Origin of the sequence: Streptomyces sp. NPDC052036, assembly GCF_040680495.1 — a bacterium.
Classification (GTDB): Bacteria; Actinomycetota; Actinomycetes; order Streptomycetales; family Streptomycetaceae; genus Streptomyces.
The window spans coordinates 227025-310129 of sequence record NZ_JBFAWW010000005.1; the positions used below are offsets into that span (position 1 = coordinate 227025).

78 protein-coding genes and 1 pseudogene are annotated in these 83105 nt (G+C 70.8%); 51 read left to right on the forward strand and 28 right to left on the reverse strand.

Annotated features, from left to right (window positions below; genetic code table 11):
- Positions 1–54: 54 nt before the first annotated feature.
- The 20 genes from thrB to AB0L95_RS10955 all read left to right on the forward strand — a co-directional run bounded on the left by thrB (position 55) and on the right by AB0L95_RS10955 (position 20329).
- Positions 55–972, forward strand: a complete 918-nt coding sequence (gene thrB, locus AB0L95_RS10860) for a homoserine kinase (protein ID WP_365160176.1) — start codon at positions 55–57, stop codon at positions 970–972.
- Between the two features lie 410 nt (positions 973–1382).
- On the forward strand, positions 1383–3365 hold the full coding sequence (gene rho, locus AB0L95_RS10865; RefSeq protein WP_365160178.1) for a transcription termination factor Rho: 1983 nt from the start codon (positions 1383–1385) through the stop codon (positions 3363–3365).
- A gap of 398 nt (positions 3366–3763) precedes the next feature.
- Complete coding sequence (locus AB0L95_RS10870; protein ID WP_365160181.1) at positions 3764–4903, forward strand: LCP family protein; 1140 nt, start codon at positions 3764–3766, stop codon at positions 4901–4903.
- Between the two features lie 164 nt (positions 4904–5067).
- On the forward strand, positions 5068–5289 hold the full coding sequence (gene rpmE, locus AB0L95_RS10875; protein ID WP_103838593.1) for a 50S ribosomal protein L31: 222 nt from the start codon (positions 5068–5070) through the stop codon (positions 5287–5289).
- A gap of 141 nt (positions 5290–5430) precedes the next feature.
- Positions 5431–6498 carry a peptide chain release factor 1 gene (gene prfA / locus AB0L95_RS10880; protein WP_365160184.1) on the forward strand — a complete coding sequence of 356 codons (1068 nt, stop codon included), beginning with the start codon at positions 5431–5433 and terminating at the stop codon, positions 6496–6498.
- Positions 6499–6538: 40 nt separating this feature from the next.
- Positions 6539–7384, forward strand: a complete 846-nt coding sequence (gene prmC / locus AB0L95_RS10885) for a peptide chain release factor N(5)-glutamine methyltransferase (protein ID WP_311697358.1) — start codon at positions 6539–6541, stop codon at positions 7382–7384.
- A 55-nt stretch (positions 7385–7439) separates the two neighbouring features.
- Positions 7440–8087 (forward strand): L-threonylcarbamoyladenylate synthase, encoded by a 648-nt coding sequence (locus AB0L95_RS10890; protein WP_365160188.1) that lies wholly within the window; start codon positions 7440–7442, stop codon positions 8085–8087.
- Positions 8084–8785, forward strand: a complete 702-nt coding sequence (locus AB0L95_RS10895; RefSeq protein ID WP_365160191.1) for a protein-tyrosine-phosphatase — start codon at positions 8084–8086, stop codon at positions 8783–8785. Before AB0L95_RS10890 ends, AB0L95_RS10895 begins: the two co-directional genes overlap by 4 nt.
- Positions 8786–8915: 130 nt before the next feature.
- Positions 8916–10157, forward strand: coding sequence for a serine hydroxymethyltransferase (glyA, locus tag AB0L95_RS10900; RefSeq protein ID WP_365160194.1), 1242 nt, complete (start codon positions 8916–8918; stop codon positions 10155–10157).
- A gap of 127 nt (positions 10158–10284) precedes the next feature.
- Positions 10285–11640 carry an MraY family glycosyltransferase gene (locus AB0L95_RS10905; RefSeq protein WP_365160201.1) on the forward strand — a complete coding sequence of 452 codons (1356 nt, stop codon included), beginning with the start codon at positions 10285–10287 and terminating at the stop codon, positions 11638–11640.
- Between the two features lie 299 nt (positions 11641–11939).
- A complete protein-coding gene (locus tag AB0L95_RS10910) occupies positions 11940–12377 on the forward strand; it encodes a hypothetical protein (protein WP_365160204.1) in 438 nt (145 codons plus the stop codon).
- A 273-nt stretch (positions 12378–12650) separates the two neighbouring features.
- On the forward strand, positions 12651–13421 hold the full coding sequence (atpB, locus tag AB0L95_RS10915; RefSeq protein ID WP_365160416.1) for a F0F1 ATP synthase subunit A: 771 nt from the start codon (positions 12651–12653) through the stop codon (positions 13419–13421).
- A 79-nt stretch (positions 13422–13500) separates the two neighbouring features.
- Positions 13501–13746, forward strand: coding sequence for an ATP synthase F0 subunit C (gene atpE / locus AB0L95_RS10920; protein ID WP_234514092.1), 246 nt, complete (start codon positions 13501–13503; stop codon positions 13744–13746).
- Between the two features lie 42 nt (positions 13747–13788).
- The gene (locus AB0L95_RS10925) at positions 13789–14349 is read left to right on the forward strand and encodes a F0F1 ATP synthase subunit B (RefSeq protein WP_365160209.1); all 561 of its coding nucleotides are present in this window, start codon (positions 13789–13791) and stop codon (positions 14347–14349) included.
- A 2-nt stretch (positions 14350–14351) separates the two neighbouring features.
- A complete protein-coding gene (locus AB0L95_RS10930) occupies positions 14352–15167 on the forward strand; it encodes a F0F1 ATP synthase subunit delta (protein WP_365160419.1) in 816 nt (271 codons plus the stop codon).
- A gap of 115 nt (positions 15168–15282) precedes the next feature.
- Positions 15283–16875: a F0F1 ATP synthase subunit alpha gene (gene atpA, locus AB0L95_RS10935; RefSeq protein ID WP_365160212.1), complete on the forward strand. Its 1593-nt coding sequence runs from the start codon at positions 15283–15285 to the stop codon at positions 16873–16875.
- Positions 16876–16896: 21 nt separating this feature from the next.
- Positions 16897–17808: a F0F1 ATP synthase subunit gamma gene (locus AB0L95_RS10940; protein ID WP_365160215.1), complete on the forward strand. Its 912-nt coding sequence runs from the start codon at positions 16897–16899 to the stop codon at positions 17806–17808.
- A 2-nt stretch (positions 17809–17810) separates the two neighbouring features.
- Complete coding sequence (atpD, locus tag AB0L95_RS10945) at positions 17811–19247, forward strand: F0F1 ATP synthase subunit beta (protein ID WP_365160217.1); 1437 nt, start codon at positions 17811–17813, stop codon at positions 19245–19247.
- 131 nt (positions 19248–19378) lie between these two features.
- Positions 19379–19753, forward strand: coding sequence for a F0F1 ATP synthase subunit epsilon (locus tag AB0L95_RS10950; protein ID WP_365160220.1), 375 nt, complete (start codon positions 19379–19381; stop codon positions 19751–19753).
- Between the two features lie 129 nt (positions 19754–19882).
- Complete coding sequence (locus AB0L95_RS10955; protein ID WP_365160223.1) at positions 19883–20329, forward strand: DUF2550 domain-containing protein; 447 nt, start codon at positions 19883–19885, stop codon at positions 20327–20329.
- An 80-nt stretch (positions 20330–20409) separates the two neighbouring features.
- Here AB0L95_RS10955 and AB0L95_RS10960 read toward each other — a convergent pair whose 3' ends face one another.
- The 3 genes from AB0L95_RS10960 to AB0L95_RS10970 form a co-directional block, all read right to left on the reverse strand.
- Positions 20410–22245, reverse strand: a complete 1836-nt coding sequence (locus AB0L95_RS10960; RefSeq protein WP_365160226.1) for a glycoside hydrolase family 18 chitinase — start codon at positions 22243–22245, stop codon at positions 20410–20412.
- A 157-nt stretch (positions 22246–22402) separates the two neighbouring features.
- The gene (locus AB0L95_RS10965; protein WP_365160229.1) at positions 22403–23044 is read right to left on the reverse strand and encodes a response regulator transcription factor; all 642 of its coding nucleotides are present in this window, start codon (positions 23042–23044) and stop codon (positions 22403–22405) included.
- Positions 23041–24207 carry a histidine kinase gene (locus AB0L95_RS10970; protein ID WP_365160232.1) on the reverse strand — a complete coding sequence of 389 codons (1167 nt, stop codon included), beginning with the start codon at positions 24205–24207 and terminating at the stop codon, positions 23041–23043. The genes AB0L95_RS10965 and AB0L95_RS10970 overlap by 4 nt, the downstream gene beginning before the upstream one ends.
- A gap of 156 nt (positions 24208–24363) precedes the next feature.
- Here AB0L95_RS10970 and AB0L95_RS10975 point away from each other — a divergent pair, with 156 nt between their 5' ends.
- The 5 genes from AB0L95_RS10975 to AB0L95_RS10995 are packed head-to-tail and all read left to right on the forward strand — an operon-like array spanning position 24364 to position 27820.
- Positions 24364–24945, forward strand: coding sequence for a hypothetical protein (locus AB0L95_RS10975; RefSeq protein WP_365160235.1), 582 nt, complete (start codon positions 24364–24366; stop codon positions 24943–24945).
- A 10-nt stretch (positions 24946–24955) separates the two neighbouring features.
- Positions 24956–25654 carry a response regulator transcription factor gene (locus tag AB0L95_RS10980; protein WP_365160238.1) on the forward strand — a complete coding sequence of 233 codons (699 nt, stop codon included), beginning with the start codon at positions 24956–24958 and terminating at the stop codon, positions 25652–25654.
- A complete protein-coding gene (locus AB0L95_RS10985) occupies positions 25651–27114 on the forward strand; it encodes a HAMP domain-containing sensor histidine kinase (RefSeq protein ID WP_365160241.1) in 1464 nt (487 codons plus the stop codon). The genes AB0L95_RS10980 and AB0L95_RS10985 overlap by 4 nt, the downstream gene beginning before the upstream one ends.
- Positions 27115–27164: 50 nt before the next feature.
- Positions 27165–27581, forward strand: coding sequence for a hypothetical protein (locus AB0L95_RS10990; protein WP_365160244.1), 417 nt, complete (start codon positions 27165–27167; stop codon positions 27579–27581).
- Positions 27581–27820 carry a hypothetical protein gene (locus tag AB0L95_RS10995; RefSeq protein ID WP_365160247.1) on the forward strand — a complete coding sequence of 80 codons (240 nt, stop codon included), beginning with the start codon at positions 27581–27583 and terminating at the stop codon, positions 27818–27820. The genes AB0L95_RS10990 and AB0L95_RS10995 overlap by 1 nt, the downstream gene beginning before the upstream one ends.
- Positions 27821–27897: 77 nt before the next feature.
- On the opposite strand, the gene AB0L95_RS11000 is transcribed toward AB0L95_RS10995, so the two are convergent.
- Positions 27898–28470, reverse strand: coding sequence for a cob(I)yrinic acid a,c-diamide adenosyltransferase (locus AB0L95_RS11000; RefSeq protein ID WP_365160250.1), 573 nt, complete (start codon positions 28468–28470; stop codon positions 27898–27900).
- 269 nt (positions 28471–28739) lie between these two features.
- On the opposite strand from AB0L95_RS11000, the gene AB0L95_RS11005 reads away from it, so the two are divergent.
- From AB0L95_RS11005 to AB0L95_RS11015, 3 genes are all read left to right on the forward strand, one after another.
- Positions 28740–29588, forward strand: coding sequence for a 3-hydroxyacyl-CoA dehydrogenase family protein (locus tag AB0L95_RS11005; protein ID WP_365160253.1), 849 nt, complete (start codon positions 28740–28742; stop codon positions 29586–29588).
- A 151-nt stretch (positions 29589–29739) separates the two neighbouring features.
- On the forward strand, positions 29740–30063 hold the full coding sequence (locus tag AB0L95_RS11010; protein WP_311697334.1) for an STAS domain-containing protein: 324 nt from the start codon (positions 29740–29742) through the stop codon (positions 30061–30063).
- Positions 30064–30308: 245 nt separating this feature from the next.
- Positions 30309–33041, forward strand: a complete 2733-nt coding sequence (locus AB0L95_RS11015; RefSeq protein WP_365160257.1) for an ATP-binding protein — start codon at positions 30309–30311, stop codon at positions 33039–33041.
- 92 nt (positions 33042–33133) lie between these two features.
- On the opposite strand, the gene nucS is transcribed toward AB0L95_RS11015, so the two are convergent.
- A complete protein-coding gene (nucS, locus tag AB0L95_RS11020) occupies positions 33134–33805 on the reverse strand; it encodes an endonuclease NucS (RefSeq protein ID WP_365160260.1) in 672 nt (223 codons plus the stop codon).
- A 291-nt stretch (positions 33806–34096) separates the two neighbouring features.
- On the opposite strand from nucS, the gene AB0L95_RS11025 reads away from it, so the two are divergent.
- A complete protein-coding gene (locus tag AB0L95_RS11025; RefSeq protein ID WP_059130027.1) occupies positions 34097–34489 on the forward strand; it encodes an SCO5389 family protein in 393 nt (130 codons plus the stop codon).
- A 127-nt stretch (positions 34490–34616) separates the two neighbouring features.
- Here AB0L95_RS11025 and AB0L95_RS11030 read toward each other — a convergent pair whose 3' ends face one another.
- The gene (locus tag AB0L95_RS11030) at positions 34617–35645 is read right to left on the reverse strand and encodes an LLM class flavin-dependent oxidoreductase (protein ID WP_365160264.1); all 1029 of its coding nucleotides are present in this window, start codon (positions 35643–35645) and stop codon (positions 34617–34619) included.
- A gap of 220 nt (positions 35646–35865) precedes the next feature.
- Between AB0L95_RS11030 and AB0L95_RS11035 the strand changes: the two genes are divergently transcribed.
- Positions 35866–36198 (forward strand): ATP/GTP-binding protein, encoded by a 333-nt coding sequence (locus AB0L95_RS11035; RefSeq protein ID WP_365160267.1) that lies wholly within the window; start codon positions 35866–35868, stop codon positions 36196–36198.
- Between the two features lie 7 nt (positions 36199–36205).
- Here the strand turns inward: AB0L95_RS11035 and AB0L95_RS11040 are convergent, their stop codons facing one another.
- The 7 genes from AB0L95_RS11040 to mce form a co-directional block, all read right to left on the reverse strand.
- Complete coding sequence (locus AB0L95_RS11040) at positions 36206–37075, reverse strand: ABC transporter permease subunit (protein ID WP_365160270.1); 870 nt, start codon at positions 37073–37075, stop codon at positions 36206–36208.
- Entirely contained in the window at positions 37072–38418 is a 1347-nt protein-coding gene (locus tag AB0L95_RS11045; protein ID WP_365160273.1) for an ABC transporter ATP-binding protein, read from the reverse strand. The genes AB0L95_RS11040 and AB0L95_RS11045 overlap by 4 nt, the downstream gene beginning before the upstream one ends.
- A 139-nt stretch (positions 38419–38557) precedes the next feature.
- Entirely contained in the window at positions 38558–39328 is a 771-nt protein-coding gene (locus AB0L95_RS11050; RefSeq protein WP_365160276.1) for an ABC transporter permease, read from the reverse strand.
- Between the two features lie 3 nt (positions 39329–39331).
- The gene (locus AB0L95_RS11055) at positions 39332–40306 is read right to left on the reverse strand and encodes an ATP-binding cassette domain-containing protein (RefSeq protein WP_365160279.1); all 975 of its coding nucleotides are present in this window, start codon (positions 40304–40306) and stop codon (positions 39332–39334) included.
- A 132-nt stretch (positions 40307–40438) separates the two neighbouring features.
- Entirely contained in the window at positions 40439–41374 is a 936-nt protein-coding gene (locus tag AB0L95_RS11060; RefSeq protein WP_365160282.1) for a cellulose-binding protein, read from the reverse strand.
- A 180-nt stretch (positions 41375–41554) separates the two neighbouring features.
- The gene (gene scy, locus AB0L95_RS11065; protein ID WP_365160285.1) at positions 41555–45403 is read right to left on the reverse strand and encodes a polarized growth protein Scy; all 3849 of its coding nucleotides are present in this window, start codon (positions 45401–45403) and stop codon (positions 41555–41557) included.
- A gap of 234 nt (positions 45404–45637) precedes the next feature.
- A complete protein-coding gene (mce, locus tag AB0L95_RS11070) occupies positions 45638–46078 on the reverse strand; it encodes a methylmalonyl-CoA epimerase (RefSeq protein ID WP_365160288.1) in 441 nt (146 codons plus the stop codon).
- Positions 46079–46227: 149 nt separating this feature from the next.
- Between mce and AB0L95_RS11075 the strand changes: the two genes are divergently transcribed.
- Together AB0L95_RS11075 and meaB are read left to right on the forward strand one after the other, a co-directional pair.
- A complete protein-coding gene (locus AB0L95_RS11075; protein WP_365160291.1) occupies positions 46228–47430 on the forward strand; it encodes an acetyl-CoA C-acetyltransferase in 1203 nt (400 codons plus the stop codon).
- Between the two features lie 56 nt (positions 47431–47486).
- Entirely contained in the window at positions 47487–48443 is a 957-nt protein-coding gene (meaB, locus tag AB0L95_RS11080; RefSeq protein ID WP_365160294.1) for a methylmalonyl Co-A mutase-associated GTPase MeaB, read from the forward strand.
- A 111-nt stretch (positions 48444–48554) separates the two neighbouring features.
- Here meaB and AB0L95_RS11085 read toward each other — a convergent pair whose 3' ends face one another.
- The 4 genes from AB0L95_RS11085 to AB0L95_RS11100 form a co-directional block, all read right to left on the reverse strand.
- Entirely contained in the window at positions 48555–49031 is a 477-nt protein-coding gene (locus tag AB0L95_RS11085; RefSeq protein WP_365160297.1) for a MarR family transcriptional regulator, read from the reverse strand.
- A gap of 92 nt (positions 49032–49123) precedes the next feature.
- On the reverse strand, positions 49124–49918 hold the full coding sequence (locus tag AB0L95_RS11090; RefSeq protein ID WP_365160300.1) for an AIM24 family protein: 795 nt from the start codon (positions 49916–49918) through the stop codon (positions 49124–49126).
- Positions 49915–50565 (reverse strand): AIM24 family protein, encoded by a 651-nt coding sequence (locus AB0L95_RS11095; RefSeq protein WP_365160302.1) that lies wholly within the window; start codon positions 50563–50565, stop codon positions 49915–49917. Before AB0L95_RS11095 ends, AB0L95_RS11090 begins: the two co-directional genes overlap by 4 nt.
- Before the next feature lies 1 nt (position 50566).
- Positions 50567–51199, reverse strand: coding sequence for an AIM24 family protein (locus AB0L95_RS11100; RefSeq protein ID WP_365160422.1), 633 nt, complete (start codon positions 51197–51199; stop codon positions 50567–50569).
- Positions 51200–51430: 231 nt separating this feature from the next.
- On the opposite strand from AB0L95_RS11100, the gene AB0L95_RS11105 reads away from it, so the two are divergent.
- The 5 genes and pseudogenes from AB0L95_RS11105 to AB0L95_RS11125 all read left to right on the forward strand — a co-directional run bounded on the left by AB0L95_RS11105 (position 51431) and on the right by AB0L95_RS11125 (position 53918).
- Positions 51431–51775 carry a DUF3817 domain-containing protein gene (locus AB0L95_RS11105; RefSeq protein ID WP_365160305.1) on the forward strand — a complete coding sequence of 115 codons (345 nt, stop codon included), beginning with the start codon at positions 51431–51433 and terminating at the stop codon, positions 51773–51775.
- A complete protein-coding gene (locus AB0L95_RS11110; RefSeq protein WP_311697315.1) occupies positions 51772–52068 on the forward strand; it encodes an MTH1187 family thiamine-binding protein in 297 nt (98 codons plus the stop codon). The genes AB0L95_RS11105 and AB0L95_RS11110 overlap by 4 nt, the downstream gene beginning before the upstream one ends.
- A 163-nt stretch (positions 52069–52231) precedes the next feature.
- Complete coding sequence (locus AB0L95_RS11115) at positions 52232–52984, forward strand: hypothetical protein (protein ID WP_365160308.1); 753 nt, start codon at positions 52232–52234, stop codon at positions 52982–52984.
- 38 nt (positions 52985–53022) lie between these two features.
- A pseudogene (locus tag AB0L95_RS11120) lies at positions 53023–53121 on the forward strand (DUF4166 domain-containing protein); the annotation flags it as partial.
- 164 nt (positions 53122–53285) lie between these two features.
- Entirely contained in the window at positions 53286–53918 is a 633-nt protein-coding gene (locus AB0L95_RS11125; RefSeq protein WP_365160311.1) for a helix-turn-helix domain-containing protein, read from the forward strand.
- Positions 53919–54067: 149 nt separating this feature from the next.
- On the opposite strand, the gene AB0L95_RS11130 is transcribed toward AB0L95_RS11125, so the two are convergent.
- The gene (locus AB0L95_RS11130) at positions 54068–54499 is read right to left on the reverse strand and encodes an SRPBCC family protein (RefSeq protein ID WP_365160314.1); all 432 of its coding nucleotides are present in this window, start codon (positions 54497–54499) and stop codon (positions 54068–54070) included.
- A 124-nt stretch (positions 54500–54623) separates the two neighbouring features.
- Here AB0L95_RS11130 and AB0L95_RS11135 point away from each other — a divergent pair, with 124 nt between their 5' ends.
- The 3 genes from AB0L95_RS11135 to AB0L95_RS11145 all read left to right on the forward strand — a co-directional run bounded on the left by AB0L95_RS11135 (position 54624) and on the right by AB0L95_RS11145 (position 57336).
- On the forward strand, positions 54624–55133 hold the full coding sequence (locus tag AB0L95_RS11135; protein WP_365160317.1) for a MarR family transcriptional regulator: 510 nt from the start codon (positions 54624–54626) through the stop codon (positions 55131–55133).
- Positions 55134–55221: 88 nt separating this feature from the next.
- Positions 55222–55560 carry a DUF3817 domain-containing protein gene (locus AB0L95_RS11140; protein ID WP_365160319.1) on the forward strand — a complete coding sequence of 113 codons (339 nt, stop codon included), beginning with the start codon at positions 55222–55224 and terminating at the stop codon, positions 55558–55560.
- Positions 55561–55635: 75 nt separating this feature from the next.
- Positions 55636–57336, forward strand: coding sequence for a methylmalonyl-CoA mutase family protein (locus tag AB0L95_RS11145; RefSeq protein ID WP_365160322.1), 1701 nt, complete (start codon positions 55636–55638; stop codon positions 57334–57336).
- 97 nt (positions 57337–57433) lie between these two features.
- Here the strand turns inward: AB0L95_RS11145 and AB0L95_RS11150 are convergent, their stop codons facing one another.
- A complete protein-coding gene (locus AB0L95_RS11150) occupies positions 57434–57940 on the reverse strand; it encodes a hypothetical protein (RefSeq protein ID WP_365160325.1) in 507 nt (168 codons plus the stop codon).
- Positions 57941–58199: 259 nt separating this feature from the next.
- On the reverse strand, positions 58200–58820 hold the full coding sequence (locus AB0L95_RS11155) for a TetR/AcrR family transcriptional regulator (RefSeq protein WP_365160328.1): 621 nt from the start codon (positions 58818–58820) through the stop codon (positions 58200–58202).
- Between the two features lie 259 nt (positions 58821–59079).
- Between AB0L95_RS11155 and AB0L95_RS11160 the strand changes: the two genes are divergently transcribed.
- The 4 genes from AB0L95_RS11160 to AB0L95_RS11175 all read left to right on the forward strand — a co-directional run bounded on the left by AB0L95_RS11160 (position 59080) and on the right by AB0L95_RS11175 (position 63318).
- Positions 59080–60054 (forward strand): tetratricopeptide repeat protein, encoded by a 975-nt coding sequence (locus AB0L95_RS11160; RefSeq protein ID WP_365160331.1) that lies wholly within the window; start codon positions 59080–59082, stop codon positions 60052–60054.
- 620 nt (positions 60055–60674) lie between these two features.
- Positions 60675–61334, forward strand: a complete 660-nt coding sequence (locus AB0L95_RS11165) for a DUF6230 family protein (RefSeq protein ID WP_365160333.1) — start codon at positions 60675–60677, stop codon at positions 61332–61334.
- Positions 61335–61460: 126 nt separating this feature from the next.
- Positions 61461–62000 (forward strand): DUF6114 domain-containing protein, encoded by a 540-nt coding sequence (locus AB0L95_RS11170; RefSeq protein WP_365160336.1) that lies wholly within the window; start codon positions 61461–61463, stop codon positions 61998–62000.
- Entirely contained in the window at positions 61990–63318 is a 1329-nt protein-coding gene (locus AB0L95_RS11175; RefSeq protein WP_365160339.1) for a hypothetical protein, read from the forward strand. Before AB0L95_RS11170 ends, AB0L95_RS11175 begins: the two co-directional genes overlap by 11 nt.
- 252 nt (positions 63319–63570) lie before the next feature.
- Here AB0L95_RS11175 and pyk read toward each other — a convergent pair whose 3' ends face one another.
- The 3 genes from pyk to pta form a co-directional block, all read right to left on the reverse strand.
- Positions 63571–65001 carry a pyruvate kinase gene (gene pyk, locus AB0L95_RS11180; RefSeq protein WP_365160342.1) on the reverse strand — a complete coding sequence of 477 codons (1431 nt, stop codon included), beginning with the start codon at positions 64999–65001 and terminating at the stop codon, positions 63571–63573.
- A 94-nt stretch (positions 65002–65095) separates the two neighbouring features.
- Positions 65096–66304, reverse strand: a complete 1209-nt coding sequence (locus AB0L95_RS11185; RefSeq protein ID WP_365160344.1) for an acetate kinase — start codon at positions 66302–66304, stop codon at positions 65096–65098.
- Positions 66301–68391 carry a phosphate acetyltransferase gene (pta, locus tag AB0L95_RS11190; RefSeq protein ID WP_365160347.1) on the reverse strand — a complete coding sequence of 697 codons (2091 nt, stop codon included), beginning with the start codon at positions 68389–68391 and terminating at the stop codon, positions 66301–66303. Before pta ends, AB0L95_RS11185 begins: the two co-directional genes overlap by 4 nt.
- Positions 68392–68665: 274 nt before the next feature.
- Between pta and AB0L95_RS11195 the strand changes: the two genes are divergently transcribed.
- Entirely contained in the window at positions 68666–69691 is a 1026-nt protein-coding gene (locus tag AB0L95_RS11195) for an ATP-dependent 6-phosphofructokinase (protein WP_365160349.1), read from the forward strand.
- Between the two features lie 124 nt (positions 69692–69815).
- Here the strand turns inward: AB0L95_RS11195 and AB0L95_RS11200 are convergent, their stop codons facing one another.
- The 3 genes from AB0L95_RS11200 to AB0L95_RS11210 form a co-directional block, all read right to left on the reverse strand.
- The gene (locus AB0L95_RS11200; protein ID WP_365160352.1) at positions 69816–70538 is read right to left on the reverse strand and encodes a helix-turn-helix transcriptional regulator; all 723 of its coding nucleotides are present in this window, start codon (positions 70536–70538) and stop codon (positions 69816–69818) included.
- Between the two features lie 418 nt (positions 70539–70956).
- Positions 70957–71649, reverse strand: coding sequence for a response regulator (locus AB0L95_RS11205; RefSeq protein ID WP_365160355.1), 693 nt, complete (start codon positions 71647–71649; stop codon positions 70957–70959).
- Complete coding sequence (locus AB0L95_RS11210) at positions 71646–73343, reverse strand: sensor histidine kinase (protein ID WP_365160358.1); 1698 nt, start codon at positions 73341–73343, stop codon at positions 71646–71648. Before AB0L95_RS11210 ends, AB0L95_RS11205 begins: the two co-directional genes overlap by 4 nt.
- A gap of 278 nt (positions 73344–73621) precedes the next feature.
- Between AB0L95_RS11210 and AB0L95_RS11215 the strand changes: the two genes are divergently transcribed.
- Positions 73622–75001: a cation:dicarboxylase symporter family transporter gene (locus AB0L95_RS11215; protein WP_365160361.1), complete on the forward strand. Its 1380-nt coding sequence runs from the start codon at positions 73622–73624 to the stop codon at positions 74999–75001.
- Positions 75002–75231: 230 nt separating this feature from the next.
- On the opposite strand, the gene AB0L95_RS11220 is transcribed toward AB0L95_RS11215, so the two are convergent.
- Positions 75232–75849 carry a TetR/AcrR family transcriptional regulator gene (locus AB0L95_RS11220; RefSeq protein WP_365160364.1) on the reverse strand — a complete coding sequence of 206 codons (618 nt, stop codon included), beginning with the start codon at positions 75847–75849 and terminating at the stop codon, positions 75232–75234.
- Between the two features lie 171 nt (positions 75850–76020).
- On the opposite strand from AB0L95_RS11220, the gene AB0L95_RS11225 reads away from it, so the two are divergent.
- The 5 genes from AB0L95_RS11225 to AB0L95_RS11245 all read left to right on the forward strand — a co-directional run bounded on the left by AB0L95_RS11225 (position 76021) and on the right by AB0L95_RS11245 (position 81998).
- On the forward strand, positions 76021–77697 hold the full coding sequence (locus AB0L95_RS11225) for an MFS transporter (protein WP_365160367.1): 1677 nt from the start codon (positions 76021–76023) through the stop codon (positions 77695–77697).
- A gap of 107 nt (positions 77698–77804) precedes the next feature.
- Positions 77805–78575: a DUF2127 domain-containing protein gene (locus AB0L95_RS11230; protein WP_365160370.1), complete on the forward strand. Its 771-nt coding sequence runs from the start codon at positions 77805–77807 to the stop codon at positions 78573–78575.
- Positions 78576–78820: 245 nt separating this feature from the next.
- Positions 78821–79249, forward strand: a complete 429-nt coding sequence (locus AB0L95_RS11235; protein WP_365160372.1) for a MerR family transcriptional regulator — start codon at positions 78821–78823, stop codon at positions 79247–79249.
- Positions 79246–79578 (forward strand): thioredoxin domain-containing protein, encoded by a 333-nt coding sequence (locus AB0L95_RS11240; protein WP_365160375.1) that lies wholly within the window; start codon positions 79246–79248, stop codon positions 79576–79578. The genes AB0L95_RS11235 and AB0L95_RS11240 overlap by 4 nt, the downstream gene beginning before the upstream one ends.
- 119 nt (positions 79579–79697) lie before the next feature.
- The gene (locus tag AB0L95_RS11245) at positions 79698–81998 is read left to right on the forward strand and encodes an ATP-dependent DNA helicase (protein ID WP_365160425.1); all 2301 of its coding nucleotides are present in this window, start codon (positions 79698–79700) and stop codon (positions 81996–81998) included.
- 55 nt (positions 81999–82053) lie between these two features.
- Here the strand turns inward: AB0L95_RS11245 and glgB are convergent.
- Positions 82054–83105 (reverse strand): 1,4-alpha-glucan branching enzyme (gene glgB, locus AB0L95_RS11250; protein WP_365160378.1); only part of this gene is annotated, 1052 nt, incomplete at its 5' end.

Genomic DNA, 83105 nt, shown 5'->3' on the forward strand with positions numbered 1-83105 from the left:
CGTACGCATCGAATTCATTCGACCATCACGCAGCTCAAGGAGAGTCATCGAGCGATGGCCGGTCCAGCCTTCCGCGCCGCCGCCGTCCGGGTGCGCGTCCCCGCCACCAGCGCCAACCTCGGCCCGGGCTTCGACGCCCTCGGCCTCGCGCTGGGGCTCTACGACGACGTCGTCGTCCGGGTGGCCGACTCCGGGCTGCACATCGACATCGCCGGCGAGGGCAGCGAGACGCTCCCGCGCGACGAGAGGCATCTGCTCGTACGGGCCCTGCGCGCCGCCTTCGACATCCTCGGCGGACAGCCCCGCGGCCTGGAAATCGTCTGTGCCAACCGCATTCCGCACGGCCGTGGCCTCGGCTCCTCCTCCGCCGCCATCTGCGCCGGCATCGTCGCCGCCCGCGCCGTGACCATAGGCGGCGACAGCCGGCTCGACGACACCGCGCTGTTGGAACTCGCCACCGAGATCGAGGGGCACCCGGACAATGTCGCGGCCTGTCTCCTCGGCGGGTTCACCCTGTCCTGGATGGAGCGCGGCGGCGCCCGGGCGATCCGCCTGGACCCCGCAGATTCCATCGTTCCGGTGGTTTTCGTGCCCGGAAAGCCGGTACTGACGGAGACCGCGCGCGGACTGCTCCCGCGCTCCGTGCCGCACGTCGACGCTGCGGCCAACGCGGGTCGCGCCGCTCTGCTCGTCGAGGCGTTGACGAGACGCCCCGAGCTGCTGCTGCCCGCCACCGAGGACCGGCTCCACCAGGAGTACCGCGCCCCGGCGATGCCCGAGAGCGCCGCGCTCGTGGAACGGCTGCGGGCCGACGGGATCCCCGCGGTCATCTCCGGTGCGGGGCCCACGGTTCTGGCGCTGGCCGACGACGCGAGCGCCGACAAGGTGGCCGACCTGGCGGGCGGGGGCTGGGCCGCCAACCCGCTGGAGCTCGACAGCCAGGGAGCGAGTGTGCTGCCGCTTGCGCCCTGACACACGGTCGCCGGATTTCGAGAGGGGGAATGTTTGTTGGATCCGGTAGTGTTAATCTCAATCCTGCACCCGACCCAGCCATGGCGAGGTGCTTCGTGTCCCCGTCCGGGACAACCTCTCTTCCGGGAGCTTCCCAAACCGCACTGTGTTCCGTATCACGTACGTGAGCGGTATGTCGTACGCGAACACTGAGCTGTTTGCAGAGCACGCTCCGGAATCGGCGTGACCGAGCCGCGTGACACAAAACCGGGTGTCATGGCGTGCAGGGAAACGCCAATCACCAGAAATTTCCTCCGCCGCTTTGGCGGACCACCGCCCCGGCACGGTCCACAGACACCGGACCGAAGCCGGACAGCACAACCGGTCGCCGAGCCAGACAGGCCGACGTCCGCTCCAGGGAAGGACCCTTCGTGAGCGACACCACCGATCTGATGGGCGCACGTGTCGAGGAGACCGCTGCCGCGCCCGCCACGGACGCTTCCGCGCCTGCCACCGGTGCCGGCTCCCGGCGGCGCCGCGGTACCGGCCTCGAGGGCATGGTGCTGGCCGAACTGCAGCAGGTCGCATCCGGCCTCGGCATCAGGGGCACCGCGCGGATGCGCAAGAGCCAGCTGATCGAGGTCATCAAGGAGGCGCAGGCCGGCGGCGGTGCCCCGGCCAAGGCCGAGGCCGCTGCCGAGACCAAGCCGAAGCGCCGGAGCACCTCCAGGACCCGTACCGGCGACGAGGCGGCCGAGCCCAAGGCCGACAAGTCCGAGCAGCCCGTGGCTCAGCAGCAGATCGAGATTCCCGGCCAGGGAGCCGGTGACGGTGCTCCGGCCGAGCGCCGTCGGCGCCGTGCCACCGCCGAGGCCGGCAGCCCCGAGACGGTCGCCGCCGAGGCGAAGAGCGAGCCGAAGGCCGAGACCCCGGCCGCTTCGGCCCAGCAGGCGCAGGGCGAGCCCAAGGCCGCCGAGTCCGCCTCGTCCGAGCAGCAGGGTGACGGCGCCGAGGGCCGCCGCCGCGACCGCCGTGAGCGCGGCCGGGACCGCGACCGCCGCGGCAAGGGCGACGAGCAGCAGGGCCAGGGCGGCCAGCAGCGTCAGCAGCAGAGCCAGCAGCAGGGCGGCGGCCGTCAGGACCGCGGTCAGCAGCAGCGGCCCGACGAGGACGGGGACGACTTCGACGGCGGCCGCCGTGGCCGTCGCGGGCGCTACCGCGACCGTCGTGGCCGTCGTGGCCGTGACGACATCGCGGAGCCGCAGGTCACCGAGGACGACGTCCTGATCCCCGTCGCGGGCATCCTGGACATCCTCGACAACTACGCCTTCATCCGCACCTCGGGCTACTTGCCGGGTCCGAACGACGTGTACGTCTCCCTCGCCCAGGTCCGCAAGAACGGCCTGCGCAAGGGTGACCACGTCACCGGTGCGGTCCGTCAGCCCAAGGACGGCGAGCGGCGCGAGAAGTTCAACGCGCTGGTCCGTCTGGACTCCGTCAACGGCATGGCGCCCGAACACGGCCGCGGCCGCCCGGAGTTCAACAAGCTCACCCCGCTCTACCCGCAGGACCGCCTTCGCCTGGAGACGGACCCCGGCGTCCTCACCACCCGCATCATCGATCTCGTCTCGCCCATCGGTAAGGGCCAGCGTGGTCTGATCGTGGCCCCGCCGAAGACCGGCAAGACCATGATCATGCAGGCGATCGCCAACGCGATCACGCACAACAACCCCGAGTGCCACCTGATGGTCGTCCTCGTCGACGAGCGTCCGGAAGAGGTCACCGACATGCAGCGGTCGGTCAAGGGCGAGGTCATCTCCTCGACCTTCGACCGCCCGGCCGAGGACCACACCACGGTCGCGGAGCTGGCCATCGAGCGCGCCAAGCGCCTGGTGGAGCTGGGCCACGACGTCGTCGTGCTGCTCGACTCGATCACGCGTCTTGGCCGTGCGTACAACCTCGCCGCGCCCGCCTCCGGCCGCATCCTGTCCGGTGGTGTCGACTCGACCGCGCTCTACCCGCCGAAGCGCTTCTTCGGCGCCGCGCGCAACATCGAGGACGGCGGCTCCCTGACGATCCTCGCCACCGCGCTGGTCGACACCGGCTCGCGCATGGACGAGGTGATCTTCGAGGAGTTCAAGGGCACCGGCAACATGGAGCTCAAGCTCGACCGGAAGCTCGCCGACAAGCGCATCTTCCCGGCGGTGGACGTGGACGCGTCCGGTACCCGTAAGGAAGAGATCCTGCTCGGCGCCGAGGAGCTCAGCGTCGTCTGGAAGCTGCGCCGGGTGCTGCACGCGCTCGACCAGCAGCAGGCGATCGAGCTGCTCCTGGACAAGATGAAGCAGACGAAGTCGAACGTCGAGTTCCTGATGCAGATCCAGAAGACGACGCCGACGCCGAACGGCGACTGACCTGGTCGAAGGGCCGCTCCCCCCGTCCTACGAGGGGAGCGGCCCTTTGCGTTGCCCCGGCGGCCCCGCCCGCCTGCTCGCGGCGGCCCGGTGTCGAGACCTTCGCCACAGCCCCCGGACGCGGTCGCGGCCTGCCCCGGCGGCGCGCCGATGCGGAAATGCCCAGGTGAGCAGCGTTCTCCCCGGATTTGCGGTGACCCTGTGTGTTCATCCTCGTACGTACTGACCGGACCGGATTGTGCAACCCTGGCCCCGGTTTCTCCGTCTGACCGAACGGAGCGACGATGGAGCGACGGGGGTCCCCCACTCGGGTGAGCCGAGCGACGGGAAAGGGTCGCTCCGCCAGGCCTGGACCTGACCGCAGGGGGTACCCGACCGGACGAGGACTGAGGGAGCACATGCCCGCCGAGAGCACACCCGACGCCATAGCCGACGAGGACACCGCCGCGACGGGCCCACGCCGCGGGGCCAGGGGTCGCCGCCGCAAGCCGCGCGGAAAGGGACGCACGGCCCTGCTGGTCGCGGCCTGGACCGCCGGGGGCATTCTCCTCCTGGGCGGCACCGGCGCCGGCATCCTGTACTTCAAGCTCAACGGCAACCTCAGGACCGTCGACATCGACGCGGCCCTCGGCGGCCACCGGCCCGCGAAAGCCGACAACGGCTCCGAGAACATCCTGGTCCTCGGCTCGGACACCCGCTCCGGCGGCAACAAGAAGCTGGGCGGCGGCACCGACGACGGCAGCGCCCGCTCCGACACGGCGATGGTCGTGCACCTCTACAAGGGCCACAAGAAGGCCGCGGTCGTCTCGATACCGCGCGACACCCTCATCGACCGCCCCGAGTGCACCGACAGCAAGGGCACCGCGCACCCGGCCGCCCCCGGGGTGATGTTCAACTCCGCGTACTCCACCGGCGGCGCCGCCTGCGCCGTGAAGACCGTCGAGTCGATCAGCGGTGTCCGCATGGACCACTACATCGAGGTGGACTTCTCCGGGTTCCAGAAACTGGTCGACGACCTCGGCGGCGTACAGGTGACCACCACCAAGGACATCGCCGACCGGGACAGCCACCTCGACCTGAAGGCCGGGGAGCACACCCTCGACGGCCGGCAGGCGCTCGGCCTCGTCCGCACCCGGCACGGCGTCGGCGACGGCTCCGACCTCGGCCGCATCCAGCTCCAGCAGGCCTTCGTCAAGGCCCTGGTCGCCCAGGTCAAGCAGCTCGGCGTGCTGACCAGCCCCACCAAGCTGGTGAACCTCGCCGACACCGCGACCAAGACCGTCACCACCGACTCCGACCTCGGCTCCGTCAAGAACCTGGCGTCCTTCGCGAGCGGGCTGAAGAACATCAGCTCGTCCCACATGAACATGGTGACGGTGCCGGTCCAGTACGACCCGGCGAACCCCAACCGCGTCCTGCTGCAGAAGGACAAGGCCCATCTGGTGTGGGACGCCCTCAAGCACGACCGGCCGATTCCGGCGAGCCTGACCAAGGGATCGGCCAGCGGCCAGGCCAAGGACGTCGTCAGGTCGGCCTGACCGGGTCCGCGCCCGGCGCCCTCCGCGTGCACGGGGAATAGATCGCTTGCGCCCCCGGTTTTGGGGGATGCGGCCAGTCCTGGCAGACTGGTACGTCGGCCCCGGTTCACGCCTCCGCATCCCGCGGTTGCGACCCGGCGCCCTCCCGAAACCTAGGAGACACCTTGAAGCGCGACATCCACCCCGCGTACGTCGAGACGCAGGTCAGCTGCACCTGTGGCGCGTCGTTCACCACCCGTAGCACCATCGAGTCCGGCACCATCCGGGCCGAGGTCTGCTCCGAGTGCCACCCGTTCTACACGGGCAAGCAGAAGATCCTCGACACCGGTGGCCGTGTGGCCCGCTTCGAGGCCCGCTTCGGCAAGGCTGCCGCTGCCAAGAAGTAGCGAGCCCACAGCGCCGGTCTCCGGTGCTCCTGTGCACGGGCACGGGGGCGCCGGGACCGGCGCTTTGCGGTGCAGCCCACTCATTGTCGTACGTACGTCCCCCACGCCCCGGTCGGGCGGGGGACACCCAGGGAGCCGGAGATGTTCGAGGCGGTCGAGGAACTGGTCGGGGAACACGCCGACCTGGAGAAGAAGCTGGCCGATCCGTCGGTCCACGCCGACCAGGCGAACGCGCGCAAGCTCAACAAGCGCTACGCCGAGCTGAGCCCGATCGTCGCCACGTACCGCTCGTGGAAGCAGTCCGGCGACGACATCGAGACCGCCCGCGAACTGGCCGCTGACGACCCGGAGTTCGCCGCGGAGGTCAAGGACCTGGAGCGGCAGCGGGAGGAGCTGACGGAGAAGCTGCGCTTCCTGCTCGTCCCGCGCGACCCCAACGACGACAAGGACGTCATCCTGGAGATCAAGGCGGGTGCGGGCGGCGACGAGTCCGCCCTGTTCGCCGGCGATCTGCTGCGCATGTACCTGCGGTACGCCGAACGCGTCGGCTGGAAGACCGAGATCATCGACTCCACCGAGTCCGAGCTCGGCGGCTACAAGGACGTCCAGGTCGCCGTGAAGTCCCGCGGCCAGCTGGAGCCCGGCCAGGGCGTGTGGGCCCGGCTGAAGTACGAGGGCGGGGTGCACCGTGTGCAGCGCGTGCCCGCGACGGAGTCCCAGGGGCGTATCCACACCTCCGCGGCCGGTGTGCTGGTCACCCCGGAGGCGGAGGAGGTCGACGTCGAGATCAACCCGAACGACCTCCGTATCGACGTCTACCGCTCCTCGGGCCCCGGCGGCCAGTCCGTCAATACGACCGACTCCGCCGTGCGCATCACGCACATTCCGACGGGCGTCGTCGCCTCCTGCCAGAACGAGAAGAGCCAGCTGCAGAACAAGCAGCAGGCGATGCGTATCCTGCGCTCCAGGCTGCTCGCCATGGCGCAGGAGGAGGCGGAGAAGGAGGCCGCCGCGGCCCGGCGCAGCCAGGTCCGCACCGTCGACCGCTCCGAGAAGATCCGTACGTACAACTTCCCCGAGAACCGCATCTCGGACCACCGGGTCGGCTTCAAGGCGTACAACCTGGACCAGGTCCTGGACGGCGACCTCGACGCGATGATCCAGGCGTGCGTCGACGCGGACGCGGCCGCCAAGCTCGCCGCCGCGTAAGCCCCCGTACCCGCACAACGCTCAGCCCCGGAGGACCAGCGTGAACCTGCTGCTCGCAGAGGTGGCCCAGGCCACCCAGCGGCTGGCCGACGCCGGCGTGCCCTCGCCGCGCAATGACGCGGAGGAGCTCGCCGCGTTCGTGCACGGCGTCAAGCGGGGCGAGCTGCACTCCGTGAAGGACGCGGACTTCGACGCCCGCTACTGGGAGGTCATCGCCCGCCGTGAGGCCCGCGAGCCGCTCCAGCACATCACCGGGCGCGCCTACTTCCGCTACCTGGAGCTCCAGGTCGGCCCCGGCGTTTTCGTGCCCCGCCCGGAGACCGAGTCGGTCGTCGGCTGGGCCATAGACGCCGTACGGGCCATGGACGTCGTCGAGCCGCTGATCGTGGACCTGTGCACCGGCTCGGGCGCCATCGCGCTCGCCCTGGCGCAGGAGGTGCCGCGCTCGCGGGTGCACGCCGTGGAGCTGTCCGAGGACGCCCTGGAGTGGACCCGCAAGAACGTCGAGGGGTCCAGGGTCGACCTGCGCCAGGGCGACGCCCGCACGGCCTTCCCCGACCTCGACGGCCAGGTCGACCTCGTGATCTCCAACCCGCCGTACATCCCGCTGACCGAATGGGAGTACGTCGCTCCCGAGGCCCGGGACTACGACCCGGACCTGGCCCTGTTCTCGGGCGAGGACGGCCTCGACCTCATCCGTGGTCTGGAACGGACCGCGCACCGGCTGCTGCGCCCCGGCGGAGTCGTCGTCATCGAGCACGCCGACACCCAGGGCGGCCAGGTGCCGTGGATCTTCACCGAGGAGCGGGGCTGGGCCGACGCGGCCGACCACCCGGACCTCAACAACCGCCCGCGCTTCGCGACCGCACGCAAGGCACTGCCGTGAGCGCGCCCCAGCATCTCTTCCCTCAGCAGGACGTGTACGAGGAGGTCCTCTAGACATGGCACGGCGATACGACACCAACGACGCGACCGACCGCGCGACGGGTCTGCGCGAGGCCGCGTCCGCCGTCCGCCGTGGCGAACTCGTGGTGCTGCCGACCGACACCGTGTACGGCATCGGCGCCGACGCGTTCTCCTCGGAGGCCGTGACCGACCTGCTCCAGGCCAAGGGCCGGGGCCGCAACATGCCCACGCCCGTCCTGATCGGCTCCCCGAACACCCTGCACGGCCTCGTCACGGACTTCTCCGAGATGGCCTGGGAGCTGGTGGACGCGTTCTGGCCGGGCGCGCTCACGCTCGTCGCACGGCACCAGCCGTCGCTGCAGTGGGACCTCGGGGACACCCGTGGCACCGTCGCCGTGCGCATGCCGCTGCACCCGGTCGCCATCGAACTGCTGACGGAGGTCGGCCCGATGGGCGTCTCCTCCGCGAACCTCACCGGCCACCCGGCACCGGAGACCTGTGACGCCGCGCAGGAGATGCTCGGCGACTCGGTCTCCGTGTACCTCGACGGCGGCCCCACGCCCGGCAACGTCCCCTCGTCGATCGTCGACGTCACCGGCAAGGTACCGGTGCTGCTGCGCCAAGGCGCACTGTCGGCGGAGGAGCTGCGCAAGGTCGTACCCGACCTCGAGGTGGCGAATTGACACCGCCCGACGCAGGGCGTGGCATAGGCAACGAGGACCGGACGGGAGGCCTGGCGGAGCCAGGCCTCCCGGGCGACACCTTTCGCATCCTCCACGTCAGCACCGGCAATGTGTGCCGCTCGCCGATCACCGAGCGGCTGACCCGGCACTTCCTCGCGGACCGGCTCGGCTGCCCCGCGCCCGGCCTCGTCGCGGGGAGCGTCATGGGCGGTCTGATCGTGGAGAGCGCGGGCACCTGGGGTCACGAGGGTGCCCCCATGGAGGCGAACGCGGAGGCGGTCCTCGCGGACTTCGGCGCGGACGCCTCCGGCTTCGTCGGCCGGGAACTCCTGGACGAGCACGTCATCCGGGCCGACCTGGTCCTCACCGCGACCCGTGACCACCGGGCCCAGGTCATCTCGATGGGCCACTCGGCGGGCCTGCGCACCTTCACGCTGAAGGAGTTCACCCGTCTCGTACGGGCGATAGACCCCGCGACGCTGCCTCCTCTGGAGGACGGCGTGGTGGCCCGTGCCCGCGCCCTGGTGCGGGCCGCGGCGGCCCTGCGCGGCTGGCTGCTGGCGCCGACGGCGGAGGCCGACGAGGTGTTCGACCCGTACGGGGCGCCGCTGCCGTTCTTCCGCTCGATCGGGGACGAGATCCACCAGGCCCTGGACCCGGTGGTGACCGCACTGACGGGAGTGCCCGCACGGGCCTGATCCGGCGCCGGTGACGGCCTCGCCGGGGTGCGTCCGCGGGACGGCTCGGCGGACGTGGCGCCCGGGCGCCACAGGGGGTGCGGGCCTACATTGGACGTACACCCCGACGCCTGGATCCCCGGAGACCACCATGGCGGTCACCCACACCCTCGAAGCCGACGTCCTGCGCCGGCAGGATCCCGAGCTCGCCGAGATCCTCCTCGGGGAACTCGCCCGGCAGTCGACGACGCTGCAGCTCATCGCCGCCGAGAACTTCACCTCCCCGGCGGTGCTCGCCGCCCTCGGCTCCCCGCTAGCCAACAAGTACGCCGAGGGGTACCCGGGGGCCCGGTACCACGGCGGCTGCGAGCTGGTCGACGTGGCCGAGCGCATCGCCGTGGAGCGGGCCAAGGCGCTGTTCCGGGCCGAGCACGCCAATGTGCAGTCGCACTCGGGATCGTCCGCGATGCTCGCCGCGTACGCCGCCCTGCTCAGGCCCGGCGACACCGTGCTCGCCCTCGGACTGCCGCACGGCGGCCACCTCACGCACGGCTCGCCCGCCAACTTCTCCGGCCGCTGGTTCGACTTCGTCGGCTACGGCGTCGAGGCGGAGTCCGGGCTGATGGACCATGTGCAGGTGCGCACCCTGGCCCGTGCACACCGGCCCAAGGCCATCGTGTGCGGGTCCATCTCCTATCCGCGCCATATCGACTACGCCTTCTTCCGGGAGGTCGCCGACGAGGTCGGGGCGTATCTCGTCGCCGACGCCGCGCACCCGATCGGGCTCGTCGCCGGGGGAGCGGCACCCAGCCCGGTGCGGTTCGCCGACGTCGTCTGCGCCACCACCCACAAGGTGCTGCGCGGCCCGCGCGGCGGCATGATCCTGTGCGGCGGCGAACTGGCCGAACGCGTGGACCGGGCCGTCTTCCCGTTCACCCAGGGCGGCGCCCAGATGAACAGCATCGCCGCGAAGGCCGTCGCGTTCGGGGAAGCGGCGACCCCGGACTTCGGGATCTACGCCCACCAGGTGGTGGCCAACGCCCGGATGCTCGCCGCGGCCCTGGCCGCCGAGGGGCTGCATGTGACCACCGGCGGCACCGACACCCATCTGCTGACCGTCGACCCCGCCCCGCTGGGTGTCGACGGCCACACCGCCCGGGGCCTGCTCGCGGCGGCCGGTATGGTCCTCGACACCTGTGCGCTGCCCCACGGCGACGTCCGGGGGCTGCGCCTGGGCACCGCCGCGGTGACCACGCAGGGCATGTGCGAGACGGAGATGGCGCGGATCGCCGCCCTGTTCGGCGCCGTGCTGCGCGAGGAGACGAAGCCCAAGCGGGCGCGTGAAGAAGTGCGGGAGCTCACCGACGGATTTCCGCCGTATCCCGGGCGCTGAGGGGTAGACGCAGCCGAGTACACAGCCACACATGCAACCATCGTGGCTACCCGTGAGTCCTCAACCGTATGCACGCGAAGCTAGGCTGTGGGGCTGAGGACGTCCAGCGAGACCTGTGGGGAAGCCCGTGCGTGAATACCTGCTGACGCTCTGCATCACGGCCGCGGTGACGTATCTGCTGACAGGGCCGGTACGCAAGTTCGCGATCGTGGCCGGAGCCATGCCGGAGATCCGGGCCCGGGACGTGCACCGGGAACCGACTCCCCGGCTCGGCGGTATCGCCATGTTCTTCGGCCTGTGCGCGGGACTGCTGGTCGCCGACCACCTCAAGAACCTCAATGAGGTCTTCGCCAAGTCGAACGAGCCCCGGGCCCTGCTCTCCGGTGCCGCGCTCATCTGGCTGATCGGCGTGCTGGACGACAAGTTCGAGATCGACGCCCTGATCAAACTGGGCGGCCAGATGATCGCCGCGGGCGTGATGGTCATGCAGGGTCTGACGATCCTGTGGCTGCCGGTCCCGGGCGTCGGCACGGTCTCGCTCACCCAGTGGCAGGGCACCCTGCTGACGGTGGCGCTGGTCGTCATCACGATCAACGCGGTCAACTTCGTCGACGGCCTCGACGGCCTCGCCGCCGGCATGGTGTGCATCGCGGCCGCCGCGTTCTTCATGTACGCGTACCGCATCTGGTACGGCTACGGCCTGGAGGCCGCCGCCCCGGCGACCCTGTTCGCGGCCGTCCTGATGGGCATGTGTCTGGGCTTCCTGCCGCACAACATGCACCCGGCGCGGATCTTCATGGGCGACTCGGGCTCGATGCTGATCGGGCTGGTGCTCGCGGCCGGCGCGATCTCGGTCACCGGCCAGGTGGACCCGGACGCGATGAACCTCTTCTCCGGTTCCGAGCGTGCGACGGTGCACCAGACCGTCCCGGTCTACATCCCGCTGCTGCTCCCGCTGACGATCATCGCCGTCCCGGTCGCCGACTTCTTCCTCGCGATCGTGCGCCGCACCTGGCGCGGCCAGTCGCCGTTCGCCGCGGACCGCGGGCATCTCCACCACCGGCTGCTGGACATCGGCCACTCGCACAGCCGGGCCGTGCTGATCATGTACTTCTGGGCGGCGCTCATCTCCTTCGGCGCCCTGGCCTACTCCGTCAACTCGGCGTCCATGTGGATCGTGCTCGGCATCATGGCGCTGAGCACGGTGGGTCTGGTGCTGCTCCTGCTGCCGAGGTTCACCCCGCGCGCCCCGCGCTGGGCCGAGGCCTTCGTGCCGCCCCGCTACCGCCGCGGGCGTCTCGCCGAGGCCGGGCCGGCGGCGGCCGGGACCGGCGGGGAGGACCTGGAGCCGGTGAACGGGGCGGCCGTGGCCGGGGAGGCGCATCGCACCCCCGTCGCCGCGGGTGCCACGGCGGTGAACGGGGCCACCGCGCTGGGCTCCCGGTCGCGTCCGGAGCGGCGCGAAGCCGGGTCGTCACGCTGACGCGCAAAGTAAGAATCTGACGAGTGCGTTGCCAATTCGTGGGGGTATATAGCACCCCAATACCAGACAACTGGGTGTGCCACGCGCACAGACGCGCACCTTCACTCTCATGTGTGACGGTGGGCACACCCCCTTGGTAAAGACCGCATCAAATAGTTTGTGATACGGTTCACGAGAACCCCGGGGATAGAGCCGGAGGGCCCTCTGTGACGGCCCCTCGGTGTGAGGTCCCTACTCGCCCCGGGACTACGCTCGTCCATGACGACACCCTGCCCCCTTCAGCAAGCGGAGTTGCCGCCATGCCGTCCAATGACGCCCGGAACCTACTGCAGATCGCTGTGCCCACAGCGGCCGTCGGCGTGGTCGCCGTCGCCGTCAGCGGCGTGATCGCAGGGGGCAAGGGGGCGCTCGGTGCGGCCGTCGGCACGCTGCTCGCCCTCGTCTTCATGGGGGTCGGGCTCTACGTACTGCAGTGGACGGCAAAAACGCTCCCGCAGTTGTTCCAGGCCATGGGGCTGATGCTCTACGTCGCTCAGCTCCTGCTGCTCCTGATCTTCGTGGCTCTCTTCAAGGGCACCTCTCTCTTCGATCCGAAGACGTTCGCGCTCGCACTCGTGATCGCGACGGTCGTGTGGATGGCGGCGCAGGCACGCGCGCATATGAAGGCCAAGATCTTCTACGTCGACCCGGACTCCGAGAAGAGCGAGAAGCCCGAGAAGACAGGGTCCACGCCGTGAGGGGTAGGGCCGGGATAAAGACGCGTGAGAGATCCTGCTATCGTCCGGTGCCAACTGCGGCATCGCGGGCGCGGGCATCTGAGCTGACGCCTGCTCAATCGCGAGGCTCGATGCCCGAAGGCCGCCCCCACATCCGTAACACCAGTCCGGTGCCGATCCGCGGCTGCGCGCCGCGCCGACACAACGAGGTTGCCGAACCCATGCGTCACGCCGAAGGAGCCCGCGGTGAGTGCTGACCAGACCCAGCTCGCCTTTGACTGGAGCTGCCGCATCCTGGCCGACAACGGCTGTGGCTTTCCGGCACCGGGCCTGAACTCCTTCCTCTTCAAGCCCCTGTTCACGGCGGGCGGCTTCGAGTTCAACAAGGTGATGCTGCTCGCGCTGATCACCACCGTGCTGGTCGTCGCGTTCTTCTGGGCGGCCTTCGGCAACGCCAAGGTGGTGCCGGGCAAGCTCCAGATGGTGGCCGAGGCCGGCTACGACTTCGTGCGCCGCGGCGTCGTCTACGAGACGCTCGGCAAGCGCGAGGGCGAGAAGTACGTCCCGTTCATGGTCTCGCTGTTCTTCTTCGTCTGGATCATGAACGTCTGGTCGGTGATCCCGCTGGCCCAGTTCCCGGTCTCCTCGGTGATCGCCTTCCCGATGGTCCTCGCCGCGATCGTCTGGATCATGTGGGTCTCGTTGACCTTCAAGCGCCATGGCTTCGTCGGCTTCTTCAAGAACATCACGGGCTACGACAAGTCGCTCGGCGCGGTCCTGCCGCTCGTCATGGTCATCGAGTTCTTCTCGAACCTGCTGGTCCGCCCGTTCACGCACGCGGTGCGACTGTTCGCCAACATGTTCGCCGGTCACCTGATGCTGGTGATGTTCACCGTCGCCTCCTGGTACCTGCTGAACAGCTACATGATCCCGGCCGCCGGCGTCTCGTTCGTGATGACCCTGGCCATGATCATCTTCGAACTCTTCATCCAGGCCGTCCAGGCGTACGTCTTCGTGCTCCTCGCCTGCTCCTACCTTCAGGGCGCTCTCGCCGAGCACCACTGAGTCGAACCACCTGCCCGCACACCCCCTGACGTCCGGTGGCCAACCCCCACCGGTCCATGAAAGAGAAGGAAGAACCGGCATGTCCGCTCTTGAGACCCTCGCCGCTGCCACCGGTGTCCACGGCTCCGTCGGCTCCATCGGTTACGGCCTCGCCGCCATCGGCCCCGGCATCGGCGTCGGCATCATCTTCGGCAACGGCACCCAGGCCCTGGCTCGCCAGCCCGAGGCCGCCGGTCTGATCCGTGCCAACCAGATCCTGGGCTTCGCCTTCTGTGAGGCGCTCGCCCTCATCGGCATCGTTATGCCGTTCGTGTTCGGTAAGTAATCACCTTCTTACTGGCACGAATCGACGACGAAAGGCACTGATGTGATCGCCAACCTGGTGCAGCTGGCGGCCGAGGAGACCGAGCAGAACCCGCTCGTCCCGGCCGGCCCCGAGCTGCTCGTCGGCACCATCGCCTTCGCCATCGTGTTCTTCTTCTTCTGGAAGAAGCTGCTTCCGAACATCAACAAGGTTCTGGAGGAGCGTCGCGCGGCGATCGAAGGCGGTATCGAAGAGGCCGACGCCATGAAGGTCGAGGCCCAGAGCGTGCTTGAGCAGTACAAGGCTCAGCTCGCCGAAGCCCGGCACGAGGCCGCGCGGCTGCGCCAGGAGGCGCAGGAGCAGGGCGCCGTGCTCATCGCCGAGATGCGGGCGGAAGGCCAGCGGCAGCGCGAGGAGATCATCGCCGCCGGTCACGCACAGATCGAGGCCGACCGCAAGGCCGCCGCGCAGGCGCTGCGGCAGGACGTCGGCACGCTGGCCACCGAGCTGGCCGGCAAGCTCGTCGGCGAGTCCCTGGAGGACCACGCCCGGCAGAGCCGTGTGATCGACCGCTTCCTCGACGGGCTCGACGAGGCCGCTTCGAAGGCTGAGGCTGCTCGATGACAGTGCACGGAGCGAGCCGCGAGGCCCTGGCTGCCGCACGTGAGCGTCTCGACGCGTTGACGGACGCCACGTCCGTGGACGCGGCGCAGCTCGCCGACGAGCTGGCCGCCGTCACCGCGCTGCTCGACCGCGAGGCCGGGCTGCGCCGGGCCCTCACCGACCCGGCGCAGGCCGCCGAGGCCAAGGCCGAGCTGGTCCGGCGTCTGCTGGGCAGCCAGGTCAGCGGGCCGGTCGTGGACCTGCTCGGCGGCATGGTGCGCTCGCGGTGGTCGCAGCCGCGTGACCTGGTGGACGCGCTGGAGGAGCTGGCGAACCTCGCCGACCTCACCGGCGCCGAGAAGGCGGGCGCGCTGGACGACGTAGAGGACGAGCTGTTCCGCTTCGGCCGGATCGTCTCCTCCAACACGGAGCTTCGCGCCGCGCTCACGGATCGTGCGGCCGGCGTCACAGCCAAGACCGAGCTGCTGCACCGGCTGCTCGGCGGCCGGGCCAACGTGACCACCGAGCGTCTTGTGCAGCGCCTTGTGACGGTGCCGCGGGGACGTAGCCTGGAGACGGGAATCGAGTCCCTCTCCAAGCTGGCGGCCGAGCGCCGCAACCGGATGGTCGCCGTCGTCACCTCGGCGGTCCCGCTGAGCGACACGCAGAAGCAGCGCCTCGGCGCCGCACTGGCCAAGCTCTACGGCCGCGAGATGCACCTCAACCTGGACGTGGACCCCGAGGTCGTCGGCGGGATGCAGGTGCAGGTCGGTGACGAGGTGATCAACGGGTCGGTCGCGGACCGGCTCGAGGACGCCCGTCGCCGCATGGCGAGCTAGCAGCAACTCCATACGCAGTACTACGGCCCGCGTTGGGCCGTGCAGAGGATTCCTGGGGGTCGCCCCCAGACCCCCACAGAAACTTCGGGCCCAACAAGGAGAGCAGGGAACCCAGATGGCGGAGCTCACGATCCGGCCGGAGGAGATCCGGGACGCGCTGGAGAACTTTGTCCAGTCGTACAAGCCGGACGCGGCCTCGCGCGAGGAGGTCGGTACGGTCACCCTTGCCGGCGACGGCATCGCGAAGGTCGAGGGCCTGCCCTCGGCCATGGCCAACGAACTGCTGAAGTTCGAGGACGGCACCCTCGGCCTCGCCCTCAACCTCGAGGAGCGCGAGATCGGTGCCATCGTCCTCGGTGAGTTCAGCGGCATCGAGGAGGGCCAGCCGGTGCACCGCACCGGTGAGGTGCTCTCGGTCGCGGTCGGCGAGGGCTACCTCGGCCGTGTCGTCGACCCCCTCGGCAACCCGATCGACGGCCTCGGCGAGATCGAGACGTCCGGCCGCCGCGCCCTTGAGCTGCAGGCCCCCACGGTCATGCAGCGCAAGTCGGTGCACGAGCCGATGGAGACCGGCTACAAGGCCGTCGACGCGATGACCCCGGTCGGCCGCGGTCAGCGTCAGCTGATCATCGGTGACCGCCAGACCGGCAAGACCGCCCTGGCCGTCGACACGATCATCAACCAGCGCGACAACTGGCGCACCGGCGACCCGAAGAAGCAGGTCCGCTGCGTCTACGTCGCCATCGGCCAGAAGGGCTCCACCATCGCGTCCGTGCGCGGCGCCCTGGAGGACGCCGGCGCGCTGGAGTACACGACCATCGTCGCCGCCCCGGCGTCCGACCCGGCCGGCTTCAAGTACCTGGCGCCGTACACCGGTTCGGCCATCGGTCAGCAGTGGATGTACGAGGGCAAGCACGTCCTCATCATCTTCGACGACCTCTCGAAGCAGGCCGACGCCTACCGCGCCGTGTCCCTGCTGCTGCGCCGCCCGCCGGGCCGTGAGGCCTACCCGGGTGACGTCTTCTACCTGCACTCCCGTCTGCTGGAGCGCTGCGCCAAGCTCTCCGACGACATGGGTGCCGGCTCGATGACCGGTCTGCCGATCGTCGAGACCAAGGCCAACGACGTCTCGGCGTTCATCCCGACCAACGTCATCTCCATCACCGACGGCCAGTGCTTCCTGGAGTCCGACCTGTTCAACGCCGGCCAGCGCCCGGCTCTGAACGTCGGTATCTCGGTCTCGCGTGTCGGTGGCTCCGCCCAGCACAAGGCGATGCGCCAGGTCTCCGGCCGTCTGCGCGTGGACCTCGCCCAGTTCCGTGAGCTGGAGGCGTTCGCCGCCTTCGGTTCCGACCTGGACGCCGCGTCGAAGGCGCAGCTGGAGCGCGGTCAGCGCATGGTCGAGCTGCTGAAGCAGGCGCAGTACCAGCCGATGGCCACCGAGGACCAGGTCGTCTCCATCTGGGCCGGCACCAACGGCCGTATGGACGAAGTTCCGGTCGTCGACATCCGCCGCTTCGAGCGTGAGCTCCTGGACTTCCTGCACCGCAAGCACCAGGGCCTCATGACCTCCATCAAGGAGGGCGCCAAGATGTCGGACGACACCATCCAGGCGATCGACGACGCCGTCGCCGAGTTCAAGAAGCAGTTCGAGACCTCGGACGGCAAGCTGCTCGGCGAGGACGTTCCTGCCGCTGCCGCCAAGTGACGTAAGGAAGGGACCTGACTCATGGGAGCCCAGCTCCGGGTCTACAAGCGTCGCATCCGATCCGTCAGCGCGACCAAGAAGATCACGAAGGCGATGGAGATGATCGCCGCCTCGCGCGTCGTCAAGGCGCAGCGCAAGGTGGCGGCCTCCACGCCGTACGCGACCGAGCTCACCCGCGCGGTCACGGCGGTCGGTACCGGTTCGAACACCAAGCACCCGCTGACCACGCAGGCCGAGACGGTGACCCGGTCCGCGGTACTGCTTCTGACGAGCGACCGCGGTCTGGCCGGTGCCTTCAACTCCAACGCGATCAAGGCGGCGGAGCAGCTGACCGAGCGGCTGGAGCGCGAGGGCAAGCAGGTCGTCACGTACATCGTCGGCCGTCGCGGTGTCGCGCACTACAACTTCCGTGAGCGCAGGATCGCGGAGTCGTGGACGGGCTTCACGGACGAGCCGACGTACGCGGACGCCAAGAAGGTCGCGGCGCCGCTGATCGAGGCCATCGAGAAGGAGACGGCGGACGGCGGCGTGGACGAACTCCACATCGTCTACACCGAGTTCGTCTCGATGATGACGCAGACGGCGGTCGACGCCCGCCTGCTGCCGCTCAGCCTCGAAGAGGTGGCCGAGGAAGCGCCCAAGGGCGAGATCCTGCCGCTCTACGAGTTCGAGCCGTCGGCGGAGGACGTCCTCGACGCCCTGCTGCCGCGCTATGTGGAGAGCCGTATCTACAACGCGCTGCTCCAGTCGGCCGCTTCGAAGCACGCCGCCACGCGGCGCGCGATGAAGTCGGCCACCGACAACGCCGGGGATCTCATCGAGAACCTCACCCGGCTTGCCAACGCGGCCCGCCAGGCCGAAATCACCCAGGAAATCAGCGAGATCGTCGGTGGCGCGAGCGCACTGGCCGACGCGACCGCGGGGAGTGACTGAACATGACCACCACTGTTGAGACGGCCACGGCGACGGGCCGCGTCGCGCGGGTCATCGGCCCGGTCGTCGACGTGGAGTTCCCCGTCGACGCGATGCCGGACATGTACAACGCCCTTCACGTCGACGTGGCCGACCCGGCCAACGCCGGCCAGAAGAAGACGCTGACCCTGGAGGTCGCCCAGCACCTGGGTGACGGCCTGGTCCGCGCGATCTCGATGCAGCCCACCGACGGTCTGGTCCGCCAGTCCCCGGTCACCGACACCGGCACGGGCATCACCGTCCCGGTCGGCGACTTCACCAAGGGCAAGGTGTTCAACACCATCGGTGACGTCCTGAACTCGGACGAGAAGTACGAGGGCGAGCGCTGGTCCATCCACCGCAAGGCCCCGAACTTCGACCAGCTCGAGTCCAAGACCGAGATGTTCGAGACCGGTGTCAAGGTCATCGACCTGCTGACCCCGTACGTCAAGGGCGGCAAGATCGGTCTGTTCGGCGGTGCCGGCGTCGGCAAGACGGTGCTCATCCAGGAGATGATCTACCGTGTCGCCAACAACCACGACGGTGTCTCCGTGTTCGCCGGTGTCGGCGAGCGCACCCGTGAGGGCAACGACCTGATCGAGGAGATGTCCGACTCGGGCGTCATCGACAAGACCGCCCTGGTCTTCGGCCAGATGGACGAGCCCCCGGGCACCCGTCTGCGCGTGGCCCTCGCGGGCCTGACGATGGCGGAGTACTTCCGCGACGTCCAGAAGCAGGACGTGCTGTTCTTCATCGACAACATCTTCCGCTTCACGCAGGCCGGCTCCGAGGTCTCCACGCTGCTCGGCCGTATGCCGTCCGCGGTGGGTTACCAGCCGAACCTGGCCGACGAGATGGGTCTCCTCCAGGAGCGCATCACCTCGACCCGCGGTCACTCGATCACCTCGATGCAGGCGATCTACGTCCCCGCCGACGACCTGACCGACCCGGCCCCGGCCACCACCTTCGCCCACCTCGACGCGACGACGGTTCTGTCCCGTCCGATCTCGGAGAAGGGCATCTACCCGGCCGTGGACCCGCTGGACTCCACGTCCCGGATCCTGGACCCGCGCTACATCGCGCAGGACCACTACGACGCCGCCATGCGCGTCAAGACGATCCTGCAGAAGTACAAGGACCTCCAGGACATCATCGCGATCCTCGGTATCGACGAGCTGGGCGAGGAGGACAAGCTCGTCGTCCACCGTGCCCGTCGGGTGGAGCGCTTCCTGTCCCAGAACACCCACGTCGCCAAGCAGTTCACCGGCGTGGACGGCTCGGACGTGCCGCTCGAGGAGTCGATCGCGGCGTTCAACGCGATCTGCGACGGCGAGTACGACCACTTCCCGGAGCAGGCGTTCTTCATGTGCGGCGGTATCGACGACCTGAAGAAGAACGCGAAGGAGCTGGGCGTCTCCTGACCCCGTGCTCGTGACAGAGGGGGACGAGACCGACCCGGACCCCGGGCCGCGTCCCGTCCCCCTCCGTACGCCTACTAGAATTCATCCCAACACCCGGCAGTCCCGCCGGGTGGTGACCCGAGGAGCCTCTCTTGGCTGCTGAGCTGCACGTCGAGCTGGTCGCCGCCGACCGCCAGGTCTGGTCCGGCGAGGCCACCCTGGTCGTCGCGCGCACCACGTCCGGCGACATCGGCGTCATGCCCGGTCACCAGCCGCTGCTCGGTGTGCTGGAGTCGGGCCCGGTGACCATCCGTACGAGTGATGGTGGAACGGTCGTCGCCGCGGTGCACGGCGGTTTCATCTCGTTCGCGGACAACAAGCTGTCCCTGCTGGCCGAGATCGCCGAGCTGTCGGACGAGATCGATGTCCAGCGCGCGGAGCGGGCCCTGGAGCGGGCGAAGACGGAGGCGGACGCCTCCGCCGAGCGCCGCGCGGAGGTCCGACTGCGTGCGGTGTCGTCGCACTGACACAGCACGCTGTGCAAAGACATGACTCAGCCGCGGCTGGGACCGGAGCGATCCGGACCCAGCCGCGGCTGAGGCGAATCCGGGCGTTTTTTCCGTTCCGTTACCTAGGAGACGAGGAGGTCGGTGTCGATGGTCCTCGCTCTGAGCGCGTGCGGATTGGTCGTGGCAGTCGTGGTGGTGGGGCTGTTCGTCTTCGGCCTCAGGCGCCGCATCATCCAGCGCTCCGGCGGCACCTTCGACTGCAGCCTGCGGTGGAACGTCCCGGAGGAAACGGACACCAGCGGCAAGGGCTGGGGCTACGGCATCGCCCGCTACAACGGCGACCGCGTCGAATGGTTCCGGGTCTTCTCCTACGCGCCGCGCCCGCGCCGGGTGCTGGAGCGCTCGGCGATCGAGGTGGCCGGCCGGCGTGCCCCGGAGGGCGAGGAGGAGCTGGCGCTGCTCTCCGACGCGGTGATCCTCGCCTGCCACCATCGGGGGATCCGTCTCGAACTGGCGATGAGCGAGGACGCGCTGACCGGGTTCCTGGCCTGGCTGGAAGCGGCACCTCCCGGCCAACGGGTGAACGTGGCGTAGCCGCGTTCACCCGTTGAGCGGGGGTGCCCCCGGACGGAGTCCGGGGGCACATCAATGTGGCCTGACCCCTTCGAGAAGGGTTACGACAGGCCGTTGCTCAGGGCGCTCACCAGCTCACCGTTGCCGGTGTCACCGCTGAACTCCCAGAAGAAGGCGCCGCCCAGGCCCTGGGACTTGGCCCACGCCATCTTGGAGCCGATGGTGGCCGGGGTGTCGTAGGACCACCAGTTGCTGCCGCAGTGCGCGTACGCCGTACCGGCGACGGTGCCGGTGGCGGGGCAGGACGTCTTGAGCACCTTGTAGTCCTCGATGCCCTGCTCATAGGTGCCGGCCGCCGGGCCCGTGGCCGTGCCGCCCGGGGCGTCCTGGGTGACGCCGGTCCAGCCGCGGCCGTAGAAGCCGATGCCGACCAGGAGCTTGGCGGCGGGCACGCCGCTCGCCTTGTACTTGGCGATCGCGTCGGCCGTGGTGAAGCCGGCGTGCGGGATCCCGCTGTACGAGGTGAGCGGGGAGTGCGGGGCCGTGGGGCCCTGGGCGTCCCAGGCGCCGAAGAAGTCGTACGTCATCACGTTGTACCAGTTGATGTACTGCGACGCCCCGGCGTAGTCGGCCGCCTCGATCTTGCCGCCGGAGGAGCCGTCGGCGGTGACCGCCGCGGTGACCAGGGCGGAGGAGCCGAACTTGGCGCGCAGCGCGGCCATCACGTTCTTGAAGGCCGCGGCCCCGCTGGTGTCACAGGACAGGCCGCAGGCGTTCGGGTACTCCCAGTCGATGTCGATGCCGTCGAAGACATCGGCCCAGCGCGGGTCGTGCACGAGGTCGTAGCAGGACTGGGCGAAGCCCGCCGGGTCCTTGGCGGCGTCCGCGAAGCCGCCGGACCAGGTCCAGCCGCCGAAGGACCACAGCACCTTGAGGTTCGGGTACTTCGCCTTCAGCTCGCGCAGCTGGTTGAAGTTGCCGCGCAGGGGCTGGTCCCAGGTGTCGGCGACGCCGCTGACGGACTGGTCGGCGGTGAACGCCTTGTCGTAGTCGGCGTAGGAGTCGCCGATCGCGCACTTGCCGCCGGTGACGTTGCCGAAGGCGTAGTTGATGTGGGTGATCTTCGCGGCGGAACCGGAGGTCACCAGGTTCTTGACGTTGTAGTTGCGGCCGTAGATGCCCCACTCGGTGAAGTAGCCGAGCTTGACCGCGGAGCCGTTCGTCGGGGGCGGGTTGGTGCCGCCGCCGGTGGTGTGCACGGAGACCGCGCCGCTGACCGGGCCGGTCTGGTCGGCGGTGTCCCGGGCCTGGACGGTGTACGCGTAGTCGGTGCCGGCGGTCAGACCGGTGTCCGTGTACGAGGTCGTCGTCACGGTGGCGACCTTGGCGCCGTCGCGCAGCACGTCGTAGTTCTTGACGCCCTTGTCGTCCGTGGCCGCCGCCCACGACAGTTTCACGGAGGTATCGGTGACGCCGGACGCGGTGGGGGTGCCCGGTGCGGAGGGCGGGTTGTCGCCGGGGAGGGTGCCGCCGTCACAACTTCCGCCGTTCAGCTTGCAGTTGGCGGGGGCGCCGGAGCCCGCGCCGTTGAAGCCGAAGGAGACGGAGGCGCCCGGGGCGAGGGTGCCGTTGTAGGACTTGTTCTTGGCGGTCCAGTGAGTGCCGGAGCTGGTGACGTCCGCGTCCCAGGCGGAGGTCACGGACGTGCCGGAGGGGAAGTCCCACTCGATCGTCCATGCGCTGATCGTGGCGGTCCCGGTGTTCTTGACGGTCCACTTGCCCTCGAAGCCGGTGCCCCAGTCCTGGGTCTTGGCGTAGGTGGCGGTGGCCGACGCGGCGTCCGCCGCGGCCGGGGCGGGGCTTGCGAGGCCGACCAGTCCGGCCAGCGGGAGCAACAGGGTGGCGAACCCTGCCGCGGCTCGGTGTCTGAAGCGCATGCGCGCCTCCCTATGTCGATGTGCGCCGCAGGGGCGCCACAGCGGGAGTCGTGGGCATGACTGAGCCTCCAGCCCACGGTGCGGCGAGAATAGAAAGGTCTGGACCATAGGTCAATAGGTCTGGACCAGTGCGCAGGCGGGAGTTTGACGACAGGGCCTAGATCCCCAACTCCTGGGCGAGGACGGCCGCTTGGACCCGGCTACGCAACCGGAGCTTGTGGAGGAGCCGGCTCACATGGGTCTTCACGGTGGCTTCCGCCATGTCGAGCCGGGCCGCGATCTCCGCGTTCGACAGCCCCTCGCCCAGACACGACAGCACCTCCCGCTCGCGACGGGTGAGCGCGTCCACCACGGCAGCGTCGGCCCGCGGTTCCCGCACCGGCCCCGCGGCGAACTCCGCGATCAGCCGGCGGGTCACGGCCGGCGCGATCAGCCCCTCCCCGCGCGCCACCGTACGGACCGCCTCCACCAGATCCGCGGCCTCCGCGTTCTTCAGCAGGAACCCGGAGGCTCCGGCCCGCAGCGCCCCGAACACATACGCGTCGAGGTCGAAGGTCGTCAGCACCAGGACGTCGGCGAGCCCCTCGCCGACCACCTGCCGGGTCGCCGACACCCCGTCCAGACGCGGCATCTGCACATCCATCAGCACCAGATCCGGCCGCAGCTCCCGGGCGAGCGCCACCGCCTCCTCGCCGTCCGCCGCCTCCCCGACCACCTCGACACCGGGCGCACCGCGCAGGATGAGCACCAGCCCGGCGCGTACGGCGGACTGGTCCTCGGCGACGAGCACACGGATCACGAGGGGTCTCCTTGGGTGAGGGGCAGGACGGCGCGCACGGCCCACAGCGCGCCGTCCGGACCGGCGTCGAACGTACCGCCGAGCAGCGCGGCCCGCTCCCGCATTCCGACGAGCCCGGACCCGGACCCGGGCGCGCGCGGCCCGTCCGGCCGGCCGCAGGGACTGGTCACCCGGACGGCGAGGGCATCGTCGTCCTGGGCGAGGTATACCGTGACGCGGCCCGGGCCGGCGTGCTTGAGGGCGTTGGTCAGCGACTCCTGCACGATCCGGTACGCGGCCAGCTCCACCGGCGCGGGCACCTGCCCGCACCGCGCGTCGAGCGTCACGTCGAGCCCGTTGGTGCGCGCGTTCTCCACCATGGCGCCGAGCCCGTCGAGGGTGGGGGTCGCGGCCGGCGCCCGGTCGTCCGCGCGCAGGATGCCGATCAGCTGCCGCATCTCGGCGAGACCCGCCACGCTGTTCTCCCGGATGACGCCGAGCGCGTCCCGGGAGGTCTCCGGGTCGTCGAGGGAGAGCGCCGCCGTGGAGTGGATGGCGATCGCGGAGAGATGGTTGGCGACCATGTCGTGCAACTCCCTGGCCACCCGCGCCCGTTCGTCGACCACCGCCTGGGCGCGGTCCATCTCGGCGAGCAGCGCGGTCTGTTCGGCGCGCAGCCGGGCCGCCTCGGCGGCGTCGCGGTGGTCGCGTACCACCCAGCCGGTGGCGGCGGGCGCGAGGGTGACCACCCCGACCCCCACGCCGATCAGCAGCCCCCGCGGGTCGCGCCACAGGGCCAGCGGCAGGACCCCGCCGATCACCGTGAGCAGCCCCGTGATCCAGGGCAGCCGCCGGGCGGAGGCCTGGGTGCCGTAGAGGACGGCCGCGTACATCAGATCCGTGAACATCACGACGGTGGCCACGTTTCCCCGGGTCACCGTGTCGACGCACGCCGCGGCCGTGCCGATCAGCAGGGCGGCCTTCGGGCGGGTGCGGCGCAGCAGTTCGCAGCCGGCCGTGACGACGAGCGGCACCAGCAGCACCCATCGCGCCGGCCACAGCACCACCGGGTCGGAGATCCCGCGCGGGCTGAGCCCGACGGCCCACAACAGCAGTCCGCCGAGCAGTCCGCCCACCGCGATACGCACATCGTCACGGTGGGGGCGGGGGAGTCGCGGGGCCATGACTCCATCCAACAGGGCGCCCGGACCGTGCGCGTGCGTCCCCGGGAGGGTCCTCGACTGCATCTTTCGATGTACCCGCACCTCGTCACCACCGACGACGCCCCGGCCACGAACCGCCGGGAGCCTGGAAGGAACGGGGATCGAGAGGAGCGAACCGTGGTCGTCGGGTTGATCGTGGCGTGCGAGGCCGGGTTCTGGGTGCTGCTGGCGGCCGGCCTGGCCGTCCGTTATCTGCTCAGGTGGCGCCGTACGAGCGTGGCGCTGCTGCTGGGCGAACCGCTGCTGGAGGTCGTGCTGTTCGTGGCGACGGCCGTCGATCTGAAGAACGGCGCCGAGCCAGGCTGGGAGCACGGCCTCGCGGCGCTGTACATCGGCTTCACCGTGGCGTACGGCCATCACACGATCCGTCGGCTGGACGGCCACGCCGCACACCGCCTGGCCGGTGCCCCGCGCCCGCCGAAACCGCCCCGCCACGGGACGGCGCGCGCCCGGTACGAGGGCCGGCTGTGGCTGCGCACCCTGCTGGCCGCGGCGGTGGCCGCCGCCCTGCTCCAGGCGGCGGTCTGGTACGTGGGCGACCCGGACGCCGTCGGCCCGCTGAGGTCCTGGCAGTGGACGGCGCTGCGGATCACCGCCATCCATGGGCTGATCGCCCTGTCGTATCTGCTCTGGCCCAAGAAGGCACCGGCCGCCGATGCCACCCGTTCGGAGGAGGGTCGTACCCTGTCCGGACGATGAGGAGGGGCGCATGAGCCATCCGGCACGCCTTGGGGGCGTCCTGGTCGTGGACGACGACGCGGCCATCCGGCGTTCCCTGGAACGCGGGCTGCGGCTGAGCGGCTTCGCGGTCCGCACCGCCGGCAGCGGGGCCGAGGCGCTCGCCGCGATCGGCGACGCCCCGCCCGACGTGCTCGTCCTCGACGTGTCGATGCCCGGCATGAGCGGCATCGAGGTGTGCACCCGGCTCCGCGACGAAGGCCAGGACCTGCCCGTCCTCATGCTCTCCGCGCTCGACGAGACCGCCGACCGTATCGCCGGCCTCCAGGCGGGTGGCGACGACTACCTGGTCAAGCCGTTCGCCCTCCAGGAACTCGTGCTGCGGCTGCACGCGCTGCTGCGCCGCAGACCGCCGGCCGGCCGTGCGCTGCTGCGGGTCGCGGACCTGGTGATCGACCCGGCGGCGCGCACCGCCGAACGGGCCGGCCGGCCACTGGAGCTGACCCGGCGTGAGTTCGAACTCCTGGAGGCGCTCGCCCGCAACGCGGGCCTGGTCCTCACCCGGGACCAGCTCCTGGACCGGGTGTGGGGCTACGACTTCGATGTGCGCACCGACGCCGTCGACACCTTCGTCAGCTATCTGCGGCGCAAGCTGGAGGCGGACGGCGGCACACGGCTCGTGCACACCGTGCGAGGGGTGGGCTTCGTCCTGCGGGGGGAGCCGTCATGAGACTGTCCACCCGCATCGGACTGGCCGTGGGACTCACCGTCCCGCTGCTCGTGCTCGCCTCCGGCTGGCTGCTGCTGCGGCTGGTCGCGCAGGACCTGCGCCACGAGGAGGACGAGCATCTGCGCCAGCGGGCCGCCGCCGTGGCCCCGGACGCGCGCTCCCTGCTCCGGGCGGCCGCCGCCGGCCGGCCCCGCGCGGCCGACACCAGGGAACGACAGCTCTACAGCGCCGCGCTCGACGTCGGCGTCCGTGTCGTCGGATCCACGGCGGCCTTCAGCGGCGGGCCCCAGCCCGATGCCTCGGTCGCCCTGCCCGCGCGGTCCGCCGGACCGGTCACCGTGCGGGACGCCGGGCACAGCTGGCGGGCCCTGGCCGTGCCGATCCGGGGCCCCCGCGCCACCGGCACCCTCTGGGTGTTCCGGCCCGACACGGCCGACCGCACCCAACTCCGGCTCGTGCGGCGCCGGGTGGTCCTGACCGCCCTGCTCGCCGCCCCGCTGTCCGGCCTGCTCGCCTGGGGCGTCGCCACCGGTGCCACCGGCCCGCTGCGCCGTCTCGGCCGCCGCGCCGCGGGCCTCGACCCGCGGACCAGCGCCGCCCGGCTGGACCACGAGCCGACCGGCGTGCGGGAGGTCGACGACCTCGCGGCCACCCTGCGGACGGTCCTCGCCCGCTACGACGAACAGGCCGCCCGCACCGCCGAGGCCCTGGAGACCGCCCGCTCCTTCTCCGCCGCCGCCTCGCACGAACTGCGCACCCCGCTGATGAGCCTGGGTACCAACCTGGACATCCTCACCGACCATCCCGCCCTGCCCGAGCCCGACCGCACGGAGGTCCTCGCCGATCTGCGCAGCGAGCACGCCCGCCTCCTCGGTCTGCTGATGATGCTGCGGGAACTGGGGCGCGGCGATCTGGTGGAGGCGGAGGCGTTCGGGACCGTGGACGTGGCGGAGACAGCGGACGCGGCGGTCGCCGAGGCCCGGCGCCGCGCTCCCGGGGCCCGCGTCACGCTGCGGGCCGAGCCGGGGCTCACCGTGCCCGGCTGGGAGCCCGGACTGCGGCTGCTGCTGGACAATCTGCTCGTCAACGCGCTGGCGCACGGACGGGATCCGCAGGGGCGGGCGACCGTGGCCGTCGGGGTGGCCGGGAACGGCGCCGAGGCCGTGATCACGGTGGACGACCAGGGGCCCGGCATTCCGCCCGGGGCCCGCGGGTGGATCTTCGAACGGTTCCGACGGGGACCGGACAGCGCGGGCTCCGGTCTCGGCCTGACCCTGGTCGCCCAGCAGACGGCCCTGCACCGGGGGAGTGTCACGGTGACAGACGGGCCGGACGGCGTCGGGGCGCGGTTCGAGGTACGGCTGCCGAGGGCGGGCGGGGCCCTGCCCGAGCGACGCGACTGGCTGATCGGAACAGCCGGGGCAAACCGGTCACAGAGTTCCCACAAAGACGCTTCATAGCCTCCGCTGCGACGGACGGACGACAGGCCCGTCCGGGAACGGAGGCGACGATGAACGTACGACGACGGCAGCGCACCCTGCTCGCGGGGCTCGCCACGGCCGCACTGCTGGTGAGCGGGACCGGGGCGGCGGTGGCCGCCACCCCGGCTGCTTCCGCCCCGACCGCGCCCGCGCCGACCGGCGACGGGGCGCAGGCGCTGTGCAAGCGGGTGCCGAAGATCGACCGGCGGATCGAGCGGGCGCTCAAGCGGCTCGACGGGGACGCGCGCGTCCGCGGGTCGGTCGCGCGGCTCCAGCAGCGCGTGGACAACGCGAACAAGGCGGGCCACACCGAGATCGCCACCTATCTCCAGCACCGGCTGGACTTCCGCAAGTCCCTGGTGCCGACGCTGGAGCAGCGGCAGAAGGATCTCGCGGGGGTCAAGAGCTGGTGCTCGGCCCACGGGAACGGAAAGGCGGCGAGCTGATGCGGGGACGCCGGATGCTGCGGCTCGCGGCCCCCGCGGTGGTCCTGCTCGTGGGCCTCACCGCGGGCTGCGCACAGAATCACGGCACGGCTGCCCCGCCCGCCTCGTCCACCACGCCTTCCGGTTCCGCGGACACCGGGCAGGGCACGGTGCAGGACATGCAGAAGAAGGTGGACGCCGCGCAGTCGGCGCTCACCGCGGCGGACCAGGACGCCGCACAGGGCGACGGCGACCGCTGAGCGGGGGATACGCCGGCCGGTGCGCGCCTACGCCCGATGGGGGCACCGGCCGGTGTGCCCCTGTCGGCGGGCGCCGGTCAGCGCTCCCCGCCCGGGACCCACAGCACGTCCCCGGTCTCCTTGTTGGCGTAGCGGGCCAGAATGAACAGCAGGTCCGACAGCCGGTTGAGATAGGTCGCGGTGAGCGGGTTCATCACCTCGGCATGGACCTCCAGCGCGGCCCAGGTGGAGCGCTCCGCCCGCCGCACGACCGTGCAGGCCTGGTGCAGCAGGGCCGCGCCCGGGGTGCCGCCGGGCAGGATGAACGAGCGCAGCTTCTCCAGTTCGGCGAGGAAGCGGTCGCAGTCCGACTCCAGCCGGTCGACATAGAATTGTTCGACCCTCAGGGGCGGGAACTCCGGGTTCTCCGTGACCGGCGTCGACAGGTCCGCGCCCACGTCGAACAGGTCGTTCTGGACACGGGTGAGGACCTTGACGACCTCCGCGTCGAGGCCGCCCAGCGCGACCGCGGTGCCGATGACCGCGTTCGCCTCGTTGGCGTCCGCGTAGGCGGCGATGCGCAGATCGGTCTTCGGTACCCGGCTCATGTCCCCGAGATGAGTGGTGCCCTTGTCGCCGGTCCGCGTGTAGATGCGCGTCAGATTGACCATGCGACCAGCGTAGTGAGACCACGGCCGGGCGGAACACCCATATGCCCGTCGTCACCGCCGGTCGGAGCACCCGGGCGCACCGGTCGGGGACGTCCCGCCACAGGGCGCGCAGGGCTCACGTACGCCGTCCGGCGGCGGAATGATTCGTGCCGGTGTGAAGTCCGTCATGTGAGACGTGACGCGCGTTACTAACCGGTCACACAGCGCCTTCAGAGCGCTAGGGTCCGGCCGAGAGCCTTATACGGACAGCGCGTCAGGGGAGTCGCACAGTGGCACGGAAGCTTGCCGTCATCGGAGCCGGACTCATGGGATCCGGCATTGCCCAGGTATCGGCCCAGGCCGGTTGGGACGTCGTCCTGCGTGACGTCACGGACGAGGCACTGACGCGCGGCACGGACGCCATCAAGGCCTCCTACGACAAGTTCGTGAGCAAGGGCAAGCTGGAGGCGCACGACGCGGACGCGGCGCTCGCCCGCATCACGACGACCACCGATCTGGACGCCGCCGCCGACGCGGACATCGTCGTCGAGGCCGTCTTCGAGAAGCTGGAAGTCAAGCACGAGATCTTCCGGACGCTCGACAAGCTCGTACGCGAGGACGCCGTGCTGGCGTCCAACACCTCCGCCATCCCGATCACCAAGATCGCGGCGGCCACCGAGCACCCGGAGCGGGTCGTCGGTGTGCACTTCTTCTCCCCGGTGCCGATGATGCAGCTCGTCGAACTGGTCCGCGGCTACAAGACCAGCGACCGGACCCTGGCCACCGCGCGCGAGTTCGCCGAGTCCGTCGGCAAGACCTGCATCGTCGTCAACCGCGATGTCGCGGGCTTTGTGACGACCCGTCTCATCTCGGCGCTGGTCGTCGAGGCGACCAAGCTGTACGAGTCCGGCGTGGCCACCGCCGAGGACATCGACCTCGCCTGCAAGCTGGGCTTCGGCCACGCCATGGGACCGCTGGCCACGGCCGACCTCACGGGCGTCGACATCCTGCTGCACGCCACGAGCAACATCTACACCGAGTCCCAGGACGAGAAGTTCGCTCCGCCGGAGCTGATGCGCCGGATGGTTGACGCCGGTGACTTCGGGCGCAAGACCGGGCAGGGCTTCTACACGTACTGAATCCGCACGTACTCCTGAGGTATCACCTCATCGAGTGCATTCGGTATCGGTTCGCTTACAGACGGCAACCTGATGGCGCTCGGCGCAGTCAGAAGTTGCACAAGCACAACCACAACACGGAGTACGGGCGACGCACTCTCGGGGAGCGCATATGCACATCAGGGGCGACCACGCCGAGCTGGTCGTCGGGGGCCGCCTCGACGTCCGCAGCGCGGCGGACGCCCGTACGGTCCTGCACTCGGCCGTCGACGACGGGATCGGCGACCTGGTGCTCGACCTGTCCGAACTGGACTCCTGGGACGCCACGGGCCTCGGGGTGATCATGGGGGTCCACCGGCGGGCCGGGCGATGCGGCCGGCGGCTGGTGCTGCGTGCCGTCCCGCCGCAGATGCAGCGCCTGCTGGTGGCCACCCGGTTGCACCGGATCCTGGCCATCGAGGGCGGTATCGGCGTGGAGTCGCTCCCCGGGGTGTGAGTGCCCGGCGCGCGGCGTCACGGGAGCGAACACCGACGAAACGCACGTCGCGCGCAATCCTCACGAGACTGTGATGTCTCGGACGGCGCGGCACCCCGGCTTGTCAGAGATACTGTGCGAAGGTTTAGGGTTCGGCTGCCCGCCGCCCGCATCCCTCGTACGGGCACCGGACCAGAAGCGACAGCGCAGTGTGCGGCAAGGCCGGGAGGGGCTCAGCACACGACGCTTTTGGGGGGCTTGGACCTATGGACCCGAACCAGCCGGGACCCGAGGAGTACGGCCACGACGGCGCCCATGCCACACCGCGCCAGCGCCCGCCACGGGACCCCGTGACAGCCGACTTCGTACAGCCGACACCGGCACTCGCCCGCACAGTACAGCTCGTGGCGGGTGACTTCCTGGTCACCGTCAACCCCGTCGACGGCAGCGAGATAGAGGTGTGCCCGCCCGGGCAGCGGCCCGAGCCGCCGGCCGGGTACACCGCCGCCGAGCGGGCCGAGAGGGCCCGCGCCGCGAAGCCGCCGGTACCGCCCGGCCCGGCCCGGCCGCAGCCGCCCCTGCTGAAGCGTCAGGAGGAGCGGGAGCGGCTGGTACGGCTCCTCGCGCGCGGCCGCTCGGTCCGGCTCACCGGGCCGTCCGGATCCGGCCGCACCGCGCTCCTGGACCTCGTCGCGGAGGACTGCACGGACCTCGCCCCCGACGGCGTGATCCGCCTGACCGGCTGCCGGCGCACCACGAGCGACCTGCTGTACGAACTCTTCGCCGCCGTCTACGACGCGCCCCTGGTCCGTCCGGGCCGGGAGGAGCTGACGCGGTACCTCCAGGACATCGGCGCCGTGGTCGTCCTGGACGACCTGGAGTTCGGCGGCAGTGCGCTCGACGAACTGCTCGACGCGACACCCGAGTGCGCCTTCCTGCTCGCCGCCACACCCGAGGTGCCCGCGCCCTCGGCCGACTCGCGCGTGGAGGAGGTCTTCCTCGGCGGACTCGACCGCCCCGGCAGCCTGGAACTCCTGGAGCGCGCCGTCGGCCGCGACCTCACCGAGGAGGAGGCCAACTGGGCGGGCGACCTGTGGTTCGAGTCCGAGGGACTGCCGCTGCGCTTCATGCAGGCCGGGGCGCTGCTGCGGCAGCGGGACCGGCAGCGGGCCGAGGAGGACGCCGTCGACGAGTTCGGCGTCTTCCGGAACGTCCCCGAACAGCCCGGCGGCCCCGCGCCCCGCGACGCCGCCGAGGGTCCCGAGGCACCCCTGCCGTCGCTCGCCGAGGCCGCGGCGGCCGCGCCGCTGCTCGCCTCCCGGCTGAGCGCGTCGGCGCGCGAGACGCTCAAGTTCGCGGTCGCGCTGGGCGGTGAGGTGCCCCACCAGACGCATCTGCCGGCCCTCGTGGACGACACCCACGCGGATGCGGCGCTCGCCGAGCTGGCCGACTGCGCGCTGGTCTCCCAGGCCGGCTCCCGCTACCGTCTCGCGGCCGGGGTGACCGCCCAGCTGGAGGCCGCCGGGTACGCGACCGGGGCGGAGGAGTACGCGCTCAAGGCCGCCCAGCACTACTCCTGGTGGGCCGGACACCCCTCCGTCACCCCGGCGCGGGTCGTGGCCGAGGCCGACGCCCTGCTGGCCGCGCTGACCGTCCTGGTGCCGCTCGCCTCCCGGGGGCCGATATCCCCCGAGCAGGCGGGGAACGCGACCTCGCCCGGAGAGGACGAGGAGGAGATCCCCGCCGTGCGGCTGGCCCGTCAGGCGGCGCCCGCGTTCGCCGCGGGGCTCGACTGGGGGGCCTGGGAGCGGGCGCTGCGCTTCGGCGCGGAGGCGTCCCGGCTCGCCGGTTCGGTCGGCGAACAGTCCTACTTCCAGCATGAGTTGGGCATACTCGCGCTCTGCGCGGGGCAGGTCGACCGGGCCCGCGCCGAACTCGAGGCGTCCATCGGACTGCGCGGCGCCCTCGCCGACAAGCGCGGCACGATCGCCGGACGGCGTGCCCTCGCCCTGGTCTCCGACCGCGCGGACACGGCGCCGCTCGCCCCCGGCATCGCCGCGAGCGAGGAGGCGCCGGACGCGCGACAGGAGGGCCCGGCCTCCCCGCCCGGTGGTGTTCCGACCGCCTTCGGTCCGGCCGCGCCGACCGGGGACACGGCGACGCTCATCACATACCAGGCGACGACCGCGCCTGCGCCCCGGTCCGGTGGCCTTCGCGGTGTGGTGCAGGGCACCCGGCGTAATCTGGTCGCCGCGGGCGCGGGGGCGGCCCTGGTCGCCGTGCTCGGCACCGTGGTGACCCTCGGCATGACCGACAACCACAGCGACACCCCGTCCGGAAACGTCCGCGTGGGCCCCTCGGCGAGCCAGGGCCCGAACGACGACAGCATCGGCGCGGACAAGGCGGGCGGCGGTGACTCGGGCGGCGTGGGCGTCGCGAGCCGCCCGACCGACCCCGGCAAGGACGGCCTCCTCGGCACCTCGGACGACCCGACACCGCCGGGGAGCACCCAGTCGCCGCACAGCGGCCCGCCGTCCGACGGCGGCACGTCCTCGGGCACGTCCAAGTCGCCCAGGCCGTCGGGGTCGTCCAGCGCGTCGCACGGCGGCGGTACGACCGGCGGCACCACGGGCGGGACCAGCGGGGGCACCACGGGCGGCACTACGGGTGGGACGACCGGCGGTACCAACGGCGGTACGACCGGCGGCACCACGGGCGGGACCAGCGGTGGCACGACCGGCGGTACGACGGGTGGGACGACCGGCGGCACTGACGGCGGTACGACGGGTGGGACGACCGGCGGCACTGACGGCGGTACGACGGGTGGGACGACCGGCGGCACCACGGGAGGCACCGACGGCGGCACCACAGGTGGGACGACCGGCGGCACGATGACGCCGACGTCCAGCATCTCGGCGAGCGGCCCGACGCCCAGCAGCACCGCGGGCACATCCGCCCCCGCGTCCTCCGGTCCCTCCGGGTCGGCGCGGCTCGCCTGACCGCTGCCCCAGAAGTCCGACGGCCGGGGCCGAGCCCGTGTGGAACGGGTTCGGCCCCGGCCGCGTAGGCCGCCGGATCCGGAACAGCAGGCTCAGAACAGCCGCAGTTTGTCGTCCTCGATGCCCCGCATCGCGTCGTAGTCCAGGATCGCGCAGTTGATGCCGCGGTCCGTCGCGAGCACGCGGGCCTGGGGCTTGATCTCCTGGGCCGCGAAGACGCCGCGGACCGGCGCGAGGTGCGGGTCGCGGTTCAGGAGTTCCAGGTAGCGCGTGAGCTGCTCCACCCCGTCGATCTCGCCGCGCCGCTTGATCTCGACCGCGACGGTCCCGCCCTCGGCGTCCCGGCACAGGATGTCCACCGGGCCGATCGCCGTCATGTACTCGCGGCGGATGAGCGTGTAGCCCTCGCCGAGGGTCTCGATGCGGTCGGCGAGCAGCTCCTGCAGATGCGCTTCCACGCCGTCCTTGATCAGGCCGGGGTCCACGCCCAGTTCGTGCGAGGAGTCATGGAGGATTTCCTCCATCGTGATGATCAGTTTTTCGCCCGTCTTGTTGATGACGGTCCAGACGCCTTCCTCGTCGCCCGTCCCCTCCTTGAGCGTGCAGGGCGGCGACATCCAGTTGAGGGGCTTGTAGGCCCGGTCGTCCGCGTGGATCGAGACGCTGCCGTCCGCCTTCACCAGGATCAGACGGGGTGCGGAGGGGAGGTGGGCGGTGAGCCGACCCGCGTAGTCGACTGAGCACCGGGCAATGACGAGACGCATGGTCGGCAACGCTACTCGACCTCACCGCCCCGACGCGATTCGCCCTCCTCGGTCCCCCTGCGGACCGGACTCCCCGCATCCTCCGTTTCACCCGGGATGCCCCCGTTCGCCAATGGCTGGTTGTGTGCCTAATGAGAGTCGGCTCTGTGTGCATTCTCCTGGTGCGGTCACCGTCCGTTGCTTACCGTAGTAAACGGGAGGTCGCGCAGTGTGTACGTAGCGTGTTCGATAGTGCGAACTCCCTTCCCTGTCCGTAAACCCCTGTTGTCTCGGGGTGCGAGAGGAGTACCCATGTCGCTCGACGTCTCACCGGCCCTGCTCGAACAGGCCGAGCGAGGCGAGGTCGACGAAGCCGATTTCGTCGACTGCGTCCGGACCTCCCTGCCCTATGCGTGGGAGATGATCAGCTCCCTGGTGGCCCAGCTGAAGGTGGACGGCGGCGAGTTCGCCGACAACCAGACGCCCCCGCCGGACGAGCAGGCACGTGGACAGCTGCTGCGTGCGCTTGCGAGTGACGCGATACGCGGCGCCCTGCAGCGGCACTTCGGAGTGCGCCTGGCCTTCCAGAACTGCCACCGGGTGGCGGTGTTCCCGCTGGACTCCTCAGTGGACGACACGTTGGCTCGCTTCACCTCGGTCCGCAATCAACTGCTCAACCAGTCGCCGGAACTGCGCGACTGCTGAGCCACATGAAGCCGTAAGGCTTGCCGCTCGGTACGCGGGAGGTGCATCTGTACCGGAGCGGCAAGCTCCCGCCGGGCCCGGGTGACGGGCCCGGCCCGGTGGGCCCAAAGCCGTGGACACGAAGCTCTCAGCGGAGCTGAGGCAGCACCTCGGCACCCAGCCTGCGCACGTTCTCCTCCGTCGCCGCGAGGTCCCCGGAGCCTTCGAGCAGCAGGGCGAAGCGGTTGATGCCCGTCCGCTCGGAGGTCGCCGTCAGACGGTCGGCGCACAGTCGAGGCGTGCCCACCGGGTGCAGTCCGCAGAGCAGTTCGGTGTACGCCAGCGGGTCCCGCATGCTCCGGGCCCGGCCGTCGACCGTCACATGAGCGTCGAGACCCTGTTTCAGCCAGCCTGGCATCGCCTTCGTCAGCGTCTCGACCGCGTCGGTGCGGCGGTCGGCGATCTGGCAGACGCCGGCCGAGACATGACCGGCCCGGGCGATGGCGTCCCCGTCGATCCCGGCCGCGCGGGCGCAACTCCGCCACAGCGCCACCATGTCCGCCTTCTCCTCGTCCCCGACATGCATCCCGAGGAGCATCGGCAGCCCCCGCTCGGCCGCCAGCCTCACACTCGCGGGTGAGGTGCAGGCGACGACGACCTCGGGACCCTCGGTGTCGGTGAGCGACTCGGACGGGCGTGGGACGACCGGGACTTCACGGAAGGTGAATCGTTCCCCCACGGCGGAGACGGACGGTTCGCGCAGCCAGCGCACCAGCAGATCGAGTGATTCGGGGAAGTCCGTCTCGTACGCCCGCAGCCCCGCACCGAACACCTCCAGGTCCACCCAGGGGCCGCCGCGCCCCACCCCGAGGGAGAAGCGCCCGCCCGTGGTGAGGTGCAGCAGCGCGGCCTGCTCGCCGAGCGCCACCGGGTGGGATGTGGGCAGAACGCTGACCGCCGTACCGACCCGGATCCGTCGGGTGCGGCCCAGCAGGAGGGCCGCCAGGGTGATCGCGGAGGGGCATGTGCCGTACGGCACGAAGTGGTGCTCGGCCAGCCACACCGCGTCGAGGCCCGCCTCCTCGGCCACTTCGGCCGACCGCACCGCACGGTGCAGTGCCTCCCCCTGTCCCTGGCCCGGAAACTGGGCGGCCAGTACAAAACTTCCTACGTGCATGGCATTTCCTGCTTTCCTGGCTCCGACACGGAGCTCCCCCACCCGGCATAACTGCCTGACATGTGCCGAAGTCACGGCCTCACGGAGAGATTTGCGGATTGTCTGCAGAATCGGCCCGTGGGAGGGGGTTCTGTCAGGGTTGGATACGCACGCGTACCCCCGCAGAGCCCGCGTAGGCTGGATGCGGCCCCTGCTCCCCGATGACTCCGTGAGGTGTTCCGTGTCGCCGCGTCGTAACCGTCCCAAGGGCTCAGGCTCGTCCGGCCGGAGCGCGGAGGACGACGAGCAGCCCCGCTACGGCGGCCGGCAGAGCACCGAGAGCTGGCGCGGCGAGGAGTGGAGCGTGCGCCACGTGGCGGGCGCCGCGGCCGAGGGCAAGACCTACCGCTGCCCGGGCTGCGACCAGGTGATCCCCTCCGGCGTCCCGCATGTGGTGGCCTGGCCCGAGCACGCGGGCGTGGACGACCGCCGGCACTGGCACCGGGCCTGCTGGAACGCGAAGGACCGCCGCACCACGCGGGTGCAGCGGTCCCGTAACGCGCCGAGGTACTGAGGACTGACTACACGTCCCGCTGCTCCAGCAGCAGATAGGCGCCCGCGAAGGCGACGGCGGTCACCCCCGCCATGATCCACAGCGGGTCCCAGCCGGACGGGCCCGACGAGGTCAGGGAGTTGGAGTAGAAGACGCTGAGCTGATTCGGGATCGAGTACTCGAACAGGGCCTTGCGCACGCTGTCGAGCGAGTCCGAGAACATGAACAGCGCGATGACCAGCGGGGCCAGCACAAGGCCGATCATGATGGTGATGGCGCCCGCCGAGTGCCGGATGACCGAGCCCATGGCGAGCGAGAGCATGCCGAGCAGCGCAAGGTAGAGCGAGATCCCGAGCGTGCCCTTCAGCCACTCGCCGCCGGAGGGCGTCCGGGCGCCGTCGAGCAGGGCCACATCGGCGAAGGCGACGAGGCCGACGGAGACCAGGCTGACGGTGAAGGCGACCGCGAAGAACACCACCGCCTTCGCGGCCAGCACCCGCCCACGGGAGGGGCAGGCGACCATCGTGGTGCGGATCATGCCGGTGCCGTACTCCGAGGCCGTGGTCAGCACGCCGAGCGTGATGAGGCACATGCTGCCCAGCAGCAGCCCGAAGACGCCGAAGGACAGCGGGTTCTGCCCGCTCAGCTCGCCCGTCCGGGAGTTGGCGGCCACCAGCGCGGCGACCAGCAGACCGATGCCGACGACGAGCAGGACGAACACGCCCAGCGTCCACATCGTGGAGCGCACCGACCTGATCTTCGTCCACTCCGAGGAGATGGTGTGCCCGAGGTTGGTGCGCACCACGGGAATCGGCGAGGTGTAGGTGGGATACGCGGAGCCGGAGGCCGTCTGCCAGGCGGGCGGGGCCTGCGGCATCGGGGTCTGGGGCGTGCTCATCGGGCGTCCTCGGACTTGGTCAGGTCGGCGGCAGGGGCAGAGGCGGGGGCAGAGGCAGGGGCAGAGGCGGGGGCAGAGGCAGGGGCAGAGGCGGGCGCCGGGGGAGCGGCCGCCGCCGGCTGCGCGGGCGGCGGCTGGGGTGCGGAGGCCTCGGGCGTCGCGGGAGCCGTGGGGGCGGGTGCGGCGGCCGGGGCCGGTGCCTGGTCCTGCGGGGACGGCTCAGCGTAGGGGTTCGGCTGCCCGTCCGCGACGGGCGCGCCCGGGCCGCCGTAGGGCCCCGCGGGCGGCTGGCCGGGCAGCGCGAACGGCTGCCCGCCCTGCTGGGGCGACGGCGGGGCGTACCAGCCCGGCTGGCCCTGTCCCGGCACCGGCACCGGCGGCTGGACGCCGGGCGGCAGCGGCTGCATCAGGCCGGCCTTCTGGTCGATCGTCGAGCGGTAGTCGACCGCGGCCTGCGTCATCCGCATGTACGCCTCTTCCAGCGATGCCTGGTGCGGCGACAGCTCCCACAGGCGTACGTCACTTTCGTGCGCGATGTCGCTGATGCGCGGCAGCGGCAGCCCGGTGATCCGCAGCGCTCCGTCCTGCTCGGGCAGCACATGGCCGCCCGCCTCGGTGAGCGCGGAAGTCAGCTTCTCGCGCTGCTGCGGCTCGGTGTCGGGCGTGCGCACCCGCGCGAAGTCGGCGGAGTTGGCCGAGATGAAGTCCTTGACGCTCATGTCGGCGAGCAGCTGCCCGCGTCCGATCACGATCAGGTGGTCGGCGGTGAGTGCCATCTCACTCATCAGATGGGAGGAGACGAAGACCGTACGGCCCTCCGCCGCGAGCGCCTTCATCAGATTGCGCACCCAGAGGATGCCCTCGGGGTCGAGGCCGTTGACCGGCTCGTCGAACAGCAGCACCTGAGGGTCGCCGAGGAGCGCGGCGGCGATGCCGAGACGCTGGCCCATGCCGAGCGAGAAGCCCTTGGACCGCCTCCTGGCCACGTCCTGGAGGCCGACGACGCCGAGCACCTCGTCGACGCGGCGGGCCGGGATACCGGACAGCTGGGCGAGGCTGAGCAGGTGGTTGCGGGCGGACCGGCCGCCGTGCACGGCCTTGGCGTCGAGCAGTGCGCCGACCTGGCGGGCGGCGTTCGGCAGCCGACGGTACGGGTAGCCGCCGATCGTCACCTGCCCCGCGGTCGGGTTGTCCAGGCCGAGGATCATCCGCATGGTCGTCGACTTGCCCGAGCCGTTGGGCCCGAGGAAGCCGGTGACGGCACCGGGCCTCACCTGGAAGGAAAGGTTGTACACGGCCGTCTTGTCGCCGTAGCGCTTCGTCAGGCCGACTGCCTCGATCATGCTCCGCACCCATCAAAAGGTTCAGGACGTCGGGGCCCACACTGCCCCCGTAAGGGTTAGGAGGATATCGGGGCGCTGACGGTTCCGCTCAAGAGAATGTAAAACCTCGCAGGTCACCGTGGTGTGACGGACCTGACGCTCAGGCGTCGCGTCTCCTCAGCAGGACGTATCCCCCGGCCAGCGCCGCGGCCACCCACAGCACCATGATCCCGAGACCGCCCCAGGGGCCGTAGGGGGTGTCGTCGCCGAGGCTCGGCACGACCTGAAGGATCCTGCTGCCGGCCTGGTCGGGCAGGAAGCGGCCGACCTTCTTCGTCGCGGAGACGCTCCCCAGGACGGTGGAGATCAGAAAGAAGAACGGCATCAGGATGCCGAGCGACAGCATCGGCGAGCGCAGCATCGCCGCGACCCCCATCGAGAACACCGCGATGAGCGTCATATAGAGCCCGCCGCCGAAGACCGCGCGCAGCACACCGGGCTCGCCGAGCGAGGCCCGGTAGGGGCCGAGCATCGCCTGCCCGAGGAAGAAGGCGGCGAAGCTGGTGACCATGCCGACGACGAGGGCGAGCGCGGTCGCCACCGCGACCTTGCCGAACAGGAACGTGCCGCGCCGGGGGACGGCGGCCAGCGAGGTGCGGATCATGCCGGTGCTGTACTCGTTCGACACGACGAGCACCCCGAACACGATCATCGCGAGCTGGCCGAGGCTCATCCCGGCGAAGCTCACATAGGTCGGGTCGAAGGCGAGCCGGTCGGCCGGGAAGGTGCGGTCGGACTCGCTCCGGGTCAGCGCCGAGATCAGCATGCCGAGGACCACGGTGACGACCAGGGCCAGGGACAGGGTCCACACCGTGGACGCCACCGACCGGATCTTGGTCCACTCCGAGCGCAGGACCTGCGTCACCGCCATGGCTCACCCCGCCTTTCCCCGGCCGGCACCCCACCCGGCGCGTGCCGCCTGCCGGGGCCAGCCGCCGGGCGGGTCGCTGTGCGCGTGGTACTCCACCGCCGGTGCCGTCAGCCGCATGAACGCCTCCTCCAGCGAGGCCTGCCGGGGGCTCAGCTCATGCAGCACGATCTGGTGGCGGGCGGCCAGTTCGCCGATCAGCTCCGCCTTCTCGCCCTCCGCCTCCAGGGCGCCGCTGCCGCACTCGACGACCGTGATGCCGCCTTCGTGCAGCACATCGAGCAGCCGCTCGCGCTGCGGGGTGCGGATCCGGACGTAGGTCCGGGAGTTCTGCCGGATGAAGTCGGCCATGGAGGTGTCGGCGAGCAGCCGGCCCTGGCCGATCACCACGAGATGTTCGGCGGTCAGCGCCATCTCGCTCATGACATGACTGGAGACGAACACGGTCCGGCCCTGCGCCGCCAGGGACTTCATCAGGGTGCGGATCCAGTGGATGCCCTCGGGGTCCAGGCCGTTGGCCGGCTCGTCGAACATCAGGATGCCCGGGTCGCCGAGGAGCGCGGCCGCGATACCGAGACGCTGGCCCATGCCGAGCGAGAAGCCCTTGGCCTTCTTGCCCGCCACGGCGGTCAGACCGACGGTGTCGAGGACCTCGTGGACGCGGACGGCGGGAATGCCGTTGCTCTGCGCGAGACACAGCAGATGGTTGTAGGCGCTGCGCCCGCCGTGCACGTCCCCCGCGTCGAGCAGGGCGCCGATGCGGGTCAGCGGGTCCTTCAGCTGGTCGTAGTGCATCCCGTCGATACGGACGTCGCCGGCGGTGGGGTGGTCGAGCCCGAGCACCATCCGCATGGTGGTCGACTTCCCGGCGCCGTTCGGCCCGAGGAAGCCCGTGACCACGCCCGGTCTGACCGTGAACGTGAGGTCGTCGACCGCCAGTTTCTCGCCGTACCGCTTGGTCAGCCCCTCCAGCTCGATCATGCGGCCACGGTAAGACGGGCGTTCGGAGCCTGCCACCCGAGCCGGTCGCCCGGCGGAAGGGACCGGTGCCCGCGGACGACAGGGCCCGCACCCCGAGGGGTACGGGCCCTGTCGTACACGACCGGTCAGGCGTTACCGGGACTGCTGCGCCGGGACCCCACGGGAGATCGGCTCGTCCTCGGCCGGCGAACCCGCCGCGGCCACCGCCGCGCCCGTGAGTGTCGCGAGCATCTCGCGGACGTTCGTGAGCTGGGCGTTGATGGAGTCGCGACGGTTCGTCAGCGCCGCCAGCTCGCGCTCGGATTCCGAGCGGATACGGTCGGCCTTGGCGTTTGCGTCGGCCACGATGTCCTCGGCCTGGCGCTGGGCCGTCTCCACCGTCTGGCGGGCGCGGCGCTCGGCGTCCGTACGCAGCTTCTCGGCCTCCAGGCGCAGCTGCTCCGCCCGGTGCTCGATCTCCGCCAGTCGCTTCTCGGCCTTGGCCTGACGGGAGGCCAGGTCGCGCTCGGACTGCTCACGCCGCTTGGCGAGGTTCGTCTCGAAGTCGGCGGCGGCCTGCGCGGCCTTGGCGCGGGTCTCCTCGAAGAGGGCGTCCGCCTCCTCACGCTTGGACTGTGCGTCCTTCTGCGCCTCGGAACGCAGCTGCGAGGCGTCGCTCTTGGCCTTGTCGACGATCCGGACGCCCTCGTCCTCGGCCTTGGCCTTGCGTTCCGCAGCGAACGACTCTGCGTCGTTGCGCACCTGCTGGGCCGCCGACTCGGCGAGCTCACGGTGCTGCTCGGCGGCGCGGCGGGCCTCCTCGCGCAGGTCCTTGGCTTCCTCCTCGGCGAGACGGAGGATCTTCTCGACGCGCGCGCCGAGACCCGCATACGACGGCTCCGCGTCGCTGACCTGGGCCTGGGCGTTCTGCGTCTCGAGGTGGAGTTCCTCGATGCGCTTTTCCAGAGCGGTGATGCGGGCGAGAGCACTGTCACGGTCGGAGACGAGCTTGGAGATTCGTTCGTCCACCTGAGCGCGGTCGTACCCACGCCGCACAAGCTCGAAGCCGTAGGGGGAAGTGTCGCTCATGGGGTTCCTGTCGAATGAGACCAGTGAGGTGATAAGGGAATCCTAGGGGTCGATGCGGCGTGTCATCGAGCGGATGCGTGTTTGATCTGGAGAATGACACTCCTTTTGGGTGGCTGACTGTCGGGGGGCTTGCCAGGACCTGTGGAAACGTCCCGGCAAGCACAGAATCAGCGCTTATGGCTACCCTTCTGACGCCTTGCCACCCGAACGGGTCGCACCCGCTGCGGCTCCCGCCTTGACACCCCCGTCCTTGCCCCCGGTCGGGGCCTCGAAGGATTCCAACGCCTCCAGGACGTCCTGGACACGCGAGATCTCCGCGTTGATGTCCTCGCGCCGGCGCACCAGGATCTCCAGCTCCCGTTTGCCCTCCTCGACGGCCTTGCGGGCCTCGCGGATGGCCTCGGCCTTGATCTGCTCGGCCTCGGAGACCAGCGTGGCCTTCTTCTGCTCGGCCTCCTTCAGCAGGCCCTCCGCCTTCTTGACCGCGGCGATGCGGACCTTGCCGGCCTCGGAGCTGGCCTCCGAGAGGGTCTCCTTCGCCTGCGCCTTGGCCTTCTCCAGCTGTTCCTCGGCGGCCTTGACCAGCGCGTCGCACCGCTCGCCGGCCGACTTCATCGTCTCGGCCGACTCGCGCCGCGCCCGCTCGTGCAGCTCCTCGATCTCCGCCGTGATGCGCTCGCGCAGCTCCTCCGCGCGCTCCCGGATCGCGGTCGCGTCCCGGCGCGCCCCGACGAGCAGTTCGTCCGCGTCCGAACGGGACCGCTCCACGAGCGTGTTGCCCTCGACCGTCGCCTCGGCGACCAGGCGCTCGGCCTCCTTGCGCGCGGCACCCACCATGGTGTCCGCCTGCGTCTCGGCCTCCGCCGTCGTCTGGTGCGCGCTCTGCTGGGCCTCGTTAAGCAGCTTGTCGGCCTCGGCCGTGGTCTCCGTGATGAGCGTGTCCACCTGTTCGGCCGCCTCGGAGCGCCGCTTGTTGGCCTCCTTGCGCGCCTCGTCCAGGGTGCGCTCGGCCTCCTCGCGCGCGGCCGTGGTGAGCCGCTCGACCTCCGCCTCGGCCTCGGCCCGAAGCCGCTCCGTGTCCTTGCGGACACGATCGGCGTGCGCCTGCGCGGACCCGACCGTCTCGGCGGCCTCGGCGCGCAGCCGCTCCGCCTCGTCGATGGCCTCGGCCAGAAGCGCGTCGGCCTTGGTCACCGACTCGGTCCGGACCCGCTCGGCCTCGGCGGCGGTCTCCGTGGTGAGCCGCTCGGCCTCCGACGCCGCCTCGGTGATCAGGGTGTCCGCCTGCGTGGCCGCGTCCGAACGGATCCGGTTCGCGTCCCCGCGGGCCTCCGCGCGGGTGCGCGCCGCGTCCTGCTCGGCGGTGGCGACCGTGTCCGACGCCTCCGTCCGGGCGCGCTGGGCCTGCTCGGCGACCTCCGTGCGGATCCGCTCGGCCTCGGCGATCGCCTCCGAGACCGTCCGCTCGGCCAGCGACTTGGCGGCGTCCGTCTCCTCGGCGGCCTCTCGGCGGATACGGCCCGCGTCCTCGGCGGCCCGCTCGCGCTCCGCGTAGGCGTCGGCGCGGACCCGGTCCGCCTCCTCCTGCGCCTCGGTGCGCGTACGCTCCGCCGCGTGCTCGGCGGCCGAGCGCAGTCCGGTGATCTCCTCCTGGGCCTGCTCGTGCAGCCCGACGACGGAGTCCCGCACCTGCTGGGCGTGGAGTTCGGCGGCCGACACCATCTCGGTGGCGCGCCGGTCGGCCTCCTCCACCAGGCGTACGGCCTCGGTCTGGGCCTCCTCGACCCGGGCGCGCGCCACGGCGAGCAGTTCCTCGCTCTGCTCGCGGGCCCGCTCCCGCTCCTGGTCGGCCTCCTGCCGTGCGGAACCGAGCAGCTCCTCGGCCTCGCGGCGGCGCCGGACGGCCTCCTCCTGGGCGGCGGCCAGCGTCTCGGTGGCCTCGGCGGCCAGCCGCTCGGCGGCGGCCTGGGCCTCGGCCCGCACCCGGTCGGCGGTGTCCTGTGCCTCCGTCTTCAGCCGCTCGGCCTCGGCCGCCGCATCCGAACGCAGGCGTACGGCGATGGCCTCGCCCTCGGCTCGGGAGGCGGACGCGTCGGCGGCGGCCTCCGTGCGCAGCCGGTCGGCCTCGGCCTCGGCCTGCGCCTGGAGCGTACGGCTGCGCTCGGCGGCCTCCGAGCGGAGCCGGTCACCCTCGTCGACGGCCTCGCGGCGGATCCGCTCGGCCTCCGCCCGCGCGTCGGAGAGCGCCTGCTCGGCAGAGGTGAGCCGGTGCTCGGCCTCGTTGTGGAGGCGGGTCAGCTCCTCGGCCGCCTCCGTGCGGCGTGCCTCGACGGCCCGCTCGGTGTCGTCGCGCAGCTCGCGAGCGGCCTTCTCCGCCTGCTCCCTGATCGCGTCCGACAGCTCGACGGCCTCGGCGCGCTGGGTCTCGGCCTCCTTGCGGGTGCGCTCCAGGGTCTCCTCGGCCTGGCGGCGCAGCGTCGAGGCGCGCTCGATGGCCTCGGTGCGGACCTTCTCGCTGTCGTTGGTGGCGCTCTGGCGCAGCTCGTCCGCGTCGGCCTTCGCCTTCGCGAGCAGCTCCTCGGCGGTCTTGGCCGCCTCCTCGATCTGCTGGACGGCCTCGCGCCGGGCCTCGGCGCGGATCTTCTCGCCCTCGGCGACCGCCTCGGAGCGCAGCTGCTCGGCCTCGCCGCGCAGCCGCCGGGCCTCCTCCTGCAGCTCGACGGTCTTGGCCCGGTACTCCTTGGTGTCGTCCTTCGCCGCGCCCTTGAGCTGCTCGGCGATGTCGTGCGCCTCGCCGCGCAGCCGGTCCGCCTCGGCCTCGGCCTCCCGGCGGATCCGCTCGGCCTCCTCGGTGGCGGCCTTGGTGGTCGCCTTGGCGTCCTCGGACGCCTTGGTGAGGACGTCCTCGGCCGTACGGGCGGTCTTGGCGAGCTGGGAGGCGGTCTCCTCGGCGGTGATGCTGCGGGCCTTCTCGGAGGCCTCGGCGAGGATCTTCTCGGCCTCGGCGCGCGCGTCCGCGACCACCTGCTCGGCCTCGGTCTTGGTGGTCTCCGCGTCTTTGGTGGCCTCGCTGACCAGCCGGGCGACCTGCTCCTTGGCGGTGCGGGTGCGCTGCTCGTTGGTCGACTCGGCATGGGCGAGGGCCTTGGCGGCGGCCTCCTTCGCCTCGGTGACGACCTTGTCGGCCTCGGTGCGCGCCTCGCGCAGGGCCGTCTCGGCCTCCGTCATCCGCTGCTCGGCGGCCCGGCTCAGCTCCGCCGCCTGACGGCGGGCGGCGTCCGACTCGGTCGCGGTGGAGGACCGCAGCTGCTCGGCGTGGTCGGTGGCCTCCTGGGCCTGGGTGGAGGCGGCGTTGAGCAGCCGCTCGGCGTCCGTGCGGGCCCGGCGCAGGATCTGGTCGGCCTCGCTGCGGGCGCTCTCGGCGTCGCTCTGCAGCCGCTGCCGGGCCTCGGCGACGAGCCGCTCGGCCTCGGCGCGGGCGGCGGCCAGGGACTGCTCGGCCTCGGCGCGCGACTCCTCGACCAGCCGGCGGGCCTGCGACTCGGAGCGGGCGCGCAGCTGCTCGGCCCACGCCACGTTCTCGTTGACGTGCGACTCGACGGTCTGCCGGCGCTCCGCGAGCTCCTGGTCCAGCTGCTGGCGGCGGGCGACCGCCTCCGCGTGCAGCTCCGCCTGGAGGCGGGCCACCTGCTCGGCGTGCTCCTGGAGGATGCGCTGCGTCTGCGCGCGGGCCTGGCTCAGCTCGCGCTCCGCGTCCGACCGCAGCTGGTCCGCCTGCATCTGCGCCGTACGGAGCATCTGCTCGGCCTGATAGCCGAGATCGGCCCCGTCGTAGGCGGGACGGGTCATGAGCGTGCGCCGCGCCTCGTGCAGCTTGGCGCGCAGCACCTCGACCTGGTAGCCGAGATCCTCGGCGTGCTGGATCGCCTTTTCCCGCTCGGTCTTCAGCCGCTCCATCTCGGCCTCGAACCGAGAGAGGTGGTCGACGTCAGCCGCCGGCTCTCGCTCCTGGCGTTCGTAGCCCCGCACTGCGCGGTCCCATCCGTCCCCTGGTCGCAAGTCTCTCCAAACGAGCTCCGTCCATCCGCCGAACGGGGCCCCCGGGGAATGGTGTCAGATCAACGGCGGAGCATGGGCTGCTGCCCCGACGCTCGTCCCCCGAAACCCGGACCCCGGCCTTTCGTCCCGCCGCTCACAGCGGGACGCGATCGCCCTGGTGGAGCGACGACCGCCCCCAACCCTACCGGCCCTTATGTACGGCAGTCAGTGCTCAGGTGACTCAACAGCCGCCGATGTGACGAGTTCTGTGAGGACACCATGGCAATCCTTGGGGTGCAGAAAGGTGATCCGCGACCCCATGGAACCACGTCGTGGCTCGTCGTACAGAACGCGTACACCCTTGTCCCGGATGGCGGTGGAGTCCTGGTCGACATCCGCCGTACCGAAGGCGATGTGGTGCACGCCCTCGCCGTTCTTGGCCAGCCATTTGGCCACGGTGGAGTCCTCACGGACGGGTTCGAGGAGCTGGAGGTAGGAGGCGCCGCCGTCGTCCGTGTTGTTGATCTTCAACATGGCCTCCCGCACGCCCTGCTCCTCGTTGACCTCGGTGTGGAACACCGTGAAGCCGTACGTCGAGGTGTAGAACTCGACGGTCTTCTCCAGGTCGAAACAGGCGATCCCAATGTGGTCGATTCGCGTCAGCATAGGAATCAGTGCAGCGCTCCTGGCGTGGTTACGCAACGTGCGCGCGATCACACTGACAGCCCGATGACGGGGTGCAGTACCGCTCAGTACATTCGAAGTAAACCCTCGTTCACTCCTCGGCTGTGCAGGCCGGAAGGGGATTGCAGCTCATGTCTGGAACGAACAGCACGACCTCCGTCATCGTCGCGGGGGCCCGTACCCCGATGGGACGGTTGCTCGGCTCGCTGAAGTCCTTCTCCGGAGCCGACCTCGGCGGCTTCGCGATCAAGGCCGCCCTCGACCGTGCGGGGATCGGCGGCGACCAGGTGCAGTACGTGATCATGGGCCAGGTGCTCCAGGCCGGGGCCGGGCAGATCCCGGCGCGCCAGGCCGCGGTCAAGGCGGGCATTCCGATGAACGTCCCGGCCCTGACCGTCAACAAGGTGTGTCTGTCCGGTCTCGACGCGATCGCGCTCGCCGACCAGCTGATCCGCGCGGGCGAGTTCGACGTGATCGTCGCGGGCGGCCAGGAGTCCATGACCAACGCCCCCCACCTGCTGCCGAAGTCCCGTGAGGGCTTCAAGTACGGCGCCGTCGAGATGCTCGACTCGATGGCCTACGACGGTCTGACCGACTCGTTCGAGGGCATCGCCATGGGCGAGTCCACGGAGCACCACAACACCCGTCTGGGCATCGGCCGCAAGGAGCAGGACGAGATCTCCGCCCTGTCCCACCAGCGGGCCGCGGCCGCTCAGAAGAACGGCATCTTCGAGGCCGAGATCACCCCGGTGGAGGTACCGCAGCGCAAGGGTGAGCCCGTCGTCTTCAGCAAGGACGAGGGCATCCGCGGCGACACGACGGCGGAGTCGCTGGCGAAGCTGCGCCCAGCCTTCAGCAAGGACGGCACCATCACCGCCGGCTCCTCCTCGCAGATCTCGGACGGTGCGGCGGCCGTGGTCGTGATGAGCAAGGCCAAGGCGCAGGAGCTGGGCCTGGAGTGGATCGCCGAGATCGGCGCCCACGGCAATGTGGCGGGTCCCGACAACTCGCTGCACTCGCAGCCCTCGAACGCGATCCTGCACGCGCTGAAGAAGGAGGGCCTGGAGGTCTCGGACCTCGATCTGATCGAGATCAACGAGGCGTTCGCGGCGGTCACCGTGCAGTCAATGAAGGACCTGGGCGTTTCCCCCGAAATGGTGAACGTGCATGGCGGTGCGATTGCCCTGGGCCACCCGATCGGCATGTCCGGCGCCCGGCTCGTCCTTCACCTCGCCCTGGAGCTCAGGCGGCGTGGCGGAGGCGTCGGCGCGGCCGCGCTGTGCGGTGGCGGCGGCCAGGGTGACGCGCTCATCGTGCGGGTACCCAAGGCCTGAGTGGTCCCGCCCCGACCTCTTGACGTGAACGTCGTGAATGTGTGAACGGAGCTGTGATGCAGGACGTCTCCTCACTGGTGGCCCAGGCCAGGGACGGCCGCCCGCGTGCCGTGGCCCGGCTGATCTCCCTGGTAGAGGGGGCGTCCCCGCAGCTCAGGGAGGTCATGGCGGCCCTGGCGCCGCTGACGGGCAATGCGTATGTCGTGGGCCTCACGGGCTCCCCGGGCGTCGGCAAGTCCACGTCCACGTCGGCGCTCGTCACGGCGTACCGCAAGCAGGGCAAGCGGGTCGGCGTCCTGGCCGTCGACCCGTCCTCGCCCTTCTCGGGCGGCGCGCTGCTCGGCGACCGGGTGCGGATGTCGGAGCACGCGTCCGACCCCGGTGTGTACATCCGCTCCATGGCCACGCGCGGTCATCTGGGCGGCCTCGCCTGGGCGGCCCCACAGGCGATCCGGGTGCTGGACGCGGCGGGCTGCGATGTGGTCCTGGTGGAGACGGTGGGCGTCGGCCAGTCGGAGGTGGAGATCGCCTCCCAGGCGGACACCTCGGTCGTTCTGCTGGCCCCCGGGATGGGCGACGGCATCCAGGCCGCGAAGGCGGGCATCCTGGAGATCGGCGATGTGTACGTGGTCAACAAGGCCGACCGGGACGGTGCGGATGCGACCGCGCGCGAGCTGAACCACATGCTGGGGCTCGGGGAGTCGCGGGCCCCGGGCGACTGGCGCCCGCCGATCGTGAAGACGGTCGCGGCGCGCGCCGAGGGCGTCGACGAGGTCGTCGAGGCGCTGGAGAAGCACCGGGCGTGGATGGAGGAGCGGGGGGTGCTCACGGAGCGCCGGCTCGCCCGTGCCGCGCACGAGGTCGAGACGATCGCGGTGACGGCCCTGCGGGAGCGGATCGGCGATCTGCACGGCGACCGCCGGCTGAGCACGCTGGCCGAGCGGATAGTGGCGGGCGACCTTGATCCCTACCGGGCGGCGGACGAACTGGTGGCGGGCCTGACCACGGGCTGAGCCCGGCCCCCGGCCCGGCGCAGGGCCCGTACGAGAAACTGTCGCCCCCGACCGGCCCGGATTCAGGCCGGTCGGGGGCGTCGGCGGTCGCGGGGACCGCCCGGGGAAGCGTCAGGGCTTGCCCCGCTGTCCTCTCAGGTGTTCCGCGATCGGGCGCAGGGACTTGTGCACTTGCTCCAGGTCGTCCGGGGAGAGCAGATCGATGAAGTGCCTCCGCACGGACGCCACGTGGTGGGGCGCGACCTTCCGCATCGTCTCCAGGCCGTGGTCCGTCAGGACGGCGAACAGACCCCGTCGGTCGGACTCGCAGTTCTCGCGGCGTACCAGGTTCGCGTTCTCCATACGAGTGATCTGGTGCGAGAGCCGGCTCTTGGACTGGAGGGTGGCGGCCGCGAGATCGCTCATACGCATCCGCATGCCCTCCGACTCCGACAGATTCACCAGGATCTCGTAGTCGTTCATCGTCAGGCCGAACGGTTGCAGATCCCTTTCGAGCTGGTACGTCAACAGCCTGTTGACCTCCAGGTGGGTGCGCCAGGCGCACTGCTCCGCATCGGTCAGCCAGCGCGTGGCCGTCTCGGTCTCCATGAATGAAGTCTACCTAAAAGGTTGAAAGGCGTACTAGTGAGGGTGGTGTGACAGTGCGCACGCGTTCGATGTCACACTCCGCAGACTACCGCTCACAGCCCGAAGCGACGCTGGAGGTCCCCCAGCTGTCCGGGAAGGCGCGGTGTCCCCGACTGTCCCTGATGACCGGGTACCCCTCCGCCGCCCGGTACGCCGGGCTCGTGTGGAACCGCTCCCGTGGCCTGCTCCGCCATGAGGGTCTCCGAGGACTGGAGCAATACCGTGCCCGCCCCGGCGAACTCGAACTGGTGCTCCTCCCCGGAGGCCCCGCCGAGACCCGTCATCGCACGTAGACCGCCCCATACGCCGGTCAGATACCCATGGTCGTAGTGATGGCACGGGGACGGACAGTCGGCCCAGCCGACCAGTGCCTGCGGGTCCACCCGGATCGGGGGTTCCATGAACACCACCGGACCGTTGGACGCGGCCACGAACTTGCCGGTTCCGAGGAGGGTCAGAAAACCGGGAATGATCGACTGCTTGAGTGCCAGACTTGGCTGAAAAGCGAGCAGGTTGCCCGAGCGAATGGTCAGATTGCCGTCGTCCAGGTCGAAGGAATTCACATCGAAGGCCCGGTCGGCGAGGAGCATCTTGCCGGAGCCGTCGGCCACGACCCAGTCGCTCGCGTGCAGTGGCGAATGGAAGGAAGTACGGACGAGGCGGTCCAGACGGCCGTGCCCGACGCCGTTGAACTCGATCGAGCCGTAGTACGCGATCATCTTCCCCTTCTGCAGGAACCACTGGCTCCCCTTGAGCTCCATGCAGAAGGTGTACTTGTCGACGTTGTCGTCGGCCGGCAGCGTCATCGGGTCGTGCACGACGGGGCCGGCGCCCGGGTAGGTGGTCACAGCTTCTCCTCCGAGGCCTGCACGTACACCGCACCGCTGCCACTCAGCTCCAGCTGGAACGCCTCGCCGGAGCCGCGGCCCACCATGTCGCGCCAGCCGAGCGCCGTGGACAGCTTGTTGCGTACGTCACCGTGGTGCGCGACATACGCCTGGGGATCGACATGGACCGGGTGCTGCGGGGTGATCGGCACCTCGAAGACACCGCCGTGCGCCATCACGGCGACCGCGCCGCGCCCGGCGAGGGTGGTCGTGAACAGGCCCTGGCCGGTGACCTGGCCGCGTACCAGGCCCATCACGCCGCCCTGCGCGCCCAGGAACATCGTGCCCTGCTGGAGCGTGCCCTCGAAGGCGAGCAGACGGTCCGCCTCGACGTAGAGCGTGTCCCCCGTGAGGTCGATCACCTGGATGTGGTGGCCGCCGTGCCCGAACAGCACCGTGCCGCTGCCCTCGACCGTCATCAGCGGTGTCGCCTCGTTCGCGATCCGGCGGCCGATCATCGACATCACCCCGCCCTGACCGCCCTGGATGTTCGGGGTGAAGGAGACGTCTCCCTTGTAGGCGAGCATCGCGCCCCGCTGGCTGTACAGCCGCTGCCCCGGCACGACCGTCGCCTCGATCATCTTCGAGTTCACCTCGCGGAAGCCCATGTCAGAGATCCCCCGCGATCGTGTTGCGCTCGCTGGGCTGGACGTAGACCAGTCCGTCGCCCTCGAAGCGGATCTGGAAGGCCTCGCCGCCGCCCTCGCCGAGGAACGTGCGGAACGTCACCCCCGACTGGAACGACTGCCGCAGATTCCCCTGGTGCGCCACATACGCGCCCGGGTCGACGGTCAGCGGGTACTGCGCGCTCACCCGCAGCACCACCGCCGGGCCGTCCGACATGATCGCGGCCTGGCCGTGGCCCTCCACGGTCGTGGTGAACAGGCCGTTGCCCTGGGAGGCGCCGCGCAGGCCAGTGAAAGTCGTGCCCGTGCGCAGGCCGGCGTCCGTCGCGAGCAGATTGCTCGACTCGACGTACAGCTTGTCCCCGCGCAGGCTCACGAGGTTGATCTCGGAGGCACGGTCCGCGAACCAGCACGTCCCATGGCCCTTCACCTCCATCACGGTCATCTGCTCGCCGGTGAGTCTGCGGGTCACCATCCCCCGGATCCCCTCGCCGCCGCCGGTGAGCTTCTTGAAGGCCATCCGGCCGTCGTACGCGACCATCGAGCCGTTCTTCGCCTTCACGGCGTCCCCGGTCATGTCGACGGCCAGCACCTTGCTGCCTTGGAGTCGGAACATCGCCACGAGGTGAAGGTAGCCGCCGGGTGGGTGGAGCGGACAGAGCCCGAAGGCGGATCCCGACCCTGACCTCGCCCTTAGAGCCGCTCTTAAGGGCTACACCCACGCGTCATCGACACCCCGCCCCCCGGTTCCCGGACCGTCGCGTCCCGGATGTCACAATGGGGAGCGCTTGTGCATGCGTTCACAAAGCGACTGCGTCGTCAGCGAAACTCCCACCGAAGGTGACCCGTGGACATAAAGACCGCCACCGCCCTCCGCCGGCTCCGCCTGGTCTCGGCCCCCGAGGCCGTCTCCTTCCTGCTGCTGCTCGTCTGCTCGGTACTCAAGCGCACCACGGACTTCAACGCGGTCCCCGTCATGGGCTCGATCCACGGTGTGCTCTTCATCCTGTACGTGATCTTCTGGGCCGACGCCTGGAACCGCGCCAAGTGGTCCGTGGGGACGGCCGCCCTCTATTTCGTCCTCTCCGTGCTGCCGACCGGCGGCTTCTTCGCCGAGCGCAAGCTGCGCCGTGAGGCCGAGGACGCGGTCATCGCGGCCCGCGCCCGCAAGGAAGGGATCGTGAACGCATGATCGTCGCCTTCTCGGTGACGCCCCTGGGTGTCGGGGAGGACGTGGGGGAGTACGTCGCCGACGCCGTGCGGGTGGTGCGGGAGTCCGGTCTGCCGAACCGTACCGACGCGATGTTCACGTCGATCGAGGGTGACTGGGACCAGGTCATGGACGTCGTGAAGCGTGCCGTGGCGGCGGTGGAGGCGCGCGCCCCGCGGGTCTCCCTCGTACTGAAGGCGGACATCCGCCCGGGCGTGACGGACGGCCTCACCTCCAAGGTGGAGACGGTGGAGCGGTACCTGTCCACCGAGTGACGCACCCGCCCTCCGGCAGCGGAGGACCCGGCACAAAGCCCCGGCCCCGGCGGCCGGGGTTTTCCCGTTCCCGCGGTTTGAGCGACTGCTCAAATGCCTGTACTGTCAGGTAAGTTGATTTGAGCAGTCGCTCAAATAGGGCCGTTGGCATGGGGGATCGGCAATGGGGCTCTACGTGGAGGCGCACATACGGGGCGACCTCGACGAGCTGTGGGCACGCACCCAGGACCCCGCGCACCACCGCCGCTGGGACTTCCGCTTCACCGAGATCGACTGTCTGCCGGGCGCGGCGGGCGAACCGCGCCGCTTCCGCTACGTCACACGCGTCCTGCCCTTCCTGACCGTCTGCGGGACCGGGGTGTCGGCCGGGGAGGAGACGCGCCCGGACGGGACCCGCGCCTCCGCCCTGCGCTTCTGCTCGCCGCACCCGCTGTCGCTGATCGCCGAGGGCAGCGGCTACTGGCGCTATGTGCCCGACGGCGACGGCGTCCGCTTCCTCACCGGGTACGACTACCGGCCGCGCTGGGGCGCCTTCGGCCGCTTCGCCGACCGGCTGTTCCTGCGGCCCTTCATGGGCTGGGCGACGGCCTGGTCCTTCGACCGCCTCCGCCTGTGGGTGGAGCGAGGGGTGACACCGGAGCGCGCCCTGGCCAACTGGTGCGCGGAATTGGTCGTCCGGGGGGTGGCCCTCATCGTCGCCTGCACCGGCCTCGGGCTGCGCTCCTGTGTACGGCTGTTCGGCCCCTTGGCGGCCACGATGGCGTATCTGTGCCCGCTGCTGCTGGCCCTCGTCATCTCCCTGGCCCTGTGCAAGGAACCCCTCGCCGGCACCCCGGCGGCGCGGCGCTGTCTGCGTACCCCGCCCACACGGGTGCGTGCCCCGCGTCTGCTCGCCGCCCTGGAGCGGCCGTCGTGACCTCGGCCTTCCGTACGGCGCCGGGCGACGGCAAGAGGCGTGATGTCCACTTCAAGATCGAGAATGTGCCCTGCGCCGACACCGCCGGCCGTGAGACGGTGTCGTCCGTGCGCATCTTCCACCTCCCCGGCACACCCCAACTCCCGGCGGGCGAGCCGCACTTCTTCCGGATTCGTGCGCGTGAGACGCACCCGTGCCCAGAGCTCCGAACACCATGGGCGCCCGGCTCGCGGATCGGACTCCCATGGTGTTCGGAGCTCTTAGGGCTCCCGCTGCGGCCCGTGCGGGAGGAGGTGCGGGCGTGAGCGAGACGACGAAGGTGAAGCTGCTGGAGGGGGCGCTGCGGACGCTCACCGATCAGGGGATCGCCAAGACGTCGGCGCGTACGATCGCGGCGACGGCGGGGGTCAACCAGGCGTTGGTCTTCTACCACTTCGGCTCGGTGGACGAGCTGTTGGCGGCCGCGTGCCGGTACGGCACGGAACAGCGGGTGGCGCGGTACCGGGACCGCCTGGAAAGCATCGGCTCGCTCGGTGAACTCCTCGCCTTCGGGCGGCAGGTGCACGAGGAGGAGAAGGCGGCGGGGCATGTGGCGGTGCTGGGCCAGCTGCTGGCCGGCGCCCAGACCCATCCCCGGCTCGCCCCGGCCACGGCGGCGGGGCTCGACCTGTGGATCGCGGAGATCGAGCGGGTGCTGGTGCGGGTGCTGGCGGCGACACCGGCGGGGGAGTTCGCGGACCCGGCCGGCCTGGCCCGCGCGGTGTCCGCGTCCTTCGTCGGGATCGAGCTGTACGAAGGGGTGGACGCGGCGGGGGCGCACGCCGCGCTGGCCGCCCTGGACCAGCTGGCGACCCTGGTGGCGGCGCTCGACGACCTCGGCCCGGTGGCACAGCGGGCGGTACGGCACGCACTGCGCCGGGCCTCCAGCGCGTAGGACGCGCAACCGGGTCGCAGCGCAGGCCTCCGCACGCCTCTCGGGCGTACGGCACACATCCCGGGCGAATCGCGCATCCCGCACGGGGCCGCACCCGCCCGGCTCGGGCCCTCAGAAGGCCGCCGTGAGCCGCGCCGGCCTCCCGGTGCTCACCGTTGCCGTTCCAGATACTCCTTGAAGTGCTCCAGATCGCCGCGGACCAGCCGCTCGATCGCGTTCGCCTGGGCGAACCCCTTCGGCCCGCCGAAGCTGTCCCGCACGGGTCCGGGGTCGTACTCCACGCGTGCCTGGACGCGGGTGTGGTCCTGGTCGATCGGCTGTAGCGAGAACGACCCCGACAGTCGGGGATCGCTCGTGGTGCGCCACTCCATCACGCGCCGGTCGCCGTGGTCGGAGACCTCGGCCTCGAACGACCGGGACCGGCCGCCCGCGTCGATGTCCAGATGTGCCCGGCCGCCCGTCTCCGTACGGGCGTCGCGCACGCCGTCCATGAAGCGCGGATACTCCTCCATGTGGTGCAGGCTGTCCCAGGCCGCGTCGATCGGGACCGCGATGTCGACGTGTTCCTCGAGGGTGCTCATGGCTCACCTCCACGTTCGCCCCGTGCGCGGGGCTCTCTGTCTCCAGTGTGCGCCCGGTGCCCGAGGCCGACCGAAGGGCGAGACAGGGCTGACCACCATGTGACCGGCGGGTAAGGTCGGTGTCGTGCCGAAGCCGCTCAGTCTGTCCTTCGACCCCATCGCCCGTGCCGACGAACACTGGAAGCAGCGCTGGGGAAACGTGCCGTCGATGGCCGCCATCACCTCGATCATGCGAGCCCAGCAGATCCTGCTCGCCGAGCTGGACGCGGTCGTGAAACCGTACGGACTGACCTTCGCGCGGTACGAGGCGCTGGTGCTGCTCACCTTCTCCAAGGCGGGCGAGCTGCCCATGTCCAAGATCGGCGAGCGGCTCATGGTGCACCCCACCTCCGTCACCAACACCGTCGACCGCCTGGTGCGGTCCGGTCTGGTCGCCAAGCGGCCCAATCCCCACGATGGCCGCGGCACGCTGGCCTCGATCACCGACAAGGGCCGCGAGGTCTGCGACGCCGCCACCCGTGATCTGATGGCGATGGAGTTCGGGCTCGGCACGTACGACGCCGAGGAGTGCGGCGAGATCTTCGCGATGCTGCGCCCCCTGCGCATCGCCGCGGGGGACTTCGCCGGCGAGTAGCGGGGCGGCGGCCCGCCCGGCCGGTGGCCGCGGGAACGTCGCGGGGGCACTCGAAGATCGGCCGATACGTGCCGTTACGCTCGTAGCCATGAAAAAGAGCGTGCTGACCCGCTACCGCGTCATGGCCTATGTCACCGGCGTGCTGCTGGTCCTGCTGACCCTCGGTGTGATCGCCAAGTACGTGCTGGACATGAACGGTGCCGCGGACTTCACCCGTGTCGTCGGCATCGCCCACGGCTGGCTGTACGTCATCTACCTGGTCTTCGCCTTCGACCTGGGCTCCAAGGCCAAGTGGCCGGTCGGCAAGCAGCTGTGGGTGCTGCTGGCGGGGACCATCCCCACCGCCGCCTTCTTCGTGGAGCGCAAGGTCACGCAGGAGCTTCAGGCGCGGGTCGCCGAAGCCGCCCCCGCGGTCGCCGAGGCGTAGCACACACCGCCGTACGGAAGCCGTACGGCGGTCACCCGTCGACATTTACTTGGACGTCCTAGTAAATTCGAAGGTATGGACGCTGACGCCATCGAGGAGGGCCGCCGACGCTGGCAGGCCCGCTATGACGCCTCGCGCACGCGCGAGGCCGACTTCACCACGCTCTCCGGCGACCCCGTGGAGCCGGTGTACGGGCCGCGGCCCCACGACACGTACGAGGGCTTCGAGCGGATCGGCTGGCCCGGCGAGTACCCCTTCACTCGCGGTCTGTACCCGACCGGCTACCGAGGGCGGACCTGGACCATCCGGCAGTTCGCCGGGTTCGGCAACGCCGAGCAGACGAACGAGCGCTACAAGATGATCCTGGCCGCCGGCGGCGGCGGCCTGAGTGTCGCCTTCGACATGCCCACCCTGATGGGCCGCGACTCCGACGAACCGCACTCGCTCGGCGAGGTCGGGCACTGCGGGGTCGCGATCGACTCGGCTGCGGACATGGAGGTCCTGTTCAAGGACATCCCGCTGGGCGACGTCACGACCTCCATGACGATCAGCGGTCCGGCTGTCCCGGTCTTCTGCATGTACCTGGTGGCCGCCGAGCGCCAGGGCGTCGACCCGGCCGTGCTGAACGGCACGCTGCAGACCGACATCTTCAAGGAGTACATCGCCCAGAAGGAGTGGCTCTTCCAGCCGGAGCCGCACCTGCGCCTGATCGGCGACCTGATGGAGCACTGCGCGGCCGGCATCCCCGCCTACAAGCCGCTGTCCGTCTCCGGCTACCACATCCGCGAGGCGGGCGCGACGGCCGCGCAGGAGCTGGCCTACACACTGGCGGACGGGTTCGGCTATGTGGAGCTGGGCCGCAGCCGGGGCCTCGACGTCGATGTCTTCGCCCCCGGTCTGTCCTTCTTCTTCGACGCGCACGTCGATTTCTTCGAGGAGATCGCCAAGTTCCGCGCGGCGCGCCGCATCTGGGCGCGCTGGATGCGGGACGTGTACGGGGCGAAGACCGCCAAGGCGCAGTGGCTGCGCTTCCACACCCAGACGGCCGGGGTCTCGCTGACCGCGCAGCAGCCGTACAACAACGTCGTCCGTACGGCGGTGGAGGCGCTGGCGGCGGTGCTGGGCGGGACCAACTCGCTGCACACCAACGCGCTGGACGAGACGCTCGCACTGCCGAGCGAGCAGGCCGCGGAGATCGCTCTGCGGACCCAGCAGGTGCTCATGGAGGAGACCGGCGTCGCCAACGTCGCCGACCCGCTCGGCGGTGCCTGGTACGTCGAGCAGCTGACGGACCGGATCGAGGCGGACGCGGAGAAGATCTTCGACCAGATCAAGGAGCGGGGGCTGCGGGCGCATCCCGACGGGCGGCACCCCATCGGGCCGATGACCTCCGGGATCCTGCGGGGCATCGAGGACGGCTGGTTCACCGGCGAGATCGCCGAGTCCGCGTTCCGCTACCAGCAGTCCCTGGAGAAGGGCGACAAGAGGGTGGTGGGCGTCAACGTCCACACCGGGTCGGTCACGGGGGACCTGGAGATCCTGCGGGTCAGCCACGAGGTGGAGCGCGAGCAGGTGCGGGTGCTGCGTGAGCGGAAGACCGGGCGGGACGACGCGGCGGTGCGCGCGGCGCTCGATGCCATGCTCACGGCCGCGCGCGACGGCTCCAACATGATCGGGCCGATGCTGGACGCCGTACGCGCGGAGGCGACGCTCGGCGAGATCTGCGGGGTGCTGCGCGACGAGTGGGGCAGTTACACCGAGCCCGCGAACTTCTGACGGGCGGACGCGGCGGGCCGGCGGGAACCCCTTCCCGCCGGCCCGCCGCTTTGCGCGGTCCCCTCTCAGAACTCCTGTACGAAGTAGGGCTCCACGGTCATCCAGCCGTTGCCGCGGGCGCCGTAGCGGCGGCCGCGGCCACCCACGGCTGCGCTCCGGCGGTGAGCCCGGCGCGCATGGCGGGGTCCCCGAGCCGCAGCCGGAGCAGCGGACCGGCGTCGGTGCCCAGCCCCTTGGCGGTGGCGATCCGCCGGTCGGCCGAGGACAGTGCGGACTTCAGCGCGCCGTAGCCGGCCCGGCCGGCCAGCGCGGTGACGGCCACCTCGTGGGAGGAGAGGGCGGCCGTGCGGACGCGGGTGCGCCAGGCGGGGGCGGAGAGCGAGCCGGCGATCGCCCGCGCGGCCTGGTTCTCCGCGGCGGAGACCGCCGACGCGGTCGCGGCGGCGGATGCGGAGGCGGAGGCGGAGGTCTTCGGGGCTGCCACGGCGGACGGTCCGCCGAGGGTCTGGCCGGCGCACAGGGCGGCGAGGGACACGGCGAGGGCCGTGACGGCGCCGCGGCGGCGGACGGTGGTGCCGTGCCGGCGGGGGTGATGAGGTCTCACGTGGATCGGTCCTCCTGGGACGAAGGGTCGATGACGCGCTGTCGGGGATGGAGCGGGTGGAACCCGAAGCGGGGTCTATGCGAGTAGATGCCCGCCGCCGCCATGATGACGGGGGCATGTCTTGGCGACGAGAGTCCGGCACCGCACGACCGGTGAACTCCGGTGGGCGCGCGCCGGAAGGCGTGAAGGACCGACCGGCCCGGGGTGCGGCGGCGGCCGGGTCGCCGCCCCGGGAGGCGCCCGTGCGGGGCGTGCGGCGTCAGGTGCCGCTCGCCGCGAGCCCGCCGAGCAGCACCGCGGAGAACCGCCGGACCCAGTCCTCGTCCACGGGCTCGGCGCTGACCAGGGTGCGGTGGACCACCGCACCCGCGACCATGTCGAAGATCAGGTCCGCCCCGCGCGCGGCGGCCTCGGGATCCGTCTCGGGCGGCAGTTCGCCGCGGGACGCCGCGCGGGCCCGGCCCTGGACGACCAGACGCTTCTGACGGTCGACGATGGAGGTGCGGATGCGTTCGCGCAGCGCCCCGTCGCGCGTGGACTCCGCCACGACCGCCATCAGACCGCTCTTCGCCTCGGGGCGGTCCAGGATCGCCGCGAACTGCAGCACCACACCCTCGATGTCCGCGGCGAGGCTCCCCCGGTCGGGCAGCTCCAGCTCGTCGAACAGGGCCGCCACCGCGTCCACCACCAGCTCGTTCTTGCCGGCCCAGCGGCGGTAGAGAGTGGTCTTCGCGACCCCCGCGCGGGTCGCCACGTCCCCCAGCGTGAGCTTCGACCAGCCCAGCTCGACCAGTGCCTCCCGCGTCGCCTCCAGGATCGCGGCGTCCGCGGCGGCGCTGCGTGGGCGCCCCGTACGGGCGGCGGGCGTGCTGCGCTGCATATCGGTGACCCTATCCGGCGCTGTGGTTCGGCCATATCCGTGCGTTGTGTGAAGTGGTGAGGGAGATCACCTGTGGACGGGTCACGGCGACCCCCGCGGGCAGTTACGCTACGACTCGTAGCGGAAGCGCGTCCAAGCGGCGCGCGGACCAGCGACGACCACGGGCGCCGGGTGGGGACCCAGGCGCGGATCACGACCGGCGGGCACGGCTTTCACGACGCTTTTCACAGCGGCGTTTCGGAGGGGGGAGGATGTACTCATGCAGCCACGGAACATGTCCATGAGCGGAGTCGTCGACCTCGCCGCGGTGAAGGCCGCCCAAGAGGCCAAGGCGAAGGCGGAGCAGGCGCGCGCCGAAGCGGCCCGGCAGGGTGGAGGCGGCGCGGTCTCCCCTGCCGACCTCGTCATCGACGTCGACGAGGCGGGGTTCGAGACCGACGTCCTCCAGCGCTCCACCGAGGTCCCGGTCGTCATCGACTTCTGGGCCGAGTGGTGCCAGCCCTGCAAGCAGCTGAGCCCGGTCCTGGAGCGGCTGGCCCATGAGTACAGCGGCCGGTTCGTGCTCGCCAAGATCGACGTCGACGCCAACCAGATGCTGATGCAGCAGTTCGGCATCCAGGGGATCCCCGCCGTCTTCGCCGTCGTCGCCGGCCAGGCGCTTCCCCTCTTCCAGGGAGCCGCCCCCGAGGAGCAGATCCGCGCGACCCTCGACCAGCTCGTCCAGGTCGCCGAGCAGCGCTTCGGGCTGACCGGTCTGACCGTCGACCCGGACGCCGAGCCGGGCGCGGCGCCGGTGGCCGCCGAGGTTCCGGCCGGCCCCTACGACGCTCAGCTCGAAGCGGCGGTGCAGGCTCTGGACGCGGGTGACCTGAGCGGTGCGGTCCAGGCGTACAAGAACGTGCTGAGCGACGACCCGGGCAACACCGAGGCCGGACTGGGTCTCGCCCAGGCCGAGTTGCTGCAGCGTGTGAGCGACCTGGACCCGCAGCGGGTGCGCAAGGAGGCCGCGGAGAAGCCCGGTGACGTGTCGGCGCAGATCGCGGCGGCGGACCTGGATCTGGTGGGCGGCCATGTGGAGGACGCGCTCGGGCGGCTCGTCGAGACCGTGCGGCGCACGGCGGGCGAGGACCGGGAGGCCGTGCGGCTGCGGCTGCTGGAGCTCTTCGAGGTGGTCGGTGCCGAGGACCCGCGTGTGGCGGCGGCTCGGCGGGCGCTCGCGAGGGCTTTGTTCTGACCAGTTGCTAAACGCCAGGGCGTGTGATGCCCGGGTGAAAGTTTGACGGCAGAGGTGCATTGCGGCCGCGCTTTACCAAATCTTGGTAATCGCGGCCGCTGTTACTTGGAGTAAGTCGAGCCTCTGGTTCTGTCGGGGTCTGTCCCTACTTCAACCGTTTAGTCATCTCCTATGAGGCCACTAAGAGTTGCCGAGCGAGACCAGGGGGTCGTTGTTCGGTTATCCGGCCGTTACTAGTGAGTAACGAACCCCCTTGCGGGGGCGGCGAGAATGCACCACGATCGGCCACGCTCGGTCCATCGCCGTACCCGACACCCAGCCGGGGCAACGGGTTTTCGTGGGTCCCCACCGGGCAGGAGCCGACGGCAGTGGCGCCGGCTCCTGGACAGGGGGGTCTCCGCCCTGGCGGAGCCTGTCCGGCAGGTTGTGCGTGATGCGTGTCAGGCGCGACCAGTGGTTGTCGCTCGGGGGTGATCGCCGGTGATTCGGGCGCGGTTCGCGCCGCCGACCGCGGGCGCTCTCCTTCCCGAGGACGTAGCACTTCTCCCATCCCTGCCCTGCTGAGCTGCCGCACGGTAGCGAACTGGGGCCAGGAGATGTACGTCCGAGAAGGAGGAAATATGGAGTCCCAGGTGCGTGGCGGGACCAGATGGAAGCGGTTCGCTGTGGTCATGGTGCCCAGCGTCGCCGCGACGGCAGCGATAGGCGTGGCCCTGGCACAGGGCGCTCTGGCCGCTTCGTTCAGCGTGTCGGGCCAGCAGTTCAAGGTGACCGCCACCCAGCTTGAGGGTTGGGGCTTCGAGCAGTACGGGGCGGTTGACAACGGTTACACGCTCGACGGCGGCAAGACGGCTCACCCCGTTGCCGTGTCGGCGTTCAAGGACGCCGAGATCACGGACCTGTGCCAGTCCGTGGTCACCCCGATCCCGGTGCTCGGCGACGTCACGCTGACGCTGACGGCGGGCGGGGCGGGACACCCCAAGGTCTCGGCTCACAACATCTACATCGACGTCAACGACCTCAAGGCCGACGCCAAGTTCGACGACATCGACATCGGTGTGGCGGCCGGCGACACGGGCGCCGACAAGGGCGGCAAGGGCCCGGGCATGAAGGGCGGCGGCGAGCAGTCGAACCCGGCCGGATTCGCCCAGCAGGCCAAGCACGCGGTGCTGAGCGGCGTGGAGCAGCACGCCTGGGCGACGACCGCGGGCACCTTCACGCTGAGCGGGCTCAACATGAGCCTGTCGAAGGGCAACAACGAGTGCCAGCTCAAGCACTGAGCACTCGGTGACGGGCGGGGGAGCCGAAGGCGCCCCCGCCCGTTCCACCTTCAACCGCTCCTTCACACACCCCCCACACCTTCGCACCACCACCTACAGCAACGCTGCACCAGGGAGCTGTTTTCCATGAGCGCCGAGATTTCTGCCGCCGGACCCGGTCAGTTCAGCCGCCGGAGGCTGCAGTTCCGCGCCTGGCGGGGCACGAGGCCGTTCTGGGCCGGACTGTTCGTCCTGCTCGGGGGCTTCCCGATCCTCTACTTCCCGTACGCGCACCTGCAGCTCGGTCATCTGACGCTGGCCATGGCCACCACGGGTGGCGCGGGCTCCCTCATCATCGGCGTGCTGCTGATAGTCCTCGGCATCAGCCTCTGGTTCCAGCAGCACATCCGCACGTTCGCTGGCGTCGCGGCGATCCTGCTGGCGCTGGTGTCCCTCCCGGTGTCCAACTTCGGCGGCTTTGTCGTGGGCTTCCTGCTCGCCCTGGTCGGTGGAGCCATGGCCGTGTCCTGGGCACCGGGCGCCCCGCCCTCGCAGCAGCCGGCCCAGGCAGGGGCGGCGGGCGGCGGCGGTGCCCCCGAGGTGGCCCCGGATGGGGTGAACGAGCCGCAGGACCTGACCAAGACGACCCCGGTCAACGGGACGAACGGGAGGCACAGTGCCGGCTGACGAGGTGACCCACGGGACGGACGTGGACGCGTCCCGTGTGAGAACCGGGCCGCGCCACGCGGCCCCGAGGAAGCCGCTGTTCACCAGGTTCCACGTGCCGGCCGGCAAGGCGATTGCCCTGGCGGCGATGCCGACGGCGGTTCTCATGGGGATGGGGCTGACGCCGACGCTCGCCCGCGCCGACGACCACTCGTCCTCCAGGACCATGACGGCCGACGAGTACCAGAAGTGCGTCGAGGTCCTGGACAAGTCCAAGGACTCCAAGGACGCCTCGGCGACGCCGTCGCCGTCCGCGTCGGCGAGCGCGTCGAAGTCCGCCGGCACGGCGGAGCCGACGCCCTCGGCCACCTCGGACAAGACACCGGACACAAAGCCGGACAAGCCTTCTTCGTCGGATTCAGGTTCCGACGACGAGGCCACGCCCGCGCCGTCCGCGTCCTCCGCGAGCGGATCCGGTACGTCGTCGGGCGGCGGTGCCGCGCCGTCGGCCTCCGCGACCCACGGCGGTGTGCTGGACGACCTCGGCAGCGCGCTCAAGAACATCCTGACGCCCGGCGGTACCTCGTCGAGCGACACGGGCGCGAGCGCCACGCCGTCGCCGTCCGCGACCCAGGGCACCAAGGCCGCGAAGGACAGCAGCGGCACGTCCTCGTCGTCGACGTCGTCTTCCACGTCCGCCACCAAGACGGTCAAGAAGATCAACGACACGGTCAAGGACACCGTCAAGGACACCACGGACACGGCGACGAAGGCCGCCTCCGAGGCCGGCAAGGCGGCGGACGACGCTGTGAAGGCGGCGGAGTCCGCGACCCCGAGCCCGTCCGCGAGCTCCACTCCCGCGGACTGCGTCGCGGCCACCGACGACGAGGGCGGCGTCGAGAAGATCCTGGCGCTGCCCGACAAGCCCTGGCACCTGGAGGCCAGCTCACTGCTGCTGAAGGGTGCCGACTACCAGGGCGTCGTCAAGGTGCGCACCGCGAGCGGGACCGTCAAGCGGGTTCTGAAGTACGTGATCTCCGACGGCACCGACATCGGTGACCTGCACCAGCTCGTCGACGGCCAGAACGGCGAGACGTACCACGTCCAGGCCGCCAAAGGCTCCAAGTCGACCATCCGCGACGGCAAGACGGTGATGTACACCGAGAGCATCTCCGGCAACCTGCTCGGCCTGATCCCGATCACGTTCAGCCCGGACAACCCGCCGCCGCTGAACATCCCGCTGATCTACTTCACCAACGTGAAGGTCACCCAGGCCGGCCAGTTCGGCGGGACGCTGACCATCCCCGGCATGCACCAGTACATCACCGGGGCGAGTTGAGCACCTTTTTCAGACCTTTCCGGGAGCCGCAGGAGTCAGGGCCCCGCCGGCAGGACACCGGCGGGGCCCTGGCGTATTCCGACGCGGCTGCCTCTCCCGGGGCGTCCCCGAGGCCGTCCGATTCCCGTGCCCGCCGCAACGCCCCCGTCAGGGCCGCCGAGTGGTCGGCATCCACGGATCCTGAACCCACGGCGCAAGGGCGCCCCCTGTCACAGGAGGCGCCCCCGGCGTCGTACATCCGTCGTCAGGACGTCAGTTGCGGCGGCCCTCGCCCAGGTGGTGGACGCGGACCATGTTCGTGGTGCCCGGGACGCCGGGCGGGGAGCCGGCGGTGATGACCACGATGTCGCCGTCGTTGAACCGCTTGAGCCGCACCAGGTGCTGGTCGACCAGGTCGACCATCTCGTCGGTGCTGTTCACGAACGGCACGACGTGCGACTCCACGCCCCAGCTCAGGGACAGCTGGTTGCGGGTGGACTCGTCCGTGGTGAACGCCAGGATCGGCTGGCAGGCCCGGTAGCGGGACAGCCGGCGGGCGGTGTCACCGGACTGGGTGAAGGCGACCAGGCCCTTGCCGCCCAGGAAGTCCGCGATCTCGGCCGCCGCGCGGGCCACCGAACCGCCCTGCGTCCGCGGCTTCTTGCCCGGAACCAGCGGCTGCAGCCCCTTGGAGAGCAGCTCCTCCTCGGCGGCCTGGACGATCTTCGACATCGTCTTGACCGTCTCGACCGGGTACGCGCCGACGCTCGACTCGGCCGACAGCATGACCGCGTCGGTGCCGTCCAGGATGGCGTTGGCCACGTCGGAGGCCTCGGCGCGGGTCGGACGGGAGTTGGTGATCATCGACTCCATCATCTGGGTCGCCACGATCACCGGCTTGGCGTTGCGGCGGCACAGCTCGATCAGCCGCTTCTGCACCATCGGGACCTTTTCGAGGGGGTATTCGACGGCCAGGTCGCCGCGCGCGACCATCACGCCGTCGAACGCCATCACGACGTCCTCCATGTTCGCCACCGCCTGCGGCTTCTCCACCTTGGCGATGACCGGGACGCGGCGCCCCTCCTCGTCCATGACGCGGTGGACGTCCTTGACGTCGTTGGCGTCCCGCACGAAGGACAGCGCGACCATGTCGCAGCCCATGCGCAGCGCGAAGCGCAGGTCATCGATGTCCTTCTCGGACAGTGCCGGGACGTTCACCGCCGCGCCGGGCAGGTTGATGCCCTTGTGGTCGGAGATGACACCGCCCTCGATGACGATCGTCTTCACCCGGGAGCCCTCGACGTCCAGGACCTTCAGCTCGACGTTGCCGTCGTTGATCAGGATCTGGTCGCCCTTGGAGACATCGCCCGGCAGACCCTTGTACGTGGTGCCGCAGATCGACTTGTCGCCCGGCACGTCCTCGGTGGTGATGGTGAACTCGTCACCGCGCACCAGCTCGACCGGACCCTCCGCGAAGGTCTCCAGGCGGATCTTCGGGCCCTGCAGGTCGGCGAGGACGCCGATGGCCTTGCCGGTCTCGGCGGACGCGGCACGGACGCGGTCGTACCGCCCCTGGTGTTCGGCGTGGGTGCCATGGCTGAAGTTGAAGCGGGCGACATTCATGCCGGCTTCGATCAGCGCGAGGAGCATCTCGTGGGAGTCGACCGCAGGGCCGAGAGTACAGACGATTTTCGAACGGCGCATGGGGCGATCCTATCGGTTTGTTTCGGTGCGGAATATTCCGACCGGAGGAAAATACAAATGGGCGGACCGGCGCTCAGTCGAGACCGAGAATTGTTCACTTGTCCTTTCCGACCAGTGCATACGTCTGCCTGGCGATCTCCAGTTCCTCGTCCGTCGGCACCACCGCGACGGCCACCCGCGCGGACGCGGGCGAGATCAGCCGCGCCGCGTCACCGCGTACGGCGTTCAGACCGTCGTCCACCGCCGGGCCCAGCCCCTCCAGGCCCGCCACGGCCGCCGCGCGCACCGCTGCCGCGTTCTCGCCCACGCCCGCCGTGAAGGCGACCGCGTCCACCCGGCCGAGTACCGCGAAGTACGCACCGATGTACTTCTTCAGCCGATGGATGTAGATGTCGAAGGCGAGCTGTGCCTCCTGGTCGCCCTCGTCGATCCGGCGCTGTATCTCCCGCATGTCGTTGTCGCCGCAGAGGCCGAACAGACCGCTCCTTTTGTTGAGGAGAGTGTCGATCTCGTCCATGGACATTCCGCCGACCCGCTCCAAATGGAAGATGACGGCGGGATCAACGTCGCCGGAGCGCGTGCCCATCACGAGCCCCTCCAGCGGGGTGAGCCCCATGGAGGTGTCCACGCACCGGCCGCCCCGGACCGCCGAGGCGGACGCCCCGTTGCCCAGGTGCAGCACGATGACGTTGACGTCCTCCGGCGCCTTGCCCAGCAGCTTCGCGGTCGCCCGGGACACATATGCGTGCGAGGTCCCGTGGAACCCGTAGCGCCGTACCCGGTACCGGTCGGCGGTCCGGGTGTCGATCGCGTAGCGCGCCGCGGACTCCGGCATCGTCGTGTGGAACGCGGTGTCGAAGACGGCGACCTGCGGCAGGTCCGGCCGTAGCGCCATGGCAGTGCGGATACCGGTGAGGTTGGCCGGGTTGTGCAGCGGCGCGACCGGGATCAGCCGCTCGATCTCGGTGAGCACGGCGTCGTCGATGACGGTGGGCTCGGTGAAGAACAGCCCGCCGTGCACCACCCGGTGGCCGATGGCGGCGAGCTCGGGCGAGTCGAGGCCCAGCCCGTCCCTGGCCAGCTCCTCGGCGACGGTCTTCAGCGCGGCCTGGTGGTCGGCGATCGGCCCGTTCTGCTCGCGGGTCTCGCCCGTGGTGAGCGCCGTGTGCCTCAGCCGCGACGTCTGCTCACCGATGCGCTCGACGAGCCCCGTGGCCAGCCTGCTGCTGTCACGCATGTCCAGCAGCTGGTACTTCACCGACGAGGAGCCGGAGTTGAGGACGAGGACGCGGGAGGGGCTCACTGGGCGGTCGCCTTCTCATGGGGGGTCTGGGCCTGGATCGCCGTGATGGCGACCGTGTTGACGATGTCCTGGACGAGGGCGCCCCGGGACAGGTCGTTGACGGGCTTGCGCAGGCCCTGCAGTACCGGGCCGACGGCGATCGCGCCGGCCGAGCGCTGCACGGCCTTGTAGGTGTTGTTGCCGGTGTTGAGGTCCGGGAAGATCAGCACGGACGCCTGCCCGGCGACCTCCGAGCCCGGCAGTTTGGTCGCCGCGACGGTCGGCTCGACCGCGGCGTCGTACTGGATGGGACCCTCGGTCTTCAGATCGCTGCGGCGCAGCCGCACCAGCTCGGTGGCCTTGCGCACCTTGTCGACGTCGGCGCCCGAGCCGGAGGTGCCGGTGGAGTACGACAGCATCGCGATCCGGGGCTCCACCCCGAACTGCTCGGCGGTGGCGGCCGACTGGATGGCGATGTCGGCGAGCTGCTCGGCGTTCGGGTCGGGGTTGACCGCGCAGTCCCCGTAGACGAGGACCTTGTCGGCGAGGCACATGAAGAACACCGAGCTGACGATCTTCGCGTCGGGCTTCGTCTTGATGATCTCGAACGCGGGCCGGATGGTGGCGGCCGTGGAGTGCACGGACCCGGAGACCATGCCGTCGGCCAGGCCCTCCTGGACCATGAGGGTGCCGAAGTAGTTCACATCGGCGACCACGTCGTACGCCAGCTCGACGGTGACGCCCTTGTGGGCGCGCAGCCGGGCGTACTTCTCGGCGAAGGAGTCGCGCAGCGGAGAGGTGGCCGGGTCGATCAGCTGCGAGTCACCGAGGTCGATGCCCAGGTCGGCGGCCTTCTTGCGGATCTGGTCGACGGGCCCGAGCAGCGTCAGGTCGCACACACCGCGGCGCAGCAGCACCTCGGCGGCGTGCAGCACCCGCTCCTCGGTGCCCTCCGGGAGCACCACCCGGCGCTTGTCGGCGCGGGCCTGTTCGAGCAGCTTGTGCTCGAACATCATCGGCGTGACCCGGTCGCTGCTCGGGGCGGACACCCGTGTGAGGAGGTCGGCGGTGTCGACGTGGCGCTCGAAGAGCCCGAGCGCCCGCTCCGCCTTGCGCGGGGTGGCCGCGTTCAGCTTCCCCTCCAGGGAGAACAGCCGGGCGGCGGTGGGGAAGCTGTTGCCGGACACCGAGAGCACCGGGGTGCCCGGGGCCAGGCGGGCGGCGAGGGTGAGGATCTCCTCGCGCGGCACCTCGTTCAGGGTGAGCAGCACACCCGCGATCGGCGGGGTGCCGGCGCTGTGGGCGGCGAGCGAGCCGATGACGAGGTCGGCGCGGTCGCCCGGGGTCACCACCAGGCAGCCCGGGGTCAGGGCGCCCAGGAGGTTGGGCAGCATGGCCCCCCCGAAGACGAAGTCGAGCGCGTCCCGGGCCAGCCCCGATTCGTCGCCGAGGAGGACCTTGGCTTCGAGGGTGTGGGCGATCTGGGCGACCGTCGGGGCGGAGAGGGCGGGATCGTCGGGAAGGACGTAACAGGGCACGGGGAGCCGGGAGTCCAGCCGCTCGGCTATCTCGTCCCGGTCCTCGCGGGCGACCCGGTTGACGACCATGGCGAGGACGTCGCAGCCCAGCCCGTGGTACGCGCGGTAGGCGTTGCCCGCCTCGGCCCGTACGGACTCGGTGGACTGGTCGCGCCCGCCGACGACGGGGATCACGGACGCCCCGAACTCGTTGGCGAGCCGGGCGTTGAGGGACAGCTCGTCCGGGAGCTGGGTGTCGGCGAAGTCGGAGCCGAGGACGAGGACGACGTCGTACTCGCGGGCCACGGCGTGGAAGCGGTCCACGAGGGCCGACACCAGCTCGTCCGTCCCCCGCTCAGCCTGGAGCGCGGACGCCTCCCGGTAGTTCATCCCGTACACGGCCGCCGGGTCCTGGGCCAGCCGGTAGCGGGCCCGCAGCAGCTCGAAGAGGCGGTCGGGTCCGTCGTGGACGAGCGGGCGGAACACGCCCACCCGGTCGACCTGTCGGCTCAGGAGCTCCATCACTCCCAGTTCGACGACCTGGCGGCCGTCGCCGCGGTCGATCCCGGTCACGTACACGCTGGGCGTCACGCGGGCTCTCCGTTTCGTCTCTCGGGTGGGGTTCTTGACCGTTTCTGGGGGTATTTGTTGGTTTCTGCGGCATGCGAAAACCCACCCCGCGGGTGAGCAGAACCCTCTTGACAATACCCCTGGGGCTGGATAAAGCGCCCGTCAGGTCGCGGGGCCGGAAGCCGGTCGGGGCGGGCGCGGCAGCCGCCTGTGGAGTGGGCGCGGCAGCCACCTGTGGAGCGTGAAAGAATCGGACTGGCTCACCGGTATCAAAGCGAGCAGGAGACACAGCACGATGCGCATCGGAGTCCTCACCGCGGGCGGCGACTGTCCAGGCCTGAACGCAGTGATCCGATCGGTCGTCCACCGGGCCGTGGCGCAGTACGGCGACGAGGTCATCGGCTTCGAGGACGGCTACCGAGGACTGCTGGAGGGGCACTACCGCGCCCTCGACCTCGACGGTGTCAGCGGCATCCTGGCCCACGGCGGCACCATTCTCGGCTCGTCCCGCCTGGAGCGCGACCGGCTGCGCGAGGCGTGCGAGAACGCCTCGGACATGATCCGCGACTTCGGGATCGACGCCCTCATCCCGATCGGCGGCGAGGGCACGCTCACCGCGGCGCGCATGCTCTCGGACGCGGGTCTGCCGGTGGTCGGCGTCCCCAAGACGATCGACAACGACATCTCGTCCACGGACCGCACCTTCGGCTTCGACACCGCGGTCACCGTGGCCACCGAGGCCATGGACCGGCTGAAGACCACGGCCGAGTCCCATCAGCGCGTGATGGTCGTGGAGGTCATGGGCCGCCACGCCGGATGGATCGCCCTGGAGTCTGGCATGTCGGCCGGTGCCCACGGCATCTGTCTGCCCGAGCGCCCCTTCGACCCCGCCGACCTGGTCAAGATGGTCGAGGAGCGCTTCGCCCGCGGCAAGAAGTTCGCGGTGATCTGCGTCGCCGAGGGCGCGCATCCCGCCGAGGGCACCATGGACTACGGCAAGGGCGAGATCGACCAGTACGGCCACGAGCGCTTCCAAGGCATCGGCACGGCGCTGGCCTACGAGCTGGAGCGGCGGCTCGGCAAGGAGGCCAAGCCGGTCATCCTCGGCCACGTCCAGCGCGGCGGCACACCGACCGCCTACGACCGGGTGCTCGCGACCCGCTTCGGCTGGCACGCCGTGGAGGCGGCGCACCGCGGCGAGTTCGGCATGATGACGGCGCTGCGCGGCACGAACGTGGTGATGGTGCCGCTGGCGGAGGCGGTGACCGAGCTGAAGACGGTGCCCAGGGACCGGATGGACGAGGCGGAGTCCGTGTTCTAGGCGTTCCAGGCGTTCCAGGCGTTCCAGGCGTTCTGGGCGTTCCAGGCGTTCTGGGTTTTCCGGGCGTTGTTCTAAGCGTTCCGGGAAGTCTGGGGGTTCCGGGCCTTCGGGTCGCCCCGGGGGCTCAGGCGGAGCTCCTCTCGACCGTGGACCAGAAGATCCCGACGATGTGGTCGAGATAGTCACGGCCCGCCTCACCGGAGTCGGTCGCGGCCGCCGTGGCGCCCCAGCCGAGCGTGGCGGCCAACTGCCCCTGGTAGTCGGCGTGCATCTCCTCCAGGGCGTCCTCCAGGAGATGCCGCTCCAGGGGCAGCAGTTTGCCCAGCGGGCGGACGTAGGCCTGCCAGCGGGCGGTGACCGCGCCGCGCAGCAGTTCCGCGAGCCGGCCGTCGCGCCCGGTCACCGTGATGAAGTCGGGCAGGGTCAGGCCCAGCACCTCGGTGAGGGCGGCGGACTGGCGGTCGTTGCCGCGCCACTCGCCCGCCTCCTCCATCCGTACGTAGGCGAGGAGTTCGATGTCTACGGCGTGCGCGACGTCCTCCGGTGCGAGCCCGCGCGCGACGCGGTGCTCGCGCAAAGTGCGCGGCGTGCCGATGAGTTCACCGGGGGAGCACCACAACATGCCTGCCAGCGCCGTGAGTTCGGAGGTGCTCGGGGCGCTGATCCCGCGCTCCCAGGCGATCACGAGGTCGACGGTCACATAGGGGAGCCCGTACGAGGAGCGCATGCCGTAGGCGACGTGTTCGGGCCGCATGCCGAGCGCCGCCCGCAGTCTCCGGGCGGCAAGGGCGTCGAACGGCGGAGTGGGTGGAGTGGGCTGCTGAGACTGCGGTCGGTGCACGCGCACAACGTAGGGGCGCGTGGACTGCGGCGACTACGGTCTGTTCGGCCACACTCACGGATTGTAGGAACATACGGTTTCGGCCGCCGGGGGTTTGACGGCCGGCGCTTCTCGTCGGCCGCGCCGCGCGGGCCGCAGAGGCCGGACGGCCTGGGCGGGGCGGTGCTCCCGCGGGCGGCGCGGACGGCGTCGCGCAAGGTGGCGGGGTATATGCGTGCTCACCACGACGGCCCCGCCGGTGATCACGGGACGTACGGGACGAGCCGGGAAGCGCCGGCGCGGGTGGACACGGGAGGCCGATACGTCAGGGGGGAGACACGTGGCGAAGGGGTGCGGGGGAGCGGGGGGCGCGGCGCGAACCTGTCGATCCCCGTGCCGCTGCGCAGACCGCCGGGACCCGGGACCGGGCTTCCGTCGGCCGGATTCAGCGTGTCCGCCCGGTCTCCCGGACCCATCGGTACACCAACTCCGGTCGCCCCACCTGCCCGTACAGCGGACTGCGACCCGCCCGGCCCGCCTCCACCAGGTGCTCCAGATAGCGGCGGGCGGTGATCCGGGAGATGCCGACGGCCTCGGCGACCCCCGCCGCCGTCAGTCCCTCCTCGTGCTCCCGCAGTACCCCGGTCACCCGCTCCAAGGTCGGCGCGCTCAGCCCCTTGGGCAGCGCCGCCGGTCCCGGCGCCCGCAGCGTGGCCAGGGCGCGGTCCACCTCCTCCTGGCCGCTCGCCTCGCCCGCCGCGCCCCGGAACTCGGCGTACCGCACCAGCCGGTCCCGCAGCGTCGCGAAGGTGAACGGCTTCAGCACGTACTGGACCACCCCCAGCGAGACCCCCTCCCGCACCACCGCCAGATCCCGCGCCGACGTCACCGCTATCACGTCCGCGTGGTAGCCGGCCGCCCGCAGGGAGCGCGCCAGCTTCAGGCCGTGCACATCCGGCAGATGGAGGTCCAGGAGCAGCAGGTCCACGGGGGTCCGGTCCAGCAGGCGCCGTGCCTCCGCACCCGTGTGCGCCGTGCCCACCGCCGTGAAGCCCGGCACCCGGCCCACGTACATGACATGGGCGTCGGCGGCGACCGGGTCGTCCTCTACGACAAGGACGCGGATGGGCTCGCTCATACGTCACCTCCGGGCAGGGCGGGCTCGGCGCAGGCCCCGGGAAGCGCGTCGGCCGCCCCCGAATCCGCCGCCGTGTCCGCTCCCGATGCAGCCCCTACGGTAGGCAACGGGATCCGCGCCTCGAACTCGGCCCCGCCTCCCGCCGCCTCCGACACGGTCAGCGTGCCCTCGTGGCGGCGTACCGTCTGACGGACCAGGGCGAGGCCGAGGCCCCGGCCGCCGGACGCGGGGGCCGGTTTGGTCGACCAGCCGCGCCGGAACACCGCCTCCGCGTGCGCGGGATCGACCCCGGCTCCCGTGTCCGACACCCGCAGGACCAGCTCCGCCCCCTCCGCACAGGCGGTCACCGTCACCCGGCCGCCCTCCGCACCCTGGGTCGCGTCCACCGCGTTGTCGATCAGATTGCCGAGGATCGTGACCAGGTCCCGGGCCGGCAGGGACGCCGGCAGCAGCCCGTCGTCGATGCGGCTCGCCTCCGAGACCACCAGTTCCACGCCCCGCTCGTTGGCCTGCGCAGCCTTGCCGAGCAGCAGAGCCGCGAGCACCGGCTCGTTCACGGCGGCGACCACCTGGTCCGTGAGGGCCTGCGCCAGCTCCAGTTCGGCCGTGGCGAAGTCGACGGCCTCCTCCGCGCGGCCCAGTTCGATCAACGAGACCACCGTGTGCAGACGGTTGGCCGCCTCGTGCGCCTGGGAGCGCAGCGCCTGGGTGAAGCCGCGCTCCGAGTCCAGCTCGCCCATCAGCGACTGGAGTTCGGTCACATCGCGCAGGGTGACCACCGTGCCCCGGCGTTCGCCGCCGGAGACCGGTGAGGTGTTGACGACCAGGACCCGCGTCGCCGTCAGATGGACCTCGTCGACCCGGGGCTCGGAGGACAGCAGCGCACCCGTCAGCGGGGCGGGCAGCCCCAGGTCGGCGACCGAGCGGCCCACCACGTCGCCGCTCACCCCGAGCAGTTCCCGGCCGCCGTCGTTGATCAGCGCCACCCGGAAGCGGCCGTCCAGCATCAGCAGACCCTCGCGCACGGCGTGCAGCGCGGCCTGGTGGTAGTCGTGCATCCGGCTCAGCTCGGTGGCGTTCATGCCATGGGTGGAGCGGCGCAGCCGGGCGTTGATCACATATGTGCCGACGGCGCCCAGGGCCAGGGCCCCGCCCGCCACCGAGACCAGGGTCGTCACCTGTTCCCGGATCCGGGCTGAGACGGTGTCGACCTTGATGCCCGCGCTCACCAGGCCGATGATCCGGCCGCCGTCACGAATCGGCGTGACCGCGCGCACGGACGGGCCCAGGGTGCCGGTGTAGGTCTCGGTGAACGACTCGCCCTTCAGTGCGCGGGCGGTGTGGCCGAGGAAGTGCTCGCCGATCAGCTCCGGGTTGGGGTGGGTCCAGCGGATGCCCTGGGGGTTCATGATCGTGACGAAGTCGACGCCGGTGTGCCGCTGCACCTCGGACGCGTACGGCTGGAGCGTCCGGCTCGGGTCCGGGGTGTGGATCGCCGTCCGCACCGAGGGGGCGTCCGCGACCGAGCGGGCCACCGCCATCGCCTGCCGGCCGGCCGCCTCCTGGGCCTGGCCGCGGTCGCTGACGTAGGAGAAGAGGGCGTACCCGGCGACGAGCACCGCGATCAGCACGGCCTGCATCGCGAAGAGCTGGCCGGCCAGGCTGCGGGGTCTCGGGAGTCTGGGCACGCGCATGCGTTCAGTCTGCCTCGCGGGCCCGGCCCGGCGTCCAGGCCCCTTACCGGGCCCGGCGACCCGCTCGCTCCGCGTGACCGTCCCCGTATAAGCGTGAACTAAATGAACGGAAGGGTGACCGCCCTCACAGGGCGGGAGATAGTCACCGCATCCCCGGGAGCAAGACGCCTCCCGGTCGCTGGGGGGATGTCTTCCGGCCACCGGGCGGACGCCTCCCGGTTTCCCCGGACGTGAGCCGCACGCCGGAACATCCGACGACGTCGTCGAGGAGGGCAGCCGTGGCCAGCACACCCCGAACGGCACCAGCCGCGCCCGCAGCCAGGCGGGACCGCACCCACTATCTCTACCTCGCGGTGATCGCCGCGGTGGCCCTCGGCATCGCCGTGGGCTTCGCCGCGCCCGATTTCGCCAAGGAGCTGAAGCCGCTCGGTACGGGCTTTGTGAGTCTGATCAAGATGATGATCTCGCCGATCATCTTCTGCACGATCGTGCTCGGTGTCGGCTCCGTCCGGAAGGCCGCCAAGGTCGGCAAGGTGGGCGGGCTCGCCCTCGGCTACTTCCTCGCGATGTCCGCCGTCGCGCTCGCCATCGGTCTCGTCGTCGGCAATGTCATCCACCCCGGCAGCGGGATGCATCTGACCGAGGCCGTGAAGGGTGTCGGGCACCAGCAAGCCAAGGCCGCCGCCGAGGGACCGGTGGACTTCCTGCTCGGCATCATCCCGACCACCATGGTGTCGGCCTTCACCCAGGAGCAGGTGCTCCAGACGCTGCTCGTCGCGCTGCTCGTGGGCTTCGCGCTGCAGGCCATGGGACGCTCCGGCGAGCCCGTCCTGCGCGGGGTCCAGCACATTCAGAGGCTGGTCTTCCGGGTGCTCGCGATGATCATGTGGGCGGCCCCGATCGGTGCCTTCGGCGCCATGGCGGCCGTGGTCGGCGAGACCGGAGTGGACGCGCTGAAGGCGCTGGCCACGATCATGGTCGGGTTCTACATCACCTGTCTGCTGTTCGTCGGCATCGTGCTCGGCGCGCTGGTGCGTGTGGTGGCCAAGGTCAACATCTGGTACCTGCTGAAGTACCTCGGCCGTGAGTTCCTGCTGATCGTGTCCACCTCCTCCTCGGAGTCCGCGCTGCCGCGTCTCATCGCCAAGATGGAGCACCTGGGCGTCAGCCGTCCGGTCGTCGGCATCACGGTGCCGACCGGCTACTCCTTCAACCTCGACGGCACGATGATCTATCTGACGATGGCCTCCCTGTTCATCTCGGACGCGATGGACCAGCCCATGAGCATCGGGGAGCAGATCGGTCTGCTGCTGTTCATGATGGTCGCCTCCAAGGGTGCGGCCGGTGTCTCCGGTTCCGGTATCGCCGTCCTGGCCAGCGGTCTGCAGTCGCACAAGCCCGCCCTGGTGGACGGGGTGGGCCTGATCATCGGTATCGACCGGTTCATGAGCGAGGCCCGCGCCGTGACGAACTTCGCGGGCAACGCGGTCGCCACCCTGCTCATCGGCACCTGGACCGGTGAGGTCGACAAGGAGCGGGTGCGGCGGGTGCTCGCGGGCGAGATCCCCTTCGACGAGCAGACCCTGGTGGACACGGAGGACGGTGCCGCGGCCCCGATGCCCGAGCAGGGCGGCGACAAGGAACTGGCCAAGGCCTGAGCCTCGTGTCCGGGTAGTCCCCACATCCCCATATCCCCATATCCCCATATCCCCGCACCCCGGGCGGCCGGACCGATCCCCCGTCGCCGGCCGCCCGGTCCGCACCTCCCCTGACCCCGAGCGGCCGGGCCCCCTCCCTGTGGGCCCGGCCGCTCGGTGCCGTAGACACCCTCGGGCAGGCGTGGGTGCCGTATGCCCCTGGGGCAGCCGCCTTCCGGTGCCCGGGGGCGTCAGTCGTCGAGTTTCGCCACCAGTTCGGCGGCCCGTGAGGCGGGCACGCCCACCGCGCACAGCAGGGTGACCGCGGCGGAGGGGCCCGCGTCCCGGGCCGGGAGCAGACCGTCGTTCACCGCCTCCATCAGCGCGAACAGCATCTGCTCATGGACGTACGCCAGTGCCTTCGGCGGCAGCGGTGAGACGAACACGCCCTGTTCCAGACCACGGGCCAGGATCCCGGCACAGGCCGAGCGGACCGGCGTGAGGCGGTCGCGGATGCCCTGCACGGTGACGCTGCGCTGAGCCAGCGCGACCAGGATCCGGTAGCGGTCGGCGACCTCCCACACCGCCAGGATCGAGCGGGCCACCGCCTCCGCGGGGTCCGCCACCCCCTCGTGCCCCGCCGCGTGCGCCGCCGCGACCGCCTCGACGGCGCCGTCGACGAGCGTGCTGATCAGTGCCTCGCGGCTCGGGAAGTGGCCGTAGACCGTGCGTCGTACGACGCCGGCGGCCCGGGCGATCTGGTCCATGGACGCGTCGGGGTCGCGCAGCAGCTCGGTGAGCGCGACCTCGAGGATGCGGCGGCGGTTGGCGTCGGCCCGGCTGGGGTTACCCGTGGTCATGGCTGCCATTCTGCACGTCCTCCCGGGCGCGTTCATGTGCCTCCGCAGAGTCTCCCCCTCCTTGTTTGCACAGCGCTGTGCAACGTCGTACATTGCACATGGTTGTGCAACTGCACGCCACTGTGCAAGTCGTCGGCCCCCGGGGCCCTCGGCCATGGAGAAAGAGGAAGGCCCGCAGCCATGCGTCTCGTCATGAACGAACCGGTCGAGAGGATGGACCGGCCCTACGCCCGGCGGTGGTGGGCGCTGCTGGTGCTCTGCCTGAGTCTGCTGATCATCGTGATGGCGAACACCGCCCTCACCGTCGCCGCGCCCGACATGACCCGGGACCTCGGCCTGTCCGGCGCCGACCTGCAGTGGGTCATCGACGGCTACACGGTCCCCTACGCGGCCCTGATGCTGCTGCTCGGCGCGATCGGCGACAAGTACAGCCGGCGCGGCGCACTCGTCCTGGGGCTCGTCGTCTTCGGCGGCGGTGCCGTCTCCGGCTACCTGGCCGACAGCGCCACGGCGGTCATCGCGGCCCGTGCGGTGATGGGCGTCGGCGCCGCGCTGATCATGCCCGCCACCCTCTCCCTCCTCGCCGCCACCTTCCCGCGCGCCGAACGGGCCAAGGCGATCACCCTGTGGACCGCCACCGCCGGTCTCGCCATCGCGGCGGGTCCCCTGGTCGCCGGGGCCCTCCTGGAGGACCACGGCTGGTCGTCCACGTTCCTGATCAACGTGCCGATCGCCGCGGTGGCGCTCGTCGCCGCCTTCGTCCTGGTCCCGCCCTCCCGGGCCGCGCACCACGACCGCGTCGACTATGTCGGCGGCGCGCTGTCGGTGGTCTGGGTCGGCTCCCTCGTCTACATGATCATCGAGGGGCCGCACTTCGGCTGGGGCGCCAAGGCGGTCACGGCGGCCGTCGTCGCGGGCACCGGGCTCGTCCTGTTCGTCCTGTGGGAGCTGCGCCACCCGCGCCCGGTCCTCGACGTGCGCCGCTTCGCGCACCGCCGCTTCGCCGGCTCCAACCTCGCCGTCGCCCTGTTCTTCCTGTCCGTCTTCGGCGCCTTCTACTACCTCACCCAGCACCTCCAGTTCGTCCTCGGCTACGACGCCCTCCAGACCGGGGTGCGGATGCTGCCGCTCGCGGGCGCGGTGTTCGTCGGCTCCGCGCTGACCGGCTACCTCACCCCCCGTATCGGCATGCGGATCACGGTGACCGCGGGCATGGTCGGCGGTACGGCCGCGCTCGTGCTGCTCACCCGGATCGACTCCACGTCGTCGTACGGCGACTTCGTGCTGCCCCTGGTGATCCTGGGCCTCGCGATCGGCCTCGCGCTCTCGCCCTGCACGGACGCGATCATGGGCGCGTTCCCGGAGTCCGAACTGGGCGTCGGCGGCGCGGTGAACGACACCTCCCTCGAACTCGGCGGTTCGCTCGGTATCGCCATCCTCGGCTCCGTCCTCGCCGATTCCTACTCCTCGCACCTCAAGGACGCCACGGCCGGCCGCGGCCTGCCCCCGGGTGCCCTGTCCACCGCCCAGGACTCCGTGGGCGCCGGATACGCGGTGGCGCAGGGCATCGGCGACAAGGCCAGGCAGCTCGCCGAGCAGGCCGCGCACGCCCAGAACGCCCGGCAGGCCGGGCAGCTCAAGGCGCAGGCCGACCAGCTCGCCCACGGCGCGCGGCAGATGGCCGACGCCGTCGGGGCCTCCTTCGCGGACGCGGTCGCCCACACCAGCCTGGTCGGCGCGGTGATCCTCGCGGTCGGGACCGTGCTGGTCGGGGTGCTGCTGCCGGGGAAGGGCGCCCCGGACGCCGCGCGGGAGGAGAATGAGGAGCGCGAGCTCGCGGCCGCCGGAAACCGCTGATCCGCCGCGGAACCCCGGGCCCCTGCGCCGACGTCTCGTAGTACGAGTACGACACGTGCCGTGCCGGACCGACCGGCACGGCACCTTTTGTCCGGGAGGCACGGGGCATGAAGATCGACTGGGACCGGCGCACCTGTGCGCGCCGCGGGCATGTGACCTACGCGCCCGACGATCCCCGGCTGCGGGTTCGGCTGCACGCCCTGACGGCACTCGGGGACGTCTGGCGGTGCCTGCGCTGCGGCGACTTCGTGCTCGGCGAGCCGCACGGCACCGGTCCGGCCTCCGACGCACCGCTCGTGCCGCGCGGCAAGGTGCTGCGCGACCTGTTCATCCTGCGCTTCCTGGCCATCGAACGGGCCGTGCGCGGCGCGTTCATCGTGCTCGTCGCGGTGGCCGTGTGGAAGTTCAGCAACAGCCAGGACGCGGTGCGGCGGCTGTTCACCGAGTACCTCGACGTGCTGCGGCCCGTCTTCCGGCACTTCCACTACGACCTCGACCACTCACCCGTGGTCGGCACCATCCAGAAGGCCTTCGGCTACCGGCACTCCACGCTGCTCCTGGTCGCCGGGCTCCTGCTGGCCTATGCGCTGGTCGAGCTGATCGAGGCGGTCGGGCTCTGGTACGGCAGGCGCTGGGCGGAGTATCTGACGGTCGTCGCCACCGCGGCCTTCCTGCCCCTGGAGATCTACGAACTCACCGAGCACATCAGCGGACTGAAGATCGCCACGCTGGTGCTCAACATCCTCGCGGTCCTCTACATCGCCATCGCCAAACGGCTGTTCGGGCTGCGCGGTGGCCGCAAGGCGTTCGACGAGGAGCGGCACAGCGCCTCGCTCATGGAGGTGGAGGAGTCGGCGGGCCTGGAGGTCACCGTCTGACCCGAGCCGGCGCCGGGCCCAGCGGGCCCGCGGCCTTGACCGAGCCGGGCCGGTGCGACCGACATCCACAGCAGCGCCACCGGGGTGGCCGGTGCCCTCATGACGTCCGGGCCGCGCGCGGCCGGACCGCGGCGCGGCGGGTGCTGCTGCCGCCCGGCTGACGGGCCCGCCCCGCGCGGCGGCTGCCCGGACCGCCCGGCCGACGTGTTGCCTTGACGTCGGCGTCAAGGGCTACCGTCGAGCGCATGCGAATCGGTGAGCTGGCGGCGCGGGCCGGGACCACCACCCGGACCCTGCGGTACTACGAGTCACGGGGGCTGCTGACCGCGCGGCGCGCGGGCAACGGGCACCGCACCTACGACGAGCGCGATCTGAAGCTGCTGCGGCAGATCCGGACGCTGCGGGACTTCGGGTTCGAGCTGGAGGAGACGCGGCCCTTCGTGGAGTGCCTGCGGGCCGGGCACCCGGAGGGCGACGCATGTCCCGCGTCGCTCGCGGTCTACCGCCGCAAGCTGGATGAGCTCGACGCGCTGATCGGCGAGCTGAACGCCGTGCGGGCGCAGGTCGGGGCGCAGCTGGCGAAGGCGGAGGAGGCCCGCGACGTGCTGGCGGCCGAGGCGGGGGTTCCGGGCGGTCCGGAACCGGTGTGCGAGTTGGGAGGGAGACAGCGGTGATCAAGGCGGCAGGTGTGGCCGAGGTGACGGACGCGGACTTCGAGGCGGAGGTGATCGGCGCGGAGCTGCCCGTGCTGGTGGAGTTCACCGCCGACTGGTGTCCGCCGTGCCGGCAGATGGGGCCGGTGCTCAGCGCCCTGGCCGCGGAGGAGGAGGGCCGGCTCAAGGTGGTGCAGCTGGACGTGGACACCAATCCGACGACGACGAACGCGTACAGGGTGCTGTCCATGCCGACCTTCATGGTGTTCCGCGGCGGTGAGCCGGTGAGGGCGATGGTGGGGGCCAGGCCCAAGCGACGGCTGCTGGAGGAGCTGTCCGACGTGCTCTGACCTGGTCCGCAACAGAGAAATCCCCCGGGCAATTGTGCCCGGGGGATTTCTCTGCGTATATTCAATGATTCGCGACTTCATTTACATGCGGTCGCGGAGAAGTTCAGTGAGCACAGTATATCGGGTCGGGAGCGGAATTGTCAAACACCGAATTTCCTGACGATGAATTGCGGCATGAGCAGGAATTCATCGACGGGCTGTACGCACGGGTGGACGTGTTGCGCGGCGACACCGAGACCTCTGTCGCGGACGCGCTCGCGCAGGGCGACAAACCCCTGCAGGCCCGGCTGGAGCGGGACATCCTCGTGGCCGAACGCTCGGGGCTGCTGGCGGCGCTGAACGCCGTGGACGGTTCGCTCTGCTTCGGCCGTATCGATCTCACCTCCGGGGCGAGCCACCACATCGGCCGTATCGGGCTGCGGGCCGACGACGCGGAGCGCACGCCGATCCTCATCGACTGGCGGGCCGACGTCGCGCGCCCCTTCTATCTGGCCACCGGTCACACCCCGCTGGGCCTGCGCAGGCGCCGGCACATCGGCACCGACGGACGCCGGGTCACCTCCCTGCACGACGAGATCCTCGACCTCGCCGACCACGAGCGCACCGGCCACGAGGACCCGACCGGCGACGCCGTACTGCTGGCCGCGCTCAACTCCGCCCGCACCGGCCGGATGAGCGACATCGTGCAGACCATCCAGGCCGACCAGGACCGCATCATCCGCGCTCCGCACCGGGGCGTGCTCGTGGTGGAGGGCGGCCCCGGCACCGGCAAGACGGCCGTGGCCCTGCACCGGGCGGCCTATCTGCTCTACGAGCACCGGGAACTGCTCGCCCGCCGTGCCGTCCTCATCGTCGGCCCGAACCCCGCGTTCCTCGGGTACATCGGCGAGGTGCTGCCCTCGCTGGGCGAGACCGGGGTGCTGTTGGCGACCGTCGGCGAACTGTTCCCCGGGGTCAGGGCCACCGCGACCGACACACCCGAGGCCGGCGCCGTCAAGGGCCGCGCGGAGATGGCCGACGTACTGGCCCGGGTCGTCCGCGACCGCCAGTCGCTGCCCGCCCCGGTCGTGGCCATCGAGCACGACCGGGACGTGCTGCTGCTCGACGACGGGCTCGTGCACATGGCCCGCGAGCGCACCCGCGCGGCGAAGCTGCCGCACAACGCTGCGCGCGAGCACTTCGAGGGCCACATCCTCAACACCCTGACGGACATGGTCGCCGAACGGATCGGGACCGACCCGTACGACGGCTCGAACCTCCTCGACGCGAGCGACATCACCCAGATCCGCGACGAACTCGCGGAGAACCCCGAAGTCTGGTCGGCGATCGACCGGTTGTGGCCGCGGCTGACCCCGCAGCGACTGGTCGCGGACTTCCTCGCCGAACCGGAGGGCTATCTGTCCGACGAGGACGCGGCCGCCGTCCGCCGTCCGGTCACCCGGGCCTGGACCGCCGCCGATGTGCCGCTGCTCGACGAGGCGGCCGAACTCCTCGGCGAGGACGACCGGGTGGCGCGCGCCCGCGCCGAACGCGAGCGCGAGACCCAGGTGTCGTACGCGCAGGGCGTGCTGGACGTCTCGTACGCCTCCCGGACCTACGAGTTCGAGGACAAGGAGGAGGACGACCCCGAGGGGTCCGAGGTGCTGTCCGCGCACCACATCATCGACGCGGAGCGGTTCGCCGAACGGCACGAGGAGTCGGACCACCGCAGCGCCGCCGAACGCGCGGCGGCCGACCGCACCTGGGCGTTCGGGCACATCATCGTCGACGAGGCGCAGGAACTGTCGGCGATGGCGTGGCGGCTGCTGATGCGGCGCTGCCCGACCCGCTCCATGACGCTGGTCGGGGATCCGGCGCAGACCGCCGAGTCCGCCGGGTTCGGCTCCTGGTCGGGGATCCTCGCGCCGTATGTCGAGGACCGCTTCGAGCACACGCGCCTCGGCGTCAACTACCGCACACCCGCCGAGATCATGGAGGTCGCAGCGGCGGTCGTACGGGCCGAGGACCCGGACTTCGAGCCGCCGAGTTCGGTGCGGTCCACGGGGGTACGGCCCTGGGTGCGCGCCACCGACGACCTGCCCGGAGCCGTGGCGGCGGCGGTCCGGGAGCTGACCCCGTCCCCCGGGGGCGGTGCCCCCATGGGCCGGCTCGCGGTGATCGCCCCGCGTGATCTGCACCGGCGGCTCGCCGCGCGGCTGGACGGCGTGACGGCGGGCGCGGAGCCCGATCTGACGCAGACCGTCGTCCTGCTCGATCCGCGCCAGTCCAAGGGGCTCGAGTTCGACTCCGTGCTGGTCGTCGAGCCCGGCCGGTACGGCACGAGCGACCTGTACGTGGCCCTGACCCGGGCGACGCAGCGGTTGGGGATCCTGCACCGGGACCCGCTGCCGCAGGCCCTGGCCGAGGCGCCGACCGCATAGTGAGGGCCGCCTCCGGGAGCCGCCGCCCCCGGAGGCGCCCGCAGGGCGTCCCGCGTCAGGCGGGCCGCAGCCACACCGTCGCCAGCGGCGGCAGCGTCAGCCGGATGCTCGCCGGGCGGCCGTGCCAGGGGGTGGGCTCCGGTTTCAGCGGGTCCGGGTTGTGGACGTCGCTGCCGCCGTAGCGCGCGAGATCGGTGTTCAGGACCTCGTGCCAGGCCGGTACGTCGTCCGGGACGCCCAGCCGATAGTCGTGGCGGACGACCGGCGAGAAGTGGGAGACGGCCAGCAGGGGCGTGCCGTCCGCGTCGAAGCGCAGGAACGCCAGCACGTTGTCGTCGGCCGCGTCCCCCGTCACCCACTGGAACCCGGACGGTTCGGTGTCCCGCTGCCACAGTGCCGGAGTCGCACGGTAGACCGTGTTCAGCTCGCGGACCAGCTCGCGTACGCCCCGGTGGTCGGCCGCGGCCCCGTAGCCCGGGTCGAGCAGCCACCAGTCGGGGCCGCGCGCCTCGGACCACTCGGAGCCCTGGGCGAACTCCTGACCCATGAACAGGAGCTGCTTGCCCGGATGGGACCACATGAAGCCCAGATAGGCACGGAGGCCGGCGCGCTGCTGCCACCAGTCGCCCGGCAGCTTCGACACCAGCGACCGCTTGCCGTGCACCACCTCGTCGTGCGAGATGGGCAGGACGTAGTTCTCGCTGTACGCGTACACCATCGAGAACGTCATCTCCTGGTGGTGGTACCTGCGGTGGACCGGCTCATGGGCCATGTACTGCAGCGAGTCGTGCATCCAGCCCATGTTCCACTTCAGCCCGAAGCCCAGCCCCCCGAAGCCGCTCGGGCCCCGGTGGTGGGTGGCACGGGTGACGCCGTCCCAGGCGGTCGACTCCTCCGCGACGGTCACCACACCCGGATTCCGCCGGTACACCGTCGCGTTCATCTCCTGGAGGAACGCCACGGCGTCCAGGTTCTCCCGGCCGCCGTGCTGGTTGGGCCGCCACCGGCCGTACTCGCGCGAGTAGTCCAGGTAGAGCATGGAGGCGACCGCGTCCACGCGCAGACCGTCGATGTGGAACTCCTCGCACCAGTACACCGCGTTGGCGA

Excerpts from the sequence above, each read along its gene's own strand:
- thrB (WP_365160176.1), top strand. The coding sequence starts at position 55 with ATGGCCGGTCCAGCCTTCCGCGCCGCCGCCGTCCGGGTGCGCGTCCCC.
- AB0L95_RS10870 (WP_365160181.1), top strand. The coding sequence starts at position 3,764 with ATGCCCGCCGAGAGCACACCCGACGCCATAGCCGACGAGGACACCGCC.
- prfA (WP_365160184.1), top strand. The coding sequence starts at position 5,431 with ATGTTCGAGGCGGTCGAGGAACTGGTCGGGGAACACGCCGACCTGGAG.
- AB0L95_RS10890 (WP_365160188.1), top strand. The coding sequence starts at position 7,440 with ATGGCACGGCGATACGACACCAACGACGCGACCGACCGCGCGACGGGT.
- glyA (WP_365160194.1), top strand. The coding sequence starts at position 8,916 with ATGGCGGTCACCCACACCCTCGAAGCCGACGTCCTGCGCCGGCAGGAT.
- AB0L95_RS10910 (WP_365160204.1), top strand. The coding sequence starts at position 11,940 with ATGCCGTCCAATGACGCCCGGAACCTACTGCAGATCGCTGTGCCCACA.
- atpE (WP_234514092.1), top strand. The coding sequence starts at position 13,501 with ATGTCCGCTCTTGAGACCCTCGCCGCTGCCACCGGTGTCCACGGCTCC.
- atpA (WP_365160212.1), top strand. The coding sequence starts at position 15,283 with ATGGCGGAGCTCACGATCCGGCCGGAGGAGATCCGGGACGCGCTGGAG.
- AB0L95_RS10940 (WP_365160215.1), top strand. The coding sequence starts at position 16,897 with ATGGGAGCCCAGCTCCGGGTCTACAAGCGTCGCATCCGATCCGTCAGC.
- atpD (WP_365160217.1), top strand. The coding sequence starts at position 17,811 with ATGACCACCACTGTTGAGACGGCCACGGCGACGGGCCGCGTCGCGCGG.
- AB0L95_RS10955 (WP_365160223.1), top strand. The coding sequence starts at position 19,883 with ATGGTCCTCGCTCTGAGCGCGTGCGGATTGGTCGTGGCAGTCGTGGTG.
- AB0L95_RS10960 (WP_365160226.1), bottom strand. The coding sequence starts at position 22,245 with ATGCGCTTCAGACACCGAGCCGCGGCAGGGTTCGCCACCCTGTTGCTC.
- AB0L95_RS10970 (WP_365160232.1), bottom strand. The coding sequence starts at position 24,207 with ATGGCCCCGCGACTCCCCCGCCCCCACCGTGACGATGTGCGTATCGCG.
- AB0L95_RS10980 (WP_365160238.1), top strand. The coding sequence starts at position 24,956 with ATGAGCCATCCGGCACGCCTTGGGGGCGTCCTGGTCGTGGACGACGAC.
- AB0L95_RS10985 (WP_365160241.1), top strand. The coding sequence starts at position 25,651 with ATGAGACTGTCCACCCGCATCGGACTGGCCGTGGGACTCACCGTCCCG.
- AB0L95_RS10990 (WP_365160244.1), top strand. The coding sequence starts at position 27,165 with ATGAACGTACGACGACGGCAGCGCACCCTGCTCGCGGGGCTCGCCACG.
- AB0L95_RS10995 (WP_365160247.1), top strand. The coding sequence starts at position 27,581 with ATGCGGGGACGCCGGATGCTGCGGCTCGCGGCCCCCGCGGTGGTCCTG.
- AB0L95_RS11000 (WP_365160250.1), bottom strand. The coding sequence starts at position 28,470 with ATGGTCAATCTGACGCGCATCTACACGCGGACCGGCGACAAGGGCACC.
- AB0L95_RS11010 (WP_311697334.1), top strand. The coding sequence starts at position 29,740 with ATGCACATCAGGGGCGACCACGCCGAGCTGGTCGTCGGGGGCCGCCTC.
- AB0L95_RS11015 (WP_365160257.1), top strand. The coding sequence starts at position 30,309 with ATGGACCCGAACCAGCCGGGACCCGAGGAGTACGGCCACGACGGCGCC.
- nucS (WP_365160260.1), bottom strand. The coding sequence starts at position 33,805 with ATGCGTCTCGTCATTGCCCGGTGCTCAGTCGACTACGCGGGTCGGCTC.
- AB0L95_RS11025 (WP_059130027.1), top strand. The coding sequence starts at position 34,097 with ATGTCGCTCGACGTCTCACCGGCCCTGCTCGAACAGGCCGAGCGAGGC.
- AB0L95_RS11030 (WP_365160264.1), bottom strand. The coding sequence starts at position 35,645 with ATGCACGTAGGAAGTTTTGTACTGGCCGCCCAGTTTCCGGGCCAGGGA.
- AB0L95_RS11040 (WP_365160270.1), bottom strand. The coding sequence starts at position 37,075 with ATGAGCACGCCCCAGACCCCGATGCCGCAGGCCCCGCCCGCCTGGCAG.
- AB0L95_RS11045 (WP_365160273.1), bottom strand. The coding sequence starts at position 38,418 with ATGATCGAGGCAGTCGGCCTGACGAAGCGCTACGGCGACAAGACGGCC.
- AB0L95_RS11050 (WP_365160276.1), bottom strand. The coding sequence starts at position 39,328 with ATGGCGGTGACGCAGGTCCTGCGCTCGGAGTGGACCAAGATCCGGTCG.
- AB0L95_RS11055 (WP_365160279.1), bottom strand. The coding sequence starts at position 40,306 with ATGATCGAGCTGGAGGGGCTGACCAAGCGGTACGGCGAGAAACTGGCG.
- AB0L95_RS11060 (WP_365160282.1), bottom strand. The coding sequence starts at position 41,374 with ATGAGCGACACTTCCCCCTACGGCTTCGAGCTTGTGCGGCGTGGGTAC.
- mce (WP_365160288.1), bottom strand. The coding sequence starts at position 46,078 with ATGCTGACGCGAATCGACCACATTGGGATCGCCTGTTTCGACCTGGAG.
- AB0L95_RS11075 (WP_365160291.1), top strand. The coding sequence starts at position 46,228 with ATGTCTGGAACGAACAGCACGACCTCCGTCATCGTCGCGGGGGCCCGT.
- meaB (WP_365160294.1), top strand. The coding sequence starts at position 47,487 with ATGCAGGACGTCTCCTCACTGGTGGCCCAGGCCAGGGACGGCCGCCCG.
- AB0L95_RS11085 (WP_365160297.1), bottom strand. The coding sequence starts at position 49,031 with ATGGAGACCGAGACGGCCACGCGCTGGCTGACCGATGCGGAGCAGTGC.
- AB0L95_RS11095 (WP_365160302.1), bottom strand. The coding sequence starts at position 50,565 with ATGGGCTTCCGCGAGGTGAACTCGAAGATGATCGAGGCGACGGTCGTG.
- AB0L95_RS11100 (WP_365160422.1), bottom strand. The coding sequence starts at position 51,199 with ATGTTCCGACTCCAAGGCAGCAAGGTGCTGGCCGTCGACATGACCGGG.
- AB0L95_RS11110 (WP_311697315.1), top strand. The coding sequence starts at position 51,772 with ATGATCGTCGCCTTCTCGGTGACGCCCCTGGGTGTCGGGGAGGACGTG.
- AB0L95_RS11115 (WP_365160308.1), top strand. The coding sequence starts at position 52,232 with ATGGGGCTCTACGTGGAGGCGCACATACGGGGCGACCTCGACGAGCTG.
- AB0L95_RS11130 (WP_365160314.1), bottom strand. The coding sequence starts at position 54,499 with ATGAGCACCCTCGAGGAACACGTCGACATCGCGGTCCCGATCGACGCG.
- AB0L95_RS11140 (WP_365160319.1), top strand. The coding sequence starts at position 55,222 with ATGAAAAAGAGCGTGCTGACCCGCTACCGCGTCATGGCCTATGTCACC.
- AB0L95_RS11145 (WP_365160322.1), top strand. The coding sequence starts at position 55,636 with ATGGACGCTGACGCCATCGAGGAGGGCCGCCGACGCTGGCAGGCCCGC.
- AB0L95_RS11155 (WP_365160328.1), bottom strand. The coding sequence starts at position 58,820 with ATGCAGCGCAGCACGCCCGCCGCCCGTACGGGGCGCCCACGCAGCGCC.
- AB0L95_RS11160 (WP_365160331.1), top strand. The coding sequence starts at position 59,080 with ATGCAGCCACGGAACATGTCCATGAGCGGAGTCGTCGACCTCGCCGCG.
- AB0L95_RS11165 (WP_365160333.1), top strand. The coding sequence starts at position 60,675 with ATGGAGTCCCAGGTGCGTGGCGGGACCAGATGGAAGCGGTTCGCTGTG.
- AB0L95_RS11170 (WP_365160336.1), top strand. The coding sequence starts at position 61,461 with ATGAGCGCCGAGATTTCTGCCGCCGGACCCGGTCAGTTCAGCCGCCGG.
- pyk (WP_365160342.1), bottom strand. The coding sequence starts at position 65,001 with ATGCGCCGTTCGAAAATCGTCTGTACTCTCGGCCCTGCGGTCGACTCC.
- AB0L95_RS11195 (WP_365160349.1), top strand. The coding sequence starts at position 68,666 with ATGCGCATCGGAGTCCTCACCGCGGGCGGCGACTGTCCAGGCCTGAAC.
- AB0L95_RS11205 (WP_365160355.1), bottom strand. The coding sequence starts at position 71,649 with ATGAGCGAGCCCATCCGCGTCCTTGTCGTAGAGGACGACCCGGTCGCC.
- AB0L95_RS11210 (WP_365160358.1), bottom strand. The coding sequence starts at position 73,343 with ATGCGCGTGCCCAGACTCCCGAGACCCCGCAGCCTGGCCGGCCAGCTC.
- AB0L95_RS11220 (WP_365160364.1), bottom strand. The coding sequence starts at position 75,849 with ATGGCAGCCATGACCACGGGTAACCCCAGCCGGGCCGACGCCAACCGC.
- AB0L95_RS11225 (WP_365160367.1), top strand. The coding sequence starts at position 76,021 with ATGCGTCTCGTCATGAACGAACCGGTCGAGAGGATGGACCGGCCCTAC.
- AB0L95_RS11230 (WP_365160370.1), top strand. The coding sequence starts at position 77,805 with ATGAAGATCGACTGGGACCGGCGCACCTGTGCGCGCCGCGGGCATGTG.
- AB0L95_RS11235 (WP_365160372.1), top strand. The coding sequence starts at position 78,821 with ATGCGAATCGGTGAGCTGGCGGCGCGGGCCGGGACCACCACCCGGACC.